Consider the following 113,555-nt stretch of genomic DNA (forward strand, 5'->3'; position numbering starts at 1 on the left):
CAGGCCGGCATCGTTCGCGGTGGTCGCCAGCGGCGATTTGGCGTAGGCGCCATTGCCGACCACGAGCGCGATACGCTTTTCCTGCTGCTGGGCACGCGCCTGATGCGGCGCGCCTGCGGCAAGGATCGCCATCGGCAGGAGAAGGCAGAGGAAGACTTTGAGCGTCCCACGCATGGCTTGTGCCTGCTTTTGTCGTTGAGGTAGCCACCGCATATACCGCATATCAGGCGCGCGGCCAGCTGAATGGCACTTGAACGAAAAGCGCGGATTGAGGCGGCGGCATGGCGCCGCCGCCCAACTCAAACCTCCACGCCAAACCTCACGTCAAACCTCGAACCTCCACGTGAGGCCTGCAAGCCTCGCGACCGCACTGCGGCACAAGGCTCCTCGGCCCGTTCAGCCCTGGGCGATCAGATCGACCGTGCCCGTGGTTAGCCGGTAGATGCCGCCGACAACCTTCAGCTTGCCCTGCTCCGCGGCCGCATTGAGGATCGGCGCAGCCGTCTTCAGCTTGGCGATGTTGTCGACCACGTTCTGCCGGATCGCCTTGTTGAGCACGTCCCCGCCCTGCTGCATCGCCGCCTTTGCGGCGGGCGCGATCGCATCGACCAACGAGGGAATGTGCCCCGGCGGCGACGTATTGTCCCTGATCGCCTTCAGCGTCGCGTCGACCGCGCCGCAGGCATCATGGCCGAGCACGAGGATCAGCGGCGTGTTCAGCACCGCCACCGCATATTCCATGCTTGCGATGGTCTCGGTGCCGGCAAAATTTCCGGCGACGCGACAGACGAAGAGGTCGCCGCGCCCCGCATCGAACGCATATTCCGGTGCAATGCGCGAGTCGGCGCAGCTCAGCACGGCCGCGAACGGATTCTGTCCGCCGGCCAGCGCCTCGCGCTCGTGCTTGAAATCGTGACGTCGCGACACGCCGGCGACGTAGCGCCCATTGCCTTCCATCAGTCGCTTCAGCGACGCGTCGGGCGACAGCACGTTCTGCGGCTTCGGCGGCTGCTTGGCGTCCTTGGCCAAGGCGCCACTGGCGAAAGCTCCACCGGCGAAGGTCATGCCGAACGCGGCGGCGCCAAACAGCATCGCCGATCGCCGCGACGGCGCGATGTCTTGGCGCAGAGAGTCTTGGCGCAGAGATTGGTGATGCAAAGTGTCAGAACACTTGTCGCACATGTGACGTCTCCTCGGGTCAGTGGACGAATGAAGCGTCGCGAAGATAGGTGCGCCGATATGAAGAAATAACAAATGTTAGTTGATGCAACCGATGATTGCTGCACCGCGCGCTATGCTGCAAGCCGAAAGGCCGGTCATTCCGCGCCCGACGATTGCACGAACATGCGTCCGCCTGCATGCATTCGAGATCAGCCCGCCAAAGAGCCCCTGCGCCCGGCGCGATCAAAGGCACGTCGTCGTACCGCGCGCCCTACTCGACGGCTTCCAGCTCCGCGAGCTTCGTCCGCGCGGTTGCCTCATCCAGCGCGACGAGCTCGCCCGGACCGAGATTGGCCTCGCCCGCCGTCGCGACGGACACGACCGCAAGTCCGGCCAAACCGCCGAGCACGGCGCCGCCCATGGCCGCATCGTGCCGGGGGCTGCTCTTGATCAGGTAGAAATGCGTCCGGCCCGCCTCCATGACGATCTCGCGCTTGGTCTCGCCTGGAAACATCAGCTCGGTGAGCAGCACGTCGTGACGCCCGGCAGGCACACGCGCGTGCCCCGCGCGCGGAGGACCAACCTTTTTCGACACCGACGCAAAGTCCGTACCAACCTGATTGCTAACGCACCCCGTCAGCATGGCACAAACGGCCAACAACAACGCAACCTGTCGCAGCATCACACGCCCCATTCCATTCCCCGGGACATGCTAGTCGGAATCAGCGCAGGGTTGCAACCGATGCAGTATGACGACTTTGCAAAAACCGGAACGCGTGGCGGAGAAGCTAAAGCTGCTGCACGTCGACGACGCCTGCCACCGCCTTGATCGCGCCGGCGATCTGCGGCGAGACCTTGAAGCGGCCGGGCAGCTTCATCTCCACCTCGGTCTCGAGGTCGAGCATCAGCACCAGCGAGACCTCGCCGTCGCCGTTTCCGCGCGGTGCGATGCCCGGACTGCCGACCTTCGGCGCGCCGCCGTTGGCGGCCGCCATCTCGGGCCCGGCGAGCCGCTTGGCGATCGAGTCCAGCGGCTTGGTGTCGCGCAGGAAGATGCGCAGGCCCTTCTGCGTCTTGGCCGCGGCGTCATCGAGCGGCTCGGCGTGCAGCACGCGGGCGCGGACGTCCTCGCCCTGAAGCTCGGCCCCGAGTTGCAGCAGCACGGCCGCGCCCGGCTCCAGCACGTCGCGATATTGCGCAAGTCCTTCCGAGAACAGCACCGCCTCGAAATGGCCGGTGGGATCGGACAGCCCCATGATGCCCATCTTGTTGCCGGTCTTGGTACGCCGCTCCATGCGCGAGACCACGGTCGCGGCGACCTTGCCGGCGGTGGCGCCGGTCTTCACCGCGCGCGAGAACTCGGCCCAGCTCTGCACCCGCAGCCGCTTCAGCACGGTCGCGTAATCGTCGAGCGGATGTCCCGACAGGAAGAAGCCGATCGCGTCGTATTCGCGGCGCAGCCGCTCGGCCGGCAGCCATGGCTCGACCTGCGGCAGCATGATGGTCGGCGCATCCGCCGACATGCCGAACATGTCGTTCTGGCCGATGGTCGCAGCTTCATGCGCGCGCTGGCAGGCGGCGAGGATCGCATCCGCACCGGCAAAGACGCGCGCCCGGTTCGGCTCCAGCGTGTCGAAGGCACCGGCGGCGGCGAGACTTTCGATGATGCGCTTGTTGATCGCGCGCGGCGAGACGCGCGCGGCGAAATCCGCGAGCGAGGTGAACAGGCCGCCCCGGGTGCGCTCCGCGATGATCTGCTCGATCGCCTGGATGCCGACGCCCTTGAGCGCGGCGAGCGCGTAGTAGATCGTGTTCTCGCCGACCTCGAAGGTCGCGCCCGACCGGTTGATGTTCGGCGGCTCGACCTTGATGCCGAGCCGCTGCGCCTCGGAGCGGAATTCGGAGAGCTTGTCCGTGTTGTTGAGATCGAGCGTCATCGACGCGGCGATGAACTCCACCGGATAATGCGCCTTCATGTAGGCGGTGTGATAGGACACCAGCGCATAGGCCGCCGCGTGACTCTTGTTGAAGCCGTAGTCGGCGAACTTCGCCAGCAATTCGAAGATGGTCTCGGCCTGCCCCTTCGGCACGCCGTTCTTCACCGCACCCGCAACGAAGATGTCGCGCTGCTTGTCCATCTCGGCGCGGATCTTCTTGCCCATGGCGCGGCGCAGGAGGTCGGCGTCACCGAGCGAGTAGCCCGACATCACCTGCGCGATCTGCATCACCTGCTCCTGGTAGATGATGACGCCGAAGGTCTCCTTCAGGATCGGCTCGAGCACGGGATGCAGATATTCCGGCTCCTCGTCGCCGTGCTTGCGCGCGCAATAGGTCGGGATGTTCGCCATCGGGCCCGGCCGATAGAGCGCGACCAGCGCGATGATGTCCTCGAAACGGTCGGGGCGCATGTCGATCAGCGCCCGCCGCATGCCCTGGCTTTCAACCTGGAACACACCGACCACGTCGCCGCGCGCCAGCATCTGATAGCTCTCGGCATCGTCGATCGGCAGCGTGGCGAGATCGACATCGATGCCGCGCGGCTTGAGCAGCTTGCAGGCGACGTCGAGCACGGTGAGCGTCTTCAGGCCGAGGAAGTCAAACTTCACGAGGCCCGCCGGCTCGACCCATTTCATGTTGAACTGGGTCACCGGCATGTCGGATTTGGGATCGCGGTAGAGCGGCACGAGCTCGCTCAAGGGGCGATCGCCGATCACGATGCCGGCCGCGTGGGTCGAGGCGTGGCGGGTCAGGCCTTCGAGACGCTGGGCGATGTCGAAGGCGCGCGCCACCACGGGATCTTCGTCGCGGAACGCCTGCAGCTTCGGCTCGCTCTCGATCGCGGCCGCCAGCGTCACCGGCGCCGCCGGATTCTGCGGCACCAGCTTGGTCAGCTTGTCGACCTGGCCGTAGGGCATCTGCAGCACGCGGCCGACGTCGCGCAGCACGCCGCGCGCCTGCAGCGTACCGAAGGTGATGATCTGCGCGACCTGGTCGCGGCCGTAGCGCTGCTGCACGTAACTGATCACCTCGCCGCGGCGGTCCTGGCAGAAGTCGATGTCGAAGTCCGGCATCGAGACGCGTTCCGGATTGAGGAAGCGCTCGAACAGCAGGCCGAACCTGATCGGGTCGAGGTCGGTGATCGTGAGCGCCCACGCCACCAGCGAGCCTGCGCCGGAGCCGCGGCCCGGCCCGACCGGAATGCCGTGAGCCTTGGCCCATTTGATGAAGTCGGACACGATCAGGAAGTAGCCCGCGTACTTCATGCGCATGATGACGTCGAGCTCGAACGCCAGGCGCTTGTTATAGTCTTCTTCCGCCGTGCCCTGAGAGAGGCCGTGCACGCGCAGACGGTTGGCGAGCCCCTCCTCCGCTTGGCGCTTCAGCTCGGCCGCCTCGACGGCGGCGGCATCCGAGCTCGCTGCGGCGCCGACGGTGAAGAACGGCAGGATCGGCTTGCGCGTCATCGGCCGGAACGAGCAGCGCTCGGCGATCTCCACCGTCGAGGCCAGCGCCTCCGGAATGTCGGCGAACAGCACCGCCATCTCGGCGCGCGTCTTGAAGCGATGATCCGGCGTCAGCTGCACACGGTCGGTCTCGGCGATCAGCCGGCCGCCGGCGATGCAAAGCAGCGCATCATGTGCTTCGTAATCGTCGGTGGTCGCGAAATACGGCTCGTTGGTCGCAACCAGCGGCAGTCCCTTGGCGTAGGCGATGTCGATCAGGCCGCCTTCGACGCGCCGCTCCTTCTCGGCGTTGTGGCGCTGCAATTCGATGTAGAGACGGTCGCCGAAAAGAGCGGCCAGACGCTCGCACCGCGCCCCGGCGAGCTCGGCCATGCCGCCGGCGAGCGCCAGCGAGATCGGCCCGTCCGGCCCGCCCGTCAGCGCAATCAGGCCCTCGGTCTCGCCCTCGAGCCAGTCGAGCTTGATGAACGGAGCATGGCTGTCCGGCGATTCCAGGAACGCGCGCGAGTTCAGCCGCATCAGGCTGCGATAACCGCGCTCCTGCGCGGCGAGCAACACCACGCGCGAGGGTCCCATCGCGTTGCGCGCGTTGGGATCCTGATCGCCGAAATCGATGGCGAGCTCGCAGCCGACGATCGGCTGGATGCCGGAGCCCGCCATCTTGTCGGAGAACTCCAGCGCGCCGAACAGATTGTCGGTGTCGGTCAGCGCCAGAGCCGGCTGGTGGTCCTTCTTGGCAAGCTCGGCGAGCTTGGCGATCTTGATCGAGCCCTTGAGCAGCGAATAGGCCGAGTGAACGTGAAGGTGAACAAATCCGGCGCTCGGCATGGTCGCGTGACGGCCTCTTGCAGATGAGATGGAGCGGTCGCCGGCGCCTCAAGGCATCATGCACCTGCGCGGCCGACTCGCTTCCCAATGGTGGGGTGCAGCGCCGCCAGAGTCCACGCCGCAGCGACCACTTCGCACCGCCGTCCCGCTTTTCCCCAACCAGCCATGCGTGAAGCCTGGCCTCAGAGCTGCGGTATGACTTGGGCCCAGATCGCGATCATCCCGACGAACAGCGTGATCGACGCCAATGCGGCAGCCTCTTCGACGAAAACCCTGAACATGTCTCGCTCCTTCGTTAGAACGTATGAAGAACATTGTTCTCATTCTGTTCTCAGGAGTCAAGCGCAACGGGTGACCACACAACACGATGGTTAACTCGCTGAATTCACCCAATAAAAAAAAGCCCCGGCCAAGGCCGGGGCTTTCGACGACCGCTCCAGTGGGAGCGATCAGGATCAGTAACGGCCGATCATCGGGCCGCCGAACTTGTAGTTCAGGCGGACGAGACCCATGTCGATGTCCTGCCCGATGCGTTCGACAGCGCCACTGGCGAAGGTGACGTTGTGGTCGCCGAGGAAGATGTGGTTGTACTCGACGCCGACCGTCCAGTTCGGAGCAAAACCAAACTCCAGGCCCGCGCCAACCGTGGCACCCCAGCGGGTCTCGTCGGCCCGGTCGAGGTTCGCACCCGTCACGACGCTGTAGACGTCGTACTTGTTGCTGACGACCGCCGCACCGCCCTTCGCGTAGAGCAGGACGTTGTTCCAGGCATAGCCAACCTGGCCTGTGATCAGACCGAACGCATCGACGCGCGTCCGGTTCCGCAAACCGGTGATTGCGCTGATGTTGTCACCCGAGAAGTCGGCCCAGTTGCCCTGGCCCTCGAGACCGAACACGAACTGGCCGGACTGAAAGCGGTAACCGATCTGGCCACCGACGGTGCCGCCGGTCGAGTTGTGGGAGCCTTCCGGACCGAAGCCGACCAGATCCCACGACGTGTCAGCCGAACCGCCGCCGCCGTTGATACCGATGTAGAAGCCGCTCCAGTCGTACACCGCAGCGATCGCCGCGGGCGGTGCTTTGGTGTAGGGCCGTGCCGCGAGATCTGCCGCAAGTGCCGGCGCAGCCGCGCTGAGCGCGACGAGGCTGACAGCTGCAAGCAACAAATTCTTCTTCATTTGATTCCCGTTCCAGTTTCTACAGTAGTGGGCCCCCCGGCCGTGGGTCCTCATAACAGCGATCGACGGAATTGCTGTAGCCGCGGCGCCACAGTGTGATCGAAAGGACTTTGCTCATTAACGAATGTTAATCGAGCATCGCGGACACCCTATCAAACAAGGGGTTTTGCAGCAGTTTCAATGTTGACGAGGCGAGACAAGCTGCATGCGCGCGCAACATCGTCGCGCGCACATTCGCGTGATGGGAGAGGCGAATGCGAACAAGTTCCTCATCCAAATTGTCGCCATCTTTTCGCTCGCTTTCATCACATTCGTGGGCGCGTCAATCGCTAGCTCGCCTCCGCGCGTACTTCGCCGGACAAAGCGACACCCCATACGCGATCAGAGTCGTCTGCATGATGAGGCCAATCAGCGACAGTGCCTTTTGGAAGCTGCAGCCTCACACACCGTCTTTCACCTGAAAAGCCCGCCTGAAGCGGGCATCTCGAAGGATGGTCGCAGGAACGGCTGAACAGCTCTCGAATGCCATAGCCCTGCGATGAGCGCGCTGCGTCTGCTCAGCTTTGCCAGGGCGCATTGCGGATCCGCGTGCACGCGTTCGGCCTTTGGAAGCTCGGATCGTGATCTGCGATGTAGTCGAAGTTGACCGTCCCGAACGTCGTCTGCGGTTTCTTCAGCGCCGAGCAGGTCTGTACCTTCACGAACTCGTTCTTGAAGTCACCGCGCGGGAACGCCGAGATCACCTGCTCGCGCTGCTCCGGTGTGTAATGATCATACCCGATGCCCACCACATCCACCAGAACGCCTGCGTTGGTGAGCGCGATTTCCGGTCTCATATATTGCGGAATGCCGGGCGTGGTGTGCAGGGCGATGGCCTCCCACACCAGATCGGCCTGGGAATCAGCGATGCCGCGTGCCCGCAGAAACTCGCGCGCTGCATCGGCACCGTCGACTTCAAACCGCTTGGTCGCGGTATGGTAGTGATCGACGAGGCCGAGGTCGTGAAACAGGGCCGCGACATAGAGAAGCTCGGAATCAAACTTCAGCTTCTGGCGCAATCCCGTCATCGCGCCGAACACGTAGACGCGAACGGAATGGTTGAACAACATCTCGTCTTCGTAACTGCGCACCAGCTCGGCGGCCTCGCGAGCCAGTTGGCTGTCGGGAATTTTGACGCCGGAGATCACTCTCGTCATTTTCAGGTTCCTGCTTTCTGTTTCGGCTGATTCCCTTCGGGTCAGGCGGCCTCCTCGAGCGCGGCCTGCGGCGTATTTCGAAAGCTGATCGACATGCGATTGTACGCATTCATCAGGCTGATCGCGATCGTGAGATCGACCAGCTCGCGCTCGCTGAAGACTTTGCGAACGGCTTGATAGGCCTCATCCGGGACGTTGGTCTCGGCGACGCGGGTGATCGTCTCGGCCCATGCGAGAGCCGCACGCTCGCGCTCGTCGAAAAGATGGCCCGCCTCGGCCCAGGCCTGGACCAGCGCGATCTTTTCGATTTTCACGCCGCTCTTCAGCAGGTCGCGTGTATGCATGTCGAGGCAGTAGGCGCAATTGTTGATCTGCGACACGCGAAGATAGACCAGGGTGACAAGCGTCGCGGGAAGTCCGCTCTGCATGACGTAGCCGTAGACACCGCCCAGCGCCTTCATACCTGCCGGTGCGACGTGATTGTAGTTGAGCCGTTCGCTCATCTGCCTGCTCCTTGATGATCGGGGGATGAACCCTCCCTCTTGCCCCCTTAGGTGCCCCTGCACTGGTCCACAAAAAAGCACCAAGAACGTACAAAACTCGTGTACCACGCAGGCATGACGAGGCCGCTGCATCTGGAGCTCGATCGATCTGCAAAGACGCCGCTGGCCGAGCAGATCCACAAGGGGATCAGGACCGCGATCGAAAGCGGCGTTCTCGCCCCCGGCGCACGCCTGCCCTCCTGGCAGGATCTCGCCGCCCAACTCGGCGTCGCCCGCGGCACCGTACGGGTGGCGTACGAAAAGCTCTCATCCGCCCAACTGATCGTCGCAAGCCGCGCGACTGAACCCATGTCGCCGACAGGCCCCCGTTCCCAGTAAGGCGGGACAGCGCCCCGTCGCCCGGCTCGTTCATGGAGATGTACCAGGAGCTGACGGCGGGGCCCGCGATCTTCCAGATGGGCGTGCCTGCGCAGGAGACCCTTCCCGCGACATTGCTGGCGCGGATGCGCGCGCAGGCAGTTCGGGCGGAGGTGAGCGCACCGGCGATCTACCCGGATCCACGCGGCGAGCTGGCGTTGCGGCGCGAGATCGCGGCCTACCTCGCGCTGGCGCGCGGGATCGAATGCGCGCCGTCCCAGATCATCGTCACTGCCGGTTTCAGCGGCGGCCTTGGCTTGGCGCTCCGCGTCCTCGGACTCGAGCAGAAGAAGGCCTGGATGGAGGACCCTGGCTTTCCCTTTACCCGGCAGGGTCTCGCGCTTGCGCGATTGTCGGTTGCGCCGATCCCCGTTGATGCGGACGGCATCGATGTCGATTACGGCATGAAACATGCTCCTGATGCGGCACTGGTGGTCGTGACACCGGGCCAGCAGGCGCCGCTCGGCTCCACATTGTCGCTTGTGCGGCGCTCACGCCTGCTCGACTGGGCAGCGCAAAGCAAGGCATGGGTGATCGAGGATGACTATCTCAGCGAGCTTCAGCTCAAGGGCCGGGCGACGCCGGCGCTCGCATCGCTCGACCGCGCCGGCCGCGTCATTCACATCGGCTCTTTCAGCAAGACGGTGACGCCTGCCCTGCGGCTGGGCTTTGTCGTCGCACCGGCCGCCCTGGCGTCGCAATTTGCCGAAGCTGCTGCGTGCCTTGCGCCCGCGCCTGGGCCGGCGGTGCAGCGCGCGATGGCCGACTTCATGCGCGAGGGCCATTATCTGCGGCATCTTCGGCGCACGAAGCGGGTTTACGCTGCACAAGGCGATGCATTGCTGAAGTACCTTCGCGCGCGCACTGCGAACATTGCGCTTGCCGGGTTGGCGGCGGTGCTGCAATTGACGGACGGAGCACCCGACCTGGCCATCGCCAGGGAAGCAGCACGGATGGGACTTGCGCCTACGCCGCTGTCGCTCTGGTATGCGTCGAACGGACCGGTGCGCCCGGGACTTTTGCTCGGCGTGGCAACGTCTCCGCTCAAACGAATTGAGGCGTCCTGCGATCGACTGTTGCAAATCATCGATCGTCTGACCTGATCTTGACTGACGGACGATAGCACGCCGCGCATGGATGCGTTGCTGGCGGTGGCCGGTGAACGAAATAAGCGTGCACCGGCCGGCCCATCAAAAGTTGTGATAACGGCGTTTCTCATATAGGGTCGAACCTCTTCCTCGCCGTGCGTGGTCGCTTGCTGCATGCATGTCCGTATCCTGCTCCTCCTTGCCTTGCTTCTGCTTCCGGGCACTTTGCGTGCCGAAGCAGCGCCGGCCGAGAAAACCGGATTTGCTTCCAGGCTGACGATCTATCTCGCCAAGGGGCCGGCCGACGCATGCGGGCCGGGCTGCGATCGCTGGATCGCCATCGAGGGCGAGATCGATCGCGAGGCGGCGCTGCGCATTCGCCGCTTCCTCGCCGCCGTCAAGGACCTGCAGCGTCCGATCTACGTTCATTCGCCCGGCGGCAACGTCGAGCAGTCCTACGCGATCGCGCGGTTGCTGCGCAGCCGCAAGGCGGTTGCCAGGGTTGGCCGGACGATCGCGACCGCCTGCGCCGCGGGCACGCAGGTGGATGCCGCCTGCCTGAAGCTCAAGAACGCAAGCGGCGAGGTCGAGGCCGAGCTCACCACGACCCGCGCCATGTGCAACTCGGCCTGCGCATACCTGTTTCTGGGGGCGGCATCGCGCGAGGTCGCCCCCGACGCCGCAATAGCGGTCCATAATTCCAGGCTGGTGCTCGCCTTCGACGGACGGCCCGATCCAGCGGCCGTCGCGGAATACAGGCGTCGCCGGCTGTTAGCGGCCGATCGCGATCGCGCCGCGTTCATCGCTGCGATGGGAATTGGCCGCGAGCTCGATTCCCTCATCCGGACGGTGAAGTTCGAAAGCCTACACGTATTGACGCGATCCGAGCTCTACGGTTTCGGCATCGACACGCGACCGCTCGCCGAAACGAAATGGACGCTGGAGAAAGAGGCCCGGCCGTTCGTCCGCAAGATCGCGACCGCAAAGAAGGCGAACGGCTCCGCGTTCCGAACGATGGAGCTGCGCCTGTCTTGCGAAAGCAGCAAGGGCGCACCGCTGACATTTGCGGCCGAGGTCGACGAAACGGCCACCGGCAAGAGCACGATCCTGATCACGGCGGATGCCGACAAGGAGAAGACGGCCGGAGGATCTCCGGTGCGGACCGGCAAGCACGAGGTCTGGCGCAGCAACATCGACCCCGACAGGGTCAAGGCGATACTGGCCTCCCGCTCCCTGCAGGTCCGCGAAAGCACGCCGATCGCGGACGACAAGACGGACATCATGACATTCGAGCTCGACTTGGCGGGCCTGCCGTCACAATGGGCTCGGCTCACGGCATCCTGTTCATTGCCGACGCCGGGCCCGGCAAGCTCCTGGCCGACGTTGCCGGGGAAAGCCGCTCCCTGGCAGGCAGCTCATTGGCCCGAAAGCCCTTGGACGCCCGCCCCCCAACTGACCGTCAGCACAAACCCTCGGCCCGCTCCGTCGCCTTGAAATGACGTCGAACTCGCCCCGGGCGGGCGATTCAACACGCAACATTCATTCAACCCTCATCGAGCAGGGAGCGGACCTTGGCGGCCAGGTCTTCGATCGCAAAGGGCTTGGACAGCAAATGCTTGCCGGCATCGAGCACGCCATTGTGGACGATCGCGTTGCGCGTGTAGCCGGTGGTGAACAGCACTTTCAGATCCGGGTATCGTCTCGACAGCTCGGCCGCGAGTTCGGCACCGGTCATGTCGGGCATGACGACGTCGGTGAACAGCAGATCCGGAACGAAACCGCCTTCGATTTTGCCGATCGCCTCCCGGGCGCTGGCGGCCTCGACGACGGTATAGCCAAGCTCGCGCAGGCTTTCGGACGAGATGCCGCGGACCCGCTCGTCGTCCTCGACGACGAGGATGGTCTCGCTCTGCGGACTTGCACCGGGATGCAGCACGCCGTGCGACGGGGTTGAGACAGGCTCCTCGCCCGCGAAGCGTGGAAGATAGATCTTCACGGTCGTGCCGACGTCCACCTCCGAATAGATTTTGACATGGCCGCCCGACTGCCGCACGAAGCCGTAGACCTGGCTGAGGCCAAGTCCAGTCCCCTTGCCGACGACCTTGGTCGTAAAGAACGGATCGAAGACCTTTCCCAGCACGTCGGCCGCGATGCCCGTGCCGTTGTCCGTCACCGCAATGAGCACGTACTGCCCGGGCTGCAGCGCGTATTCGCGGGCGTATTTTCGATCTATCGAGGCGTTGGCGGTTTCGATCGTCAGCCTGCCACCCTTCGGCATGGCATCGCGGGCATTGACAGCAAGATTGACGAGAGCGCTTTCGAGCTGCGCAGGGTCTGCCTTGACGCGCCAAAGGCCAGCCGCGAGGACCGTCTCGAGACGAACGAGCTCGCCGAGCGAGCGCTCGAGCAGCTCACTCATCTCACCGACCATCTTGTTGATGTCCACGACCTCGGGCGCAAGAGGCTGCTGCCGCGAGAACGCCAACAATCTTTGTGTCAACGTGGCGGCACGGTTCGCACCATCCGTTGCACTATCCAAGAAACGGTCAATGTTGAGCTCGCCCTTGCCGAGCCGCCGTTTGGCGAGATTCAAGCTGCCGAGGATGACGGCCAGCATGTTGTTGAAGTCGTGGGCGATCCCCCCGGTCAATTGCCCGACGGCTTCCATCTTCTGCGATTGCCGCAATTGCTCCTCGGCCTTCATGCGCTCGGCGATCTCGTCGGCGACACGTTGCTCCAGCTCGGCATTGAGCGCTTCGAGCCTGGTCAGCAGCTGGGCGTTGTCAATGGCCGTCGCGGCATGGCCGGCAATGCCGAGCAATGCGGATTCGTGCTCCTCGTGGAATCGACCGACCTCCGCATGACCGAAGAAAAGCCCACCGAGCACCTCGCCGCTGCGCGAGATCACGGGGACCGCCAGATAGGACCGGACCGGAAGATGGCCCTCGGGCATGCCTTTCCGCGGCGCATTCTTGCCATAGCGCGGGTCTTGCAGGATGTCGTCCGACCTCACCACGCCCGTGCCCTTAAAGGTCGGCTCGAACACGGCGGTGGCGCGCGGCATCGGGAAGTTTTCGAAAGCGGATCGCGGCACGCCGGACAGCGAGTACAGCATGTAGCTGCCTCCGTCCGCGGCCGGGACGTTGTAGAAGAAGGCGCCGAACTGGGCGCCCGTCAGCTCGACGCCGGCATCCGTCACGATCTGGACGATCCTATCGAGATCACGTTCGCGGGCAACTGATGCCCCCGTGTCGTTGAGGATCCTGAGATGACGCTCGGTCTTCTTTTGGGCGGAGATATCCAGCACAGTCCCGATGAATCGCGTGGCCTGACCATTGGAAAAGATCGTGTGGCCCGTTGCGGCGATCCAACGCTCGACGCCATCCTCGATACCGACGGTCCGGTATTCGATGTTGTAGCTTCCCGGAGAATTGGGCTGTAACGCGGTCGAGACGGCCTCATGAGCGCGCTGCCTGTCGTCGGGATGAATGCCTTTCAGGAATGAGCCCTCATAGCTGACCTCGGCATTCGGTGAGAGACCGAACACCTCCTTGCAGCGGCTATCCCATCGAAGGACATCGTTGATCGGATCGTAGTCCCAGGTGCCGATTCCGGCGGCCTTGTTGGCGAGGACCAGCCGTTCGGCAGCTTCGCGCGCCGCCTGCTCGGATCGGACGCGCTCGATGTGCGCCCATGATCGCTCCGTCACCTCGGTCAGCAAGGCAAGTTCGCGCGGCGTCCACAGATGCGAGCCGCGGTGATGAATGGCCATCAAAGCGGTCAGGCGCCCTTCCTTCACCAAGGGCATGCAGATCGTCGAACCGATCCCGATGCGCTGGAAAGTGGCGGCTTCCTCGGGAGCGATCTCCTTCAGGTTGTCGTTGATGATGAGGGGCCGCCCGGCGCCCAGCTCTCGCACCGCCTTCTCGCCGAAGTCGGCAAGACTGTAGTGCCCCACTATGTGCATCGCACCGGGGGCCACCCAATCCCCGCGGATGGTGAAGCCGTCCTGATCGGGATCCATGTCGGCATAGGCGCAGTTGGAGACGCCGAGATACTCACCGACCATTCGCGTCGTCACTGCCATGACGCCGTCGGCATCGCGCGTCTTCGCCGTTTCCTTATTGAGAGCGTCGAGGAAGATGAGCCGCGCCTCGTTCTCGCGCACCGCGCTCTCGGCGCGGCGACGTTCGACGGCGGTGCGGGTGCGTTCGGCAACCTCTCGGATGAGCTCTAGCTCTGCTGCGCTCCATTCGCGCGGCATTGCATTGTTCAGGTAGAGCAGCGCCACGACCCCGTCGGGCTCGGAGATCGGCATGTTGACCAATGCGCGGGCCGAGATTGCCTCGAGAGCTCGGGCGCGGTCGCCGACGCGAGGGTCCTTTTCAGCATCAGCGCAGACGACCGTCTCACCCCGCTTCAAGTCTTCGATATAGCTGCCATAGTCGCGAAAGCGCAGCACGCCGGCCAGGCTCGAGATCCCAGGCGCATTCCAGTCGCGCGCGATCGTGATGGTCTCTGCGGAGGTATCGACGGTGCCGTAACCTGCCCGGCTGACATTGAGGCTGCGGCCCAGCAGCTCCGCCGCCGCATAGGCGAGATCGTCGGGGTCACCGATCTCCCGAATATAATCGCCGAGGGTGGCTAAGACGGCGTTGCGGTCGGCCGAGGCCCCACCGGTCGCTGTCGTCATCGGTCAACCCCGAACACGTCCCTCGCTCCACCTGCACACCGATGAAACGGTAACCGTAGGATTGCCCTTAGGTTCCCCGGCGCAAGGGGGGTGCTCCGGATGCTGCTTAGCCGACGTGGCGTGATGCGGCGGAAGCGCGCTCTCAAAGGCGGCTTAGACAGGCGTATAGATTACGAGCTTCAACGCGGGATCGTCATTGGCCTGGAAGCTGGTGTGCTCGAAGTGCAGCACGCCCTTGGTCGGATGGTTCATGGTCTTGCGGCCCGAGATGGTGCTGCGAACGTCGTGCGCCTCCCACCATTCGACGAATTCCGGACTGCTCTCGCGCAGCCGCGTCAGCAGCTCCGTGAAGGCGGGATCGCCGGCCCAGACGTCGTGATTGGCACGAAACATCGCCACCATCGCCTTGGCTACGTCGGTCCAGCCGGCGCCATAGGATTTTCGCGTCTGCTTGTTCGTCAACATAAGAAGCAGCGTGTTGCGATCCTGCTCCGGCAATCGCCCGAACCCGAACACCTCCTCGGCCGCATCGTTCCAGGCCAGCACGTCCCAGCGCCGGCCGGTGATGTAGGCCGGCTGATGCAGGCTCTCGATCATGCGACGAATGGGCGGAGGCACGATCTCGCGGGTGAAGGGGCTCCTTGCGGGCTCGCGCGCCAGCGCCTTGAGGTGGGCGTGCTCGGCCTTGCTGAGACGGAGGGCCCGGGCCAGCGCATCCACGGTGGTCACGGACGGGCTGACCGTGCGGCCCTGCTCGAGACGGATGTACCAGTCGACGCCGATGCCGGCGAGCTGCGCAACCTCCTCGCGGCGCAGCCCCGCGGTGCGCCGGCGCCTGCCCGCCGGAAGCCCGACCGCCTTCGGCGACAGCTTTTCGCGGCGGGACCTCAGGAAGTCCCCGAATTCAACGCGGCGTGGATCGACCATGGCAGATGTCCCGGCGATAGAGGGCCTACGGAATACTAGGATAATACCAGGCCTTCCTGTCTCCGGACAGGTCGGCGCATACGGACTTCACCCGACCTCGAGGTGAACATCATGAAAGCTGCCGTACTCAAATCCTTCGGCTCGCCGCTGGCGATCGAGACTGTCCCCGAACCGGTGCTCGGCACCGGCGAGGTCATCGTCGACGTCGTCGCGACGCGCGTGCTGTCCTACATGAACGAGGTCTTCGACGGGACGCGCAACTACGCGCTCGACCTGCCAATCATTCCAGGCCCAGGCGGCGTCGGCCGCGTGCGCGCGATCGGTCCGGACGCGACCAGGCTTGCCGTCGGCGACTGGGTGTTCTGCGATCCGACAGTGCGCTCGCGCGATGACGCCGCGGCGCCGGATATCGCCCTGCAGGGCCTGACCGCCGCGGGACCCGGCGGCATGCGCCTGCAACGGCACTTTCGCCACGGCTCCTTCGCCGAGCAGATGCGGGTGCCGACCGAGAACGTCAAACCCCTCGGCCCGATCACGTCCGAGCAGGCGAAACAATGGTGCGCGCTGGGCACGCTGCTGGTGCCCTATGGCGGCTTCCTTGCGGCAAACCTTCGCCCGGGCGAGACCGTGCTGGTGAGCGGCGCCACCGGCAATTTCGGCAGCGCCGCCGTCTCCGTCGCGTTGGCGATGGGCGCAGCCTGCGTGGTCGCGCCGGGCCGCAACGAACGGATCCTCGCCGACCTCGTCCGCCGCTTCGGGGCGCGGGTGAAGCCGGTCAAGCTCTCGGGCGACGAGGACGACGACCGTGAGACGATGAAGCGCGCCGCACCGGGGCCGATCGACTGCGTCTTCGACATCATGCCGCCCTCGGTGAGCCCGACTGTCGTGCGCGCGGCAGTCATGACGGTCCGCGCTTACGGACGCGTCGTGCTGATGGGTGGCGTCGGCATGGCGGGCGGGCCGGGCCTCGAGCTGCCCTACCCCTGGATCATGCGCAACTGCATCAGCATCCACGGCGTCTGGATGTATCCGCCCGATGCGGCCAGCCGCCTGATCGCACTGGTGCGTGCCGGGCTGCTGCGGCTGGAAGAGTACGAGACAGAGACCTTCGATCTCGACCACGCCAACGAAGCCGTGGCGCATGCTGCCGCCAATGGCGGACCGTTCAAATTGACGGTGATCAGGCCCTGAATCGTGAGGCGGCGACGGACCGCCGTCTTCGATTTTTTTCGGAAGTCTCACCAAGCACTTGGCTACTGTGCATGGGGTTGTTTTTGCGCTTTTAGTCGAGCTCGACCACTTGGCCATGCGACAGGGAGACCCGCCGGTCCATGCGGCCGGCGAGCTCCATGTTGTGGGTGGCGATCAGCATCGACACGTGCGTCGCCTTGACCAGTTGCATCAGGGCCTGGAACACATGCTCGGCGGTGCCGGGGTCGAGATTGCCGGTCGGCTCGTCCGCAAACAGCACGCGCGGCGCATTGGCCACTGCACGGGCGATGGCGACACGCTGCTGCTCGCCGCCGGACAGCTCGGCGGGGCGATGGGTGATGCGGTCGCCGAGGCCGAGATAACCGAGGATCTCCTTGGCACGCTTGACGGTCTCGGACTTCTTCAGACCGCGGATCATCTGCGGGAGCATGACGTTCTCGAGCGCCGAGAACTCCGGCAGCAGCCGGTGCGACTGATAGACGAAGCCGATATCGGTGCGGCGCAGCTGGGTGCGCTCGATGTCGGGCAGCTGCGAGGTCGGCGCGCCCGAGACATAGACCTCGCCGGAATCGGGGGCTTCCAGCAGCCCCGCGATGTGCAGCAGCGTCGACTTGCCGGAGCCCGACGGCGCCACCAGCGCGACGGACTGGCCGGCCCACAGCGCCAGCTTGGCGCCGTCGAGGATCGTCAGCGGCACCTCGCCCTGCAAGTACTGCCGCTTTATCTCGTGGAGATAAATGACCGGTACATCTTCTGCCCCCTGCTGCTGCTCCATCAGCCCCTCACTCGTACCGAAGCGCTTCGACGGGATCGAGGCGCGCGGCGCGCCACGACGGATAGAGCGTCGCCAGGAACGACAGCGTCAGCGCCATGATGACGACGGCCGTGGTCTCACCGACGTCGATCTCGGCGGGCAGTTTCGACAGGAAGTAGAGCTCCGGCGAGAACAGCTCGGTCGAGGTCAGCCAGGACAGGAATTGCCGGATCGATTCGATGTTGACGCAGATCACGAGGCCGACACAGAAACCGACCAGCGTGCCGACCACGCCGATCGAGGCGCCCGTGATCAGGAAGATCCGCATGATCGATCCTTGCGAGGCGCCCATGGTGCGCAGGATCGCGATGTCGCTGCCCTTGTCCTTCACCAGCATGATCAGGCCGGAGACGATGTTGAGCGCGGCGACCAGCACGATCATGGTCAGGATCAGGAACATCACGTTGCGTTCGACCTGGAGCGCGTTGAAGAAGGTCGAGTTGCGCTGCCGCCAATCCACCAGGAAGATCGGCCGGCCCGCCGCCTCCGTCACCGCCTTGCGGAAGGCATCGATCCTGTCGGGGTTGGTCGTGAACACCTCGACCGAGGTGACGTCGTTGCTGCGGTTGAAATAGGCCTGCGCTTCGGCAAGCGGCATGAACACGAAGCCGAGGTCATACTCGGACATGCCGATCTCGAACACCGCGACGATCTTGTACGGTTTTATGCGCGGCGTCGTTCCCATGGGGGTCACCGCGCCCTTCGGCGCCACCAGCGTGATGCTGTCGCCGGCATGCAGCGAAAGCTGGTCGGCGAGGCGCCGGCCGATCGCAACGCCCTGCCCTTCGTCAAACCCCTCGAGCGAGCCCTGCTTGATGTTCTTGGCGATCGAGGTGAGGTTGTTGAGATCGTCGGAGCGGATGCCGCGCACGAGGACGCCCGAGGCGTTCCATGGCGATGACGCCAGCGCCTGACCATCGACCACCGGCGCCGCGAGCCGGATGCCCTGGACCTGGCTAAGGCGGTCGGCAACGTCCTTCCAGTCGGTCAGCGGCGATTCCAGGGGCTGGACCAGGATGTGGCCGTTGAGGCCCAGGATCTTGTCGAGCAGCTCCTTGCGGAAGCCGTTCATCACGGCCATGACGATGATCAGCGTCGCGACGCCGAGCATGATGCCGAGAAAGGAGAACCCGGCGATGACCGAGATGAATCCTTCCTTCCGCCGCGCCCGCAAATAGCGCGCCGACAGCATCCACTCGAATGGCGCGAAAGGCGCGGTTTGCACGGTTTCGGTCATGGTCTCATCCATCGCTCGATAATCCCATGATTCGGGGTCAATTGTGGCCGGATTGGCGGCCGCGATATCGCGCGATGAACAATATTCAGCAGACCAGCCTCATCAGCCCACAAGTCTTGCGACCGCGTCGGCAGGCGACATGGTCTCGCGCGCGCCGTCGCTGCGCCGCTTGATCTCGACCTTGCCGTCGGCGAGCCCTTTCGGCCCGATCATGATCTGCCAGGGGATTCCGATCAGGTCGGCGGCAGCGAATTTAGCGCCGGCGCGCTGGTCGGTGTCGTCATAGAGCACGTCGACGCCTTTGGCCGCGAGCTCGGCGTAGAGCTTCTCGCAGGCCGCATCGACGGCCGCATCGCCCTGCTTCAGGTTGAGAATCGAGACGCGGAACGGTGCCACCGCCTCCGGCCATTTGATGCCGGCATCGTCATGGCAGGCCTCGATGATGGCACCCAGCAGGCGCGAGACGCCGACACCGTACGAGCCGCCATGAATCGGCACGTCGACACCATCGGGCCCCGCCACCAGCGCCTTCATCGGCTCGGAATATTTGGTGCCGAAATAGAAGATCTGGCCGACCTCGATGCCGCGGGTGTTCACCCGCTTGTCCACGGGCACCTCCTGCTCGAACCGCGCGGCGTCGTGGACGTCCTCGGTCGCCGCATAGAGCGAGGTCCATTGCTTGATGATCGGCGTCAGGTCGCTCTCATAATCGACGTCCTCGCCCGGCACCGGCAGGTCCAGCACGTCGCGATTGATGAACACGCCGGATTCGCCGGTCTCGGCGAGCACGATGAACTCGTGGCTGAGATCGCCGCCGATCGGGCCGGTCTCGGCGCGCATCGGGATCGCCTTCAGCCCCATCCGCGCGAAGGTGCGCAAATAGGCGACGAACATCTTGTTGTAGGCGACGCGCGCCGCGGCCTCGTTGAGGTCGAAGGAATAGGCGTCCTTCATCAGGAACTCGCGGCCGCGCATCACGCCGAAACGCGGACGCTGCTCGTCGCGGAATTTCCATTGGATGTGATAGAGATTCAGCGGCAGGTTCTTGTAGGACTTCACGTAGGCGCGGAAGATCTCGGTGATCATTTCCTCGTTGGTCGGCCCGTACAGCAGCTCGCGCTTGTGGCGGTCGGAGATGCGCAGCATCTCCGGGCCGTAGGCGTCGTAGCGGCCGCTCTCGCGCCAGAGGTCGGCGAGCTGGAGCGTCGGCATCAAGACCTCGATCGCGCCGGAGCGATTCTGCTCCTCGCGCACGATCTGCTCGATCTTCTTCAGCACGCGAAAGCCGAGCGGCAGCCAGGCATAGATGCCGGCCGCCTCCTGCCGGATCATGCCGGCACGCAGCATCAGCCGATGCGAGACGATTTCCGCCTCTTTCGGATTTTCCTTCAGGATGGGCAGAAAGAACCGCGACAACCGCATGGTAATACTCTGGGAATCAGTGATCGCCTGCAGTGAAACCGGATTGGGAGCGAAAACACAAGACGCGAATGAGGAAAAGCCACTAACGCGGCGAAATACCTGTCATTTTTCTTTTGCCTTCAGGTTTGACTTCAGGAGCACCGTGCTCTGCAAAGCCGGCGAGCCTAGGGCGGCGGCACTTCGAGTTCATCCGCAAGCGTGATCTTCTCGAAATCGCTCACGAGCGCCTCGATGCGTACACGCCAGCGGCCCGCAAAGGGCAGCTCGACCTTGCGCACATGCCAGTAGCCGTCCGGCCCAAGCAAGGCCTCCCGTTCCATCGGCTCGATGCCACGCTCGGGCAGGCTGAGGGTCAGCGTTACCTCTTTGGCCGCCAGGGGCGTCCCCTCGCCGGTCATGAGCTGGAGCACGAAATCGTCCTTGCCGACCTTTCCAGGCGACACCAGCACCTGGAACATCGCCTTGTCGCTGTGGATGTGGATCGCCAAAAGCGTTTCCGGAATGATCGTTCGCGGCGGCGGCGTGAAGCGCCAGCCGGCGACGACGGCGAAGATGGCGAGGGCGATGACGCTTTCGAGGAGGATCGAGCGCTTGAGGATGGCCTGGGCTCCGCGATCACGTGCCAGTGCCGGCGTGAGGCGGAAGCGGTTGAGCGCCGCAAGTGCGAGCAGCATGAGAACCAGACCGAGCTTGATCGAGAGGATGAGGCCATAGCGGGTCTCGACCAACGCCGGAGCTTTCTCGACCTGAACAATTGCAAGGGCGAGGCCCGTCAATGCCAGCACGCCGACCGCGGGCATGGCGATGCCCGAGAAGCGCTTCACGACGGCGAGTGCTGCCGGCATCGGCTTCGACAGCAAAGCCGCGAGCGGAGCAAGAGCGCCGATCCACAGCGCAACGCAAAGGCCGTGAAGAAACATCGCCGGTCGCATCATCATTCGAGGCGGCGCCGTTGCGGCGTGCCCGCTCATGGCGAGCGACAGGCCCACTCCGACCATGGCAATGATCGCAAGAGCCCGCGAAGACCATGCGCTGCGTAGCGCCAGCAGAGCGAACAGCATCGCGGCGGCGGCAACAAGAAACGCGCGGCCGGCACTGGTCGCGACTGCGACCTTCCAAGGCGCGGCCGTCGCGAGCGCCGCCAGCGGCAGGCCGAGGAGATCGAGGCCCAGCGCTCCGAGGGACACCACCGCGCTCGAAAGGCCGACCGCGAGCGCCACGCGCGGCACGGTCACGCCGGTCAGCGACCATGATATCCAGCGCGCGAACCACACACCGCCGACGCCAACGAACAGCCCGAGATAGAGGCCAACGCGCGCCAGCCAGATCAGCGCGCCCAACCAATGGTCCGTACTCGCGGACGGCTTCGTTTCCGACGGCATGCCGATCGAAAACATCACCGATCCCACGATCGGATGGCCATCCTGCGAGACCACGCGATAGCTGACGACCGCGGTCCCCTCAGGCAGATCCGCTGGCATCTCGATCGAAATCATGTCGCCGGACGCACTGACGCGCGTCTCGTCCCGCGCCCTGCCCGTGCCGTCGATCAGCCGGATCGCGCCCGGCGTTACCGGTTCGTTGAACCGCAGCTCGACCACCTTCGGCGCGGTCGCGAGCGTGCTGCCATTCGCCGGCTCGACCGAGATCAGCGCCGCATGCGCGAGCGCACCGCTCGCGAAGCTGGCAGCGAAGAGCAGCGTCGCGAGCGCGGCGAGGAGGCGCATCAGGGTTTCGGCAGGAGCTTGACGCCCGGCGCCGGCGACTTGCCCTCATGCGAATGGCCTGCCCCCTCGATTGGAATCTCGATCCAGCGACGAACACCGGTCTCGCATTCCTGAACCACTGGGAAGTACAAGGTCGTGTTCGCCTTGAGCTTGTCGGTCAGCACCGTCTGCATGATGAACTCGTCGTAGTTCTTGTCCGGCAGCTTGCCGCCCGACCACGCCACCTCCTTGACGCCGGACGAGAGCTTGTTGCCATGATAGTCGTATTCCCCGGCATATTTGCCCTCGACGACGTCGACGGTCCAGCCGGCCTTCGGCATTGGCTTCACTGCGATGACCCCTTCCGGAATCTGCACGCGGATCTTCAAGGTCGGCGAGCCCGCGCAGCCATGCGGCACCATGAAGACCGCCTTGTAGGACGCGCCGATTGTGGCTTGCTTGGTCTCGAGAGAGACATGCGCCGCCACTGGTGATGCGGCGACCGCGGCAATCAAAATCAGGCAGGATCGCTTCGACATATTCGGTCTCCCGAGAGTCCAGAACAGTCTCATTTCATCTTCATTCCCGAATGATCCGGCATTTTCTTCATGTCCATGTGACCCGAGTGCCCGCCACCGCCTGGTCCTTGCGCGCCGACGCCCTGGACGTCGAGGGCGACAGTGACCTTTCCGGCCTTCTCGAACTGAAGCGTCACCGGCACCTTGTCGCCCTGCTTGAACGGCCCCTTGAGCTCCTGAAGCATCAAATGATTGCCGCCAGGCGCGAGCTTCACGGACTTGCCGGGATCGATCGCCAATCCCTTGTCGAGCGCGCGCATCTTCATCACGCCGTTGTCCATCGCCATCTCGTGAATCTCAGCCTTGCCTGCGATGTCGGCGGATACGCTGACGAGCCTGTCGGCGGCGCTGCCCTTGTTTTCGATGGTAAGATAGCCGCCGGCGACCTTGGCGCCGCCCGGCGTTGCCCGGCTCCAGGCCTGCGAGATGACGAGATCGCCGGTCTTGACGTCGTCGGCTGCGACTGCCGCGCTGGTGCCGAGCAGCATGGCGGCAGCCAGAAGTGATAGCTTGATCCTGTTCATTTGGTTCCCTCGGTTTTGATCTGATTGGATCGGTCGTGGTGGTCTCGGCAGCCCCAGTGCGCTTACCATCGATACCTCATTCCGGTGTAGACCGCCCGGCCGGCGCCTGGCTCGAACAACGCCGACGTCGCAGTGGCGCGATCGATGATACTGGCGCTTGCAATGTAGGTCCTGTTGGTGAGGTTTCGACCCTCGATATAGGCGGAGAATGGCCCGCCATTGTCGAAGCCCGCTTTCAATCCGAGCAGTGCATACGGCTCCGTCGTCAACGTGTTCATACTGTCGACAAAATAGGCCTGCGGCACCCATTCGACGTTCGGACCGGCATAGAAACCGATCGGATGCTTGTAGAGCAATTCGGCGCGCAAATAGTGACGCGGTGCACCGGGCAGCTGGTTGTTGCCGAATGTCGGGTCGTTATCGAAGCGAAAATCGTTGTAGGTATAAGCGAGGTTGAGCCACACCTTGTCGGGCGCGCCTCCTGTCACGAAGATGTCGCGGAAGATTGCTGCCCCTGCCCCAGCCTCGACGCCCTGGTGGAAGGTTCGGTCGGCATTGGTCACGTTGCAATTGCCGAAGGCGCTGTAGAGGCACAGCAGCTCATCCCGGATATTGGCGCGATAGGCGGTCAGCTCCCACGCGTAGTCGGGCCGTCTCATGCGCGTCCCGATCTCGTAGGTCGTCGCAATCTGCGGGCGGATGCTGGTGAACGGAATCGTCGGAATGCCAGGACCGCGCGCGCTCTCGCCGAAGCTCGGCACTTCGGCGCTCCGCGAAACGTTGGCGAAGGCCTGCCACGTCGGGTCGATCTGCCACAGCAGGCCCGCCTTCGGCGACCAAAGATCAAAACGTGTTGCTCCCGACTGGTCGCCGTCGCCAAGAAACCGGTCCCGCCGATTGCGGGTCGCATGCAGAAATTGCGTGCCGGCAATCGCGGCGACATTCGGCAGAAAGTAGAAGCTGTCCTCAACGTAAACCGAGGTGTTCTCCGAGCGATCGAGCGACGACGACAGCAATGCACCCTTCTGTCCGGCAATGTTGGCGAATTGCTGGTTGTCGATGCTGCCATTCAACAGGTTGACGCCCGCGACCAGCCTGTTGCGGTAACCGCCGATCATGCGGTCGTCCGTAACCTTCGCGAAGCCGCCATAATCCTTGTAGCGATAATCGAGCCACTGGAAGATCGGATGCATGAGGTGCCGGTCGACGCCGAAAGCGCCGAACTCGAATTTGGTGTCGTCGAATCGGATCGTCGTCTTGTTCGCCAGCCTGACCGTGTCGATGTTGCGCTGCTGGTCCAGCGCAACGTTCGCCGGAGCCGCGGCCTCCGAATTGTTCAAGGCAGACGCCTTGGTGACGGTGCCAGGAATGCGTTGCCGCACCTCGTTGGCGTTGAGATAGAACCGCGTCTCGAAATCCGGCGAGAACTGGTAGCCAACATTGCCGCTGACGCGGTTGCCCGAGCCGAAGCTGTGATCACGGAAGCCGTCCGTGGCCTGCGTCGATGCGGTGACAAAACCATCCCAAGGCCCGTTAGCGCCCGCTGCATTGGCCTGCAGTCGCCTGAAACCGAAGGCTCCCACGTCGAGCGAGACGCCATTCGGAAACCGGTCGCGTCCCGATGGCGTCACGAAGTTGACGGCGCCTCCCAGCGAATTGGCTCCGAACTGCAGCGCATTCCCGCCCTTGTACACCTCGACATATTTGTAGGCCGTCGGGTCGATCTCCTGGAAATCGCCGTAGCCGTCCGCCGTATTGATCGGGATGCCGTCCATGTAAAGCTGAACGCCGCGCAGATGGAAATTGCGCGACAGGCCGGATCCGCGGATCGAAAGCCGGGTGTCGTCGCCCCATTTCGGTTGCGCAAATACGCCGGGCACGTAGTCCAGGACATCCTTGATCGTGCTGGCGGGAGTCGAATTCCGGTAGGCCTCCGCTGCGACCAGCGCTACGCCGCCCGGCGTCTGGTTGATCTCACTCAGCGCCTGCTGGGCGGTGAGAACCGTCAGGGCACCAGGGCCAGGGGCCCCTTCGGAAGCTGCCGTCGGTTGCGCAGGCGCGGTTGCAGGCGCGCGGGCCCGCATTGATCGCGCGGGCGTTCGTTGTGCCCGGGCTGGTGAGGCCCGTTTCTCCCGCGGCGCGTCGACCGTGACGGGAGGAAGCTCGCGTCGGTTTTCCTCCGCGATTGCATTGGACAGCACAACGAGGGCAGAAGCTGAGGCAAGCAGAATCTTACGTGCGGAAAGCAGTCGAAAGAAGCCTGAACGAGGCATGAGGTCATTCCTGATGCCGGCAGAGAGCCGGCGCATTGCGATCCCGGCACGGCCGAAGCCGGCTCGGAGCTGAAGGTTTCGCGGATCAGGAAATGCGAGGGGGAGCGCGCGCCCAAGCGCTCGAACAGTCGATGGCGGCGAGGACGGGCGCGTTCGCCACGTGCCAGACGATGCGGGCGATGGGGCGGACGGGAGTTGAGAACGCCGCATGGGGCGGCGCGTCAAGCGAAGCGTCAGCGTGCGCGAGGCAACAAAGCGCACATGCGCCAGCTTTTGCGGCCGGTGTCCCGGTCTCGTCGACCGGGCCGCCCCGCTCACTTGCGCTGTGGCAGATGACGCCTGCAGAGAACGGATCGGCCGCAGCCTGGCCGGCCGCGAGACAGGCGGCGATCGGCGCCAGCACCTGCATCACCAGGGCGAGCAGGACCAGAGGCAGGAATTTTTGCAGACGTGCGCGCATCCGCCGGACCATTCGTTCGTGCGCTAACTAATCACTCGGGCGCAGCCGAGTCGAGGCCAGTTCCACCGCCTGTTGGGCCCTGCGCAAACTGCTCGAAAAATTGTGGTCGGACGACCCCACCCTCCGGCGGGCCGGCATCTGAGGCAGGAAAACCCGCCCGGCCATCCACAAATTTCTTATATCTGTCATATATTTAGGGGGCCGGAAGCCCGATCGTTTCGTCAGTTGCTCCTATTTTGAACATTCGTTGCCGAAAATGATGACAAGTGAGAAAAGTTGATCTAGCATCCCTCTTGCTCAGGCGCTGACCGCGAGGTCGAGGCCTGGTGGTCCAAGTCTCGGGAGGAGCCCCTGGCGCGCAAAACGCAGCGTCGCCCCGTCAATCAAGATCAAATCTTAAGATCGGGGATAATAGGGTCGACACAATTTTTGAGCGGGGCCAGGGCCCCGCTCTTTTTTTGCCCGCGGCGCTGAACCGTCGATGAACGCGGCCTTTCATCCCATCCACGACAGCTTCGAACGTGCGGCCTCGCGCTGCGCCGACCTCACGCCGTTCGTCTATCGACGTCTGTTCGATCTCCATCCGGAAACGCAGGCGATGTTCCGCACGGACGGCGGTGACCTCGTGAAGGGGTCGATGCTGGCGCTGACGATCGAGGCGATTCTCGACTTCGCCGGCGAGCGCCGCGGGCATTTCCGGCTGATCGCGTGCGAGGTCGCCTCGCACGACGCCTATGGCACGCCGCGCGAGCTGTTCAACGCGTTCTTCGCCGTCATCAGGGATGCGCTCCGCGATCTGCTCGGCGATGAATGGACGCCCGAGATCGCGCAGGCCTGGGATACATTGCTCGCCGAGATCGACGCATTCGCCGCCGCGGCCACCTGACGCTTTGCGCTGCACCAACGCGCGGGCTGCGACGACACTGCGGCTGAATGCAGATTGAGTGCGAACAACTCTTGTGAGAGACTTTCGGAGATCGGTAGCGCTACCAATGACGCGCCGACGACAAAATATATGGGAGCGAGCGATGTCCGGGACGAAAGATTTCTCGACGACCAGGCGCGATCTTCTTCAGGCGGCTGCGGCCGCCGGCGCCGGAGCTGCCATCCTCGGCAGCATGGGCATAAACCCCGCACTGGCCGCAGTCGGACGCAGCGAGAAGCCGTTGAAGGCGGCGTTCTCCAACGCCGGCCTCCAGGCCACCTGGTGCGCGCAAGGCAAGCAGGCGGCGGAATTCTGGGGCAAGCTGTTCAATGTCGAGGTGACCTGGTTCGACGGGCAGCTCGATGCGGTGAAGCAGCGCGCGGCGATCGACAACATGGCCTCGCAGAAATGGGACTTCGTCGCGATCCAGGCCTTCGGCATCGGCACCCTCACCCAGCCGGTGCAGAAGATGATCGATGCCGGCACGCCTGTGATCGACATGGACACGCTGATCGCGCCGCTCGATCAGATCAACGTCCATTCCTTCCTCGCTCCCGACAACGAGTTCATGGGCGCTTCGGTGACACAGGCGCTGTGCAACGCCATGGGCGGCAAGGGCAAGATCATCATGACGCAGGGCGCGCTCGGCCACACCGGTGCGCAGGGCCGCGCCAAGGGCTTCAACTCGGTCGTCAAGCAATTCCCGGGCATCGAAGTGCTGGACACCCAGCCGGCCGATTGGGACGTCTCGAAGACCGCCCGTCTCTGGGAGACCTATCTGACCAAATACCCGCAGATCGATGCGGCCTTCTTCCACAATGACGACATGGCGCTGGCCGCCGCCAACATCATGAAGGCGCGCAATCGCACCAACATCCTGATCGGCGGGGTCGACGCCATGCCGCCGGCGATCCAGGCGGTCAGCGAAGGCCGCATGTTCGCGACCGTCCGCAATCCGTCCTGCCGCATCCATGGCGGCGCGATCGTCGCGGGCGTCTCCGCCGTGGTCGGCGGCGAGAAGAGCGGACAGGGCATCCCGAAGAACGTCGTCACCGACGGTCCGGTCGTGACCAAGGCGAATGCGGCCGGGATGCAGTGGATGCAGGATCACTTCCTGATCTGAGCCTCCAGATCCTTCATGAGCGTGGGACAACAGCCCATCCTGGAACTGCAGGGCATCACGAAGAGCTTCGGCGGCGTCGAAGCGCTTCGTGGTGTCGACTTCGCGCTCTATCCCGGCGAGATCCATGGTCTCGTCGGCGAGAACGGCGCCGGCAAGAGCACGCTGATGAAGATCATCGCCGGCGTGCACACCGAGTTCTCCGGCCGCTTCCTGGTCGACGGCCAGGAGATGCATTTTCGCTCGGCGCGCGATGCGCACGCCGCCGGCATCGCCATGGTGCACCAGGAGCTCAGCGTCGCGCCCGACCTGACGGTCGCGGAGAACGTCTTCCTCGGCAACCAGCCGACCAACGCCTTCGGCCTCGTGCAATGGCGGCGGATGGCGCGCGAGGCCGGCGAACAGCTCGCCCGCTTCGGCATCGACGTCGACCCGATGGCCCGGCTCGGCGATCTCCCGATCGGGCTGCAGCAGCTGATCGAGATCGCCCGCGTGCTGTTCTCCGGTGCCCGCATCGTCATCCTGGACGAGCCGACCTCCGCCCTCTCCCCGCCCGAGGTCGAGCGCCTGTTCGCAACGCTCCGGCGGCTGCGCGAGGAAGGCACGGCCATCGTTTTCATCTCGCACTTCATCGAAGACATCCTGCACGTGTCCGACACCGTGACCGTGTTCCGCAACGGGCGGAAAGTCGCGGAGACCGCGAGCGCGGCAACCAGCAAGGGCGCGCTGATCGAGGCCATGATCGGCCGCGGCGGCGAAGCGCTCGAGCACAGCTACACCGACGACTTGATGCTGCCGCAACCAAGCGCCAGCTCGGTGATCCTGAAAGTCGACCAGCTGTCGCTGTCCCGCAGCCTGAAGGACGTCTCCTTCGAAGCGCGCGCCGGCGAGGTGCTCGGCATCTACGGCTTCATGGGCTGCGGCCAGCAGGAACTGTCGCGCATCCTGTTCGGCAAGCTCAAGCCCGACAGCGGCACGCTTCTCGTCGAGGGCGTGCCGAAAACGTTCGCCAGCACGGCGGCGGCGCGGCGTGCTGGCGTGGCGCTGGTGCCGGAGAGCCGCCGCGACATGCTGTTCCACCAGGAGCCGGTCTACAAGAACGTCTCGATCAGCATCCTCGACCGCATCTCCACGCTATTGCTCAAGCCGACGCAGGAGCGCGACATCGCCAAGCGCCAGGTCGAGCAGCTCCAGATCAGGCCGCCGGTGGTTGGCCTCGATCTCGGCATGCTCTCGGGCGGCAACCAGCAGAAGGTCGCGCTGGCGAAATGGCTGACTTATCCGCCCAAGCTCCTGGTGCTATGCGAGCCGACCCGCGGCATGGACGTCGGCGCCAAGAACGATGTCATCAACATCGTCCGCGACCTCCGCGCCAAGGGACTTGCGATCATCGTGCTGTCGACCGAGCCGGAGACGGTGCTGTCGCTGGCCGACCGCATCCTCGTGCTCAAGCGCGGCGCATTGGTGCGGGAATTCAGGAACGAGCCGGTCAGCAAGGACCGCCTGCTGGAAGCGGCGTGACGGAGAAGCACATGAGCAGCGAGACGGCTTCGGCGACAGCACAACGGGCGCGAGGCCTTGCGCCCTTCCTGCGCTCGCAGATGCGCAACATCGCTCCGTTCCTCACCCTGATCTGCCTGTTCACCTTCTTCGCCTTCGCCAGCCCTTCCTTCGCGACCCTCGACAATCTCGGCAACATCCTCACGCAGGTCTCGATCACCGGCATCATCGCCGTCGGCCTCACCTTCGTGATCCTCTGCGCCGAGATCGACCTATCGATCGCCGCCATCGCCAACGTCACCGGCATCGCGGTCGCCTACTTCACGCTGCAGGAATCCTACGTCAACATCGCCAACGTGCCGCTGCCCGGCGCGGTCGCGATCCTGCTGTCGATCCTGCTCTGCGCCCTGCTCGGCCTCGTCAACGCGCTGGGACTGACCGTGATCGGCATCCCCTCCTTCATCATGACGCTGGCCATGATGCAGATCGCCGCCGGCATCTCCGCGCTGCTGGTGCGCGGCCAGATTGCCTACAAGGTGCCGGGCCTGATCACCACGCTCGGCTCCGGCTCGATCGGCGGCATCCCCTGGCTCGTCATCATCGCCGCGCTGATGCTGCTCGGCGGCCATCTGGTGCTGACCTACACGCGGTTCGGCCGCTACGTCTACATGGTCGGGGGCAACCGCGAGGCGGCCGAATATTCCGGCCTCAACGTCAAGCTCATCCTCGGCGCGGTCATGGTGATCTCGGCGGTCTGCTCCGGCATCGGTGGCATGCTGGGCGTCGCCCATTTCGGCAGCGCGCAGCAGAACGAGTTCGACACCTATCTGCTCGATTCCATCGCCGCCGTCGTGGTCGGCGGCACCAGCCTGTTCGGCGGCCGCGGCGGCATCGGCAACACCATCGTCGGACTGTTCGTGCTTGGCGTGCTCAACAACGGGCTCGACCACGTCAACATCGACAGTTTCCTGAAGATCCTGATCCGCGGCCTGATCCTGCTGGCGGCGTTGGTCATCAACGTCTACGCGCAGCGCTTGAGGGAAAAAGCGGCGGAGTAGACGGCTGCCAAAGCAAAAGTTGCGAAAACAACCCCATGCACAGTAGCCGGGGCCAGCAGAATCAATGGCTTGCCGGAGACCCTGCGAGCGTGCGGATTTTGCGAAGTCGGTTTTGACTCGTCGGGCAAAACAGCGGTATGGGAACGTGATGGCGGCGGCTTCGATCGGTCGCCGCTTCCCCGTCATTGCTGACCAACATATTGCGCCTGTTCGACAGCCTCTTCCAGCACGTCCCTTCGATCCGATCTCCAGCATTGCTCCCCATTGCATTTAGGAACCACTTGGTCTATATTGCCTGCATGATGGCTTCCAATTCTCAGCTCCCCGTCGGCCGCCCCCGTGAGTTCGATCTCGACGAGGCCGTAAAGCGCGCAATGCAGGTCTTCTGGGATCGCGGCTATCACGACGCCTCGTTGCCCGACCTTCTCGCCGGAATGAAGCTTTCGAAAGGCAGCTTCTACAAGGCTTTCGGCGACAAGAAATCTGTCTTCCTGCACGCCCTCAAGCTCTATACCGAAGACGGCCTGCGGAACGTTCAAGAGGTTCTTCGATCCGATCCTTCGCCGAAGGCGGCAATCCGCAACGCTCTCATACGGTATGCGGATCTGTCATCTGGAAGCAAAGGTGTTCGCGGATGTTTCGCCGTATTGACCGCCGCTGAGATGTTGCCGGGAGATCCAGAGATCGCAGACCTGATCAAGCGTCTTTTCGCCAGGCTTCAAGACCTGTTCGCCGCCACCGTCGCGAAAGGGCAAGCTGCCGGCGAAATCAGGAAGGGTCGCGACCCCCGTGCTATTGCGCACTTTATCGTCGCCCATGCCCAGGGCATGAGGGTTCTTGGAAAGGTTGGATCGCGTCGCGACGACATGCTGAAAAATATCGATCTCCTGATGGAGACCGTTTTTTAAAGCTTAATAAGGAACCAATCGGTTCCTATCACGGTTATACCGAAGGCCCTTTCGAGAGGATCTCGAAGCTTCGACGTCGCTCATGCAGCTCGTCATATCCGGTTAGACGGGCATAGGTTCAGGAATTGATATGACGTACTCACACGCACGGCACTTCGCACGCATCGCGGTGATCGGCGCAGTAACAGTCCTGCTGTCGGGTTGCGCCAGCAACAGGGGTCTGGTTCAGGCAGATTTCAGCGGTACGCCTGCTGAATATGCGCAGCTGACCGACGGACCTCACACAATACCAGCGGTCGACATATCCGCCATCGATCCAGAAATGTTGCGCCAGCGCGTGGACTATCCGACGGGTGAGCCGGTCGGAACGATCGTTGTAGATACGGCTGCTCGTCATCTCTACCTGGTGGAGGAAGACGGAAAGGCGATGCGTTACGGCATTGGCGTCGGCAAAGAGGGACTTGCCTTTGCGGGTACTGCCATCATCAAGCGAAAGGCAGAATGGCCGCATTGGAGCCCAACCAAGAACATGATGGATCGGGAACCGGCGCGGTATCGACATCTCGCAGACGGGATGGTGGGCGGCCTTGGCAATCCGCTCGGTCCCCGCGCTCTATACCTGTATCAGGGCGATCGGGACACATTGTTCCGGATTCATGGAACGACTGAGCCTGAGACCATCGGCGGCGCTGTTTCCAGCGGATGCATTCGACTGATCAACCAAGACATCATCGATGTTTATCGCCGCGTCAAGATCGGAAGTCGCGTCGTCGTGATTCAGCGCAGCCGGGCGTTGGATTCTTGAGCGCGACTGGCTGGGCCAATCGGGGCTTGTCGCCTGAAAACAACTCGGAGAAGAAGCAATGAAAACTTGGCTCATCACAGGCTGCTCGAGCGGCTTCGGCCAGCGGCTCGCGCTCGCTGCAGCACAGCGCGGCGATCGCGTCGTCGCGACGGCCCGCAACGTCAAGACGATCGAGGAAATGGCCGAGCCTTTCGGCGGCCGCATGATCACTTTGCCTCTCGACGTGACCGATGCGGCGGCAGCCAGGGCAGCGGTCGCAAAGGCGGTCGAGACCTTTGGCGGGCTTGACGTGCTCGTGAACAATGCCGGCTACGGACTGTTCGGCGCGATCGAGGAAGGCACACCCGAGGAATATCGGCCGATGTTCGAGGTGAACGTCTTCGGTCTCATCGAAACCACCAGAGCCGCCCTGCCCGTCCTGCGACGTTCGCGCGGAACGATCGTCAACATGTCGTCCGGCGCCGGCATCGCGGGCGGCGGCGGCGCAGGTTATTACAACGCGGCCAAGTTTGCCGTGGAAGGGATTTCCGAAGCGCTCGCCGGCGAGCTGCAGCCGTTCGGCATTCGGGTGCTGATCGTCGAGCCTGGGCCGTTTCGCACCGATTTCCTCGGCCGTTCGATCACCATGGCGGCCAACGAGATGCCGGAATACGCCACGAGCTCGCGCAGGCACTACCGCGAAACCAACAACGGCAGTCAGGCGGGCGATCCCGACAAGGCGATCGCGGTGATCTTGCAGGCCGTCGACGCCGATGACGCCCCGCTTCATCTGCCGCTCGGCCCGACCGCGCACGCGATCGCCGAGCGAAAGCTGGCTGCCTTCCGCAGCGATATCGACGCCTGGCGCAACATCACGATCGCCACTGATTTCGACCAGCCCTGAGCGCTGGCCGCGAGCTTTGTCTGAACGTCAACATCCGACTGGAAAGCGATCATGATCGCAACTTTAGAGGGCTTTACCCAGCAGCTGGTGCCGGGGAACGGCATCAAGATCAATGCCGTCACGGGAGGTTCAGGCCCGCCGATTCTTCTGCTTCACGGCTGGCCTGAAACATGGTGGGAATGGCACAAGGTGATGCCGCTGCTCGCCGAGCATTTCAGCGTGGTGGCCATGGATCTGCGCGGCGCGGGCTTTTCCGACTGTCCGCTCGACGGCTATGACAAGGCGACGATGGCGCGCGACGCGCATGACGTGATGGTTGCCCTCGGGCATGAAAGCTACGCCGTGTGCGGTCATGATATCGGCGGAATGGTCGCCTTGCCACAGGCCGCCATCTATCGGGAGGCTGTTACCCACCTGGCCGTCCTCGACGTTCCGCTTCCCGGTTGGACGGGATGGGAGGCGACGACCGCAAGGCTCTGGCACTTCGGCTTCCATATGAACCGGGACCTCCCCGAGCGCCTGATTCATGGCCGCGAATATGACTATGTTTCGACCTTCATGGCCGAGCGGTTCTACGATCACAGCACCTTCAATCCGGCGGACATCGAGATCTACGCCAAGGCAATGGCGCTTCCTGGCCGCACGCGCGGCGGTATGGAATGGTATCGCACCTTCACCGCCGATCATGCGACTGCGCTCGAATACAAGAAGCAACCGCTCGAGATACCGGTGCTTGGCCTGGGTGGGGAGCAGCGGTTCGGTGCGCAGATGGTGCCGATGCTCAAGGAGTTCGCAACCAATGTGAGGGGCGGCTCGATCGCGCGGTGCAGCCACTATGTCGCGGACGAGCGGCCAAATGAAGTCGCAGCCGCGCTGATCGAGTTCCTCGAGGCCAATTGACACTCGGCGCCCGCGCCGTCGCGGGCCCGGCGGATTGCGAGGCTGCGGGCGAATTGCGCCGCAGAAGCGCGATGGATCAAATCAACAGCAAAAGGAGACTGGCATGACCACACCCGTCATTCGCGGCGTCAACCATATCGGCATCACGGTGCCCGACATCGAAGCAGCTAAATCGTTCCTGGCGGAAGCTTTCGGCGGCCAGGTGATCTACCAGTCCTTCGGACCGCAGGATCCGCCGCGGCAGGGACCCGAATTCGAGCGGGCCGTCGGCGCTTTTCCCGGAACGGTCGTGCGTGCGCAGGCGATGGTCAAGATTGGAACCGGACCCGATATCGAGCTCTTCGAAATGCACGGTCCCGAGCAAGCCAAGCCGATCCGGGCCAGCGACTTCGGCATCACGCACTTCGCTCTCTACACCGACGACATCGACGCATCGGTCGCGCGCTTCGAGAAGGCAGGAGGCACACCCCTCACCGCGCCGCGCGCCATTCCATATGCAACAGAGAAAGGTCCTGGAAACAAAGTCTGCTACTGCCGCATGCCGTGGGGCACGACGATGGAATTCATCACCACGCCGGACCGCATGGCCTATCATGACCAGACGGATCTGCGCAGGTGGCAGGACGAGGACTGAGCAGGGCGAAGAAGGATCCGCATCAGTCAAGTCGCGGCGACGCCGACGCGGTCGGAAGGTTCGACGAGGCGCAGCTGCCACGGCTGTCGTAACGGATCCACCGCGCCGGCGCAGGGCTATCGCAATGGTGTGCGCGATGCGGCGGCATCGGCAGTGGGCTCCCTCCCCCGCTTGCGGGGGAGGGTTGGGGAGAGGGTTTCTCCGCGCTGGGATTATCGAGATGAGCTGAGGACGTCCCAGTGCGGTGAGAGCCCTCACCCGCCGCGCGCGGGACGATGCTTCGCATCGCCCGGGGCGCGTCGGCCTCTCCCGCAAGCGGGAGAGGCCGAGCAAGCCCGCAGACAGTCCCCGTGTAGTTCACATGCGATTGCCCTCTTGGCCCGGCGGCAGCCGCGAAAACCGGAAATCGCAGTGGCTGGCGCCGCTGGCCAGCGTCTGGGTCCGTTCCAGGCGGATGCCTCGCGCGGCGTAGGCGACGAAATCCAGGCCGCAGATGTTCGGCAGGATATCCTTGTCGCCATGCCGCGCCGCGAGCTTGCAGAAGCCGCAGGCCTTGTAGTCAATGCCGAATTCGAAGCTGTCCTGCGGACCCGGCTCGACGAACTCGTAGACGAAATCTTCCGGAAACTCCGCTTGGTGAGCTCGTGTAACGCTCTTTGCAGCCTGCTCGCGCAGCAAGGCCTGGTTCTCGGACGACATGAACTGACGTCCCGCGGCGAGACGCTCGGCTTCGGGCATCGGCAGCAGCTGCGCCTTGTAGGTTTCCCGCTCGATCTCCCCGATCACGGGCACCGGCACGCAGTGGCGCCGCAGCACACGGCTGATGGCCATGAAGCCGGTGAGGCGCATGAAGAAATCGCTCATGCGGCTTGCCGCGCCGCCGACATAGGGCATCTGGGTGAGGACGACCGCGAATTCGTCCATCACCTCCTGCCTGATTGCGTCGATGTCGGAGAGATGCGTGCGCTCGCGGAGCATCGCTTCGGCAAGGCCTATCCGCTCGCGCATGGCGGCCTCCATCGCATGGCGATGCGTCTGGTAGAACGGATGAATCTCAGCCATTGGACACCTCATATGCTTGCCTCATCGCAACATCGACGACGCCGCCTCATTCCGCGGCGATCGCCTCGATCTCCAGCAGCCATTTGCTGTCGACGGTCTCGACGACCACGACGGTCAGTGCCGGCTGGTGCTCCCCGAGCATGGCCCGACGAATGGCGCGGTTGGTGACGACTTGGCTGCGATCAGTCAGGAACGTGGTGACCTTGACCAGGTGCTCGATGCCGAGGCCTGCCGCGGCGAGCACCTCCCTGATATTGCGCCAGGCCTGCTCGCATTGCGCCTCGAAGCCGTCGGGCACGGCGCCGTCGGGATTTTGAGGCACCTGGCCGCTGATGAACAGCAGGCGGCGATGCTGCTTCAGCTCGAGGCCCATGCAGTAGCCGCCGACGGGCGGGTGAACGGTTGCGGGATTGTGGCTGACGATGTGAGCTGAAGGCATGGCGTTTCTCCGGATTTGCGCGCCAAGCGTATCCGGCGGCATCACGCTAGCGCAAAGCATCATTGCTGCGGTTCAGCGCAAGAAAATCTATTGCAAGCACACAGCCATTACATGACAAACTGCGCAATGATGACCTACGCTCTGCCCCCGCTCAACGCGCTCCGCGCCTTCGAGGCCGCCGCGCGCCATCTCAGCTTCAAGCTGGCCGCGCACGAACTCCACGTCACGCCCGCGGCCGTAGGCCAGCAGGTGAAAGCGCTGGAGGCGCGCCTCGGCGTGCAGCTGTTCGAGCGGCTGCACAAGCAGCTGATCCTCACCGAGGCCGGCCAGGCCTATCTGCCCGGCATCTCCGAAGGCTTCCGCCACATTGCCGAGGCGACCTCGCAATTGAAGCCGACAGGTGCAGTGCAGCTGCAATTAGGCGTCCACGGCAGTTACGACCTGCGCCGCCTCGATCTTGCAGCGTTTCGCAGCGCACATGCGGAGATCGGTCTGCGCGTGCTGCAGCCCGCCGGCCTGCACGAGCTCGTCGAGGGCAAGGTGGATGTGCTGATCGCCCGCGGCGTGAGCCACCATCCGGGCTATCGCTGCGAGCGGATCGATGAGGGATCAGCCGCGGGTGATTGGCTGGTTGCGCCGGAAGGCACGGCGGATTGTCCGGAGATCGTGAGTTTTCGGGCGTGGCTACGCGCCCTGCCCGCGGCAAAACCGCTCGCAAACCGCCGCCCGCGTCTGGTCGGCGGCGTCGGGAGTTGAGGCGCCAGCAGCCTTACGGACGACGAACAAGCCCCCGCCTCGCGCGCTTGGCAATCGCATTGCAGTGCCGAACAAAAAAATAGGCAGTGAGGACGACGATGAGCAGGCCAGCAATCCAACGGCCGGCAGCAAATACTGCAATGCAAAGCAGGTAGACTAAAAACATGACGATGGTCCAAACCAAGATGAACCCCAAATAAGTCCGCCCGGTCGGAATATTGCTGACGTTACGTACCATGGCTTCCGTTCGACCTGATGCCTCATTCCCCGTACAGCGCAAGCCCGCGCAACAATGGGCCGCCCCAAAATGCGTTTGTACGTTGGTCGATGCAAGCTACGCCAGGTAAAGCACCGACGAGCCGAATAGTTAAAAATGCCGCACAGATGGTCTGGGCGTTGCAGCGGTGGGAGTTTGCACCTTCATCGGAGGTACCTACGGTTTGGCCCATCACGGGTGGTTGGGAGCCATCGCACTGGGAACCGTCGGATTTTGCGTGGGAGCGATGCTGGCGGCGTCCCCTCTCACATTCCTCGAATTCTTGAGCGCGGGATTGTGACCGACGACAAATTTCCGCCTCCACGTTTCAGGTTGGGGTCAAGGCCATCCGCTCCGCAATCTCCTCACTCCGCCAGCACCGCACCGCGTGCCCATCGGCCCGCGTTTCCAGCGTTGGTCCCGGCTCGCTCCGACACACCGCCTCCGCATACCGACATCGCGGGCTGAACGCACATCCGTTCGGCGGGTTGAGCGGATTGGGCAGGTCGCCGCCCGTCGTCGCCAGCGGCGCATGGCGCAGAGGATCGGGGATGGCCGCGATCAGAGCCTGCGTATAGGGGTGCGCGGGGCGCTCGAAGATCTCGCGCCAGTTGCCGTTCTCGACGATGCGGCCGAGATACATCACCGCGACGCGGTCGCTCATGTGCTCGACAACGCCGAGGTCATGGCTGATCATGATGTAGGACAGGCCGAGCGTGTCCTTCAATTCCAGCAGCAGATTGATGATCTGGGCGCGGATCGAGACGTCGAGCGCCGAGACCGGCTCGTCGCAGATGACGATTCTGGGGTTGAGGATCAGCGCGCGAGCGATACCGATGCGCTGGCGCTGGCCACCGGAGAACTCATGCGGATAGCGGTCGGCCTGCTCGGGGCGCAGGCCGACGTGCCTGAGCATCGTCGCGAGGCGGTCCTCGATCTCGCTTTTCGCGGTCACGCCGTGCACGCGCAGGGGATCTTCGAGCGTGCGGCGCACGGTCTGGCGCGGATTGAGCGAGGCGTAGGGATCCTGGAACACGATCTGCACGATGCGGGCGAGCGCTTTCCGGTCTCCGGATTGCCGGTTCGTGACGACCTGCCCGTCCAGCACGATGCGGCCGCGCGTCGGCGTCAGCAGGCCCAGAATGGACAATGCGACCGTCGACTTGCCGGAGCCGGATTCGCCGACGAGGCCGAGGCATTCGCCGCGCTTCAGCTTGAGGTCGACGCCGTCGACGGCGCGGAGCAGCCGACGGCCGCGGCCCAGCAGGCCGCCTCCAAGCGGAAAATGAACGGCGAGATCCTCCACGCTGAGGATCACATCGTCATCCGCTCTCCCCTTTGGCTCATGCATGGTGGTGACACCGGACGAAACCGCCCGCCTCCAGCCCTTCCGTCTGAGGCGCGGTGGCTCGGCAAATATCCGTCGCCTGCGCGCAACGCGGATTGAACCGGCAGCCATCGGGGAAGCGCGTGATCGCCGGCACGACGCCCGCGATCTCCTTCAGCCTGCTGCGGCCGAGTGCAGCACGGCTGCCGAGCCGCGGCAGCGAGTCGACGAGGCCCTGCGTATAGGGATGTGAGGGCGCTCGGAAGATGTCGGCCGAGCCGCGCTCCTCGACGATGCGTCCGGCATACATGACGGCGACGCGGCGGCAGACATTGGCAACGAGGCCGAGATCGTGGCTGATCATCAGGATCGCCGTTCCGCGCTCGGCGCACAGATTGCGCATCAGCTCGATGATCTCCGCCTGCACGGTGACGTCGAGCGCGGTGGTCGGCTCGTCGGCGATCAAGAGGTCCGGACCGCAGGCCAGCGCAATCGCGATCATCACGCGCTGGCGCATCCCGCCCGACAGCTGGTGCGGATAGTCCTTCACGCGCCGCTCCGGCGCGGGGACGCGGACGCTCGCGAGCGCCTCGACAGCCAGCTGGTTGGCCTCCCGCCAGCTCTTGCCCTTGTGCAGCACGAACATCTCGGCGATCTGCCGCCCCACCGGCGAGACCGGGTTCAGCGCCGTCATCGGCTCCTGGAAGATCATGGCGATGCGATTGCCGCGCAGCTGCCGTTGCCTGGCGGCGGACAGGTGCTGGATCTCCTGTCCGTCGAACCGGATGACGCCGCCACCGATCGACAAGGGCGGCCGCAACAGGCCGATCAGAGCGAGCGCTGTGATGCTCTTGCCGCAACCGGACTCGCCGACGAGGCCGAACGTCTCGCCGCGATTAATGCGGAATGAAATGCCTTCGGCCGCCGCAACGCGCCTTAATCCATCATCGAGATCAATGCGGAGATCCTCGACCTCGAGCAGCGGGCTGCCTGTCATGTGCGCCGGCTCCGCGATTGCGGATCGAGGATGTCGCGCAGGCCATCGCCGAGCAGATTGAGGCCGAGCACGGTGAGGAAGATGGCAAGGCCCGGGAAAATCGAGAGCCACGGCGCCGTCGTGATCTGCTCGCGCGCTTCCGACAGCATGCTGCCCCAGCTCGGAAAGGGCGGGCGGACGCCGAGACCGAGGAACGACAATGCGGCTTCGGACAGCACCGCGCTGCCCATGCCCAGCGTGCCGATGACGACGATCGGTCCCAGCATGTTCGGCAGGAGCTGCGTGATCATGATGCGCACGTCACCGTAGCCGAGCACGGTGGCCGCCTGCACATAGCCCTGGCTCCGCAGCGACAGTGCCGAGGCCCGTGCCAGCCGGCAGGTGAACGACCAGTTGGTCAGCCCGAGCGCGATCAGGAGGCTGGTCAGGCCGGGACCGAGCACGGCCATGATGGCGAGCGCGAAAATCAGCGAGGGGATCGCGAGCATGAGGTTGGTCAGGGCGTTGACGACATCGTCCCACCAGCCGCCGAAATAGCCGGCGCTGAGGCCGAGCGCCACGCCGATGACGCTGTTGATGAGCTGGGAGACGATGCCGACCGTCAGCGAGACGCGCGCGCCGTAGAGGACACGGGAATAGATGTCGCGGCCCTGCGCGTCGGTGCCGAACCACCAGGTCCAGCTCGGCGGCTCCTCCGCATTCATGAGGTTGGCGTCCATGACGGGATCGGTGTGCGCCAGCCATGGCGCGAGCAGACCGACCACGATCGCCAGCGCGAACAACGCTCCCCCGATGACGAGATTGGCGCGCAGCTTCATGCGTATCTGATCCTGGGATCGATCACGCCGTAGAGCATGTCGATCAACAGATTGATCGCGAGAAAGAACATCACCACGACGAGGATGGAGCCCTGGACGGCGGGAATGTCGCGCTGGAGCACGCTGTCGACCAGCAGCGAGCCGATGCCCGGCCAGGAGAACAGTTTCTCGACCACCACCGCCTGCCCCATCAGTGCGCCGAATTGCAGGCCCATGGTCGTGAGGGTGAGGACGAGCGCGTTGCGCATCACGTGCCACTTGACGACCCTGGTCTCGCTCATGCCCTTCGAGCGCGCGGTGCGGACGAAATCCGCGGTCATGATCTCGAGCACCGCGGCGCGCGTCGTCCGCGCCAGCAGCGCCATCGGCGAGACGCCGAGCGTCACGGCGGGCAGGATCAGATATCTGAGGCTGCCATCGCCATAGCCGAAACTCGGCAGCCAACCGAGCTTGAGCGCGAACAGGTACATCAAGAGCAGCCCGAGCCAGAACTTGGCCAATGACAGGCCGGACACTGCCAGCATCATCGAGACGGTGTCGACGAGGCTGCCCGGCCGCAAGGCGGCGACGAAGCCGAGCGGCACGCCGAGCAGAATCGCAAACGCCATGGATGCGAAGATCAGCTGCAGCGTTGGCCATGCCCGCTTGGCGATCATGGTCGTGACAGGCTCACGGGTCCGGAACGATGTTCCGAAATCGCCGGTCGCGAGCCCGGCGATGTAGGTGCCGAAACGCATATAGACGGGCTGATCGAGGCCGAGCTGCTTCTTCATGCGCAGCTCGACCTGCGGATCACTGTCGTCGCTCATGCTTGAGACGATGCTGCCGGGAACGACGCTGAACAGCACGAACACCAGCAGCACCACGGCGAGCACGGTCGGAATGGTCTGCAGGACGCGGCGGATCAGGAACGCGAGCATCTCAAGTTTTCCCGGCTCCCTCCCTCGCCCGTCGCGCTGGAGGGAGCGCGCGTGTCACTTCGCGGGCGAGGTCTCGTCGACCCAGAGGTCCTCGACGTTCTGGTGGGTCAGCTCGGTCGCGTTGAGCTGAATTCCCTTCAGCCAGGGCTGCACCGCCATGACCGCCTTGTTGTAGTTGAAGAACCAGACCGGCGCCTCCTCGTAGAGCAGCGCATTGGCCTTCTGCATCAACTGGATGCGCTTTGTGGGATCGTCGGCCTGTCCGGCTTCATCGAGGATCTTGTCGAAGTCGGGATTCTTGTAGGTCGTGTAGTTACAGGCCGCCTGCGGCGTCGCCGAATGGAAGCATTTCAGCGCGGCCTGAGGATCGGGGCCGCTCGCCTGGGAATAGATGAAGGCCTGATAGTCGCCGGTGCGAACCACCTCGGCCAGCACCGCGGTCTCGACCTGCTTGACCTTGGCCTTGATGCCGACCTTGTCCAGCATCGGAATGACGGCCGAGACGATCGGCAGACCCCAGCTTTCATTCTGGCTGGTGGTCCATTCGAACTCGAAGCCGGATGCGTAGCCGGCCTCGGTGAGCAATTGCTTGGCCTTGGCGGGATCGAAGGGGTAAGGCTTCATCGCCTTGTCGTAGGCCGGCGAGGTCAGCGGCAGCCAGCTGGTGGCGCGGTAGGCCTTGCCCTTGACCAGCTTGTTGATGATCAAGTCGGTATCGATGGCGTAATTGATCGCCTGCCTCACGCGCTTGTCGGAGAACGGCTTGACCGCGGGATTCATGCCCATGTAGCGCGTGAACACCTCGGCGACCTCGACGATGGTGCCCTTGAGGTCAGCGTCGGATTGGTAGGCGACGTACTGCGCAGGTCCCAGCACCGAGGTGTCGATCTCCTTGTTGCGGAACGCGACGTCGCGCGCCGCGGCCTCGCCCATCACCGACACCACGATCTTGTCGGCATAGGGCTTGCCGGGCTTGTAGAACCGGTCCCAGCGCTCCAGGACGATGCGCGATCCCGGCACATGCTCGACGAACTTGAACGGACCGAGACCGATCGGCTTCTGGATGAAGCTTTCCTTGGCGGCCTCGTCGGCGGGATAGATCGAGGTCAGCGCGGTGAAGAAATAGAAGCCCGGATCGACCTTCTCGGTCAGCTTCATCTCGATGGTGAAGTCGTCGATCTTCTTCAGGCCGGAGATCTCCTTGGCCTGACCCTTCTCCACCGCGGCGGCGCCCTCGATCACGCGGACGTAACGCGCGCCGGGATAGGCCTTGCTGCCGTCCATGATGCGGTTGTAGGACCAGATGACGTCGTCGGCGGTCATCTTGCGGCCGCTGTGGAAATAGGCGTCGTCGCGCAGCTTGAAGGTGTGAACGAGGCCTCCGCCCGAGACCACGCTCTCCTTGGCGAGCTCCAGCACCGGCTTGCCCTCCGCCGAATTCCAGATGTAGAGCGAACGGTGCAGGGCCTTGGCGTAGATCTCGTCCTGGGCGCGCTGCGTGGTGTGAATGTCGAGGCTGGTGAAGCTCGAGCCGTAGGGCGCCGTCATGCGGATGGTTCCGCCCTTGCGCGGTGTCTGCGCCTCGGCTGTGGCGGCGAGCGCCAGTCCCAAACCGGCAACGATCGCGATGGTCTTGAACATCATGTGTCCCCCCGACGCAGGCGTATTGCGATGAGTGATTTGATCATTCGTCGCCCGCCGAAAGCAAGCTTCGTTTTGACGGCAAATGATGCCGGTTCCTGAGGCAGTCTTTCGGCGGGGCATTGACGCGGTGCGTCATCGACGACCAGGATCGATGAACATTTTTCCTGATCAACGCGACCAAGCTCAGGATCATTATCTGAGCCCCAAGGGATCTGGAAAAAATGAATCGCCGAACGGTAGCTGCCCTGCTCGCGGCCGGTCTGGTCGCCGCGACGGCCGTGCTGGCGCGCCCGGTCGCGGCCAGCCTGGGTGGAGAGAGCGTGACAGACGCTATCCAGTTCGGCTGGAGTCGCACCTCCGGCGCGAACGACAATGTCGACCAGACCTGGTGGGCGGTCCGGAGCCATGACACTCTGCACAATTTCGTCGAACGACTGCTCAGCATTCCCGTCGGGATGATGGCGCGCGGTGCGGGAGCGCGTTTCGAAGCCAAGCTCTCCGAGCATACCGGCCTGCCGCTGCCCGAAGGCTGGGCCCTCGCGACGGCGAAAGATTCGCCGCAGATCCGGTCGATTTACGCCGAGACGCCGCGCGATTTCGCTTCTGTGCTCGGCTTCTATCGCGACGCACTCGGCAAGCGTGGCTGGACGGAGAAAGACGGTGCGGTGGCAGAGCCGGACCGGGCCGTGATTACATTTCTGACGAGAGAGGGACCGGTCCTGCTCCGGCTCTCACGTCAGGACGACAGGACAATTGCCGAGCTGTCGAGGCGCAAATTCGCCCCGGCGACCATTGGCCTCCTGCCGAAGCCCGGGCAAGTGAGGCTGATGCTCGGCAACAAGACGGATGAAGCGGCGGTGATCACCGTCGCCGACCAGGTCGTCAATCTGGCGGCGCACGCCGGCGAAGAACTGGCGAACTCCGACGGTGCCGCAGGCGAATTGCCGGACAGCCAGAAGCTCGATCTGCTGCCCGGCAGGTACAAGGTCACCCTCAAAGTCGACGGCGGCACCGCAGAGAGCCGGGAGTTCGAAGTCACGGCCAACGAGACCTGGGGTTTGCTGGCCGGCGCGGACGGCGTCCTGCTGCCGATGCGGCTTTACTAACGTTCCGGGGACGATCTCTCATCTCGCAATCACGGAGCGTGGGCGGGCTCCTCATGAGGCTGGTTCAGCCCGACAATTCCGGCATCCAGTCCCGCAGTTTTCGCGCGGCATTCGTCACATCCGCGATGGTCCGGAACGACGCCGTCTCCACCATCATCGCCCTCGCCAGCCGCACGGCACGGGCTTCGCTGACCGCCCGCGTGCGCGGGTCCTCGATCAGCTCGAAATCGATGTTGTGGGCGAGGCCGAAGATGCGGCGGATGATTTTTGCGGCTGCGAAGCCGACAGCGTCGGCGAACAGGCGTTGCACGTAACTTTTTCGCTCGGCTTCCAACCGCGCGGCACCCTGTTCGCCGGCGAAAAGCGAGACCGGATAGGCATCGCCGGTGCCTCCCGCCCGCCAGAGATCGAGGAACTTTCGGGCAAACTCGGTCCAGACCTGCTCGACCGTCGCCAGCACCCAGGCCTCGAATGCCGCCCGTTCGCCCCGCGCGCGCTCGTGGCCGGCGGAAGCGAAATAGGCCATCAGGAGATTGGCCAGCACGGCACCGACGTCGAAGCCCATCGGACCATAGAATGCGAATTCCGGGTCGATCACCCGCGTCTGGCCGTCCGTGACCATGATCGAGCCGGTGTGGAGGTCGCCATGGATCAGCGCTTCCGGGCTCGCCATGAATTTCAGCTTCAGCCGGGAGACAGCGACATGCAGCTCCAAGTCCTCGCGCAAGCTCGCGGCAAGGCCGTCCAGATAGGGCGCGGTCCAGCGGTTCTGCTCGGCGATGCGGTAGGGATCGGTGAAGATCAGGTCCTCGGTGATCTTGCACAGGGCGTGGTTACCGGCAAAGGCCGCGATGGCCTCCTTCTTCTCGGCCGCCGATAGCGCGAGGTCTGAGGTGAAGAACAGCGTCCGCGCCATGAAGGTGGTGATGTCGTCCACGAAGCGTGGATAGCGCGTTGCCGCGACCAGGCCCTTTCGCATGATGATGTGGGGCTCGAGCAGCTCCATCACGGTCAGCGCCAGGGCCTCGTTGTGATGCAGCACGGCCGGCACCAGGTCGGGCGCGAGCTGGGCCTGGCGGGACAGCGCCAGATATTCGTAATGGGCGCGCGACAGCGGCAGCGGCCAGCTCTCGCCGACGAGGCGGACGTAAGGCAGCGCCTGCTTCACGGCGATGCCGCCGCGTGCGCCCTTGACGATGAAGACGAGGTTGAGGTTGCCGTCGCCGACCTCGGTGATCGCCCAGGAGGACGCCTCGCCGCCAAGGAGCGCGGCGATATCAGGCAAGCCCGCGAGATAGTCCCGCAAGTCCGCCTCGTGCAAAATCCGATAGTCCCCTGCCCGGTCCCCGGTCATTGCGATCCCATCCCATGTCTGGGCCGGATCGCTACTCCCGATGCTGGCAAGCTCGAGCCGATCCGGCCATTCTTTTCATCGGATCGTAGCCACAATGTACGTTGTCTGCCACCCGGTGCTTTGGTGGCGGCCAAGCTGGGACGCTTGGTCGCGAGCTCCGATTGGTCGATTGAGGAACCCAAGCAAGCTGAGACGGTTTTGGGTTTCTGACCTACTAAAAGGAGCTAGCGATGAGCCGCGGAATGCCTTCCATGACTGCCCTGCTGGCGATGCTGGCCATCGCCGGATATCAGAACCGCGACAAGCTGGCGGAGCTGCTGAAAGGCGCCGGCGCCGGCTCGTCCACGGGCGGCCAGCAGCCGCTCGGAGGCATGCTCGGCAATCTCGGCGGCATGCTCGGCGCTGGCGGAATCGGGGGCCTGCTCAATGGCGGGATTGGCGAGCTCCTGGAGAGGTTCAACCAGAATGGGCAGGGCGAGATCGCCGATTCATGGGTGAAGCCAGGCCCCAACAAGGAGATCTCCCCGCCGGAGCTGAAGCAGGCCATCGGCAGCGACGTCCTGGAGAAGCTCGCGCAGCAAACCGGGCTTTCCCAGGAGGAGATCGTCTCACGGCTAACCCGCGAGCTTCCTTCCGCAATCGACAAATACACGCCGGATGGACGCCTGCCCGACGCATAGAAGCAGCGGCTCAACTCGAAAAGGTGTACTCATGAGCATTCTCTGGACCATCATCATTGGCTTTCTCGCCGGCGTGATCGCCAAGTTCATCATGCCGGGCGACAACGAACCTTCAGGGTTCATCCTGACGACCATCCTCGGCATCGTCGGCGCCTTCGTCGCTTCGTATCTTGGGCAAGCGCTGGGCTGGTATCGCCCTGGCGAGGGTGCGGGCCTGATCGGTGCCGTGGTCGGCGCGATCATCGTGCTGTTCGTTTACGGTCTCTTCGCCGGCCGGCAGCGCCGCGCGATCTAGCTAGAAAGTCTCCCGCTCCAGGAAGCTGGAGCCGATGTCGGCCTTTCTCTTGATCGGATCGTAGTCACAATAGACGCTGTCCGCGACCAGCGTGTAGCTGGCGCTGACCGTGTATTTGTCCGTCTTGACCGAGTTCAGGCCGATCACCGAGGTGCTCTTGCCGCCGTTCCATTTGAACGGCGTCGAGCTCTTGGCCTGTTCGCAGGCCAGCACGGCCTCGTTGAAGACATAGCCCTCGACGAACGCCTTCAGGGTGCGCACCTGCACCGCCATCCGCCATTCGAAATAGCCGATGGCACCGAGCCCTGCGACGATCAGCACCAGAAGCGCAATGACGATACGCTGAAATGTCATTTGTGATCCCATAACAACGCCAATCAAAACTTAAAACGGCATTCCCATCATCTTCGACAGGCGCTCGATCGAGAGATAGCCGGCATGATAGGCCGCAAGGCCAATGCCGAACACGATTGCCGAGATGATCGTGGTCCAGATCAGCTTGTGCCCCATGCGGGTGAGGATGGGAGCACCGGGATCGGTGCCGGGCGCGCCAACACCGTCCTCGTGCTGGCTGCGCACGCCGAACGGCAGCGTCACGAACAGCATGACCCACCAGAGTACGAAATAGATCGCGAGCCAGGTTGAAATCTGGATGGCCATGACGCGGCCCTATGCCTGCTCGATCTCGACGAGGGCGCCGGAAAAATCCTTGGGGTGCAGGAACAGCACCGGCTTGCCGTGGGCGCCGATCTTCGGCACGCCGTCGCCGAGCACCCTCGCGCCCTCCTTCACCAGCGTGTCGCGCGAGGCGATGATGTCGACGACCTCGTAGCAGACGTGATGGATGCCGCCGTCGGGATTGCGCTCGATGAACTTCGCGATCGGCGAGGCCTCGCCGAGCGGCTCGATGAACTCGATCTTGGTGTTGGGCAGGGTCGCGAACACGGTGGTGACGCCGTGCTCGGGCAGCGGCACGGCCTCGGAAATCTGGGCGCCAAAGGCCGCACCGTAGATCTTCGCGGCCTTGACCGCATCCTTGGTCGCGATCGCGACATGGTTGAGCCGGCCCAACATGTTCCCCTCCCTATACCGTCAGTACATGTACCAGACAGGGGGGCTTTTTGCCCCAATGTTCGTTGATCACGGCCCGGACAGCGCGTCGCACCGACTCGGCCAAGGCGTCCGAATCGCGCCGGCGCGCCCTCGGCAGGCCTTCGATGGTCGACATCACGGCATCGAAGACGATGTCGTCGAAGGTCTCGCCGGCCCTGTTCTTTTCGGGGATGCCGACCAAATCGAGCTCGGGATCACCGGCGAGCTCACCCTGCGCGGTCATGGCGATGGCGACGAAGGCGCAGCCGGAGAAGCCCATGCGGCGCCGCTCCACGACGGCACGGGACTTGGAGTCTTCCAGGATCGTGCCGTCCTTGTACAGACGTCCCGACGGCACCTCGCCGACGATGCCGGGATCGCCCGGGCCGAGCTTGACGAGGTCGCCGTTGCGGCAGACCAGCACGCGCGGCACGCCGGCGGCGCGGGCGAGCTTGGCGTGCTCATGCAGGTGCAGAGCCTCGCCGTGAACCGGGATCAGGAGCTGCGGCTTCACCCAGGAGATCATATCGCGCAGCTCGTCGCGGCGGGGATGGCCGGAGACGTGGACCAGCGCATCGCGGTCGGTGATGACCTCGACGCCCTGCAGCACCAGATTGTTGATGATCGAGCCGACCGCCTTTTCGTTGCCGGGAATGGTGCGCGAGGAGAAGATGACGCTATCGCCGCGGTTCAGCGTAATTTCAGGATGGTCGTCGTTGGCAATGCGGGCCAGCGCGGCGCGCGGCTCGCCCTGGCTTCCGGTGCACAGCGCCAGCACCTTGTCCTGCGGCAGGTGGCCATAGACCTCGGGCGAGCGGAAATTCTGCACGCCCTCGAGATAGCCGGTCTCGCGCGCGACCTGCACCACGCGCTCCATGGCGCGGCCGACCACGACGACCTCGCGGTCCGCGGCCCTCGCGGCGTCAGCCACCGCTTTGACGCGAGCAACGTTGGAGGCGAACGTCGTCACCGCGACGCGGCCCTTGGCGGATTTGACGAGGTCGATGATGGTTCGGGCGACCTCGGCCTCCGAGGGCGAACGGCCGTCGCGCACGGCATTGGTGGAATCGCCGATCAAGGCGAGCACGCCCTCTTCGCCCAATTCGCGCAGCCGCTTCTCGTCGGTCGCGGCTCCAAGCGTCGGGGTCGGGTCGATCTTCCAGTCGCCGGTGTGCAGCACGATGCCGGCGTCGGTGTGGATCGCCAGCGCATGCGCTTCCGGAATCGAATGCGCGACCGGAATGAACTCGACGTTGAACGGACCGATATCGACACGGCCGCCTGAGGGCACCACGGTGACCGGAATCTCGGGCGCGTTGCGCTCGGCGGCGCATTTGGCCTCGAACAGCGCAGCGCTGAACCTGGTGGCGTAGATCGGGCATTTCAGCTTCGGCCAGAGGTCGATGATGGCGCCGAAATGATCCTCATGGGCGTGGGTCAGCACGAGGCCCATCAGGTTCTTGCGCTCCTTCTCCAGGAAGGAGATGTCAGGCATGATCAGGTCGATGCCGGGCAGATGCTCCTCATCGCCGAAGGAGACGCCGAGATCGACCGCAAGCCAGGCGCGCTGGTGACGGTTGCCGAGGCCGTAGATCGACAGGTTCATGCCGATCTCGCCGACGCCGCCGAGCGGCGCAAACACCAATTCGTCCGGCCTTGCCATCACGCTGCTCCCACCGAAGCGACGGGGCCGAAGAACACCTCGCCGGCCGCCACCGGCACGAGGCGGCCCTCCGCGGTGCGGACGATCAGGCAGCCGGTGTCGTCGATCGTGTCAAAAACACCTTCCAGCGTCATGGTTCCCGTATGGATGGCAACCTTTTCGCCGAGGCCGGCGGCGCGCTCCAGCCAGAGCCTGCGGATCTCGGCAAAGCCGCGGCCATTGTCCCAGATGCCGCGGAACTCGACCCAGGCATCCGACAGCGCCATGAATAGCTCCTCGGCGCTGATCTGGACGCCGAGGGCGGCCAGCGACACCGCGGGCGTCGGGGTGCCCTCGGGCGCGGCGACCACATTGGTCCCGATGCCCACCACGACGGCAAGGCCGCCACCGACGGCCTCGGCCTCAAGGCCAATGCCGACCAGCTTCTTGCCGCTGGCGAGCACGTCATTCGGCCATTTCAGCGCGTAGCGGGGCCGGCCTTCGCCGAGACGGAGCGCGGCCTCGAGGCTCACCTTCTCCAGTGCCGCCTCCTCGGCCAGCCCTGCGGCAAAGCCGAGCGTGGCGGCGACGGCGGGGGCGACGTCCATAACTTCGAGGATGCTGGCGGCGAGATTGCCGCGCGGCGCGATCCAGGCGCGCTGGCGCCGGCCGCGGCCGGCGGTCTGCTCGGACGTGACGAACCACATCGGGCCGCGCTCGCCGGCCCTGGCGTGTTCGATCGCCTCGCTATTGGTCGAGCCGGTCCGTTCGAACGCCGCGAGCCTGTAGCCCGCAGCCGATGCGCGAGGACCGAGCGCGAAGGCCATCCTAGAACAACGACTTTGCCGCGGCGGAGGCGACGCTCACCACGGGCCCCGCGAACAGCGCAAACAGGATATTGAACAGGCCCGCCACCGCCAGCACCGTCCGCACCTCGATGCGCACCGGATCGACCCGGCCGGCCGGCTCGTCGAAATACATCGTCTTGACGATCGCGAGATAATAGTAGGCGCCGACCACGCTGGTCAGCACGCCGATGACGGCGAGCGTGAACAGGTTCGCCTTGATGGCGGCGACGAAGACGTACCATTTGGCGAAGAAGCCGGCGAGCGGCGGAATGCCGGCGAGCGAGAACAGCAGCATCGCGAACATGAAGGCGAGCAGCGGATTGGTGCGCGACAGGCCGGCGAAATCGCTGATCTGCTCCACGGCCTGGCCGTTGCGCTTCATCGCGAGGATGATGGAGAACGAGCCCAGCGTCATCGCGACATAGATCACGATGTACATCAGGACGCCCTGCGCGCCTTCCACCGTGCCGGAGGCAAGGCCGACCAGCGCAAAGCCCATGTGACCGATCGAGGAATAGGCCATCAGGCGCTTGATGTTGCTCTGGCCGATCGCGGCGAAGGAGCCGAGCGCCATCGAGGCGATCGACACGAACACCAGGATCTGCTGCCATTGCGAGACGATGCCGGGGAATGCGGTGAGCGTGACGCGGGTGAAGACGGCGAGCGCGGCGACCTTCGGCGCCGACGCGAAGAAGGCGGTGACCGGGGTCGGCGCGCCCTCGTAGACGTCAGGCGTCCACATGTGGAACGGCACGGCCGAGACCTTGAAGCAGAGGCCGACGAGCAGGAAGACGAGGCCGAACACCAGGCCGACATTCGAGACCGTCGCGGCCGCGGCGATGCCGGTGAAGCTCACCGTGCCGGTGAAGCCGTAGACCAGCGAGGCGCCGTACAGCAGCATGCCCGAGGACAGCGCGCCGAGCACGAAGTACTTCAGGCCGGCTTCGGTCGACTTGGCGTTGTCGCGGTTCGAGGCTGCCACGACGTAGAGCGCCAGCGACATCAATTCGAGGCCGAGATAGAGCGAGATCAGGTCGCCGGCCGAGATCAGCACCATCATGCCGAGCGTCGAGAGCAGCACGAGGATGGCGTATTCGAAAATCCGGCGCGACGGGTCTGACAGGAACTCGGTCGACAGGACGAGCGTCACGGCCGAGCCGATCAGGGCCAGGATCTTCATGAAGCGGGCGAAGTCGTCGACGATGAAGCTGCCGCCGAACGTCACCTGCTTGCCCGCGGGCTGCATGTAGACGAGCGCGCCGACCACGATGAGGAGCAACACCGCCAGCGACGTCACGGTCCTGGTCGTCTCCTGCCCGCGATAGGCGCCGAGCATCAGAAGCGCCATAGCGCCGACCGCGAGCACGAGCTCGGGCAGCACCGGCGCCAGTTGATAACCTGCAGTCGAAAAGCTCATGGCGATATCCTGACCTGCCCGATCACTGGAGCAGTGCGGCGGCCTTCACGGCCGTCACGGCGGTATTGTAATTGTTGACGAGTTGCTGGACCGAGGCGGCCGACATGTCGAGCACCGGCTTCGGATAGACGCCGAACAGGATCGTCAGCGCGATCATCGGGAAAAGAATGACGCACTCCCGCAAGGTGAGATCCTTCATGCTCGCCAGCTGCGGCTTGACCAGCGCTCCGAACACGACCTTGCGATAGAGCCATAGTGCGTAGGCCGCCGAGAGGATCACGCCGAAGCTGGCGAAGAACGCGGTCGGGATCGAGACCTTGAAGGTGCCGAGCAGCGTCATGAACTCGCCGACGAAGCCGCTGGTGCCGGGCAGACCGACATTGGCCATGGTGAACACCATGAAGGTCATCGCATAGAGCGGCATCCGGTTGACGAGACCGCCATAGGCCGCGATCTCGCGGGTATGCAGGCGGTCGTAGACGACGCCGACGCAGAGGAACAGCGCGCCGGAGACGATGCCGTGCGAGATCATCTGGAACACGCCGCCGGCGACGCCCTGCATGGTGCCGGCGAAGATGCCCATGGTGACGAAGCCCATATGCGCGACCGAGGAGTACGCGATCAGCTTCTTCATGTCCTCCTGCATCAGCGCCACCAGCGAGGTGTAGATGATGGCGATGGCCGAGAGCGTGAACACCAGCGGCGCGAAGTCGTGCGAGGCCAGCGGGAACATCGGCAGCGAGAAGCGCAGGAAGCCGTAGCCGCCCATCTTCAGCAGGATCGCGGCGAGGACCACGGAGCCCGCGGTCGGTGCCTCGACGTGCGCGTCGGGAAGCCAGGTGTGCACCGGCCACATCGGCATCTTCACCGCAAAGGACGCGAAGAAGGCGAGCCACGCCCAGGTCTGCAACGACCGCGGCACGGCGGTGTGCATCAGGGTCGGGATGTCAGTGGTGCCGCCGTTCCAGTACAGCGCCATGATGGCAAGCAGCATCAGGACCGAGCCGAGCAGCGTGTAGAGGAAGAACTTGAACGAGGCATAGACCCGGCGCGGACCGCCCCAGACGCCGATGATCAGGAACATCGGGATCAGGCCGCCCTCGAAGAACAGGTAGAACAGCACGAGATCGAGCGCCGAGAAGGTGCCGATCATGAGCGTTTCCAGAATCAGGAACGCCATCATGTATTCGCGGACGCGGTTGGTGATCGCCTTCCAGCTCGCGACGATGCAGAACGGCATCACGGCGGTGGTGAGGATCACGAGCGGCAGCGAGATGCCGTCGACGCCCATGTGGTAGGTGATGCCGGTGGCGAGCCAGTTCGCCTTCTCGACGAACTGGAAGTCGGGGTTGCTGGGGTCGAAGCGCATGACCAGGATCACCGACACCGCGAAGGTGATCAGCGTGGTCCAGAGCGCGATCCAGCGCGAATTGCGCCGCGCCGCCTCGTCGTCACCGCGGCTCAGATAGACGATCAGCGCGCCGACCAGGGGCAAGAACGTCGTGACCGAAAGAATGGGCCAGGTTGTCATTTACTGGCCTCCAAAGCCGAACATGAACCAGGTGATCAGGCCGGCAGCGCCGATCAGCATGGCGAATGCATAGTGATAGAGATAGCCGGTCTGGATCTTGACGACGTTGCGGGTGACGTCCAGCACGCGGGCCGAGACGCCGTCGGGGCCGAAGCCGTCGATGATGAAGCCGTCGCCCTTCTTCCAGAGCTGGTAGCCGATCCACTTCGCCGGGCGGACGAAGATGACGTCGTAGAGCTCGTCAAAGTACCATTTGTTGAGCAGGAACTGGTACAGCATCGGCTGTGTGTTCGCGAGCTCGACCGGCAGGTAGGGCCGGCGGATGTAGAACAGGTAGGAGACGAGGAAGCCCAACACCATCATCACCGTCGGCAGGAAGGCGATGGTCTGAGGGATGTGGTGCATCTCCTCGATGATGTGCGGGTTCATCTTCACGGACTCGCGGAAGAACTCCTCGACCCCGTGACCGGCGAACAGCTCCTTGAACGGCAGGCCCGCGACGAACGAGCCGACCGCGAGCACGCCGATCGGGATCAGGATCCAGAGCGGAGCCTCATGCGCGGCATCGTAATGATGCTCGTCATGCGGCTCGCCGTGGAAGGTCTTGAAGATCAGGCGCCAGGAGTAGAACGAGGTCAGGCCGGCGGCGATGATCGTCATCAGGAAGCCGTACACCGCGAACGGATTGTGCGAGGCGTAGGCGGACTCGATGATCGCGTCCTTTGAGAAGTAGCCGGCGGTGAGCGGGAAGCCGGTCAGCGCCAGCGTGCCGACCACCATCACGGCATAGGTGTAGGGAATCTTCTTCCAGAGGCCGCCCATGTTGCGGATGTCCTGCTCGTGGTGCATCGCGTAGATCACCGAGCCAGAGCCTAGGAACAGCAGCGCCTTGAAGAAGGCGTGGGTGAACAGGTGGAACATGCCGACCGAATAGGCCCCCGCCCCCATCGCCACGAACATGTAGCCGAGCTGCGAACAGGTCGAGTAGGCGACGATGCGCTTGATGTCGTTCTGGACGAGGCCGATGGTCGCGGCGAAGAACGCCGTGGTCGCGCCGAAGAACATCACGACGGCCTGGGCATTCGGAGCGAGTTCGAACAGCGGCGACAGGCGCGCCACCATGAAGACGCCGGCGGTGACCATGGTCGCGGCGTGGATCAGCGCCGACACCGGGGTCGGGCCTTCCATCGCGTCCGGCAACCAGGTGTGCAGCAGGAACTGGGCGGACTTGCCCATCGCACCCATGAACAGCAGCAGACAGGTCAGGGTCAGCGCGTCGGCGTGCCAACCGAGGAAGTTGATGGTCTTGCCAGTGAGGCCGGGCGCGGCGTGGAAGATGGTCTCGAAATCGGTCGAGCCGACCAGCATGAAGACCGCGAAGATACCGAGCGCGAAGCCGAAGTCGCCGACGCGGTTGACCACGAAGGCCTTGATGGCGGCAGCGTTGGCCGAGGGCTTCTGGTACCAGAAGCCGATCAGCAGATAGCTGGCGAGACCCACGCCTTCCCAGCCGAAGAACAGCTGCACCAAATTGTCGGCCGTCACCAGCATCAGCATGGCGAAGGTGAACAGCGAGAGATACCCGAAGAAGCGCGGCCGGTTCGGGTCCTCGTCCATGTAGCCGATGGAATAGAGGTGCACGAGCGAGGACACGGTCGTCACCACCACCAGCATTACGGCGGTGAGCGTATCGACGCGCAGCGTCCACCAGACTTGGAGATCGCCGGAGAAGATCCAGGGCAGCAGCTGGATCCTGTAGTCGTGATGCATGAAGCCGACGTCGACCAGCGTCATCCAGGACAAGGCCGCCGAGACGAACAGCAGCCCGGTGGTGATCAGCTCGGCTGCGCGCGAGCCCGCCGCCGGCGGCTCGGTCGGGCCATGGCCGTGATCGTCGTGAGCGTCGTCGTGATGGCTCTCGTGGATGACGGAGGCATCCTCGTTGATCTTGTCGGACGCATGGGCATGCGCGCCATGGCCGTGGCCGCCGTGATGATCGAGCTCGTCGCCCGAGGGGTTGCGGGCATGCGCGCCGAACAGCGCGATCAGGCCAGCCAGAATGGCGCCCAGCAGAGGCAGAAAGACAATTGCCTGAACCATGACTTACTCTTTCCGCATGATCTGGTCGGAAAACCGGTACCCACTTTTCCGGATCATGCGATCAGCCCTTCATCAGATTGACGTCCTCAACCGCGATCGAGCCGCGGTTGCGGAAATAGACCACCAGGATGGCGAGACCGATCGCAGCTTCGGCAGCCGCGACCGTCAGCACCAGCAGCGCGAAGACCTGGCCGACGATGTCGCCGAGGAAGCTCGAGAACGCCACGAGGTTGATGTTGACCGAGAGCAGGATCAGCTCGATCGACATCAGGATGACGATGATGTTCTTGCGGTTCAGGAAGATGCCGAGGATGCCGAGCGTGAACAGGATCGCGCCGACCGCCAGATAGTGTCCGAGCCCGATCGTCATTTCACCCACTCCGCCGCGTCCGCGTCCGAGAGCCCCTGCCCCGGCGCCACCTTGCGCACCGCCATCGCGATGTCGGGCGTGCGCGCGTTCTGAACGTTGATGTCCTGCCGCTTGACCTTCTCCTTGTGGCGCAGCGTCAGCACGATGGCGCCGATCATGGCGACCAGGAGCACCATGCCCGAGAGCTGGAAGTAGTGGATGTACTTCGTATAGAGCACGAGACCGAGCGCCTCGGTGTTGCTGACGTTGGCCGGGATCGCCGCCGTGATCGTCTTGGAGACGCCGGGGTTGATGACCCAGAAGCCGACGGTGAGCAGCAACTCGAACATGAAGATGCCGCCGATCACGAGGCCGACCGGCAGGTACTCGATGAAACCCTCGCGCAGCTCGAGGAAGTCGACGTCGAGCATCATGATCACGAACAGGAACAGCACCGCGACCGCGCCGACATAGACGACGATCAGCATCATGCCGAGGAATTCGGCGCCCATCAGCACGAACAGGCCGGAGGCGTTGACGAAGGCCAGGATCAGGTACAGCACGGAGTGCACGGGATTGCGCGAGACAATCACCATCACAGCCGAGGCGACGCAGACGCCGGCGAAGAGATAGAAGAACAGCGCGGGAAGGATCATGCCCTCACCTCACCGGTACGGCGCGTCGAGCTCGATCGCCTTGGCGATCTCGCGTTCCCAGCGGTCGCCGTTGGCGAGCAGCTTGGCCTTGTCATAATAGAGCTCCTCGCGGGTCTCGGTCGCGAACTCGAAGTTCGGGCCTTCAACGATGGCATCGACCGGACAGGCCTCCTGGCAGAGGCCGCAATAGATGCACTTCACCATGTCGATGTCGTAGCGCACGGTGCGGCGGGTGCCGTCGTTGCGGCGCGGGCCGGCCTCGATGGTGATGGCCTGCGCCGGGCAGACCGCCTCGCACAGCTTGCAGGCGATGCAGCGCTCTTCGCCGTTCGGATAGCGGCGCAGCGCGTGCTCGCCGCGGAAGCGGGGCGAGATCGGGCCCTTCTCGAACGGATAGTTCAGCGTCGGCTTCGGCTGGAAGAAATAACGCATGGCGAGGAAGAACGCCGAGACGAATTCCGACAGCAGAAGCGAGCGTGCAGTGGCGTTGACGTTGATACCCATGACGGCCCTCACTTCGGCGCGATGCCGGCGAAATGCAGCACGCCGGCCACCACGATCACCATCGCCAGCGACAGCGGCAGGAACACCTTCCAGCCGAGGCGCATCAGTTGATCGTAGCGGTAGCGCGGCACGATCGCCTTCGCCATCGCGAACAGGAAGAACATGAAGAACAGCTTCAGCGAGAACCAGATGATCCCCGGCACCCAGTTGAAGGGCGGCAGGTCCACCGGCGGCAGCCAGCCTCCGAGGAACAGGATCGTCGCCAGCGCGCACATCGTGACGATTGCGACATACTCGCCGAGCATGAACAAGAGGTACGGCGTCGAGCCGTACTCGACCATGAAGCCGGCGACGAGCTCGGATTCGGCTTCGACGAGGTCGAAGGGCGGGCGGTTGGTTTCCGCCAGCGCCGAGACGTAGAACACCACGAACATCGGGAACAACGGCCAGACGTACCAATTCAGGATCGTCAGCTGCGGCAGCCCGATCAGGCTGGCAAGGCCCCGCGCGTGCTGGGCCTCGACCACCGCCGTCAGGTTCAGCGTGCCGGCGCAGAGCAGCACGGTGATGATGACGAAGCCGATCGAGACTTCGTAGGACACCATCTGCGCGGCCGAGCGCAGCGCGGCGAGGAAGGGGTATTTCGAGTTCGACGACCAGCCGGCCATGATGATGCCGTAGATCGACAGCGACGAGATCGCGAAGATGAAGAGGACGCCGACATTGATGTCGGCGATCACCCAGCCGAGATTGGTCGGGATCACGGCCCAGGCGGCGAGCGCGAGCACGCATGAGACCAAGGGAGCAAGAAGAAACACGCCCTTGTTGGCGCCGGCCGGGATGATCGGCTCCTTCAGCACGAACTTCAACAGGTCGGCGAAGGATTGCAGCAGGCCCCACGGGCCGACGACGTTCGGGCCGCGGCGGATCTGCACCGCCGCCCAGATCTTGCGGTCGGCGAGCAGGATGTAGGCGATCGCGACCAGCAGGACGACGAGCACGAGGACGCTCTGCGCGACCATGATGATCAGCGGCCAGAGGAACCCGGTCCAGAATGCGCTTTCGAAGAATTCCATCAGATCACGCTCACTCCGCTGCGGTCAGCATCTGCCCGGAGGCGAGGCGCGAGCATTCCGCCATCACGGCGGACGCACGCGCGATTGGGTTGGTCAAATAGAAGTCCTCGACCAGAGGCTTGAACGGCGCCTTCTCGGGCGAGCCGCCCTTGCCCGCCAGCTTCTTGATCTGGTCGGCCGAGCCGGCCTCGATCTGGTCGAGACGGATCAGATGCGGCACGGCCTTGAACACCGCTTGGCGCAGGGCTTGAAGCGAGTCATAGCCGAGCTTCTTGCCGAGTGCTTCCGACAGTGCGCGGATGATCGCCCAGTCCTCGCGGGCCTCGCCCGGCGGGAACGCGGCGCGGCCCGTCATCTGCACGCGGCCTTCGGTGTTGACGTAGATCGCGGACTTCTCGGTGTAGGCGGCCGCCGGCAGGATGACGTCGGCGCGGTGCGCGCCGCGATCACCATGGGTGCCGATATAGACGACGAAGGTGCCGTCAGGCGCCTTGATCTCGTCGGCGCCGAGCAGGAACAGCAAGTCGAGCGTGCCGAAGGTCGTCATCTGCGCAGCATTGAGGCCGCCGCTGGTTGCGGCAAAGCCGATGTCGAGCGCGCCGACGCGCGAGGCGGTCTCGTGCAGCACGCCAAAACCGTTCCAGCCGTCCTTGACTGCGCCGACATCGAGCGCGAGCTTGGCGCTGGCGGCGAGAATGGCGGCGCCGTCGTGACGGGCGGCCGCGCCCGCACCGACCAGGATGATCGGATTCTCAGCGTTCTTCAGCACGTCCATGAAGGAATGCTTGCCGGCCGCGAGCTCGGCCAGCGTCTCGGTACCGGCACCGAGGTGGTCGAAATCATAGGTCAGGTCGGCCTTGGCACCGATCACGCCGACCTTGAAGCCGCCGGCGCGCCAACGCTTGCGGATGCGGGCGTTGAACACGGCCGCCTCTTTCCGCGGGTTCGCGCCGATGATGAGCAGCGCGTCGGCCTGCTCGACGCCGGCGAGCGTCGGATTGAAGATGTAGGAGCCGCGGCCGAGCGCCGGATCGAAGGCGTCGCCGCCCTGCACCGCCAGATTGCCCGAGCCGTATTTGCCGAGCAGGTCCTTCAGCGCGAACATCTCCTCGACGCCGGCGAGATCGCCTGCGATCGCGCCGATGCGCTTGCCGTCGGTGCGCGCCGCCTTGGCGGCGATCGCAGCGAAGGCTTCGGTCCAGCTCGCTGCGCGCAGCTTGCCGGCTTCGCGGATATAGGGCCGGTCGAGACGCTGGGTGCGCAGGCCGTCGACGACGTGCCGGGTCTTGTCCGAGATCCACTCCTCGTTCACGGCCTCGTTGATGCGCGGCAGGATCCGCATCACCTCGCGGCCGCGGGTGTCGACGCGGATCGCAGAGCCGACGCCGTCCATGACGTCGATCGACTGGGTCTTGCCGAGCTCCCACGGGCGCGCCGCGAAGGCATAGGGTTTCGAGGTCAGCGCGCCGACCGGGCAGATGTCGACGAGGTTGCCCTGCAATTCCGAGGTCAGCGCGTGCTCGAGATAGGTCGTGATCTCCATGTCCTCGCCGCGGCCGGTAGCGCCCATCTCGGGCGCGCCGGCGACTTCCGCCGAAAAGCGGACGCAGCGCGTGCACTGGATGCAGCGGTTCATGGAGGTCTTGACCAGCGCGCCGAGATATTTGTCCTCGACCGCGCGCTTGTTCTCGGCGAAGCGGCTGGTGTCGACGCCATAGCCCATCGCCTGGTCCTGCAGGTCGCACTCGCCGCCCTGGTCGCAGATCGGGCAATCCAGCGGATGGTTGATCAGAAGGAATTCCATCACGCCTTCGCGTGCCTTCTTCACCATCGGCGAACGCGTCGAAATCTCGGGCGGCTCGCCCTTGGGGCCCGGACGGCAGTCGCGCACGCCCCAGGCGCAGCTCGCGACCGGCTTCGGGCCGCCCTTCACCTCGACGAGACACATCCGGCAATTGCCGGCGATCGACAGCCGCTCGTGATAGCAGAAGCGCGGAATCTCGGCGCCAGCCGCCTCGCACGCCTGAAGCAACGTGTACTCGGCGGGGACATCGATCTCTTTGCCGTCGATGATGAGCTTGGTCATGTCTCTTACTCCGCCGCGACCATGTTCACGGGATCGCGGACCCCGATGTCATCGACATCGGCCTTGTGCGAATATTGGTCGATGCGCGCTTCGATCTCGTGGCGGAAGTGCGTGATCAGGCCCTGGATCGGCCAGGCCGCGGCGTCGCCGAGCGCGCAGATGGTGTGGCCTTCGACCTGCTTGGTGACCTCGAGCAGCATGTCGATCTCGCGCTTGTGGGCACGGCCTTCGGCCATGCGGGTCAGGACGCGCCACATCCAGCCTGTGCCTTCGCGGCACGGCGTGCACTGGCCGCAGCTCTCGTGCTTGTAGAAATAGGAGATGCGGGCGATCGCACGGATCAGGTCGGTCGACTTGTCCATCACGATCACCGCGGCGGTGCCGAGGCCCGAGCGCAGCTTGCTCAGGCTATCGAAATCCATCGGCGTGTCGATGATCTGCTCGGCCGGCACCATGCGCACCGACGAGCCGCCGGGGATCACGGCCTTGAGGTTGTCCCAGCCGCCGCGAATGCCGCCGCAATGCTTCTCGATCAACTCACGGAACGGGATGCCCATAGCCTCTTCGACGTTGCAGGGCCGCTCGACATGGCCGGAGATGCAGAACAGCTTGGTGCCGACATTGTTCGGGCGGCCGATGCCGGCGAACCACGCCGCGCCGCGGCGCAGGATATCGGGCGCAACGGCGATGGATTCGACGTTGTTGACGGTGGTCGGGCAGCCGAACAGACCGACATTCGCCGGGAACGGCGGCTTCAGCCGCGGCTGGCCCTTCTTGCCCTCGAGGCTTTCGAGCAGCGCGGTCTCCTCGCCGCAGATATAGGCGCCGGCGCCGTGGGCGACGTAAAGGTCGAACGGCCAGCCGTTGAGATTGTCCTTGCCGATCAGCTTGGCTTCATAGGCCTGGTCGATCGCGGCCTGAAGGCGCTCGCGCTCGCGGATGAACTCGCCGCGGACATAGATGTAGCAGGCATGCGCGTTCATCGCGAAGCTCGCGATCAGGCAGCCCTCGACCAACAGATGCGGATCATGCCGCATGATCTCGCGGTCCTTGCAGGTGCCGGGCTCGGATTCGTCGGCGTTGACGACGAGATAGCTGGGACGGCCGTCGGTCGATTCCTTCGGCATGAAGGACCATTTGAGACCGGTCGGGAAGCCGGCGCCGCCGCGGCCGCGCAGCCCTGAGGCCTTCATCTCGTTGATGATCCAGTCGCGGCCCTTGTCGATGATGTTCTTGGTGCCGTCCCAGGCGCCGCGGCGCCGCGCACCCTCGAGCCCCCAATCGTGGAGGCCGTAGAGGTTCTTGAAGATGCGGTCCTTGTCCTCGAGCATATCAGTGCTTTCCGATCAACGAATGGACTGCTTGTAGGCAAGTCCGGCGGCGCAGACGGCGAAGAACAGCGCCCAGAGCAGACTGGTCTCCTGCGACGCGTTCATGAAGTAACGCTGCAGCAGGAACATGAAGGCAGCCGCGATCGCGGCGTGCATGGCGACGAAGCCCCATTTCTTCACGGCCGCGGTCCCTCCGGTTACGACGAGATCACGCATCAGGTGATCTCCTTGAGCGTGGTCGGTCCGGTCATCGGCGCCGAGAATTGGCGGCCGTTCTGCGGACCGGGCTTGGGCGGATTGCCCGAAGCGAAGCCATCGAGCACCTTGCCGAAGCTTTCCTTGGTCAGGTCCTCATAGGTGTCCTTGCCGATCAGCACCATCGGCGCGTTCACGCAGGCGCCCAGGCACTCCACCTCCTCCCAGCTGAAATTGCCGTCCTTGGAGAGATGGAAGGGCTCGTGATGGATGCGGTGCTCGCAGACGTGGATCAGATCCTCGGCGCCGCGTAGCCGGCACGGCGTGGTGCCGCAGACCTGGACGTGGGCCTTCTTGCCGACGGGGGCGAGCTGGAACATGGTGTAGAAGGTCGCGACCTCCAGCACGCGGATATAGGGCATGTCGAGCATGTCGGCGATGACGCGGATCGCGGCCTCCGACACCCAGCCCTCGTTCTGCTCCTGCGCGCGCCAGAGGATGGCGATGACGGCGGAGGCCTGACGGCCTTCGGGATATTTCGCGATCTGCTGCCGGGCGAATGCGAGGTTCTCCTCCGTGAACGCAAAGCTCGCGGGTTGGACTTCCTTCGGTGCTAATCGGCGAACGGACATCTCTTCAATCTCTCACTGCATGCGGCGCGCGGTCTTGGTATCCAGGTTCTTGGCGTTCATGGCCTCGATCCTGTCCTGCCAGAATGCGCTTGCGGTGCCGAAAACGTTGTAGCCGACGTGGGTCGAGACCTTGATGCGGTCGAGGATCGACAGCTCGGTCACGGTTTCCATGCGGTTGCTGCGCGGATCGAACACGATCAGCTTCAGTGGGGTCTGTTCGAGGATGAAGCGCGACACGGCGTGCGAGCGGTCGCTGCCGTGCTCCTCGCACATGATGACGCTGTCGGCCTGAAGCAGCCGTGCCCCGCCCTTGATCGCCTCGATCTCGACGCCCTCGACGTCGAGCTTGATCAGGTACTTGCCGGTGGCCGCGACCTTGCCGTCCTCGATCAAATTGTCGAGCGCGATCACCGGCACCTCCTCGCCGCCCGCCGACTGATCGCCGGCGATGCTGAAGGCCTCGTGCTTGGTGCCCGACAGACGCGCGGTGCCGCGCGCCGCGCCGATCGCGCATTTCATGGTCTCGAAGCGGCCAGCGTTGATGCGGGCATTGTTGGCGAGCTTCGAATAGTTCTGGCCCGACGGCTCGATCGCGATCGCCTTATGCGCGCCGAACGGCTTGCTCGAGACCAGCACCGACCAATAACCGTAATTGGCGCCGCAATCGAGCAGCGTGTAGTCGACGTCGATGGAATCGGCGAACAAGAGCTCGAGCTCGTCCTCGTAAATGTAGGAGCGGTTGAGCAGCTTGCTCCAATAGCCGTCGCCGTAAGGGAATTCGAACACCGCGTCGGGATTGAGCCTGATCGCGATGTTGCGCTCGGGCAGCGTCTTGCGCAGCAAATTCGCGCAGGCGATGTAGCCCATATGCGAGAAGTGCGAGGAGATCTTCGATCCCGTCACCAGCGCCAAGGCAGCCGTCCGCTCCCACAGGTTCGCCCCTTCAAGGGCCCCCGAGGCACGGTCAAACTGGATTGGCGCCTGCGCCATCACCGATCGACCTCTCCGAACACGATGTCGAGCGAGCCCAGGATCGCCGAGACGTCGGCCAGCAGATGGCCGCGGCAGATGTGATCCATCGCCTGGAGATGCGCGAAGCCCGGCGCGCGGATCTTGCACTTGTAGGGCTTGTTGGTGCCGTCGGCGACGAGATAGACGCCGAACTCGCCCTTGGGCGCCTCGACCGCGGCGTAGACCTCGCCGGCCGGCACGTGGACACCTTCGGTGTAGAGCTTGAAGTGGTGGATCAGCGCTTCCATCGAGCGCTTCATCTCGCCACGGCGCGGCGGCGCGACCTTGTTGTCTTCGACGACGACCGGGCCCTTGCCGTCAGGCGCGTTCAGCTTCTGGATGCACTGTTTCATGATGTGCACGGACTGGCGCATCTCTTCCATGCGGATCAAATAGCGATCGTAGCAGTCGCCGTTCTTGCCGATCGGAATGTCGAAATCCATCTCGGCGTAGCACTCATAGGGCTGCGACTTGCGCAAGTCCCAGGCCGCGCCCGAGCCGCGCACCATCACACCCGAGAAACCCCATTCCCAGGCTTCCTTGAGCGGCACCACGCCGATGTCGACGTTGCGCTGCTTGAAGATGCGATTGGCGGTGAGCAGACGGTCGAGATCGTCCACAACCTTGAGGAACGGATCGCACCAGGCCTCGATGTCGTCGACCAGCTTCTGCGGCAGGTCCTGATGCACGCCGCCGATACGGAAATAGGCCGCATGCATGCGGCTGCCCGAGGCGCGCTCGTAGAACACCATCAGCTTCTCGCGCTCTTCGAAGCCCCACAGCGGCGGGGTCAGCGCGCCGACGTCCATCGCCTGCGTGGTGACGTTGAGCAGATGCGAGAGGATGCGGCCGATCTCGCAATAGAGCACGCGGATCAGCTGGCCGCGGCGCGGCACCTCGATGCCGAGCAGCTTTTCGGCGGCGAGGCAGAAGGCGTGCTCCTGATTCATCGGCGCGACGTAGTCGAGCCGGTCGAAATAAGGGATCGCCTGCAGATAAGTCTTCTGCTCGATCAGCTTCTCAGTGCCGCGGTGAAGCAGGCCGATATGCGGATCGACGCGCTCGACCACTTCGCCGTCGAGTTCGAGCACGAGGCGCAAAACGCCGTGCGCCGCCGGGTGCTGCGGTCCGAAATTGATCGTGAAGTTACGGAGATTCTGCGGTTGCTCGTTCATGATCAGACCTTCGGCCCCGCTTTTTCATCGCCCGGAAGCACCGGATAGTCGGCACCTTCCCAAGGGGATAAAAAGTCGAACTTGCGGAATTCCTGGTTGAGGCGGACCGGCTCGTACACCACCCGCTTCTCCTGATCGTCGTAGCGGACCTCGACGAATCCGGTGAGCGGGAAATCCTTGCGCAGCGGATGGCCCTCGAAGCCGTAGTCCGTGAGGATGCGGCGCATGTCGGGATGGCCGACGAAGAACACGCCGTAGAGGTCGTAGGCTTCGCGCTCGAACCAGTCCGCGCCCGGGAAGACGTCGATCAGCGAGGGCACCTGCGTGGTCTCGTCGGCTTGCGCCTTGAGCCGGATGCGCGCGTTCAAGGTCGGCGACAGGAAGTGATAGATGACGTCGAAGCGCTTCTCGCGATCCGGATAGTCCACCGCCGTGATGTCGGTGATGTTGACGAACCGGCAGTTCGGGTCATCGCGGAGGTACTTGACCACCTCGACGATCCTGGCGGCCTCGACGTCCACGGTGAGCTGGTTGAAGGCCACCGAGTGACCGGTCGCGGCGCCCGGAAGCGCGCTAACGATCGTCTGCCCCAGGGCGTCGAGCTTGGCGTCGTCCATGACGTAAAACCTTAGCGTTCGATGGTGCCGGTGCGCCGGATCTTCTTTTGCAGCAGCAGCACGCCGTAGAGCAGCGCCTCCGCCGTGGGCGGGCAGCCCGGCACGTAGATGTCGATCGGCACGATGCGGTCGCAGCCGCGCACGACCGAGTAGGAATAGTGATAATAGCCGCCGCCATTGGCGCAGGAGCCCATCGAGATGACGTAGCGCGGCTCGGGCATCTGGTCGTAGACCTTGCGCAGCGCCGGCGCCATTTTGTTGGTCAGCGTTCCCGCCACGATCATCACGTCGGACTGACGCGGCGAGGCACGCGGGGCGAAGCCGAAGCGCTCGACGTCGTAGCGCGGCATCGAGACCTGCATCATCTCCACCGCGCAGCAGGCGAGACCGAAGGTCATCCACATCAAAGAGCCGGTACGCGCCCAGGTGATGAGGTCGTCGGTCGCGGCCACGAAGAAGCCCTTGTCGGACAGCTCGGAATTGACCTCGAGGAAGAACGGATCATTGGCCCCGACCGGCTTGCCGGTCGAAGGATCCAGAATGCCCTTCGGGGCCGGTGCGATCACCGGACCTGCGGACTGTGTAGCCGGGTTCAATCCCATTCGAGGGCCCCTTTCTTCCATTCATAGGCGAACCCGACCGTCAGCACGGCGAGGAACACCACCATGGACCAGAAGCCGGTCGCGCCAAGCTTGCCGAACGCCACCGCCCAGGGAAACAGAAACGCCACCTCGAGATCGAAGATGATGAAGAGGATGGCGACGAGATAGAAGCGGACGTCGAACTTCATGCGGGCGTCGTCGAAGGCGTTGAAACCGCACTCGTAGGCCGACAGCTTTTCGGGATCCGGCTGCTGGAACGCCACGATGAACGGCGCGATCAGCAGCACGAGGCCGATCAGGCCCGCTACCCCTATAAAGACGACGAGTGGAAGATAGTTCTGCAGAATGCCGCTCATTGGCGAGCCCTTTTCCCGCAGCCTCGGGACAGCCACGGATTCGTCCGATTTGGAATTATTCTGAGCCTTAGCGCAGTGCACCAATGGGCGCAAGACACGCTCTTTTCAGGCCCTTTGCCGCCCCCAGAACGGTGAAAATCCCGGAATCACCCCGCGGCTGGTATGGAGCAGATCGCCCCACCCAGCAAGGGCTGCCACGGTCTCGCAGGTCAGCCGTTCTGAGATTGCGGCACTCGGGCCGAGGCAGCTATCGCTGCGCGCTGACCGACCAAATGCTCGGGCTTTGATGCAGCGCCGCAGGGGCAATTCCCCCGTTGTCGCGGCGACCGATTTGCCGATCGGCGCGGCCAGGACACCCATGCTGGTGCGGCCGCTGCAGGTGCAGGAAAGACCTGTCCACAGCTCAGAGTAATCGGAGGAGCCATGCGTCATCACAGGACCAGGGCTCGTCCGGCGAATGTGCCCGCGATTGGCTCCAAGCCGGTCGCGGGCGCGGCGGCGACCTGCCGGTCGCTCGCGCCGCGCCCGGATGAGCTTTGGGCCGGGGGGCATGGCCCGCGAGCTCATCGTAACCGCAGATCAGCGGACGCCCAGGTGGAGCCGAGCGAACGTCACGATCGGTTGCGCTTCGTCCCAGAGCCTTCCGGCCCTGCCCTCGCCTGTCCTCACCATTTGTAGGAGACGCTGGCGGTGACGCGCCGACGGTCGCCGTAGAAGCAGGACGTGGACGACGCGCAGCTTGCGACATAGATCTTGTCGGTCAGGTTGATCACGTTCAGCGCCGTCCGCCAGTTCTGCCATTCATAGTGGAGCGCGAGATCGCCGAGCACGACCGCGGGAACCTCGAGCGTGTTGGCGGTATCGGCCCAGGACGAGCCGATGTAACGTACGCCGCCGCCGAAGCCGAAGCCCGCGAGCGGTCCGTCCTTGAAGGTGTAGTCGGCCCAGCCGGACACCAGGAGTTCGGGCGTGTTGGTCGGTGTCTTGCCGACGAGCGTCGGATCGAGATCCTTGCTCACAAAGAGATTATAGGCCGTGAAGGCACCGATGAACTTCAGCTCCTTCGTGGCATTGGCCACCGCCTCGAGCTCGATGCCGCGCGAGGTCACCTCGCCAGTCTGGTTCTGCAGGAGCGGAACGCTGCCCGGCACCGTTGTCGGGACATTCTGACGGACAAGGTCGAACGCCGAAACGGTGAAATAGCCGTCGAATCCGACCGGCGCAACCTTCACGCCGATTTCGGCCTGCTTACCGGTCTCCGGCAGGAAAAGCTGGTTCGACGCATTAAGGCCGATGATTGGATTGTAGCTCGTTGAATAGGAGACGTAAGGCGAGATGCCGTTGTCGAAATTGTAGATCAACCCGGCGCGGCCGCTGAACCTGCTGTCGTCGCGGCTGGCGACGGTGGCGCCGGTGTCCCGGGCTTCCTGCGTCGTCTCGACCCAGTCATTGCGGCCGCTCAGCACCAGCGTGAAATTGCCGAGCTTCATCTGGTCCTGAACGTAAGTACCAGCCTGTTTCTGCGTGATGAGGAAGTTGCGGAACGGCGAGCCGGGTAGCGGAACCTCAGCTCCTCCGTAGGCCGGATTGAAGACGTTGATCGAGGGCACACCGAACCCGAAGGCCTGGTAATCGTCGATTTGATAGCCCCGCAGATCGACACCGAACAGCATCGTGTGCCTGACGGCGCCGGTGTTGAAACGATACTCCAGCTGGTTGTCGAGATTGGCCTGATTCGCGGTGTTTTTCGCATACCAGTTATAGCGGCCCATCGTCGCCGTGTTGATGTTGTCCCAGCCGTTGCCGACATAGCCGCGATAGGTGATGTCGACATGCGCAAAGCGCGCGTTCTGACGGAACGTCACATGGTCGGTGAGATGACGCTCGAACTGGTAGCCGAGCATCTCCTGCTCGCGCGTGAACTTATCGACACTGGGATCGCCGACGAAGAAGCTGGTCGGGATCTTGCCGAACGGCGCGCTGGTCACCGTGCCCTGATAGGGCAGGAAGTTGATGCCGCGGGTATCCTGCTTCGAGGCCGACGCCAGCACCGTGAAGGTCGTGTCGGCATCGGGCTTCCACGTGACCGACGGCGCGATGAAGTAGTTGTTGTCAGGTGTGAAGTTGACCTGCGTACCGCCGTTCTGGACCTGGCCGACCACGCGCGCGAACAGCTTGCCGTTATCAGGACTGGTCGCAACCGGACCGCCCATGTCGAAGCTGACATAGGCGTTGCCGAAGTTGTTGACGCCGGTCTCGATGTAACGGATCGGTTCGGCCGGCGGCATCTTGCTGATGACGTTGACGATGCCGCTCGGGCTCGATCCGCCATACAGCACCGCCGACGGACCGCGCAGCACCTCGACACGCTCCATGTTGGGCGTCTGCAGCTTCCAGCTCGCATAGGACGTGTAGAACAGCTGCATGCCGTCGAGGAACAGCCCAATGTCCTCGGACTTGAAGCCGCGGATCAGCCACCAATCGTTGCGCGTGTCCGTACCGAAAGTCCCTGCCCGCACGCCGGCGGTGTAGCGCAGAACCTCGTCGAGCTTGTTCGGCTTCTGGTCGCGGATCTGCTCGGCACCGATGACGGACACCGCCTGCGGCGTCTCCATGATCGGCGTGTTGGTCTTGGTGCCCGACGAGCTGCGGCCGGCGACATAGCCATTCACCGGCCCGCGCGGCGTCTCGACGAAGCCGACGTCGCGCCGTGGCTGCGGCCTGTTCGAGGCAGGGGTCTGCGCCGAGATCCGCGTCGCGCGGCGCTGAGGCGTCGCCGCGGTGCGGCGGCGCGCTTCCGGCGCCGTGACCGTCACCGGCGGAATGTTCTGCGCGCCACTCTGCGCGGAAGATTGTGCAAGCGATGCCTGAGGCATCAAAACCCAAGCGGATGCGGTCGCCAACACGGCCGACCGCAGCATTCCAAGACTGTTCAACGCGCCACCCCAAAGCTGCATGTTTCGATGCGTCATGCCGCCTGTCCCCGGAACGGCATGCGCTCGCGATGACGCTTATGTGAGGGCGCGGGAATTCCCTAATTGAATGCTTCTTAGAAGGACTCTTAGAAATGCTCCAATATTTCCGTATGTTGCTGCAACATCAGCGGGCTTCGGCGGCGATCACCGAAAGACGATCAGGCGGCCAAACGGCGCCCCAGACCAGCCCAGCGCGGCCGTGCGAATGAAACTTGCCGGCCGGGCGAGATGAAACCATTTTGCGGAACCCGCGAAACCATCCGGAAACAGACGGCGCTTAGAAGATGAGCCCGTAGACGACGGCAAAGCCGTCGGGAGGCTCAGATGAACCACTCAATTCATTCTGCTGATCGTGCGACCCACCTGAAGATCGTGGTGGTGGCGCTGGTGGCCGGCATTGCCGTGGCCGGCTTCGGGATTGCGGCCCGCACCCATGCCGATTACAGCCAGACCGCCCAGTCCACCCAGGTCATCAAGGCCGGCAAGCCGGTGGTGGTGACCAGCGCGGGCACGTCCGAGATTCGCTGAACAACCGAAAAGGTCCGGTTTGATACCAAACGGCCGCCTTCAGGCGGCCTTTTCGTTCGGTTTCACCCATGCGACGGCGCCGCGGGGGATGTTGCCTCCGCCAGGCGCGAGAGGAGCGCAAGAAGATGCCCGCCGGGCACGGCGGGTATCCGTCTTCGAGATCACTCTACCAGGTATAGCGAAGGCCGGCCTGAGTACCCGCGATCGAGGTTCCGAATCCGCCAACCCCAGGCAGCAGGGGGTCCGGCAAGGTGATGCTGCTGCCATGAACTTCGAGGTAGGACGACAGCTGCGGCGTCCAGAGCACGTTGACCTTTGCGGAACCGCGAAGACCATTGGTACCGATCACGCCGGCCGCAACGGGGACCGCACCTCCAACGGCGCCGGCGCCGCTCGCGTCGACGATCCTGTAGTACTGACCCGAGATCGACGGCTGGATCTTAAAGCCCAGCCAGTCCGTCTCGAAGCCGGCGCGCATGCCACCGTGAAATTCGGTTGAATCGCCCGTCTTGCTGCCGAAATTGGCGGTATAGCCCTCCGAATAGGTTACGCCGACCGTCGGCTCGAACCACACGGTATAGGGGAAGTCGAACCGGTATTGGCCGTTCCAGGTATAGGCGATGCCGCTGCCGTCCGCGGTCGCGGCAAGGGGAAGATTGGATGTGCTGCGAGTCCAGCTCGCGAGCGCGGTGAAGTCAGTCGAGAAACCGCCGTTGAGATACGACAGGGTGCCGGAAGTCGATGGAATTGAACCGTCGGTAGTCAGTCCGCCATTCGTGAAGGTGTGCGCCCACGAGTGCGAGCCAGTCCCGATGAAGGTCAGCGCGTCGGTTGCAGTGAAGATACCGATCTTGGTCACATCGACTGCGCCGGTCACCGTCGCAACGCTGACCTGGACCCCGCTCGATTGCGCACTGTCGCCACTGCCGACGAGGTTCGCGCCGTAAAGCCAGGTCGCCGGGGGCGGCGCTGCAAGTGCCGGAGCCTTGGCGTAGGCCAGGGCACCGAACGGATTGCTGACACCCCTTGCGGCGAACGGATCACGACGGTCGAAATCCGACTCCTCGCCGCTGAAGCGCAGCATTCCAGGAGGAGTAACGACCCTGCGATGCTGAATCTGGTCGCGGACGTTCTGGATGATGTTCTGAACGGTGTTGTTGATGACTTGCTGCGGAACATTGACCTCCTGTGCGGAGACCGGTCGCGTCGCAAACAGACTAAGCAAAAAAGGTACGGCCACGACAAAGCCGCGGCGGAAAATTCCTGCCCTCATAGTATTCGATCAGCCCCCTGCTGGTTCAGCCCCGAGCCTTGGCGGGAGGTAAATTCCCGCAAGCTTCAGGCGCCGAATTTATTTGCAAAGCACCCGCGGCGTCTTCACCTGATTGGCTGAATTGGGGGTTCGGCTCCATCAAGCGCGCCCAGCTGATGCTCATTTGCAACACTTTCCCAGGCCGCGCTGCACGCCGAGCAACACGCCCAGATACGAGAAGCAACCCAACGCAGGGCGCGCGCCGATATCCCACTACTCCACCGTCGAGCGGTTTCGCTTCTTCGTGGCACCACGCTGCGTTGCCGTCTTGCTCAGCTCCGGACTTTTCTTAGGCTTGCCTGCTTCCCGTGCCCGGATGTGCCGCCGCACGTCCTCTCGAACGTTCTGGATGATGGAGTCGCGTGACGACTCGGCCGGATCATTGCAGCGGGCCACGCTGCACAAAGCGACGAGCAGCGGCAGGGCCAAAATCGGCGCACGGGCGAACTTGACTGTCCTGGTCATCCGCAGTCTCCGAAGATGTCGCCGGCCTCGGCCGCCTGCGCCATCAACACCAGCGCAGCGCGACTGGTTTCACCGCTCGCGATGTGCAGCCTCTTGGTCGAAGCATCGCCACTCCCGGTTCACGAAATCCTGAACACGGAGGCCTTTGATGTCGTCATCCAGCATCCCTTGATGTAGAATCCACGAACAAGCCGCCTTAGCCCGTTTCTGCGATTTTTCATTTTCTGAGTTTCTGCCGATGCCTGCCCATTTGGGGATTTTCGTTCTCGCAAGCTCGCGTCCCGTCTTCATGTTGCAGGATCTGGCACGCCGGATCGCCGTTCTCAGCTGCGTAGCATTGTCGATGCTCGTTTCGACAATACTGCAGGCGACCGCCGGAGACAGGATCGCGCTCGTTGTCGGCAACAGCAACTATCGCAAGGTCCCAAAACTCATCAACCCGGCCAACGACGCCGCCGACATGGCGACGTCGCTGGGTCGTCTGGGATATTCCGTCAGACACCTCGCCGACCTCGACTACAATCATTTCCGGCAGGCCCTCATCGAATTCGGCAATGCGGCGAAGACGGCCGACAAGGCGGTGATCTTCTTCGCAGGCCATGGCGTCGAAATGGACGGAAAGAACTGGCTGATTCCGGTCGATGCCGAAATCAAGTCCGAGATCGATGTCTATGCCGAGGCGATCAATCTCGAGACCCTGATCGATATCTCCGTGATGCCGAAGATCATCGGCCTCGTGGTTCTCGACGCCTGCCGCAACGACCCGTTCGAAACGACGAAGGTCGCCGCCGCGGGACGCGCGCTGTCGTCGCGGCCATCCAAGGCGGCCGCGCCAGTGTCCGGCACACCCCGTTCCCCGACGCCTTTCGCGGCCGACACGCGCGGTCTTGCCCCTGTCGAGGTGAGCGACAACGTGCTCGTTGCCTTTGCGGCCGCTGCCGGCACGACGGCGAGCGACGGGGCCGGGCGGAATAGCCCCTACTCCGGCTCGCTCCTGCGCCATGTCGAAACGCCGCAACTCGAGATCAACTATCTCTTCCGGATCGTGCACGACGAAGTCTGGAAGGAGACCGGGACACAAGAGCCGGCAATCTACGGGACGCTGCCGAAGGGCGACATCTATCTCAACGGCGACGCTGTCGTCGCAAACGGCGATGGTGGAGCAGATGCCGAGCAGCTCGCCTGGGAGTTCGTCCGCTCGACCAACGAGATCGCGACCTTGCGCCGTTTCGCCCAGCAATTCCCGGCGAGCGCGCATACGGCCGAGATCGACCAGCGCATTGCGCAGTTGCAGACGGCTGAAACGAACGCCTGGAAGATCGTCGAGCGACAGAAGTCGCTCGCGGCCTACCGCGCCTATCTGGATCTCTATCCGTTTGGCCAGCATGTCGAGAGCGCCCGGGTCGCGCTGGCTTCGCTCGAGAAATCGGCTAAGCCGGGCCAAGCCACCGGGCAGATCGACATGCCCGGTCCGCCACCGGCGAGCTATCAGCTCGCCTCGGCCGAGACGACCACCGGCAATTCGGAGGCAGTCGAGAAGGCATGGGACGTCCTGAAGGAATCACGCGATAAGAGCGTGGTTGGCCGGTTTGCCGAGCGCTATCCGAGCTCGCGCCATAACCGCCTGCCGCCGGGCAGCGACCTTGCCCTGCGACCGGTCAATTCCACCGAACTGATGCTGCAATCAGCGCACGATAGCGACGTGAACGCCTGCTTCGACGGCGATTCCGGGGCGTGCGCCAGATCGATCAAAAAATACCCCGACTACGTCCAGCTTCAATTCCAGCTTTGCCGGACCAAGGGCAACCCCAAGGGATGCATGATCAACGCGGTGAACGAGGCGCGCAGGCGCGGGCTCCTGGTTTCCGCCTACACCCGCTCGGAAGAGGAAAAGGTTCGCAATCGCGAATATCGGCGAGTGGTTGCACGCGTGAACCAGAATGTCGGCAATGTGGTCAGCGGCGTCGTCAGCAACGTCGTCGGCAACGTTGTCAGCAATGCCGTTTCGACTGCGGTCAGCAATGCCGCGTCGAGCGCAGCAAGCCGGGCGGCATCGCAGGCGGCATCAGCCGCAGCGTCGAGCGCTGCCAGCCGATCAGCCTCGAGCGCTGCATCAAGCGCGGCCAGCAGAGCGGCCTCGACTGCCGCTTCGAATGCCGCGAGCCGCGTCACCATTCCATCGGACATCCGCCTCAAGGAGGACATTACGGCACTCGGCTGGACCGATACTGGCCTCCGCCTCTACCGCTATCGATACAGGGGCGATGCGAGGTTCTATGTCGGCGTGATGGCGCAGGAGGTCGCGCGGCAGACTCCCGCGGCGGTGTCGTCTGGAGTGGACGGGTTTCTGCGCGTCGACTATGGTCTGCTCGGCCTCGATTTTCTCACCGACCGCGACTGGATGAGGCGGCAGCTCCGTTCGGGCATCGACTAAGGGACGCGACTCCAACTTGCGCTGGCTGGCACTGTTCATTGCCATCGGGCTTCTCTTCGACGCCGAAGCAGAAGCTTCCAACCGCCGTGTCGCCTTGGTCATTGGAAACGCGAGCTACGCGAACGCGCCGCCGCTCGGCTCTCCCGTCAATGATGCCGAGGACATTGCCGCGGGTCTCGCCGGCCTCGGCTTCGACGTCGATCTGCGCAAGAACACGACCCTCGACGATCTGCACGCGAGGCTCGTCGCCTTCACCGAGAAGTCCGCCGCTGCGGACATCGCGGTCTTCTATTTTGCCGGATACAGTGCAGCTGCCGGTGTCGGCAGTTACCTGATCCCCGTGGATGCGCATCTTGCGACACCTGAGTCGGCCAACGCAGAGACCGTTCCCCTGGCTGCGGTGACCGCTGCCGCAGGGCGGGCTCGCAGGCTGGGTCTGGTGATCCTGGATGCCATGCGGGAGAACCCGTTCCCTGCCATACCGAATGGCCGCCGCAGCAGCTCTTCCCTGACCTCAGGCGGAAGCGCACCGATCCGTAACACGCTCGTGTTCTTTCCAGCGGAGCCGGGGCGGACCGCGGAAGAAGGCGAAGGCCGCAACAGCCCTTTCGCTGCGGCGCTGCTGAAATACCTCCGGCAGGCCGACCTCGAGATCAACTTCGTCTTTCGCAACGTTCGCGACGAGGTTCGGCAGGCAACGCACCGGAAGCAGACGCCCTACATGTATGGTCAGCTTTCCAAGGACAAGGTCTATCTCCATCCCGTCAAGCAAGTCGTCCAGGACGATACCGCCGTCATGCAGCACTGCGACAACGCCGTTGCCGGGCTCGCGGATTTGAGGGGACACGTCGACCAAGGCGAGACGCGCGACAATCTAAAGGCGGCGAGCGCGGTTGCGGCGTGCGCGGAGGCGGTCAAGCGGTGGCCAGGGGCGGACCGCCTGCACTACCAGCTCGGGCGTTCATTCTTCGCCATGCGCGATTACGGAGGAGCGGTGGCGAGCTACAAGGCGGCATCCGAGCTCGGCAACGCACGTGCGCTCTACGAGCTCGGATTGATGTACGAGAACGGCAACGGCGTCGAGAAAGATCCCGCCCGCTCGCGCTTCTACTATGAGATGGCCGCCGAGAAGAAGATTGCGCCAGCACTCGTCAGCCTCGGCCTACAGCAGGAGCGTGGAATCGGCGCGGCCAGCGATCCCGCAAAGGCCTATGCGTTGTACCAGCGGGCCGCCGAGCTCGGCGATGCGACGGCCATCAACAGGATGGGGGAGCTTGCCGAGAAGGGACTGGGAGCCAGGCGAGACCTGAAGTTGGCTCGGGCGCTGTACCAGAGGGGCGCCGCGATGGGCGGACTCGAAGCTCTGGTCAATCTCGCCCGGTGCAACGCCAACGGAATCGGCGGCCGACGGGACCTTGCCGCGGCCAAGCGGCTCCTGGCCAAGGCAGCGCAGGCCGGCAGCACCGACGCACGGCGCATCCTCGCGCATATCGAGGAGTCCAAGCCGAAATAGACGAATTCTGGCGGGGAGGAAGCGATCGGGATGAAACGGCAGTCCAAGCGGCGCTTTTGGCCGAGACAGCAACTATTTGATCTATTTGCCAAAAATGGCGCGAGAGACGGGGCTCGAACCCGCGACCTCCGGCGTGACAGGCCGGCGCTCTAACCAACTGAGCTACTCCCGCGTGACACGCAATGTCTGCGGAACGAGGGGGGACTTAAAGGCCCGATCTGGTGAAGTCAAGGATGTTGCATCCACAGCTCAAACCAGCGGATTCCACTGCTGGCACACACGAACGCGGCCCTCGGTAATGCCGGCGGCGTAGTCAGTCCGGTCCCGAATCGTCTACGCCTCCGGGAACTTGCGGGTCAGGGGCCATCTCCCTCTGGACGACCTGCAAGATCGAGGAGGCCAGACATGGCTAAGAAGGATCCGGCTAAGAAGGATTCGGCGAAGAAGGCGGCCGCGCCCGCCACGATCACGCTCAAGCACCTCGCCGCCGACATTGCCGAGCGCCAGGATGTCTCCAAAAAGCATGCCGAGGCCGTCCTGACCGACATGGTCGATCTGATCACCAAGCACCTCAAGAAGGGCGACCGGGTCCGCATCGTCGGCCTCGGCATCCTCCAGGTCCGCAAGCGCGCCGCCCGCACCGGCCGTAATCCTTCCACCGGCGAAGCGATCCATATCAAGGCCACCAGGAAGGTCGCGTTCCGCCCGGTGAAGGAGCTGAAGGAGGCGATCTGAGGCCCTAAAGCGTGACCCAGAGCCCGTTGCGGCCGCATCACGGCCCGCTTTTCTGATATACCGCCAGCTTCAAGAACACCCGGCGGTTTGACCAGAATGTCCTCCCTCTCCTTTTCGCATACCGTGACCGAGCGCTTCCTGCGCTACGTCACCATCGACACCCAGTCCGATCCGGCATCCCCCAGCTCGCCGTCGACCGAGAAGCAGAAGGATCTCGGCCGCGTGCTCGCTGCCGAGCTGAAGGCCATGGGCGTTGTGGACGCGCATCTCGACGATTACGGCTACGTCTACGGAACGATCCCGGCCAACACCGACAAGAAGGTGCCGGTGATCTGCTTCTGCTCGCACATGGACACCTCGCCCGACGTCACCGGCAAGGACGTCAAGCCGCAAATCGTGAAGAACTATCGCGGCGGCGACATCGTCCTGCCCGGCGACACCAGCCAGGTGATCCGCTTCAATGAGCACCCTGCGCTGAAGAACCAGATCGGCAACGACATCATCACCACCGACGGCACGACGCTATTAGGCGCCGACAACAAGGCCGGCGTCGCCGAGATCATGGATGCCGCGCATTTCTTCATCAACAATCCCGACGTGAAGCACGGCACCATCAAGATCCTGTTCACGCCGGACGAGGAGATCGGCCGCGGCGTCGACAATGTCGACCTGAACAAGCTGGGTGCCGATTTCGGCTACACCATGGACGGCGAGAGCGCCGGCTGCGTCGAGGACGAGACCTTCTCGGCCGACGGCGCCACCATCACCATCAACGGCGTCAGCGCCCATCCCGGCTACGCCAAGGGCAAAATGGAGCACGCCATCAAGATCGCCGCGGCCATCGTCGAGCGTCTGCCGAAGGAGGGCTGCTCGCCCGAGACCACCTCGGGCAAGCAGGGTTTTCTGCATCCGATCGGCATCGACGGCGCGCTCGAACAGGCGACGCTCTCCTTCATCGTCCGCGACTTCACCGAGGAGGGGCTAAAGGAGAAGGAGGCGCTGCTCGAGGGCATCGTCAAGGACGTCATGAAGGATTATCCGCGCTCGACCTACACGTTCGAGGTCAAGGAGCAGTACCGCAACATGAAGCAGGTGATCGACCGTCACCCGCACGTGCTCGAATACGCCATCGAGGCGATCCGCCGCGCCGGCCTGCGCCCGATGCGCACCGCGATCCGCGGCGGCACCGACGGCTCGCGCCTGTCCTTCATGGGCCTGCCCTGCCCCAACATCTTCGCCGGCGAGCACGCGTTCCATTCGCGGCTCGAATGGGTTAGCCGGCAGGACATGGAAAAGGCGGTGCAGACCATCGTGCATCTGGCGATGATCTGGGAAGAGAAGGCCTGACGCTTCCTGCAGACGTCGACGATGGCCGGGCTTGCGCCCGGCCATTTCCATTAGGTTTAAGAGCCTACGGCACCGGCATTGCGCGCGGATTGCGATGGAAGCGGTTGGCGCTCGCCATCCAGTTCGGCAGCGGTGCGCCATCACGATGCCGGCCGCCGGCAACTGCTGCAGCCCAGGCCACCGCGGCGCCGATCAGGGTCGCGGCTGCGACCGAGAACGCCACGATGATCGAGTTGCGTCGCGCGCGGTCGATGGCGGTCTTCGCATCTGCGATCAGCGTATTGACTCGCCGCTCGGCGTCAGGTGCGGCGAGGCCCGTCACCGCCGCAACCTGCTGCACGAGGTAAGCCCGGTCATCGGTGCTGACGCCGCTGTGGCTGGACGACGTCATCAGAATGCGTCCGGCTTCGGCGCGCGCTTCCCTCAGGTCGGTGTTCGGAGCGCGGCGCGGCGCGCGGAACAACTTGTCGAGCTCATAGCTCAACAAGGGCTCGGCCGCCGAGGTGTTGCTCGCCGAACTGCGCATCGGCGAACGGTCGATCGCGGCAGCGCCGAGAAGCGCCAGCAGCGCGGCGCCGGCCAAGACTGCCAGCGCCCAGGCGGTCAACCCGTGAAGCCCGTCCCGCCGCTCGCCGTCATCCTCAATCGTTGCGAGCGCGGGCTCGGACCGGGTGGTCCGGCCGGCCACGTAGCCGCCAAAGCCAAAACTGACGATCGCCTGGATGATCAGATAGAGCCCGGACAGCAGCGCCAGCGCTGCCGATGCATCGCGCCAGCTCGGCGAGGCCGAACTGACACCGAGGCCGACCGCGACACCAAAACCGATCAGGATGAACGACATTGCGCTCGCAGCAAGAGCGCCGGCAAACACCGAGCTCCACTGGATGGTTCGAGGCGCCTCAACGGCCAGGCCGCCTTCCATGACCTCTTCCCGCATCAGAGTTTCGACCGTCATCGCGGCGCTCTCAGCGCAGGCCGAAGAACGACAGGATCGCCATGATGACGACGATCAAGCCGATCAGATAAATCAGTCCGTCCATGTCCGTCCTCCTCAGTTTCTTCTCTCGCTAATCGCGAGGTATGAGGAACGTTCCAAATTGGACAGTTCGTATGGAACGAACTTGGAGGATGCGGGTTGTCTGTCCAAGTCCTAGGGATAGAGATTGTGAGCACATGAGGCCTCAGCCGGCTCGTCCGGCTGGGGCCTTTCCGCGTTGCGGCCGGCAGGTCTCCCCTGTCGTATGTTAACGACGCCGCGGCCGGGATCATCAATGATGCGATCGGGGCGGAACCTCCGGATCAGGGGTGGCGCGTGGACCGAAGAACGGCGTGCCTGCATCAGGCGAATGCATTCCGGGAGAAGGCCCTCGCCGATCCCGAGCACCACGACCAATGGATCGACGAAGCCATCAAATGGCTGGAACGGGCGATGGAAGCGAGCTGTCGGGCGGTCATCACCATGGAAGGTGACGATGGCAGCGAAGCTCCGGCCCGCACGATCGAAACCATGGCGCCACATCGGCCCGTCATTGTCCGCCAGTGAGAGGCGCTGGCAGCGCATGCACTGCTGCGGCAATTGTTCCAGGGACGTAACAATGTTGCGGGTCGACACTGTTCCCGCACCCATGCTAGGGCGGGCACAGACCGCAACCAGAGTGAACTCGTGCTCGCAAACCGTCAGCCCTCAGGATCCCGCCGCTCGCGTTTTCCGCGCGGGCTGCTGTCCGTGCTGATCGCGGCGGTCTATCTGCTCGCGGGCGCTCTGCACGGCGCGCACGACATCGACGTCACCACGCCCCGCGGCGGTTCGGAGATCGCCGCGGTCCTCGATGGCGCCTCCGGCCATGGCGACCACAAGACCATCGGCGGACATCATTGCCACGGCTGCTTTTCGCTGACCGTGGCACAGCCGGCACCATCGACCGCGGCGATCGCGCTCGTGTCGGCACCGAGCCCGCAACAGGGCCCCCGCCTCGCCGGAATTGTGCCCGATACCGACTCTCCCCCTCCCAGACCTATTGCCTGAACGGATTGGTCGGGCGCGGCGCGCCCATTAGGTTCATCCTTCACAGGTCGATTTCATGTTTTGCAGGGGAATGGCCGCGCGCCTCGCGTGCGCGGCAGCGTGTCTGATTGCAGCATCGGCGCTTGCACCGGCTCACGCCCAGACTTTAACGATGAGAAGCGCGCTGTCGCGCGCGCTGGCGGCGAGCCCGCGCCTGACGGCAGCCGAGCGCGACGTCGGCATCGCCACGGGCCAGCGTATCCAGGCGGGCGCCCTGCTCAATCCGGAACTGTCCTACGAACAGGACGATTCATTCGGCTCCGGCAGATATCGCGGAACGCGCTCGGCGGAGACCACGCTCCAGATCAGCCAGGCCTTCGAGCTGTTCGGCAAGCGCGAGGCGCGGATTGCCGCAGGCGCAGCCGGCGTCGAGGTCGCCGCGATCCAGCGCCAGGCGATCAGGCTGGAGGTGCTGTCGGAGACCGCGATCGCCTTTCTCAGTGTGCTCGGCGCGCAGCGGCGCATCCAGATCCTCGACGAGCAGATCGCCGCGATCGACCGCCTGACGCCGCTTCTGCGCCGCCGTGTCGAGGCCGGTGCCTCCTCGCCGGCGGAGACCGGCCGCGCCGAGGTCGCCTCCGCCCTGGTGAAGGCGGACCGCGAGCGCTTCAAGGCGACGCTGGCGAGCGCCCGGCGCGAGCTTGCGGTGCTGATGGGCGATCCCGCCGCCAAATTCGGCGAGGTGTCCGGTCGGCTCGACACCACCGGGCGGCCGCCGGCGTTCCAGGCCGTGGTTGCCGCCATCGACGCCAATCCGCAGCTGGTGCGCTGGACCGCAGTCTACGCCCAGCGCAATGCCGAGCTGCTACTGGCGCGGCTCAGGCCCTATCCGGACGTGCGGATCGCGGCCGGCTGGCGCCACTTCAACGAAACGGGCGACGATGCGGCGCGGCTGACCGTCTCCGTGCCGATCCCCGTGTTCGACCAGAACCAGGGCAACATCCTCTCGGCCCAGGAAAGCCTCGCCAAGACCAAAGCCGAGCGCGAGGCCAACCGCAACGCGCTGATCGTGATCGCCGGCCGCGCCTATGACTCGCTGCAAGGCTCGCTGCGCGAGCTCGCGGTGCTGGGCGAGACCGCAATTCCCAAGGCCGTCGAAGCGTCCGAGGCGATTTCGCAAGGCTATGGCCAGGGCCGCTTCACCCTGCTCGAAGTGCTGGACGCGCAGGCCAGCGTCACCCAGGCGCGGCTGCGCGAGCAGGAGGCGCTGCAGAATTTCCACGCCGGCGTGGCCATCATCGAAGGCCTTGTCGGCAATCCCTTTACGCTGGCCCGGGAGAGCGCGCGATGAAGACGTCCTCCACCATCCTTGTAGCCATCGTCGCCGCCGCGCTAGGCGCTTACGGCTATTCCCTGCTCGCAGCGGACAAGCTCGCGCACACCGATCATGGCGAGCACGCCAAGCATTCCGAACACAAGAAGCCGAGCGACCATGTCGAGCAGGACGAGCACGGCGCCGACCGCATCCGCATCTCCGACGTCAAGCTGGCGGCCGCGGGCGTCACGCTGGCGGAAGCCGCCAGCGCCACGCTGACCGACACGCTCGCCTTCAACGGCATCCTGCGCGCCAACCAGGAAGCCGTGGTGCAGGTGACGCCGCGCTTTCCGGGCCTCGCCAAATCCATCCAGAAGCGCATCGGCGACAGGGTCGGCAAGGACGATCTGCTCGCCGCGATCGAAAGCAATCAGAGCCTCACCGTCTACGAGCTGAAGGCGCCGATTGCCGGCACCATCATCGAGCGGCAGATCTCGCTCGGCGAATACGCCTCCGAGCAGAAGCCGGCCTTCGTGGTCGCCGACCTCTCCACGATCTGGGTCGACCTGTCGATCTACCGCCAGGACCTCCGCCGCGTCCGCCTCAACGACGAGGTCCTGATCGATCCCGACGACGGCCGCGGCGAGATCAAGGGCACGATCTCCTACATGGCACCGATCGGCTCGAGCGAGACCCAGACCGCGTTGGCGCGCGTGGTGCTGCCAAATCCGGACGGACGGCTGCGGCCCGGCCTGTTCGTCACGGCGCGGCTGATCCTCGCAGCGCGCAATGTCGCGGTTGCCGTGCGCCGCAGCGCGATCCAGACGCTGGAGAACAAGACCATCGTGTTCGTGCGCGAGGACGGCGACAAGATCGAGGCGCGCCCGGTCGAAACAGGCGATTCCGATCCGCGCCATGTCGAGATCAAGGCCGGGCTTTCGGCCGGCGAGCATTACGTCGCGGAGAACAGCTTCGTCGTGAAGGCGGAGATGGGCAAGGGTGAGGCCGAGCATGATTGAGCGTCTCATCGCCGTCTCGCTGCAGCAGCGCTGGCTGGTCCTCGTCCTCGCGCTCGGCGCCGTCGCCTTTGGCGCCTGGAATTTCCAGCGCCTGCCAATCGACGCCGTGCCTGATATCACCAACGTCCAGGTCCAGATCAACACGCGCGCCCCCGGCTATTCGCCGCTCGAGACCGAGCAGCGCATCACCTTCCCGGTCGAGACTTCGATGGGCGGCCTGCCCAAGCTCGACTACACCCGCTCGCTGTCGCGCTACGGACTCAGCCAGGTCACGGTCGTCTTCAAGGACGGCACCGACATCTACTTCGCCCGGCAGCTCGTCGGCGAGCGCATCCAGCAGGTGAAAGACCAGCTGCCGGCGGGTGTCGAGGTCGCGATGAGTCCCATCTCGACCGGCCTCGGCGAAATCTTCATGTACACCGTCGAGGCCAAGGCGGGCGCGAAGACGCAGGGCGACCGCGACTATTCGCTGACCGACTTGCGCACCGTGCAGGACTGGATCATCCGACCGCAGCTTCGCAACGTGCCGGGCGTGATCGAAGTCAACACGATCGGCGGCTTCGAGCGGCAATTCCACGTGCTGCCGGATCCCGGCAAGCTGATGGCCTACCGGCTCGGCTTCCGCGACGTGATGACCGCGCTCGCCGCCAACAACGCCAATGTCGGGGCCGGCTATATCGAGCGCAACGGCGAGCAATATCTGGTTCGCTCGCCGGGCCAGGTCGGCACTGTCAGCGAAATCCAGGACATCGTCATCGGCTCGCGCGGCGGCAATCCGGTCAGGATCAGGGACGTCGCTGCTGTCACCGAGGGGCGCGATTTGCGCACGGGCGCTGCGACCTGGAACGGCGAGGAGACCGTGCTCGGCACCGCCATGCTGCTGATCGGCGAGAACAGCCGTACCGTGGCCCGCCGCGTCGCAGCCCGTCTGGAGGACATCGCCAAATCGCTGCCCGAGGGCGTCGTGACGCGGACCGTCTACGACCGCACCGATCTCGTCGAAGCCACCATCCGCACCGTCCGGAACAACCTGCTGGAAGGCGCGGCGCTGGTGGTCGCCGTGCTGTTCCTGATCCTCGGCAACTTCCGCGCCGCGCTGGTCACGGCCTGCGTCATTCCGCTGTCCATGGCGTTGACGATCACCGGCATGGTCGAGACCAAGGTCAGCGCCAACCTGATGAGCTTGGGGGCGATCGACTTCGGCATCATCGTCGACGGCGCCGTGATCATCGTCGAGAACTGCCTGCGCATGCTGGCGGTGGCTCAGCGCGAGAAAGGCGGGCTGCTGACGACGCCCGAACGGCTGCGCGCGATCCTGCGCGGGTCGAGCGAGGTGATCAAGCCGAGCCTGTTCGGAACGCTGATCATCGCCGTGGTCTATTTGCCCGTGCTGACGCTGACCGGCGTCGAGGGCAAGATGTTCACGCCGATGGCGCTGACGGTGCTGATGGCGCTGGGCGCGGCCGTGCTGTTCTCCATCACCTTCGTGCCGGCGGCCGTCGCCATCTTCGTCACCGGGAAGGTGTCCGAGCACGAAAACCTGTTCATGCGCGCGGCGAAGCGCGCCTACCTCCCCCTGCTCCGCTTTGCCATCGATAACCGGCTCGCCGTCGCCCTGTCCGCCGTGCTCATCGTGACCGCGAGCGGCATCGCCGCCTCGCGCATGGGCGGCGAGTTCATTCCGAGTCTCGACGAAGGCGACGTCGCGCTGGCCTCGATCCGGATTCCAGGTACCAGCCTCACGCAGTCGCTGGACCTGCAGAAGGCGCTGGAAAAGCGCATCATGCAGATTCCGGAGGTGAAGGAGTTCTTCACCCGCATCGGCACCGCGGAGATCGCCACCGACCCGATGTCGCCGGCGCAGACCGATGGCTACGTCATGCTGAAGCCGCGCGCCGAATGGCCCGATCCGGGCAAGTCGAAATCGGAGGTGGTCGAGGCCATCGAGCATGCTGCAGACGAGATTCCCGGCAGCGCCTACGAAATCTCCCAGCCGATCCAGTTCCGCGTCAACGAGCTGATCTCCGGCGTCCGCACCGATGTCGGCGTCAAGATCTTCGGCGACGATCTCGACATCCTGCAAGGCGCCGCCAAGCAGGTGGAGGCCGCGATCCGCGGCATCCGCGGCGCCAGCGACGTCAAGATCGAGCAGGTCTCCGGCTTGCCGATCCTCACCGTCCGCCTCGATCGCCAGGCGCTTGCCCGCTACGGCCTCAGCGCCGCCGAGGTGCAGGGCATCGTCGAGATCGCGGTCGGCGGCAAGTCGGCCGGCAAGCTGTTCGAAGGCGATCGCCGCTTCGACATCGTGGTGCGCCTGCCGGAGCACCTGCGCGGCAATCTCGAGGCGATCCGGGCGATCCCGATCCCACTGCCGCCCGCCGAGGAGGCGGCAACCGGCAGCGCCGTTCGAACGGCGCTGGCCAGCTCTCCCCTCGCCCAGATGCGCTACGTGCCGTTGTCGTCGGTCGCCACCGTCGATGCGACGCCGGGGCCGAACCAGATCAGCCGCGAGAACGGCAAGCGGCGCATCGTCGTCACGGCCAATGTCCGTGCGCGCGACCTCGGCTCTTTCGTCGCGGAGGCCGAGGCGGCCGTTGCCGAGAAAGTCAAGCTGCCGCCGGGTTACTGGATCGGCTGGGGCGGCCAGTTCGAGCAGCTGGTCTCGGCCACCAAGCGGCTGACGATCGTGGTTCCGGTGGCGCTGCTCTTGGTGTTCCTGCTGCTGTTCATGGGCATGGGATCGGCGGCGGATGCGGCGCTGGTGTTCTCCGGCGTGCCGCTGGCGCTGACCGGCGGCGTCGCGGCGCTGCTGCTGCGCGACATTCCGCTATCCATCAGCGCCGGCGTCGGCTTCATCGCGCTATCCGGCGTTGCCGTTCTCAATGGCCTCGTCATCATCGCCTTCATCGAGCGTCTGCGCAGCGAGGGACGCTCGGTCGCGGACGCCGTGCGCGAAGGCGCGCTGACACGGCTGCGCCCGGTGTTGATGACGGCGCTCGTCGCCTCGCTCGGCTTCGTGCCGATGGCGCTCGCCACCGGCGCCGGGGCCGAGGTGCAGCGGCCGCTCGCAACCGTGGTGATCGGCGGCATTCTCTCCTCGACCGTCCTGACGCTGCTGGTGCTGCCGGCGCTCTACGTGCTGTTCCGCCGTGACGTGGCGAAGGAAACGCCTACAATGGCCCCTGATTTGGCGGCGTCTGCGGAGCGCTAGATTTGGGCAGCCACGACCACCACGGTCATCACGACCATGATCATGCGGGCCACTCGCATGCGCATGGCCATACACACGATCATGGTCATGGACACGGCCATGTCCATGCACCCGCCAATTTCGGCAAGGCGTTCGCGCTCGGCATTACGCTCAACATCGCGCTCGTCGTCGCCGAGGCGGTTTACGGCTATGTCGGCAACTCCACCGCCCTGCTCGCCGATGCCGGCCATAATTTGTCGGACGTGCTCGGCCTCGTCATCGCCTGGGGCGCCTCGATCGCAGCCCGCCGCGCGCCCAAAGGCCGCTTCACCTACGGCTTTCGCGCCTCCACCATCCTGGCGGCGCTGGCCAATGCGGTGTTCCTGCTGGTCGCGACCGGCGCGATCGGCTGGGAGGCGATCCTGCGCCTGCGCGAGCCGGAGCCGGTCGCAGGCGTCACCGTGATGGTGGTCGCCGGCATCGGCATCCTCATCAACGGTTTCACCGCCCTGCTGTTCGCTGGCGGACGCAAGGACGACATCAACATCGAAGGCGCGTATCTGCACATGGCCGCCGACGCCGCGGTCTCGCTCGGCGTCGTGGTCTCGGCCGCGCTGATCATCTGGACCGGCTGGCTCTGGCTCGATCCCATCACCAGCCTCATCATCTGCGCCACCATCCTCTGGAGCACGACCAGCCTCTTGCGCGGCTCCATCGACATGTCGATGGCGGCCGCGCCCAAGGGTACCGACCTCGCCGCAATCAGGGCGTTCCTGCTGGCGCGACCGGGCGTCTCGGCGATTCACGATCTCCACGTCTGGCCAATCTCGACCACCGAGACGGCGCTGACCTGCCACCTCGTTATGCCCGCAGGCAGCGACGACGCATTCCTGATGCAGACGACGGAGCTCCTCAAGACATCCTTCCGCATCGGCCACACCACGCTCCAGGTCGAGACGCATCCCGACAACGGCTGCGCGCTCGCGCCGGATGATGTGGTGTGAGGCGACTCTGCCTCCGCATCGTCATTGCGAGGAGCCGTTGCGACGAAGCAATCTAGATTGTCTCCGCGGAGGGATTCTGGATTGCTTCGCTTCGCTCGCAATGACGGTGGAGAGCGCTGCGCCCTACCCCGCCTTCGCCGTCACGATCCAGATCGCGCCCTGGAGCGCCACGCTCTGCTCCTTCAGGAACGGCGCGAGCGCCTCGCGGATCGAAGCCTTGGCAGCTTCATAAGTCTCGGGCGGATGGCCCTGGAGTGCGCGGCTGGCGGGACCGATCTGGAGAGAGCCGTCGACGGCGGCCTCGAGCCCGCCGCCGATAGCAATGTCCATCGCCAGATTGTGCGGCTCCATCGCGACGTCCGCGAATCCTGCGCCTTTCAGGATGCGCATGACGCGCTCTTCCGAAGCAAAGGCGAACGGGCCCGGCTCCTCCGGCCCAACCGGCGGCATCTTGGGCACGTGCTTGTAGACCGCCATCAGCGGCGTCATCGCCCACGGATTTTCCTTCGGCTCCCGCCAGCAGGCGAAGGCGAGCCGGCCGGCCGGCTTCAGCGCGCGATGCAGATTGGCGAAGGACGCGATGGGATCGGCGAAGAACATCACGCCGAAGCGTGAAGCGAGCAGATCGAAGCTCGCCGGTTCGAACGGATAAACGGTCGCATCCGCCAGCACGAAGTCGAGCGGCAGGCCCTTCGGCGCGAGCGCCCGCGCCTGCGCCAGCATCGGCTCGGAGACGTCGAGGCCAAGCGCGAAGCCATCGGGCGCCACCGCCTTTGCGAAGGCAAACGTCGTCGCGCCGGAGCCGCAGCCGACATCCAAAACGCGCTCGCCCGGCTTCGGCTTGGCGCGGTCGATCAACACGTCGGCAATAGGGCCGAGCAGCTTCTCCTGCGCCGCGTGGCGATCGGCCCAGCGCTGCCCGCTCGGCCCGTTCCAATAGGCGATCTGGTCGGCGTTCTCTGCGTGCCCGGCGGGTCGTTCCATTCAAGGCTCCATCATCTATTCTTGCTCTATCATAGAAGCTTGTTCGGTCGAAAAGCGGGCGCCCTAACGTCAGGCACGTGCGAGAGCGCTTTGGAGGTCGCGCGACGGATTGCCGCGTCGGCGCGTACCGGCCCGTCCGGGCCGCGTCCGATCAGAGACTGACTTTCGGAAAGCTGTCGATGTCCGCAGCCCTGGACTGCACGCGTCGAACGTCAGAACCCTCTGCTAGCAAAGAGGTTCTGCTGGACGCCATCCGGTCCCTTCGAAGGGCCAAGGCTCGCACCCTCTGCTCCCACGAGACCGACACCAGAAACGCGGTGTCGCGAAAAGCCCGGCTCGCGGCTGGATATGCACAGGCGAGCCGCACACTTTCCGCGATTGTAGCCTTCCTGCAACAGCATTCTGAATCAAACTTCGTATGTTTGTCCGAGGAGTCGATTGTGGCTTGCGAGGGGTCGCTTGGCCGCGGTCTGGTGGAATGGGAATGTTTGGAATGAAGCAGGTTGCGCCCGCCCTCGTGGCATTGGTGACGTTTTCCGGATCAGCATTGGCAGCCGACCTTCCGCGCAAATACGCCAAGCCACCGGCTGTCGCCGCAGCTTTCGTCAACTGGACCGGCTGCTATGTCGCGGGCGGCGGCGGTTACGGCATGTGGAATCAGGAAAATTCGACTTTTGTCGACGGTCCGCTCCGCTTTCAGAATGCCGATACGATCACCACCGGTGGCCGCGGGTACTTCGGGACGGTACAGGCGGGATGCGACTATCAGTTTGCGGCGGCCAGCGAGCGCTTCGTGATCGGCGCCTTCGGTGATTATGATTTCGCCAGTCTAACCGGGCGGCTCACTCCCTCCGGCTTCTCGATGGTTGGCGACGAGAAAATGAGCTCGGCCTGGGCGGTCGGCGGCCGGCTCGGCTGGGTGGCGACGCCTAGCCTGCTGACCTATGTCTCGGCGGGTTACACCGAAGCGACTTTCGACCGCACGAACTTCAATCTGAACTTTCCGCCCTTCGGAGTTGCGGCCGGCCTCTATCAGGAAAAGCGAACCTACGATGGCTGGTTCATCGGCTCCGGCGCCGAATATGCGCTGGGCTTCCTGCCGGGTCTCTTCTGGAAAACGGAATACCGCTTCTCCGACTTCAATGTCGGCACAAATCCGATCCGGGATACGGCGAGCGGATTGCCGATCGGCTTTTCCGAGGATTCGAAGAAGTACGTCCACACTGTCCGCAGCGAGTTGGTCTACCGCTTCAATTCGAGCGGCCCCGCCGCCGATGTGACGTCTCCTGCCTATCTGAAGGCGCCTCCGGCCCCCACGCCGCTCACGAATTGGACCGGCTGCCACGTCGGCGGCGGCGGAGGCTATGGGCTCTGGAATCAGGACAACACGACCTACATCGATGGTCCCACCAGAACCCGCTTCAGCGATACAGCGACGACGGGAGGCCGCGGCTTCTTCGGGACTGTGCAGGGCGGCTGCGACTACCAGTTTGCGGCAGCGGGCGCGGCCTTCGTCGTCGGCGCATTCGGCGACTACGATATCGGCAGCCTCAAGGGCCAGCTCAGCCCGCCTCGCTTCGGGATCGTGGGCGAAGAGAAGATGAGCTCGGCCTGGGCGGGCGGCGGCCGGCTCGGCTGGCTGGCGACCCCGAGCCTCCTGACCTATTTCTCAGTCGGCTATACCGAAGCCAGCTTTGACCGTACCGATTTCACCCTCAACGCTGCGCCGTTCGGAAGACCAAGCGGCGTGTTCATGGACAAGCGTACCTACAGGGGCTGGTTCATCGGCGCCGGCGAAGAACACGCGCTGAAGATCGTGCCGGGCTTGTTCTGGAAGACCGAATATCGGTTCTCTGAATTCGACACCGCAACGAACGCCGTCCGCGACACGGCAACGGGTCTGTCCGTTGGAGCGTCGATCGATTCCGAGAAATGGGTTCACGCCGTTCGCAGCCAGCTGGTCTATCGCTTCAACTGGGGCGGCGGCCCCGTCGTGGCGAAGTACTGATCACCCCACTGCTGGTCGTCGCTAAGGCAAAGCTCCGGTTCGTCCGGGGCTTTTGCTTTCTGCATTCGGTCAATATGAAAGTCTGGAACAGAGTTACGCTTTGGGCTCCGGACCCGACGCAAGCGTCTCATCCGCGCGCATTGCGGCCGCATTGTTTCACCGAACGGCCACATCGGAATCAGATGCCAACCAGATTTCCGCGCTAGGTTCGCGCTTCCTCAAACTGGAAAAGGCATGACCATGCGCAGCTTCACGGCATCCGTCCTCGTTGCAGCTCTCTCGCTGGGAACACCTGCCCTGGTGCAGGCACAGGGCGCATCGTCGCAATCCGACACGGAGCAATCGTCCACGCAATCCAGCACTGTGATCCGGAGCATACAGGTTGTGGACGTCAAGGAACTGCAGCCGGCCGTGCGCGCGAAGGTCGATGAACTCGTGGCGCATACGAGCGAGACGGACATCCAGTCGCTTCGGCAGTCCATCGACGCCACACCGCAGGCCGCCTCCGCGCTCAAGGCCAAGGGCTTGAGCTCGGCACAAGTCGTCGCGATCAACATCGTCGACGGTGTCCTGACGATGTTCACCAAGACAGCCTGACACCCGCAGCATGATCGCTGGCTCCTCGGCCTTACGTCGAGATCGCGCTGCGAGAAAGATCGCCCTGCAGCGGACCTGCTGCAGGGTTGGCCGTGTCCGGCATGAAAGCTCTCACCGGGCCGGCAATTGCAGCCGGGTCGGGCGCGCTCGGCCCTTGCTTCGGCCCCCGCCGGGGCGCTAAAGAGGCGCCATTGGGCGGTTAGCTCAGCTGGTTAGAGCATCTCGTTTACACCGAGAGGGTCCGCGGTTCGAATCCGTGACCGCCCACCAGCCTTCGCTCGCATCGCGAGCTACGGCTCGGCAGGCCAGCACAGCAAGGTCATAAGCGCGAAGCGATCGAAGGCTGCCGCGCCGAAGCCCAACGGGCGAAGGCGGGCTCGGCCAGCCAACTTCAATCCTGCGGCCGCCCCGGCAGCAGCGGCACGGCATCGATCCACACCGCTGCCGATTGGCACCAGATCTGCCTCACCGGCCGCAGCGCATCCCGCTGGCGGATCGAGCCCCAACGGATGCCCCAATCGTCGGCCTGGTCGCCCTCGCCGCTGGTGAACAGCGGGGAACCGCAATCGGCACAGAAATGCTGAAAGCGCATCCGGCCGTTGTCGCCGCGCTTGCCGTAGATCTTGGGCGAGCCACGGGTCAGGCGGACATCGGCCTTGGTGCAGATGGCCGTCACGCGGAACGGCGAGCCGGTCAGCGTCTGGCAATCGGTGCAGTGACAGACCGAGACTGCCTCCGGATCGACCTCGGCCTCGAACGCGACCTTCCCGCAATGGCATTGCCCATCGACGTGCATTGCCTCCTCCCCTTCCCCAAACAAAAACGGCGCCCGAAGGCGCCGTTTTATCATCATTTTCGAGCTGCGATCTCAGTGAGCGGTCAGGCCGCCGGCGGCTTCATCGCCGTCCGGCTTCACCGTCACCTTGGTGTCCTCTTCCCAGACGATCGGCGTAGGCTTCTTCACCAGCGCCTTGGCGACGACGTCATCGAGGCGCGAGACCGGGATGATCTCCATGCCGCCCTTGATCGCATCGGAAATCTCCGTGAGATCCTTGGCGTTGTCCTCGGGGATCAGCACCGTCTTGATGCCGCCGCGGGCCGCAGCCAGCAGCTTCTCCTTGAGGCCGCCGATCGGCAGCACGCGGCCGCGCAGCGTGATCTCGCCGGTCATCGCGACATCATGGCGGACCGGGATGCCGGTCATGACCGAGATGATCGCGGTGGCCATCGCAACACCTGCGGACGGGCCATCCTTCGGCGTCGCCCCTTCCGGCACGTGCACGTGGATGTCGCGCTTGTCGAACAGCGGCGGCTCGACGCCGTAGTTGATCGCGCGCGAGCGGACGTAGGACGCCGCCGCGGAGATCGACTCCTTCATGACGTCGCGCAGATTGCCCGTGACCGTCATCTTGCCCTTGCCGGGCATCATGACGCCTTCGATCGTCAGCAGCTCGCCGCCGACATCGGTCCAGGCAAGGCCGGTGACGATACCGACCTGCGGCTCGCTCTCGATCTCGCCGAAGCGGTACTTCGGCACGCCGAGCAACTCTTCCAGAGTCTTCTCGGTGACTTTGACCGACTTCTTCTTGGAGATCATCAGCTCCTTCACCGCCTTGCGGGCCAGTGTGGAGAGCTCACGCTCCAGGTTGCGCACGCCCGCTTCGCGGGTGTAGCGGCGGATCAGAAGCAGCAGCGCCTCGTCGTCGATCGAGAACTCCTTGAAGTCCAGGCCGTGCTTGGACACCGCGTTCGGGATCAGGTGCTTGCGCGAGATCTCGACCTTCTCATTCTCGGTGTAGCCCGCGATCCGGATGATCTCCATGCGGTCCATCAGGGGCCCCGGAATATTGAGCGTATTCGCGGTGGTGATGAACATCACGTTGGACAGATCGTAGTCGACCTCGAGATAGTGGTCGTTGAAGGTCCCGTTCTGCTCGGGGTCGAGTACCTCGAGCAGCGCCGAGGACGGATCGCCGCGGAAATCGGCGCCCATCTTGTCGATCTCGTCCAAGAGGAACAGCGGATTGGACGACTTCGCCTTGCGCATCGACTGGATGATCTTGCCAGGCATCGAGCCGATATAGGTGCGGCGGTGACCGCGGATCTCGGCCTCGTCGCGCACGCCGCCGAGCGAGACGCGCACGAACTCGCGCCCCGTCGCCTTCGCGATCGACTTGCCGAGCGAGGTCTTGCCGACGCCGGGAGGCCCGACCAGGCACAGGATCGGCCCCGTCAGCTTGTTGGCGCGCGACTGCACCGCGAGGTACTCGACGATACGCTCCTTGACCTTCTCCAGCCCATAGTGATCGGAGTCCAGGATGGCTTGCGCCTGCTCCAGGTCCTTCTTCACCTTGGACTTCTTGTTCCACGGGATCGACAGCAGCCAATCCAGATAGTTGCGCACGACGGTCGCTTCCGCGGACATCGGCGACATCTGGCGCAGCTTCTTCAATTCATGCTGCGCCTTCTCGCGCGCTTCCTTGGAGAGCTTGGTCTTCGAGATCTTCTCTTCGAGATCGGCGAGCTCGTCGCGACCGTCGTCGTCGCCGAGTTCCTTCTGGATCGCCTTCATCTGCTCGTTGAGATAGTACTCGCGCTGGGTCTTCTCCATCTGGCGCTTGACGCGGGACCGGATGCGCTTTTCGACCTGCAGCACCGAGATCTCGCTCTCCATCAGGCCCAGCACCTTCTCCAGGCGCGTGGTGACGGACAGCGTCTCCAGTATGCCCTGGCGATCGGCGATCTTGACCGCGAGATGCGAGGCGACCGTATCAGCCAGCTTGGCGAAATCGGTGATTGCCTGCACGACGCCGACGACCTCGGCCGAGATCTTCTTGTTGAGCTTCACATAGCTCTCGAAGTCGGACACGACCGAGCGCGCCAACGCTTCCGCCTCGACCGATTTCGCGTCGGTGTCCGCAAGCGCGACGGCGGTCGCCTCATAATAGTCGGCGCGGTCGGTGTACTTCGCCACGCGCGCACGCTCGAGCCCTTCGACCAGCACCTTCACGGTGCCATCGGGAAGCTTCAGGAGCTGCAGCACGCTGGCAAGCGTACCGGTCTCGTAAATCGCATCGGGCGCCGGATCATCGTCGGACGCGTTCTTCTGCGTCGCGAGCATGATCAGCGCGTCGTTCTTCATCACCTCTTCGAGGGCGCGGATCGACTTCTCGCGACCGACGAAGAGCGGAACGATCATGTGCGGGAAGACGACGATGTCGCGCAGCGGCAGCACGGGATAGGCGTGTGCTTCGCCATGAACGATTGTTGGCCGGGGTTTTGGATTGGTCATGGCCTTTTCCTTTTGCTTTGCCCCCTTGCACGCAGCCCGCGATCATGCGCAACCGCCACAAGGTGCCGAGGTGATCCGCAGAACCGGTCGGTCCTCTACAAGTTGGACCGGCTCGCCGGAACGGAACTGAGGCGAATCTTGAAGAGAATTTTCGCTCGCCGCCGACATTAGGTGGCTATCGACCCGGGGGGTGTCAAGTCATTGAAAAACGCGCGCCATCAGGCGCTTACGCAACGCGGCAAGCGACGCAACACCGGCTGCGGAACCACGGCTCCGCAGCCAACTCGAGGAGACGATTGGAGCTTTCCAGCGCCGTCAGATCAGGCGCTGGCGTTCTCGACGGCACGATCGGACCGATCGGCATAGATGTAGAGCGGACGCGCCGTGCCTTCCACGACTTCGCGGGAAATCACGACTTCTTCCACACCTTCCAGGCCCGGCAGGTCGAACATGGTCTCGAGCAGGATCGCCTCGAGGATCGAACGCAGGCCTCGCGCGCCGGTCTTGCGCTCGATCGCCTTGCGGGCGACCGCGCCAAGCGCCTCGTCGGCGAAGGTCAGCTCGATGTTCTCCATCTCGAACAGCCGCTGGTACTGTTTCACCAGCGCGTTCTTCGGCTCCGTCAGGATCTTCTTCAGCGAGGTCTCGTCGAGATCCTCGAGCGTCGCCACGACCGGCAGACGACCGACGAACTCGGGGATGAGGCCGTACTTCAGGAGGTCCTCAGGCTCGACGTGACGGAAGATCTCGCCGGTCCGGCGATCCTCCGGCGCGAGCACTTGGGCGCCGAAGCCGATCGAGGTCGACCGACCGCGCGCCGAGATGATCTTCTCGAGGCCGGCAAAGGCGCCGCCGCAGATGAACAGGATGTTGGTGGTATCCACCTGCAGGAACTCCTGCTGCGGATGCTTGCGGCCGCCCTGCGGCGGGACCGAAGCCACCGTGCCTTCCATGATCTTGAGCAGCGCCTGCTGCACGCCCTCACCCGACACGTCGCGCGTGATCGAGGGGTTGTCGGACTTGCGGCTGATCTTGTCGATTTCGTCGATGTAGACGATGCCGCGCTGGGCGCGCTCGACGTTGTAGTCGGCGGCCTGGAGCAGCTTCAGGATGATGTTCTCGACGTCCTCGCCGACATAGCCGGCTTCGGTCAGCGTCGTCGCATCGGCCATCGTGAACGGCACGTCCAGGATGCGGGCGAGCGTCTGCGCGAGCAGCGTCTTGCCCGAGCCGGTCGGACCGATCAGCAGGATGTTCGACTTCGCGAGCTCGACGTCGTTGTGCTTGGTCTGATGGTTGAGGCGCTTGTAGTGGTTGTGCACCGCGACCGACAGGACCTTCTTCGCATGGCTCTGGCCGATGACGTAATCGTCCAGCACCTTGCAGATTTCCTTCGGCGTCGGAATGCCGTCGCGCGACTTGACCAGCGAGGATTTGTTCTCCTCGCGGATGATGTCCATGCAGAGCTCGACGCACTCGTCGCAGATGAAGACCGTGGGACCCGCGATCAGTTTGCGGACTTCGTGCTGGCTCTTGCCGCAGAACGAGCAATATAGCGTGTTCTTGGAGTCGCTCGTGCCGACCTTACTCATTCATGTCTCCGTCCGCGGTTCGATCCCGTTCCGCTCGATCGCTCCATTCCGACACGATGGTCGGCATGAAGCTTAGGTAGAGCAAATTCCGTACCAAAAAAGACCCTACGCTTTACTACATTCCGTGCGAATCACGGTGGTTCGATTCTCCCGCGATCATAGCCGATCAATCGTAGCCAACCATGCTGTCACCCGACTATCAAGAATTCGCTAATCGGGGGTCGCCGGCTACCCGTGACAATACCGTGATTTCCGGTCTTGGCACGGGCGAAGTGATGGAAAACACCCCGGCGTTGCTGGATTGCCACGAAAAACAAGCACGAAAGCGGAACTTTCTGCTTGTCGCAGGGCGCAAAACCGCGTTTTGCGCCGTGCGCACGCGCACCTAACGTGAACGCCGCCCTGACGGGTCCACGGCAAACCGAGGGCTCGTCGTGACGCCTCAGTAGTGCTACGGGGCCTTCGCCGGCGCCGGCTCCTCGGCGCGCTTATCGATCACCTTGTCGACCAAGCCGAACTCCTTGGCGTCGTTCGCAGTGAGGAACTTATCGCGTTCCAGCGCATCCTCGATCGACTTGTAGGTCTGGCCGGTGTGCTTGACGTAGATCTCGTTGAGCCGCTTCTTCAGGTTCAGGATCTCCTGGGCGTGCAGCATGATGTCGGTTGCCTGGCCCTGGAAGCCGCCGGAGGGCTGGTGCACCATGATGCGCGCGTTCGGCAGCGAGAAGCGCATGTCCTTCTCGCCGGCGCAAAGCAGCAGCGAGCCCATCGAAGCCGCCTGACCGGTGCACAGGGTCGAGACCGGCGGGCGGATGAACTGCATGGTGTCGTAGATCGCAAGGCCCGACGTCACCACGCCGCCCGGCGAGTTGATGTACATCGAGATTTCCTTCTTCGGATTTTCCGCCTCGAGGAACAGGAGCTGCGCGACGATCAGCGTCGACATGCCGTCCTCGACCGGGCCGGTCACGAAGATGATGCGCTCCTTCAAAAGGCGCGAGAAAATGTCGTAGGCGCGCTCGCCACGGTTGGTCTGCTCGACCACCATGGGCACGAGGTTCATGTAGGTTTCAACCGGATCGCGCATGAGTCACCTAGGGTTTCGGAGACGGACATCGCCGGGCTGGCTTGCCAGCTTGGCTGGATTTGCCGGAAGGCGAATGGACGTCCTGTGATGCAGGAACTTGGGTAAGAAGCAGAAAGGCGTAGCGACAGATATAGCCCATTTCGCTTCTGACAAGTGCGCAGCGCATTAAGGCTTAATCCGTGGGGCAGTTGAAGCTGATTCGCACAAAGAGGCCCAGCCGGCCACCTGGCTAGCTGGGCCTCTTCGCTCATCATCCTTAATAGCGGACTATCTCAAACCCTTCAGGCCGCGGTCTTTTCCGCGTCGTCGTCCTTGTAGAGGTCCTCGCGCGAAACCTTCTTCTCGGTCACGTTGGCGAGCTCGAGGATGAAGTCGACCACCTTGTCCTCGTAGATCGGCGCACGAAGCTGGGCCAACGCCTGGGCGTTGTTGCGGTAGAAGTCCCAGACCTCCTTTTCGCGGCCGGGCATCGAGCGCGCGCGCTCGATCACGGCGCGGCCGACCTCGTCATCGGTCACGGTGATCTTGTTCTTCTCGCCGATCTCGGAGAGCACGAGGCCAAGCCGCACGCGGCGATCGGCGATCTTGCGATACTCCTCCTTTGCCTTGTCCTCGGTGGTGTCCTCGTCGGCAAAGGTCTTGCCGGCGGAGTCCATCTCGGCCTTGACCGAGTTCCACATCAGGCTGAACTCCTCGTCCACCAGCGAGGGCGGCGCCTCGAAGCGATGCGCCTCGTCGAGGCGGTCGAGCAGCGCGCGCTTGACGCGCTGGCGCGTGGCGGTGGCGAACTCGGCAACGAGGCGCTCGCGCGCGGCCTCTTTGAGCTTGTCCAGCGATTCCAGGCCGAGCGACTTGGCGAACTCGTCGTCGATCGCAAGGTCCTGCGGCGCCTCGATCAGCGTCGCGGTGGTCTCGAACTCCGCCGGCTGGCCGGCGAGCTTGTCGTTCATGTAGTTCTTCGGGAACGACACTTTCAGCGTGCGCGTCTCGCCTGCGCCGATGCCGATGAGCTGCTCCTCGAAGCCCGGAATGAAGGTGTTGGAGCCGATCAGGACCTGGATGCCCTCGCCGGTGCCGCCTTCGAAGATTTCGCCGTTGATGCGGCCCGTGAAGTTGATGGTAACGCGGTCGCCCGACTCAGCCTTGGTGCCCTCGCCCTTGGCGGCATAGGTGCGGTTGGAATCGGCGATGCGCTTGATCGCCTCGTCGACATCGGCGTCGGTGACATCAGCAACTGGCTTCTCGACCTGGAAGCTCTTGAAGTCGGCGAGCGCGATCGCCGGCACTACTTCGATGGCGACCGTGTAGGTCAAATCCGTCTTGCCGCTCAGCAGCTCCTCGACCTCGGCCTGTTCGCTCGGCATGGTGATTTTCGGCTCGGTCGCAAGGCGAAAGCCGCGCTCGGAGAACAGCTGCGTGTTGGTGTCGCGGATGGTCTGGTCGATGGTCTCGGCCATGACCGAGCGACCATAGACCTTCTTCAGGTGCGCGACCGGCACCTTGCCCGGACGGAAGCCGTTGATACGGACCTTGTCCTTGAGGTCGACGAGCTTGGCGCCGGCCTTGGCGTCGAGATCAGACGCGGGAACGCTGATCTTGAACTCGTGCTTCAAACCTTCCGAGAGGGTTTCTGTGACCTGCATGGCGTCCAATCTTCTTTTCGTTCGGCCCCGGCACGTCGCGCGTCGGGACGCTGTCGTTAATCGATCCGGCGCGAGGCAAACGCCTCCACGCCGGTGGTTCATCAGACCCGCTTCCTGACGGATGATCATCCGCGCGGAAGCAAGCCTCGTAATCCGTGCAAACGCGATAAGCGCTTGGTGCGGGCGGAGGGACTCGAACCCCCACAACTTTCGTCACTGGAACCTAAATCCAGCGCGTCTACCAGTTCCGCCACGCCCGCGTGAATTCGCATCAAGACCGGCCGCGATGCCGCGGGCGGCCGGGCTTATAGCATGTGCCTGACTGTTCGCAGCAAAAAAATGGCCTGATGGAGGCAAGCTTCAAGTAGGCACTGCGGCTGGACTTATCCAGCACGGCGTGGTCCGGATCGTGCCATGACAACGCGGATCCATGCTCCCCATCGGCGCGAGGTTTTGGCCGGCTTAGGGGCCTCGGCAGCCGGGCTGATCGTGGGCGGTGCAGGCCCCTCCGTCACGGCCCAGCTCGCGCTGCAGGCGAGACCGGCAACGCTGGCTTTGAGACCGGGTCAGCCGGCTACACCAATCTGGGAGCTGGCCACCGTAAGCCACCTCAGAGACGTGCATCTCAAGCGTTTCGACCGCTGCCAGGTGGTCTTCAGCAACAACCTCCCTGTGCCGATTGCGCCAGTCTGGTACAGCCTCCACGCGCCGATGGCCGCCGACCCGCTCCGCGGCCGCGCCCCGGCAGCGCCGGATGCGACAGAAACATCAATTATTTCAGTGCCTAATGCAGGCACCCTGCTGGCCGACTTCCGCCTCTTCGAGCACCGCCTGCAGCAGCCCGCACGCGCGCTTCCGATCATCGTGGCCGAAACCGGCCCGGTCGCCGTCGATCGTGATGAGCTCCTGCTGATCCAGGAATGGCGCCTGCGGCCGGATGGCACCGCGGTCCCGCCGGGCCAGGACCCGAAGGATACGACGCCGCTTTACACAATCAACGGCAAGACTTCATTCGAACTCTCAGCTTCGGCGAGCGAGCGGCTGCGGCTACGCTTCATCAACGGCTCGCAACGCTCTGTTCTCGCAATCAAATTGGAAAACCACGAAGTCCGTGTGATGGCCCTCGACGGCCAGCCGGCCGAGCCGTTCCCCGCGCGCAACGGCGCGTTGGTGCTGGCCCCGGGTGCGCGGGCCGACGCTTTCGTGGATGCGGCCAGTTCGGCCCCGTTTATGCTGCATGACGGCAAGGCGGTGCGCCAGGTCGGACACCTGACTGTCTCCGGGAAGCTGGAGCGCGCTCCGCTGCCGCCGCCGCAGCCGCTCCCGCCGAATGATCTGCCTGAGAAGCTCGATCTACGAGCCGCCCTGCGGTTCGATGTCGCGCTCGGTACGGCCGATGCCGGCTGGGCACGGCCCGCGACCTTCTCCACCGCCTCCGCCCCTGCCTTCCGCGCCAAGACCGGCCGCACCGTGGTGCTGGCGCTGCAGAACCCCGCCCCGGTCACCACCGTGTTTCACCTGCACGGCCACCATTTCCGGCTGCTCGACAAGCTCGACGACGGCTGGAAGCCCTATTGGCTCGACACGCTCGCGATCGAGCCTGGCCAGACCCAGCGCATCGCGTTCGCCGCGACCTCGCCCGGACGCTGGCTGATCGAATCCGTCGTGACCGACTGGGCCGCGCCGCGGCTGGTGCGCTGGTACGGGGTGGAGTGAACGTTCAGTATTCGATGCCCAGCGCGTCATAGATCCGCCGGTGCACGGCCGGCAGCGTCTCGGTCAGATCCTCCGCGATCAGGCCCGGCCCAGCTTCGCTTCCCGCCTCGCCATGCATCCAGACGCCGATGCTGGCGGCCTCGAACGCCGGCACGCCTTGCGCCAGGAGCCCGGCGATGATCCCGGACAGCACGTCGCCGGCGCCGGCCGTGGCGAGCCAGGGCGGCGCATTGGCGGCGATGGTGGCGCGGCCGTCGGGGGCGGCGATTGTGGTGTCCGGGCCCTTCAGCAGCACGACGGCGCCGCAGCGCTCGGCGGCGGCGCGGACGCGCTCGAGCTTGGAGCGGCCGGGATGCTTGTTGCTGAGGTCGGAGAACAGGCGCGGAAACTCGCCTTCGTGCGGGGTCAGCACCACCGCATTGTCCTGCGAGGACTTGATCGATTCGAACAGGCGCTCGGGGGTTGCGGCAAAGCTGGTCAGCGCATCCGCATCGAGCACCAGATGCCGCTGCGCGGTAAGCGCGGTGTGGACGAGATCGCAGGTGCGCTCACCGATGCCCGCACCGGGGCCGATGATGCAGGTGTTGTAGCGTTTGTCGCCGAGCAGCTCGCCGAACTCGATCGCGCTGTCGACGGGGCGAACCATCACCGCGGTGAGCGCGGCAGCATTGATCGCGAGTGCATCGCGCGGGCTCGCCAGCGTCACGAGGCCCGCACCGGCGCGCAGCGCGCCGCGCGCGGCGAGCCGTGCTGCGCCGGTCGCGGCTGCATCGCCTGAGACCGCCAGCACGTGACCGCGCGCGTATTTGTGGCCGTCGATGCGCGGGACCGGAAAGGCGGTGCCCCAGAGATCCGGATCGTTCTCGAAGGTCTGCGGCGCGATCTCCTCCAGCACCTGCGCATCGATGCCGATGTCGGCAACGCGCACGCGGCCGCAATGCATGCGCCCGGGCAACAGCAGATGCGCCGGCTTCTTGCGGAAGAAGGTGACGGTCTCGGTGGCGTTCACCGCCACGCCCAGCACCGCCGCGCTGGTGCCGTTGATGCCGCTCGGCAGGTCGACCGCCAGCACCGGGGCACCGTTGGCGTTGATCGCCTCGATCATGGCGCGCGCTTCGCCATCCACGGTGCGGCTGAGGCCGGCGCCGAACAGCGCATCGATGATCAGCGCAGGCCTGCCGATCGCCTGCGGGTTGAACGGCAGCACCGGGTGCTTCCAGCCGCGCGCGGCCGAGGCGGCATCGCCCTGGAGCTGGTCCCGCTCGCACATCAGGATCACCGAGACCTCGCGCCCCTGCGCGGCGAGCTCGGCCGCGGCCACGAAACCGTCCCCGCCATTGTTGCCGGGGCCGGCGACGATCAGGATCGGCCCCTCCTCCACCAGCGCATGGGCGGCCTCGGCGACCGCCTGGCCGGCGCTGAGCATCAGCTTGAAACCGGGCGTGCCGGCCGCGATGGCAAGCTGGTCGGCTCGCTGCATTTCGGCGTTGGTCAGAACTTCCATGCCACTTCCTAGTACAAACGCCTCTTGAACAGGCATCTTTTGCGCCGATCCGGCGGTGGGAACGTCGAAATGCACATATATTGAACCGTTTGCCTATTTTTCGGTCTTCGGTATTTTGTGCAGGTCGGCACCATCACTCAGAGATGCTCGTTAAAAGGCTGATAACGCTCCGATAATCAGGGCATTTGCAACTTGGCATAGACCCTGCTTTCGAGGAAGCCGCTTCGGTTCGTCGTGCTCACTGACATCTTGAAGGGCGTGGCCGGCCGTTGTTGCCGGACGGGTCAGGGATCCCGGCACAGAGAAGACAAGATCGTGCGTTGAGAAATGCGCGTCCTGACGAAGACGTTGCTATTGGATCGAAAGGCCGGGAGTCGCGCAGTGAAGAAAATCGAAGCCATCATCAAGCCATTCAAGCTCGACGAGGTGAAGGAAGCGCTTCAAGAAGTCGGTCTGCAGGGCATCACCGTCACCGAGGCCAAGGGCTTTGGCCGGCAGAAGGGTCACGCCGAACTTTACCGCGGCGCAGAATACATCGTCGACTTCCTGCCGAAGGTCAAAATCGAGATCGTGATCGGCGACGATCTGGTCGAGCGGGCCATCGACGCGATCCGCCGCGCCGCGCAGACCGGCCGCATCGGCGACGGCAAGATTTTCGTCTCCAACATCGAAGAGGCGATCCGCATCCGAACCGGCGAATCCGGGCTGGACGCTATCTGAACCGGGTGCTATCCCGCATTTTGCGACACTCTGACAAGAAATAAGGCTGCTTCGGCGGCCTGATTTCGTTTGTGCGGTCGCGCGCGAACTCGCCAAAAGCGAGAACAATCTTGCTCACCTGGAAACCGACCCGCAGAGCCATAAGGGGTATGCATGAAGACCGCCAAAGACGTCCTGAAATCGATCAAGGACAACGACGTGAAGTACGTCGACCTGCGCTTCACCGATCCGCGCGGCAAGTGGCAGCACGTCACGTTCGACGTCAGCATGATCGATGAAGACATCTTCGCCGAAGGGACGATGTTCGACGGCTCCTCGATTGCCGGCTGGAAGGCGATCAACGAGTCCGACATGTGCCTGATGCCCGATCCGGTGACCGCGACGATCGACCCGTTCTTCGCCGAGACCACCATGGTCATCACCTGCGACGTGCTCGAGCCGACCACCGGCGAGCCCTATAACCGCGACCCCCGCGGCATCGCCAAGAAGGCCGAGGCGATGGTGAAGTCGATGGGCGTGGGCGACGCCGTGTTCGTCGGCCCCGAAGCCGAGTTCTTCGTGTTCGACGACGTGCGCTTCTCCTCCACCCCCTACAACACCGGTTTCCGCCTCGACTCCTCGGAGCTGCCGACCAACTCCGACACCGAATATGAAGGCGGCAATCTCGGCCACCGCGTCCGCACCAAGGGCGGCTATTTCCCGGTGCCGCCGCAGGACTCGGTGCAGGACATGCGCTCGGAGATGCTGGGCGCCATGGCCAAGATGGGCGTCAAGGTCGAGAAGCATCACCACGAGGTCGCTTCCGCCCAGCACGAGCTCGGCATGAAGTTCGACACGCTGACGCTGATGGCCGACCACATCCAGATCTACAAATACTGCATCCACCAGGTCGCGCACATCTACGGCAAGACCGCCACCTTCATGCCGAAGCCGGTCTACGGCGACAACGGCTCGGGCATGCACGTGCACCAGTCGATCTGGAAGGACGGCAAGCCGGTGTTTGCCGGCAACAAATACGCCGACCTGTCGGAGACCTGCCTCCACTATATCGGCGGCATCATCAAGCACGCCAAGGCGATCAACGCCTTCACCAACCCGTCGACCAACTCCTACAAGCGTCTGGTCCCGGGCTATGAGGCCCCGGTGCTGCTCGCCTATTCCGCGCGCAACCGCTCGGCGTCGTGCCGCATCCCCTACACCGCCTCGCCGAAGGCCAAGCGCGTCGAGGTGCGCTTCCCCGATCCGCTCGCCAATCCCTATCTCGGCTTCGCCGCGATGCTGATGGCCGGCCTCGACGGCATCAAGAACAAGATGGATCCGGGTCCGGCGATGGACAAGGACCTCTACGATTTGCCGAAGGAAGAGCTGAAGCAGATCCCGACCGTGTGCGGCTCGCTTCGCGAGGCGCTCGAAAACCTCGACAAGGACCGCGCCTTCCTCAAGGCCGGCGGCGTGTTCGACGACGACTTCATCGACGCCTATATCGAGCTGAAGATGACCGAGGTTGAGCGCTTCGAGATGACCCCGCACCCGGTTGAGTTCGACATGTACTATTCGGGCTAAGCGGTCCGAACTATACGCGACAAGCAAAAGGCGCTTCCGGAAGGAGGCGCCTTTTCGTTTGAGGGGTCTCGACCGCTACCACGTCGCCGTGAACGCCCGCTGCAGCTCGGCCGGAGCCGTGGCGCCCGCTCGCGATCAGCACCTCGCCGCTTTCTGTTACGGGTTGTTTGGTCGCGGCATCAAATGGTCGAGCAGGCCGGTGGGGAGCGGAAACACCACGGTCGACGAGCGTTCACCGGCGATGTCATGCAGAGCTGCGAAGTAACGTAGCTGCATTGCCTGGGGCTCCTGCGCCAGGATCCGGCCGGCTTCGACGAGCTTTTCGGCGGCCTGCTGCTCGCCCATCGCATTGATCACCTTGGCTCGCCGCAAGCGCTCCGCCTCAGCCTGTTTGGCGATCGCGCGAACCATGGTTTCGTTGATATCGACGTCCTTGATCTCTATGCCGGTGACCTTGATGCCCCAGACGTCAGTCTGCTTGTCGAGAATCTCCTGGATATCGGCGTTCAACCTGTCGCGCTCGGCAAGCATCTCGTCGAGCTCATGCTTGCCGAGCACCGAACGCAACGTGGTCTGGGCGAGCTGGCTGGTCGCCGCCATGTAGTCGCCGACCTTGATGATGGCGCGCTCGGGGTCGACGATGCGGAAGTACAGGACGGCGTTGACCTTGACGGAGACGTTGTCCCGCGAAATCACGTCCTGCGGCGGCACCACCTGCACCATCACCCGCAGATCGACCTTGACGAGTTGCTGCACGATCGGGATGAGGAGTATCAGGCCCGGGCCCTTCACACCGGTAAAGCGGCCTAGCGTGAAGACGACGCCGCGCTCGTATTCGCGCAGGATTCGAATGGCCTGGGATAGAAACACGATGACAAGCAGCGCAAGCGCCGCATACGTCAGATATTCCAGCGTCATGATGTACCTCCCTCGCCTGTCCGGGCGGGTGTGCGGCGTATCAGCAGCGTCAGGTCGACGACATTGGCGACCTCCACCGTCTCTCCGGGCTTGAAGGTTTCGGCGCCGCGCGCCTGCCAGCGCTCACCATGGGCGAAGACATGACCTTCGTTCCCGTTCCAGTCGAGAACCTCGGCGGGCAAACCGCGCATGGCCTGTGCGCCGACCAGCGCAGGAGCTTTGCGGACGCGCCGAAGCGAGCCGAGCACGATCAGAGCAAAGCCGCTGAACACGACCGCAGTGGTGCCGATCACCCACCAGGACAGTTGGTATCCAGGCGCCTCGCTCCTGAAGAGCATCATTGCTCCCAGCACGAAAGCGATGATCCCGCCGAAGCCGACCACCACGGTCGGGTTGAAGGCTTCGACGGTGAGAAGCACGAGTCCCACCAGCATCAGGGCGAGGCCGGCATAGTTGATCGGCAGCAAATTGAGCGCGTAGAGGCCGATCAGCAGGCAGATCGCGCCGATAACTCCGGGGGCGACGGCTCCGGGAGACATGAACTCGAAGATCAGGCCGTAGATGCCGACCATCAGGAGAATGAACGCCACGTTCGGGTTGCTGATGACCGCCAGGAACCGGGATATCCGTCCGGGCTCGATGGCTTCAACGACAGCATCCTTTGTTGCGAGGCGTTGCGTCCTGCCGCCTGCGAGCTCCACCACACGGCCATCAACCTGCCGCAGCAATTCAGCCTGATCGCGCGCGACGAGATCGATGGCATGTGCCTCCAGCGCGCCGTTGGCGGAGAGTGTTGCGGCCTCGCGGACCGCCCTCTCCGCCCACTCCGCATTGCGGTTGCGCAGCTCGGCGAGGCTTCGAATGAAGGCGACGGCATCGTTCGTGGCCTTCGCCGTCATCGCGTCCTTCGGCCCATCCTTCTTGTCTTTGCCATCCTTGTCGGGTGTGCCGCTCGGCAGGCCCGGCAGCGGCCCGCCAATCTGGACCGGCGTCGCCGCACCGATGTTGGTACCTGGTGCCATCGCCGCGATGTGGGTCGCGTAAAGGATATAGGTCCCCGCACTCGCCGCGTGGGCCCCGGAGGGAGCGACGTAGCCAATGACAGGGACGGGCGAGGCGAGCACATCAGCGATGATCTCGCGCATGCTGGAATTGAGCCCGCCGGGCGTGTTCATCCTCAGAAGCACGACCTCGGCGCGCCGCTCGCTCGCCACGGCCAAAGCCTCCCGCACGTAGCTGGCTGACGCCGGGCCAATCGCCCCGTCGATCGAAACAACAAGGGCTACGCGCTTGCTCTCCTCCGCTGAGCTGGGAAGGAGGCAGCAGCTCAAAGCCACGACGGTGATCGCCGCAACGAGGGCCGCCTTCATGGTCTGCACGGCACGGGCTCCCTTGCAGAGCATATGGTATTGTTCTCATGAACCTCAATGCTGCGCGTGGAGATCAACATTGCGATTGTGCAACGCAATGGGAATGCCCATGCAGGATTGCCGACGCGCTCGGCCTCGGCGAGCGTACGTTGAACCGAAAATTCCAGGACTCACGCACGAGCCGCCGCAATCCTTCATCATGCGCAGCCGTGTCGAGCACGCGCGCACCCCGCTGGAATCGACGACGCAGCCAATCAAGACGATCGCGCGCGCTGCCGGCTATGAGGATGAGAGCAGCTTCCGCAAGCTGACACTGATGTCACGCAATCCTATCGTGCGCGACGGATGGAGCGGGCGGTGTGAGGCTGATGCCGGTGGCATGACCGATGGACGCAGTCCGGTCGCGGCGCTCTCGCTGGGCACAGCCTGAGCGCATCTACGATTCAACACGGTAGAGAAATTTTGCGCCACGGAGCGGCCATCAGCTTTCGTTCTGCATCTGACTCCAATTCGTTCTCGAAGAACAAATCAGAGCCGCAAAAACCAGGACGGAGCAATTCCTACTGATTGGTTTACTCCGTCGGAAATTCGGGATGCACCTTGGATAAACAGTCCTCGTAGGGCGGATTAGCCGAAGGCGTAATCCGCCTACTGCGTGCGACGCTCACGCACGTTCGCCAAAGTTACCATCCGCGTTGCTATCTCCTGCCCAATTCGCCGGAAACAGTCCGGCCTCGACATCTCGGTGAAATGACGAATGCGGCCAATCCAACACGCGGGTCACATATCCGTGCTTGACTGGGTTGATGTAGCAATACTCGATATGGCGTGCATAGTCGGGTTTCGTCGCGGATGAGGTGCTCCCAGAACCGGTTCTGCCATACGCCACGCTCCCGTCTTGCGATCTGTACAGCGGTTAAAGGCTCTGTCTTCGGCAGGGACTTCGCGAAGCGCATTTTGATCAATCTCCACCGCATCGAAAAGTCGGCATCGCCGCGGGGAAGCGTCCAGACCGCATGAAGGTGGTCCGGAAGCACGACAAACGCATCGATAGTGAACGAATAGTCCCGACGGGTCGCTGCAACGGCCGCGCGCAGCGCTGCGATGTGCTCGACGAGCAGCCGCTGCCTACGATCATGAAGATTGACCGTGAAGAACCAGCAGCCACCTGGAACAAATGCACGGCGGTAGTTCGGCATTGCAGCTGCCCCATGAACTAAAGATGGCGGATTACGCCTTCGGCTAATCCGCCCTACTCAGTCCAAGCCGAGTGCGCAACGTGGCAGAAGCTGGATTCCCGGCTCTGCGCCGCAACGCTCCGCGTTGCAGCTGGTCCGGGACACGACCGCGGCTACGCCTCCGCCTTCTGCCTTGTCACCAGCGCCTCGCCAAAGGCCTCGAACAGCTTGCGGTTGATCGGATTGTGCTGCGGGTCGTACTCCGCGTGCCATTGCACGCCGAGGGCAAAGCTCGGGGCTTCCGCGATGCGGATCGCCTCGATGGTGCCGTCCTCGGCGATGCCTTCGATCAGCACGCGCTTGCCGGGATCGAGAATGCCCTGTCCGTGCAGCGAATTGACCCGGATCTTCTCGCAGCCGAGAATCGTGGCGAAGGCGCCGCCGGGCGTCAGCTCGACGTCGTGGCGGTCGGCGAACACCACGGTCGGATCGGGATGGATCTCGCCGTTCTCGAGCCGGGGCATGCGGTGGTTCATGCGGCCGGGGATCTCGCGGATCTCGGGATGCAGCGAGCCGCCGAAGGCGACGTTCATCTCCTGCAGGCCGCGGCAAATGCCGAACAGCGGAATGCCGCGGGCGACGCAGGCGACCGACAGGGCCAGCGCAACTTCGTCGCGGTGGATGTCGTAGGGTTCGTGCTTCTCGCAGGGATCGACGTTGAAGCGGGTTGGGTGAACGTTGGCCCGGGCCCCGGTCAGGATGATGCCGTCGACGGTATCGAGCAGCGCCGGGATATCCGTGATGTCGGGGGCTCCAGCGAACATCAACGGCAAGCCGCCGGAGACTTCGGCCACGGCGCGCAGGTTTCGCTCGCCAACCATCTGGACCTGAAATCGATTCTCGACGCGATAGGAATTCCCGATCACGCCGACGACCGGCTTTCTCATCTGTCGTTCCGCGCCTCCCGATAAGAAGATCCCCCAAAGATGCCCCTCCGATGGAACAAATTCAACAGAGGGGATCGCGGGACGGCAATGCTATTTTCGCGCAAATGCCTCCCGGGCGTCCAACCCGCCTTCCACGGGCAGACCCGCGGCCTTCAGTGCGATTGCCGCTGTCTCACCCGGCGCGGTCAGCCAGGGAAGCTTGGCCTCGATTCCGCGCGTCACGGGCTCCCCGAGCGCGCCTCCGAAGTCGATCGGCCAGAACCCGTTGGGCACCACCTCGGCGGAGAAGCTGCGGATCGCATAGCCCTCGCCCAGGATTGCCTCTGCCTTGTCGCTGGCGACAAGGCGCGCGGTGTTGGGATCCCTGAGATCGCCAAAGCTCACGAGCACGGGGATGAGCTCTCCTTGCACCGGGACAATGCCGGTCTGCCGGCTCATGTCCTTGAACGACACCCGGCTGCCGCGCGCGGCGCCATAGGCGCGGAGCGCCACATAGTTGATGTCGTCGAGGTCGAGCTTGGCGCCCTGCTGGTGCGCCAGCAAGACCACGATGTTCTTGCCTTGGCCGAGATCGACGAACACGGCCTCCCCGCGCGTCGTGGTGCGGCCGCTGCGGTTATAGTTGCGATCGGGCACGACAGCGAGAATGGCCGACCCGGTCTTGATCCCGGCGGGCGTCGTCACCTCGACCGTCAGGCGGTATTTGTGGTCCGGCCGGTTGATCCGGATCTGGTCGCCGCCTACGAGCAAAGCCAACAGCCCGAGCAGACCGGCCCACTTGCTGATAACGCCCAAGCGCCCCTCACTTCCTTTTCGCCACCGCTCTGCACCGTTCGCGCGGCAGCGTCAAACCGGCGCGTTGCCGCTCTTGATCGGAAGCGTGTTTGTCGAAAGAGTGCCCCATTGCAGCCACCAAAGACAGGATACGATGTGACCTTTCCCGCAGATGAACGATCCCGCTCCCGTGCCGACCTCGCGCGGGATCAGGCCTGGGCGATCGCGGCCGGAGGCATCGGCGTCGTTCTGTTCACCGCGCTGCTCGCCTTCACCTGGTATTTTGCCGCCACCCTGCTGCTGATCTTCACCGGCATGCTGCTCGGCCTCGGTCTCAACGCTCTGGTCAATGCGCTCGGCCGCCGGGTCCAGCTGCCTCACACGATCCGGCTTGCAATCGTCTGCGTTGCGCTCGCTTTGCTGCTCGCGGGCGTCGCCTATCTCGGCGGCGCCACCATTGCCGAACAGGCCTCGCTGCTGAGCAAGACCATCAAGTCGCAGATCACCAATGTCAGGTCCCTGCTCGAGAGCCACGGCATCGACACCAGCTTCTTCGACCTCGGCAACGCTGCCTCGGACCCCGCCGCCAACACCTCCTCGGAGGCAACGCCCGCGCCGGCAACGCCTTCGCGCGCTCCGCTGCCCAGTGCCGGCACGCTCGCCTCCAGCGGCGGGGCGATCGTGAGCCAGACCCTCAAGCTGCTGCTCGGCACCATTCACGGCGTCGGCAACATCTTCATCGTGCTGTTCCTGGGCCTGGCCTTCGCCGCCCAGCCCAGCGTCTATCATGACGGCCTGCTGTTCCTGGCACCGGCGCGGCACCGTACCCGTTTCGCCATCGTCATCGACCGTATCGCTGAAACGCTCGAGCGCTGGCTGATCGCCCAGATCATCGTCATGATCGCGGTCGGTGTCGTAACCTGGATCGGACTTGCCGTCATCGGCATCCCCGGCGCGTTCATCCTAGGAATCCAGGCGGGCCTGCTCGCCTTCATCCCCACGGTGGGAGCCATCATCGCCGGCGTCATCGTGGTGTTGGCGAGCCTCGCCTCCGGCTGGATCCCCGCTTTGTCGGCATTTCTGCTGTTCATGGGCGTGCACGCCATGGAAAGCTACGTGCTGACTCCGATCCTGCAGCGCCAGGCACTCGACATCCCGCCGGCCACGCTGTTCGCGTTCCAGATCCTGCTGGGCGTCGTGTTCGGCATCTGGGGCCTGGCGCTGGCGCTCCCGCTGGTCGCGATCGCCAAGGTCATGATCGACCATGTCAAGACCTACGAGGCGTCGCCTCTCGCGGAGGCGGCCTAGAGCATGATCCGGACCCGGAGGACCGCGTTAGCGGAAAGTGTGGAGCGGTTTTCCGATAAGATGATGCTCCCGAGATAAAGCCTCAGGTCGTCAGCACGGTCTCGGTGTGCTCGACCTCGGGAGGCGCGGCAAAATACTGGCCGACCAGGCCGCGCCATTCCGTGAAATTCTCCGAGCCGCGGAAGTCCACAGTGTGGTTCTCCAGCGTCGCCCATTTCACCATCAGCCGGTAACGCTGCGGCTTCTCGATCGACTTGTGCAGCTCGAAGCCGTGAAAGCCCTTGGAGCGGCCGAAAGCGGCCTTGGCCTTGGCAACGGCCGCCTCAAAGTCCTTCTCGCTGCCCGGCTTGACGTCGATTTGCGCGATCTCGGTGATCATCGGCTTTCCACCCTTTTGTTGATGGCCGTGTCTACCGCAGATGGCGACAAAGAAAAAGGCGCTGAAGCGGCGCCCTGCCCGGTCTGGAAATGCAGGCCTGTCAGGCGAACAGCAGGACCGTGCCCGCGACGATCAGCGCACAACCCGCGAACAACACGAACGGCCAGTAGCTGCGTTGCTGCGTGTAGCGGCCTTGCGCACGACGCTCGGTGATCAGCGCGCTCTCGTATTCGTCCGCAGTGGAGAACAGACAGGCGAAACCGCCGCGGGCCGAGGCAGCTTCGGCTTCGAGCGACATCAGGGCGGCTTGCGGATTCCGTCGACGGATCGATTCCATGACCACGATGGTAGGGATCGAATGGTAAACAGAGATTTACCGCAAGCCCGCCCTGCATGCTCACGCGGTGACCGGACGCGCCTGCGATGCGCCGGTCCGCGCCGCGCTCTGGCGGCGCCAGTTCTCCAGCGACAGCGGCAGCTCCTCGGCCGCCTCGACGCGGTTGCGGCCGCCGCGCTTGGCCTGGTAGAGCGCGGTGTCCGCCGAGGCCAGCAGCACCTCCAGCTCGGTGCCGGCCGGACCTCCGGCAACGCCGATGCTGACGGTGGTATCGACCGGACCTTCGTCGACCACGACGCCGGAGGTCTCGAACGCCTCGCGCACGCGCTCGGCGACCAGCACGCCCTCCTCCAGTGAGCATGGCAATAGCGCGGCGAACTCCTCGCCGCCGATGCGGCCCGACAGGTCGGAGATGCGCAAATTGCTGACCACGACGGTGGAGAACAGCTTCAGCATCTCGTCGCCGGCGGGATGGCCGAAGCGGTCGTTGATCGATTTGAAATGGTCGATGTCGAAGATCATCACGGTCACCGGCCGCCCGGCCTTGGCCTCGCGCTCGATCACGCGCGCACAGGCCTCCGAGAAGCCGCGCCGGTTGAGCATGCCGGTCAAGGGATCGGTCGATGCCGCCGTCCGGTGCGCGGTGACGGTGCGTTCCGACACCAGCATGAAGATCACGAACACGGTACCGACGGCGTAGAGAATGAGCTCGACCGCGAACACGGTGACCCAGATGCTCGAGGAGAAGCCGGCATCATGCGGGCGCAGGAAGCTGCCGATCAGGATCGGCAGCATCAACACGCAGCCGTGCATCACCGGCATCACGAAGGCGGGCCAGCGCCGTTGCACGCTCTTGCGCCGTTCGGTCCAGAGCTCGCTCGCAGTCAGCGCCGCGTACACCGAGACGATGCCAGCACCGACGAGCATGCGCAGCATCGATGCCGTGGGATCGAGCAGCGTCGCAGCAGCGACCCAGGCGAGCGCGCCGAGCACGAGCCCCGGCCAGTTCGGGTTGCGGCCGTGGAAGACGCGCGCCGCGTTCCAGACCATGCCGCAGGCGACGAAACCGACCGCGTTCAATGCAAGGTAAATGTGCGGCCCCAGCCTGTCGCCCGCCGCGGTCCATAGTGCGACGGAGGCGGCACCGAGCAGATAGGCGGTGCCCCACCATTTCAGCGCCGGGCTGTTCTCCTGCTTGCCGAAAAATACCATCATGGCGCCGAGCAGTGCGGCGACCATGGTGGCGACCAAATAGAGCGTGATGCTATCGAGCGACATCATGTCGGCCCCCTCTAGAACATAGCAGTTACGCGATCGGCCCAGCCGATTTGCGCGCCCTTCCGAAGGCGACGCTAGGTCTCGCGGGTTCCATTCAGGTTTTCGCCGGTCCCTAAGTTTTCGGGAAACACGCCATCAATTTGCATACAAACGAACAACAAAAAGGGCGCTGAAATCAGCGCCCTTTTGCATCTCATTGAAGCCGCTTTCGCGGCGAATGCGACAAAAGCGATTAACGCTTCGAGAACTGGAAGGACCGGCGGGCCTTGGCCTTGCCGTACTTCTTGCGCTCGACCACGCGCGAGTCGCGGGTGAGGAAGCCGCCCTTCTTGAGCACGGAGCGCAGCTCCGGCTCGAAATAGGTGAGCGCCTTGGAGATGCCGTGACGGACCGCGCCGGCCTGGCCGGACAGGCCGCCGCCGGCGACGGTGCAGATCACGTCGTACTGGCCCGAACGCTGGGCCACGGAGAACGGCTGCTCGATCATCATGCGCAGCACGGGACGGGCGAAATAGACCTCGACCTCGCGCGAGTTGACGGTGACCTTGCCGGCGCCCGGCTTGATCCAGACGCGGGCGACCGCGTCCTTGCGCTTGCCGGTGGCGTAAGCGCGGTTGAACTTGTCGACCTTCTTCTCGTGCTTGGGCGCCTCGGGCGCGGCCGCCGTCTTGAGCTGCGAGAGCTGGTCGAGCGACTGAATGGATTCGGCCATGTTATGCGGCCCTCGTGTTCTTGCGGTTCAACTTGGCGATATCGATCTTCTCGGGCTGCTGCGCCTCGTGCGGATGATCGGCGCCGCCGTAGACACGGAGGTTGCCCATCTGCACGCGGCCGAGCGGACCACGCGGGATCATGCGCTCGACGGCCTTCTCGAGCACGCGCTCGGGATGACGGCCTTCGAGGATCTGGCGCGCGGTGCGCTCCTTGACGTGGCCGACATAGCCGGTGTGCTTGTAGTAGGTCTTCTGCTCGCGCTTGCGACCGGTGAGGACCGCATGCTGCGCGTTGATGATGATGACGTTGTCGCCGCAATCGACGTGCGGGGTGTAGGTCGGGAGGTGCTTGCCGCGCAGGCGCATGGCGACGATGGTGGCGAGGCGGCCGACGACCAGACCCTTGGCGTCGATCAGCACCCACTTCTTCGTCACCTCAGCCGGCTTTGCCGAAAAGGTTTTCATGTCGGAGTTTCCGTGGACGGGAGATATCGGCGCGAACACCGCACCAGACTGCGCGGGGTTCTAGAGAAGAGCGGCGCAACGGTCAATGCCCCAGAGCCGAAAATAACTAAGCAAACCCAATAACTTAAAAATATGGTGCGATATTACCTGTAAAAAGCTCAAACGTTTGGAATGGAATAGGTCGAGGTGACATGGGCGATCGGATCGGGTGAGGTCCCGGACAAGAGGTTCACCTCCCCGACCGCAAGGCGCTTGCCGAGCTTGAGCAGCCGGGCCTCGGCCAGCACGTCCTGCCCGGGCTGGCCCTTGCGCAGGAAGTTGATGTTGAGATTGGTGGTGACGGCGAGCCCGATCGGCCCGATCGCGGACAGCAGCACCACGTACATCGCGAAATCCGCGAGCGCCATCAGCGTCGGCCCGGACACGGTTCCGCCGGGCCGCAACATCCGTTCGCTGTAGCGCTGGCGCAAGAGGCTGGTCTGGCCGTCCGCGCTCTCGATCGTGATGTCGTCACCGCTGAAGGCCTGGGGAAACTCGTCACGGAGGAACCGCTCGAGCTCCGCCACGCTCATTTTCGCTAACGCCATGCCGTCCCCACCCTCGCTTCGCCTGCCCTGTTACATTAAGTTATCGGTGTCATCCAATTGCAATCATCTAGCGGAAGTCGCGTCAATGTCCGTTCAGGCCGCCCGCGCCCCCACCCCGCAACCGCCGATCCTGCTGCGCGAGATCGTCGGCAGCGTCGCCGTGCTCACGCTGAACCGACCAGCCGCGCGCAACAGCCTTTCCGAGGCGATGATCGGACAGCTGCATGCGAGCCTAAACGCAATCGCGGAAGACAAGCACATCCGCGCGGCCGTCATCGCGGCCAACGGCCCCGCTTTTTCCGCCGGCCACGACATAAAGGAACTGACCGCGCGCCGCACCGATCCGGATCGGGGTCGGGCTTATTTTGCGCAGATCATGACGGCCTGCAGCGCGATGATGCAGGCGGTCATGCATCTGCCGAAGCCCGTGGTCGCGGCCGTCCAGGGCATCGCGACCGCCGCCGGCTGCCAGCTCGTCGCCAGCTGCGATCTTGCGATCGCATCGCACGAGGCGAAGTTCGCCACACCCGGCGTCGATATCGGCCTGTTCTGCTCGACCCCGATGGTGGCGCTGTCGCGCAACGTCCCGCGCAAGCAGGCCATGGAGATGCTGCTGACGGGCGAGCCTGTCACGGCCGACCGCGCCCGCGAGATCGGGCTCGTTAACCGTGTCGTTCCCGCCGGCACCGAACTCGGCGCCGCGATCGAGCTCGCGCAACAGGTCGCGTTAAAATCCGCCTACACGATCAAGCTCGGCAAGGAGGCCTTCTACCGCCAGGCCGAGATGAGCCTTGCAGACGCCTATCGCTGTGCCGCAGAGGTGATGACCGAGAACATGATGGCGCGCGACGCCGAGGAAGGCATCGGCGCCTTCATCGAGAAGCGCGCGCCGACATGGCGGGATGAATGACCCCCGCCAACAAGAAAAGATAAGTGATGAACCACGACGCCTATCCCGACAATTACATCCGCGGCATCCTCAACAGCGTGAAATCCATCGCGATGGTCGGGGCCTCGCCGGTCAATGTGCGGCCGAGCTATTTCGCGTTCAAATACCTGATGCAGCGCGGCTACGACATGATCCCGGTCAATCCCGGCCATGTCGGCAAGGAGCTGCTCGGCAAGCCGTTCGTCGCATCACTGTCGGACATCGGCCGCCCCGTCGACATGGTCGACATCTTCCGCAACTCGAGCCACATCATGCCCGTCGTCGAGGAGGCGCTCACGCTCGACCCGCTGCCGAAGGTGATCTGGATGCAGCTCGGCGCGCGCGACGATGCGGCGGCCGCGAAAGCGGAATCAGTCGGGATCAAGGTGGTCATGAACCGCTGCCCCAAGATCGAATATGGCCGCCTGTCGTCAGAAATCTCCTGGATGGGCGTGAATTCGCGCACGCTCAGCTCCAAGCGCGCGCCGGCGCCGACGCAGGGCATGAGGCTGTCCCTCAATCGGATGAGTGTCGGCG

At 64.2% G+C, this 113,555-nt stretch carries 104 protein-coding genes, 3 tRNA genes and 2 pseudogenes (2 of these 109 only partly in view); 38 read left to right on the top strand and 71 right to left on the bottom strand.

The features are described 5' to 3' along the window. The 7 genes from GA0061099_RS19680 to GA0061099_RS19710 form a co-directional block, all read right to left on the bottom strand. A protein-coding gene (locus tag GA0061099_RS19680) for a caspase family protein (RefSeq protein WP_074447995.1) crosses the window boundary here: on the bottom strand, positions 1-174 show its 5' end (the start). Its footprint begins 2,634 nt before the window's first position; 174 of the gene's 2,808 nt are visible here — the first part of the coding sequence; it begins with the start codon at positions 172-174; the stop codon falls past the left edge of the window. Between the two features lie 222 nt (positions 175-396). Next, positions 397-1,182: a carbonic anhydrase gene (locus GA0061099_RS19685; RefSeq protein ID WP_036025254.1), complete on the bottom strand. Its 786-nt coding sequence runs from the start codon at positions 1,180-1,182 to the stop codon at positions 397-399. A gap of 250 nt (positions 1,183-1,432) precedes the next feature. Then, positions 1,433-1,756: a DUF2846 domain-containing protein gene (locus GA0061099_RS19690; protein WP_225151764.1), complete on the bottom strand. Its 324-nt coding sequence runs from the start codon at positions 1,754-1,756 to the stop codon at positions 1,433-1,435. 193 nt (positions 1,757-1,949) lie between these two features. Then, positions 1,950-5,453, bottom strand: coding sequence for a DNA polymerase III subunit alpha (gene dnaE, locus GA0061099_RS19695; protein ID WP_074447996.1), 3,504 nt, complete (start codon positions 5,451-5,453; stop codon positions 1,950-1,952). A 455-nt stretch (positions 5,454-5,908) separates the two neighbouring features. Then, positions 5,909-6,631, bottom strand: a complete 723-nt coding sequence (locus GA0061099_RS19700; RefSeq protein ID WP_036025267.1) for an outer membrane protein — start codon at positions 6,629-6,631, stop codon at positions 5,909-5,911. Positions 6,632-7,188: 557 nt separating this feature from the next. Beyond that, the gene (locus GA0061099_RS19705) at positions 7,189-7,827 is read right to left on the bottom strand and encodes an HD domain-containing protein (protein ID WP_036025269.1); all 639 of its coding nucleotides are present in this window, start codon (positions 7,825-7,827) and stop codon (positions 7,189-7,191) included. 41 nt (positions 7,828-7,868) lie between these two features. Continuing rightward, positions 7,869-8,330, bottom strand: coding sequence for a carboxymuconolactone decarboxylase family protein (locus GA0061099_RS19710; RefSeq protein ID WP_036025271.1), 462 nt, complete (start codon positions 8,328-8,330; stop codon positions 7,869-7,871). A 114-nt stretch (positions 8,331-8,444) separates the two neighbouring features. On the opposite strand from GA0061099_RS19710, the pseudogene pdxR reads away from it, so the two are divergent. Together pdxR and GA0061099_RS19720 are read left to right on the top strand one after the other, a co-directional pair. Further along, a pseudogene (gene pdxR / locus GA0061099_RS19715) lies at positions 8,445-9,850 on the top strand (MocR-like pyridoxine biosynthesis transcription factor PdxR). A 159-nt stretch (positions 9,851-10,009) separates the two neighbouring features. Further along, on the top strand, positions 10,010-11,329 hold the full coding sequence (locus GA0061099_RS19720; protein WP_050995942.1) for a hypothetical protein: 1,320 nt from the start codon (positions 10,010-10,012) through the stop codon (positions 11,327-11,329). A 49-nt stretch (positions 11,330-11,378) separates the two neighbouring features. On the opposite strand, the gene GA0061099_RS19725 is transcribed toward GA0061099_RS19720, so the two are convergent. Both GA0061099_RS19725 and GA0061099_RS19730 read right to left on the bottom strand, forming a co-directional pair. Next, complete coding sequence (locus tag GA0061099_RS19725; RefSeq protein ID WP_074447997.1) at positions 11,379-14,528, bottom strand: GAF domain-containing hybrid sensor histidine kinase/response regulator; 3,150 nt, start codon at positions 14,526-14,528, stop codon at positions 11,379-11,381. Positions 14,529-14,681: 153 nt separating this feature from the next. After that, the gene (locus GA0061099_RS19730) at positions 14,682-15,455 is read right to left on the bottom strand and encodes a helix-turn-helix transcriptional regulator (RefSeq protein WP_036025278.1); all 774 of its coding nucleotides are present in this window, start codon (positions 15,453-15,455) and stop codon (positions 14,682-14,684) included. A 111-nt stretch (positions 15,456-15,566) separates the two neighbouring features. On the opposite strand from GA0061099_RS19730, the gene GA0061099_RS19735 reads away from it, so the two are divergent. Next, complete coding sequence (locus GA0061099_RS19735) at positions 15,567-16,646, top strand: zinc-binding dehydrogenase (protein ID WP_036025284.1); 1,080 nt, start codon at positions 15,567-15,569, stop codon at positions 16,644-16,646. A 91-nt stretch (positions 16,647-16,737) separates the two neighbouring features. Here the strand turns inward: GA0061099_RS19735 and GA0061099_RS19740 are convergent, their stop codons facing one another. From GA0061099_RS19740 to GA0061099_RS19775, 8 genes are all read right to left on the bottom strand, one after another. Then, positions 16,738-17,442: an ABC transporter ATP-binding protein gene (locus GA0061099_RS19740; protein WP_036025279.1), complete on the bottom strand. Its 705-nt coding sequence runs from the start codon at positions 17,440-17,442 to the stop codon at positions 16,738-16,740. Between the two features lie 7 nt (positions 17,443-17,449). After that, entirely contained in the window at positions 17,450-18,730 is a 1,281-nt protein-coding gene (locus GA0061099_RS19745) for a lipoprotein-releasing ABC transporter permease subunit (protein ID WP_036025280.1), read from the bottom strand. Positions 18,731-18,820: 90 nt separating this feature from the next. After that, positions 18,821-20,140: a proline--tRNA ligase gene (gene proS / locus GA0061099_RS19750; RefSeq protein WP_074447998.1), complete on the bottom strand. Its 1,320-nt coding sequence runs from the start codon at positions 20,138-20,140 to the stop codon at positions 18,821-18,823. Between the two features lie 164 nt (positions 20,141-20,304). Then, on the bottom strand, positions 20,305-21,867 hold the full coding sequence (locus tag GA0061099_RS19755; RefSeq protein ID WP_036025292.1) for a copper resistance CopC/CopD family protein: 1,563 nt from the start codon (positions 21,865-21,867) through the stop codon (positions 20,305-20,307). Further along, complete coding sequence (locus GA0061099_RS19760) at positions 21,867-22,385, bottom strand: YcnI family protein (protein WP_036025294.1); 519 nt, start codon at positions 22,383-22,385, stop codon at positions 21,867-21,869. Before GA0061099_RS19760 ends, GA0061099_RS19755 begins: the two co-directional genes overlap by 1 nt. 29 nt (positions 22,386-22,414) lie before the next feature. Continuing rightward, complete coding sequence (locus GA0061099_RS19765) at positions 22,415-22,948, bottom strand: copper chaperone PCu(A)C (RefSeq protein WP_036025296.1); 534 nt, start codon at positions 22,946-22,948, stop codon at positions 22,415-22,417. Between the two features lie 62 nt (positions 22,949-23,010). Further along, positions 23,011-25,221, bottom strand: a complete 2,211-nt coding sequence (locus GA0061099_RS19770) for a TonB-dependent receptor family protein (protein ID WP_036025362.1) — start codon at positions 25,219-25,221, stop codon at positions 23,011-23,013. Positions 25,222-25,306: 85 nt separating this feature from the next. Further along, entirely contained in the window at positions 25,307-25,681 is a 375-nt protein-coding gene (locus tag GA0061099_RS19775) for a DUF2946 family protein (protein WP_193375189.1), read from the bottom strand. 481 nt (positions 25,682-26,162) lie between these two features. Here GA0061099_RS19775 and GA0061099_RS19780 point away from each other — a divergent pair, with 481 nt between their 5' ends. The 9 genes from GA0061099_RS19780 (at position 26,163) to GA0061099_RS19820 (ending at position 34,414) form a co-directional block, all read left to right on the top strand. Continuing rightward, positions 26,163-26,567 (top strand): globin, encoded by a 405-nt coding sequence (locus GA0061099_RS19780; RefSeq protein WP_036025300.1) that lies wholly within the window; start codon positions 26,163-26,165, stop codon positions 26,565-26,567. Positions 26,568-26,709: 142 nt separating this feature from the next. Next, complete coding sequence (locus tag GA0061099_RS19785; RefSeq protein WP_036010114.1) at positions 26,710-27,729, top strand: sugar ABC transporter substrate-binding protein; 1,020 nt, start codon at positions 26,710-26,712, stop codon at positions 27,727-27,729. A gap of 15 nt (positions 27,730-27,744) precedes the next feature. Then, positions 27,745-29,247, top strand: a complete 1,503-nt coding sequence (locus GA0061099_RS19790; RefSeq protein ID WP_036025302.1) for a sugar ABC transporter ATP-binding protein — start codon at positions 27,745-27,747, stop codon at positions 29,245-29,247. Between the two features lie 11 nt (positions 29,248-29,258). Beyond that, positions 29,259-30,284, top strand: coding sequence for an ABC transporter permease (locus GA0061099_RS19795; protein WP_036025364.1), 1,026 nt, complete (start codon positions 29,259-29,261; stop codon positions 30,282-30,284). Positions 30,285-30,565: 281 nt separating this feature from the next. Beyond that, a complete protein-coding gene (locus tag GA0061099_RS19800) occupies positions 30,566-31,192 on the top strand; it encodes a TetR/AcrR family transcriptional regulator (RefSeq protein ID WP_478209840.1) in 627 nt (208 codons plus the stop codon). 130 nt (positions 31,193-31,322) lie between these two features. Next, the gene (locus GA0061099_RS19805; protein WP_036025305.1) at positions 31,323-31,997 is read left to right on the top strand and encodes a L,D-transpeptidase; all 675 of its coding nucleotides are present in this window, start codon (positions 31,323-31,325) and stop codon (positions 31,995-31,997) included. Between the two features lie 58 nt (positions 31,998-32,055). Beyond that, positions 32,056-32,880, top strand: coding sequence for an oxidoreductase (locus GA0061099_RS19810; protein ID WP_036025307.1), 825 nt, complete (start codon positions 32,056-32,058; stop codon positions 32,878-32,880). A 51-nt stretch (positions 32,881-32,931) separates the two neighbouring features. Further along, complete coding sequence (locus tag GA0061099_RS19815) at positions 32,932-33,780, top strand: alpha/beta fold hydrolase (protein WP_036025309.1); 849 nt, start codon at positions 32,932-32,934, stop codon at positions 33,778-33,780. A 103-nt stretch (positions 33,781-33,883) separates the two neighbouring features. Next, on the top strand, positions 33,884-34,414 hold the full coding sequence (locus GA0061099_RS19820; protein ID WP_036025310.1) for a VOC family protein: 531 nt from the start codon (positions 33,884-33,886) through the stop codon (positions 34,412-34,414). Between the two features lie 357 nt (positions 34,415-34,771). Here the strand turns inward: GA0061099_RS19820 and GA0061099_RS19825 are convergent, their stop codons facing one another. Next, positions 34,772-35,476 carry an L-2-amino-thiazoline-4-carboxylic acid hydrolase gene (locus tag GA0061099_RS19825; protein ID WP_036025311.1) on the bottom strand — a complete coding sequence of 235 codons (705 nt, stop codon included), beginning with the start codon at positions 35,474-35,476 and terminating at the stop codon, positions 34,772-34,774. A gap of 46 nt (positions 35,477-35,522) precedes the next feature. Continuing rightward, entirely contained in the window at positions 35,523-35,915 is a 393-nt protein-coding gene (locus GA0061099_RS19830) for a RidA family protein (protein ID WP_036025366.1), read from the bottom strand. Between the two features lie 129 nt (positions 35,916-36,044). Here GA0061099_RS19830 and GA0061099_RS19835 point away from each other — a divergent pair, with 129 nt between their 5' ends. Next, the gene (locus GA0061099_RS19835) at positions 36,045-36,671 is read left to right on the top strand and encodes a LysR family transcriptional regulator (RefSeq protein ID WP_036025367.1); all 627 of its coding nucleotides are present in this window, start codon (positions 36,045-36,047) and stop codon (positions 36,669-36,671) included. 13 nt (positions 36,672-36,684) lie between these two features. Here the strand turns inward: GA0061099_RS19835 and GA0061099_RS19840 are convergent, their stop codons facing one another. The 6 genes from GA0061099_RS19840 to GA0061099_RS19865 all read right to left on the bottom strand — a co-directional run bounded on the left by GA0061099_RS19840 (position 36,685) and on the right by GA0061099_RS19865 (position 42,633). Beyond that, entirely contained in the window at positions 36,685-36,909 is a 225-nt protein-coding gene (locus GA0061099_RS19840) for a hypothetical protein (protein WP_036025312.1), read from the bottom strand. Between the two features lie 346 nt (positions 36,910-37,255). After that, the gene (locus GA0061099_RS19845) at positions 37,256-38,278 is read right to left on the bottom strand and encodes an ABC transporter ATP-binding protein (protein ID WP_036025313.1); all 1,023 of its coding nucleotides are present in this window, start codon (positions 38,276-38,278) and stop codon (positions 37,256-37,258) included. Further along, positions 38,271-39,251 carry an ABC transporter ATP-binding protein gene (locus GA0061099_RS19850; RefSeq protein ID WP_036025314.1) on the bottom strand — a complete coding sequence of 327 codons (981 nt, stop codon included), beginning with the start codon at positions 39,249-39,251 and terminating at the stop codon, positions 38,271-38,273. Before GA0061099_RS19850 ends, GA0061099_RS19845 begins: the two co-directional genes overlap by 8 nt. Beyond that, complete coding sequence (locus GA0061099_RS19855) at positions 39,248-40,069, bottom strand: ABC transporter permease (protein WP_036025317.1); 822 nt, start codon at positions 40,067-40,069, stop codon at positions 39,248-39,250. The genes GA0061099_RS19850 and GA0061099_RS19855 overlap by 4 nt, the downstream gene beginning before the upstream one ends. Beyond that, entirely contained in the window at positions 40,066-40,989 is a 924-nt protein-coding gene (locus tag GA0061099_RS19860) for an ABC transporter permease (protein ID WP_036025319.1), read from the bottom strand. Before GA0061099_RS19860 ends, GA0061099_RS19855 begins: the two co-directional genes overlap by 4 nt. Positions 40,990-41,043: 54 nt before the next feature. After that, a complete protein-coding gene (locus GA0061099_RS19865) occupies positions 41,044-42,633 on the bottom strand; it encodes an ABC transporter substrate-binding protein (RefSeq protein ID WP_085972172.1) in 1,590 nt (529 codons plus the stop codon). A 221-nt stretch (positions 42,634-42,854) separates the two neighbouring features. Here GA0061099_RS19865 and GA0061099_RS19870 point away from each other — a divergent pair, with 221 nt between their 5' ends. Continuing rightward, a complete protein-coding gene (locus GA0061099_RS19870; RefSeq protein WP_036025321.1) occupies positions 42,855-43,739 on the top strand; it encodes a hypothetical protein in 885 nt (294 codons plus the stop codon). Between the two features lie 64 nt (positions 43,740-43,803). Here GA0061099_RS19870 and mtnK read toward each other — a convergent pair whose 3' ends face one another. Further along, positions 43,804-45,093 (bottom strand): S-methyl-5-thioribose kinase, encoded by a 1,290-nt coding sequence (mtnK, locus tag GA0061099_RS19875; RefSeq protein ID WP_036025323.1) that lies wholly within the window; start codon positions 45,091-45,093, stop codon positions 43,804-43,806. Positions 45,094-45,323: 230 nt separating this feature from the next. Here mtnK and GA0061099_RS19880 point away from each other — a divergent pair, with 230 nt between their 5' ends. Together GA0061099_RS19880 and GA0061099_RS19885 are read left to right on the top strand one after the other, a co-directional pair. Further along, the gene (locus tag GA0061099_RS19880; protein WP_036025325.1) at positions 45,324-45,773 is read left to right on the top strand and encodes a YidB family protein; all 450 of its coding nucleotides are present in this window, start codon (positions 45,324-45,326) and stop codon (positions 45,771-45,773) included. Between the two features lie 31 nt (positions 45,774-45,804). Continuing rightward, entirely contained in the window at positions 45,805-46,068 is a 264-nt protein-coding gene (locus GA0061099_RS19885; protein ID WP_024341246.1) for a GlsB/YeaQ/YmgE family stress response membrane protein, read from the top strand. Here GA0061099_RS19885 and GA0061099_RS19890 read toward each other — a convergent pair whose 3' ends face one another. The 22 genes from GA0061099_RS19890 to GA0061099_RS19995 form a co-directional block, all read right to left on the bottom strand. Next, on the bottom strand, positions 46,069-46,422 hold the full coding sequence (locus tag GA0061099_RS19890; protein ID WP_036025327.1) for a hypothetical protein: 354 nt from the start codon (positions 46,420-46,422) through the stop codon (positions 46,069-46,071). Between the two features lie 30 nt (positions 46,423-46,452). Continuing rightward, complete coding sequence (locus GA0061099_RS19895; protein ID WP_025036606.1) at positions 46,453-46,728, bottom strand: DUF1467 family protein; 276 nt, start codon at positions 46,726-46,728, stop codon at positions 46,453-46,455. 9 nt (positions 46,729-46,737) lie between these two features. Continuing rightward, positions 46,738-47,142 carry a methylmalonyl-CoA epimerase gene (gene mce / locus GA0061099_RS19900; RefSeq protein WP_036010154.1) on the bottom strand — a complete coding sequence of 135 codons (405 nt, stop codon included), beginning with the start codon at positions 47,140-47,142 and terminating at the stop codon, positions 46,738-46,740. Positions 47,143-47,152: 10 nt separating this feature from the next. Further along, positions 47,153-48,823, bottom strand: coding sequence for a ribonuclease J (locus GA0061099_RS19905; protein WP_036025330.1), 1,671 nt, complete (start codon positions 48,821-48,823; stop codon positions 47,153-47,155). Then, positions 48,823-49,629: a biotin--[acetyl-CoA-carboxylase] ligase gene (locus GA0061099_RS19910; RefSeq protein WP_036025332.1), complete on the bottom strand. Its 807-nt coding sequence runs from the start codon at positions 49,627-49,629 to the stop codon at positions 48,823-48,825. The genes GA0061099_RS19905 and GA0061099_RS19910 overlap by 1 nt, the downstream gene beginning before the upstream one ends. A gap of 1 nt (position 49,630) precedes the next feature. Beyond that, positions 49,631-51,067, bottom strand: a complete 1,437-nt coding sequence (gene nuoN / locus GA0061099_RS19915; protein ID WP_036025333.1) for an NADH-quinone oxidoreductase subunit NuoN — start codon at positions 51,065-51,067, stop codon at positions 49,631-49,633. Between the two features lie 22 nt (positions 51,068-51,089). Next, positions 51,090-52,598, bottom strand: a complete 1,509-nt coding sequence (locus tag GA0061099_RS19920; protein WP_036025336.1) for an NADH-quinone oxidoreductase subunit M — start codon at positions 52,596-52,598, stop codon at positions 51,090-51,092. Continuing rightward, positions 52,599-54,698 carry an NADH-quinone oxidoreductase subunit L gene (gene nuoL / locus GA0061099_RS19925; protein WP_036025339.1) on the bottom strand — a complete coding sequence of 700 codons (2,100 nt, stop codon included), beginning with the start codon at positions 54,696-54,698 and terminating at the stop codon, positions 52,599-52,601. 61 nt (positions 54,699-54,759) lie between these two features. Further along, on the bottom strand, positions 54,760-55,068 hold the full coding sequence (gene nuoK / locus GA0061099_RS19930) for an NADH-quinone oxidoreductase subunit NuoK (RefSeq protein ID WP_036010170.1): 309 nt from the start codon (positions 55,066-55,068) through the stop codon (positions 54,760-54,762). Further along, positions 55,065-55,703, bottom strand: coding sequence for an NADH-quinone oxidoreductase subunit J (locus GA0061099_RS19935; protein ID WP_036010173.1), 639 nt, complete (start codon positions 55,701-55,703; stop codon positions 55,065-55,067). The genes nuoK and GA0061099_RS19935 overlap by 4 nt, the downstream gene beginning before the upstream one ends. Before the next feature lie 9 nt (positions 55,704-55,712). Beyond that, positions 55,713-56,207 (bottom strand): NADH-quinone oxidoreductase subunit NuoI, encoded by a 495-nt coding sequence (gene nuoI / locus GA0061099_RS19940; protein WP_157283556.1) that lies wholly within the window; start codon positions 56,205-56,207, stop codon positions 55,713-55,715. Between the two features lie 8 nt (positions 56,208-56,215). Continuing rightward, positions 56,216-57,283: an NADH-quinone oxidoreductase subunit NuoH gene (gene nuoH, locus GA0061099_RS19945; RefSeq protein ID WP_085969087.1), complete on the bottom strand. Its 1,068-nt coding sequence runs from the start codon at positions 57,281-57,283 to the stop codon at positions 56,216-56,218. Between the two features lie 10 nt (positions 57,284-57,293). Further along, positions 57,294-59,369, bottom strand: coding sequence for an NADH-quinone oxidoreductase subunit NuoG (gene nuoG, locus GA0061099_RS19950; RefSeq protein ID WP_036025342.1), 2,076 nt, complete (start codon positions 59,367-59,369; stop codon positions 57,294-57,296). Positions 59,370-59,374: 5 nt separating this feature from the next. Next, the gene (gene nuoF, locus GA0061099_RS19955) at positions 59,375-60,700 is read right to left on the bottom strand and encodes an NADH-quinone oxidoreductase subunit NuoF (protein WP_036025343.1); all 1,326 of its coding nucleotides are present in this window, start codon (positions 60,698-60,700) and stop codon (positions 59,375-59,377) included. A 15-nt stretch (positions 60,701-60,715) separates the two neighbouring features. After that, on the bottom strand, positions 60,716-60,916 hold the full coding sequence (locus GA0061099_RS19960) for a hypothetical protein (RefSeq protein ID WP_050991808.1): 201 nt from the start codon (positions 60,914-60,916) through the stop codon (positions 60,716-60,718). Further along, positions 60,916-61,527: an NADH-quinone oxidoreductase subunit NuoE gene (gene nuoE / locus GA0061099_RS19965; RefSeq protein ID WP_036025344.1), complete on the bottom strand. Its 612-nt coding sequence runs from the start codon at positions 61,525-61,527 to the stop codon at positions 60,916-60,918. Before nuoE ends, GA0061099_RS19960 begins: the two co-directional genes overlap by 1 nt. A gap of 12 nt (positions 61,528-61,539) precedes the next feature. Further along, positions 61,540-62,517: an FkbM family methyltransferase gene (locus GA0061099_RS19970; RefSeq protein ID WP_036025345.1), complete on the bottom strand. Its 978-nt coding sequence runs from the start codon at positions 62,515-62,517 to the stop codon at positions 61,540-61,542. Continuing rightward, positions 62,517-63,713 (bottom strand): NADH-quinone oxidoreductase subunit D, encoded by a 1,197-nt coding sequence (locus tag GA0061099_RS19975; protein ID WP_036025346.1) that lies wholly within the window; start codon positions 63,711-63,713, stop codon positions 62,517-62,519. The genes GA0061099_RS19970 and GA0061099_RS19975 overlap by 1 nt, the downstream gene beginning before the upstream one ends. A 2-nt stretch (positions 63,714-63,715) precedes the next feature. Beyond that, entirely contained in the window at positions 63,716-64,330 is a 615-nt protein-coding gene (locus tag GA0061099_RS19980; RefSeq protein ID WP_036010195.1) for an NADH-quinone oxidoreductase subunit C, read from the bottom strand. 11 nt (positions 64,331-64,341) lie between these two features. Beyond that, positions 64,342-64,932, bottom strand: a complete 591-nt coding sequence (locus tag GA0061099_RS19985; protein WP_036025347.1) for a NuoB/complex I 20 kDa subunit family protein — start codon at positions 64,930-64,932, stop codon at positions 64,342-64,344. Next, on the bottom strand, positions 64,923-65,288 hold the full coding sequence (locus tag GA0061099_RS19990) for an NADH-quinone oxidoreductase subunit A (RefSeq protein ID WP_008136158.1): 366 nt from the start codon (positions 65,286-65,288) through the stop codon (positions 64,923-64,925). Before GA0061099_RS19990 ends, GA0061099_RS19985 begins: the two co-directional genes overlap by 10 nt. 665 nt (positions 65,289-65,953) lie before the next feature. After that, complete coding sequence (locus tag GA0061099_RS19995; protein ID WP_036025348.1) at positions 65,954-68,209, bottom strand: TonB-dependent siderophore receptor; 2,256 nt, start codon at positions 68,207-68,209, stop codon at positions 65,954-65,956. Positions 68,210-68,587: 378 nt separating this feature from the next. Here GA0061099_RS19995 and GA0061099_RS20000 point away from each other — a divergent pair, with 378 nt between their 5' ends. Beyond that, a complete protein-coding gene (locus tag GA0061099_RS20000) occupies positions 68,588-68,791 on the top strand; it encodes a hypothetical protein (RefSeq protein WP_036010204.1) in 204 nt (67 codons plus the stop codon). Positions 68,792-68,957: 166 nt separating this feature from the next. On the opposite strand, the gene GA0061099_RS20005 is transcribed toward GA0061099_RS20000, so the two are convergent. Both GA0061099_RS20005 and GA0061099_RS20010 read right to left on the bottom strand, forming a co-directional pair. Next, positions 68,958-70,064 (bottom strand): autotransporter domain-containing protein, encoded by a 1,107-nt coding sequence (locus GA0061099_RS20005; RefSeq protein WP_141697649.1) that lies wholly within the window; start codon positions 70,062-70,064, stop codon positions 68,958-68,960. Positions 70,065-70,316: 252 nt separating this feature from the next. Beyond that, the gene (locus tag GA0061099_RS20010) at positions 70,317-70,568 is read right to left on the bottom strand and encodes a hypothetical protein (RefSeq protein WP_036025350.1); all 252 of its coding nucleotides are present in this window, start codon (positions 70,566-70,568) and stop codon (positions 70,317-70,319) included. 343 nt (positions 70,569-70,911) lie between these two features. Here GA0061099_RS20010 and GA0061099_RS20015 point away from each other — a divergent pair, with 343 nt between their 5' ends. Then, on the top strand, positions 70,912-73,002 hold the full coding sequence (locus GA0061099_RS20015) for a caspase family protein (RefSeq protein WP_158644881.1): 2,091 nt from the start codon (positions 70,912-70,914) through the stop codon (positions 73,000-73,002). Positions 73,003-73,018: 16 nt separating this feature from the next. Beyond that, entirely contained in the window at positions 73,019-74,515 is a 1,497-nt protein-coding gene (locus tag GA0061099_RS20020; protein ID WP_050995944.1) for a caspase family protein, read from the top strand. 95 nt (positions 74,516-74,610) lie between these two features. Here GA0061099_RS20020 and GA0061099_RS20025 read toward each other — a convergent pair. Continuing rightward, positions 74,611-74,687, bottom strand: a tRNA-Asp gene (locus tag GA0061099_RS20025). A gap of 233 nt (positions 74,688-74,920) precedes the next feature. Here GA0061099_RS20025 and GA0061099_RS20030 point away from each other — a divergent pair. Together GA0061099_RS20030 and pepT are read left to right on the top strand one after the other, a co-directional pair. Continuing rightward, positions 74,921-75,250 (top strand): HU family DNA-binding protein, encoded by a 330-nt coding sequence (locus tag GA0061099_RS20030; RefSeq protein WP_036010212.1) that lies wholly within the window; start codon positions 74,921-74,923, stop codon positions 75,248-75,250. Between the two features lie 96 nt (positions 75,251-75,346). After that, the gene (gene pepT, locus GA0061099_RS20035) at positions 75,347-76,597 is read left to right on the top strand and encodes a peptidase T (RefSeq protein ID WP_036025351.1); all 1,251 of its coding nucleotides are present in this window, start codon (positions 75,347-75,349) and stop codon (positions 76,595-76,597) included. Positions 76,598-76,661: 64 nt separating this feature from the next. Here the strand turns inward: pepT and GA0061099_RS20040 are convergent, their stop codons facing one another. Further along, positions 76,662-77,552 (bottom strand): hypothetical protein, encoded by an 891-nt coding sequence (locus GA0061099_RS20040; protein WP_036025352.1) that lies wholly within the window; start codon positions 77,550-77,552, stop codon positions 76,662-76,664. Positions 77,553-77,909: 357 nt separating this feature from the next. Here GA0061099_RS20040 and GA0061099_RS20045 point away from each other — a divergent pair, with 357 nt between their 5' ends. The 6 genes from GA0061099_RS20045 (at position 77,910) to GA0061099_RS20070 (ending at position 85,130) form a co-directional block, all read left to right on the top strand. Next, entirely contained in the window at positions 77,910-78,140 is a 231-nt protein-coding gene (locus tag GA0061099_RS20045; RefSeq protein ID WP_036025354.1) for a hypothetical protein, read from the top strand. A gap of 120 nt (positions 78,141-78,260) precedes the next feature. Next, the gene (locus tag GA0061099_RS20050; protein ID WP_036025355.1) at positions 78,261-78,623 is read left to right on the top strand and encodes a hypothetical protein; all 363 of its coding nucleotides are present in this window, start codon (positions 78,261-78,263) and stop codon (positions 78,621-78,623) included. 55 nt (positions 78,624-78,678) lie between these two features. Further along, positions 78,679-79,953 carry a divalent metal ion exporter subunit IhpA gene (gene ihpA / locus GA0061099_RS20055; protein WP_036025357.1) on the top strand — a complete coding sequence of 425 codons (1,275 nt, stop codon included), beginning with the start codon at positions 78,679-78,681 and terminating at the stop codon, positions 79,951-79,953. Continuing rightward, positions 79,950-80,936, top strand: a complete 987-nt coding sequence (ihpB, locus tag GA0061099_RS20060; RefSeq protein WP_036025358.1) for a divalent metal ion exporter adaptor subunit IhpB — start codon at positions 79,950-79,952, stop codon at positions 80,934-80,936. The genes ihpA and ihpB overlap by 4 nt, the downstream gene beginning before the upstream one ends. Beyond that, positions 80,929-84,147, top strand: coding sequence for an efflux RND transporter permease subunit (locus GA0061099_RS20065; protein ID WP_036025359.1), 3,219 nt, complete (start codon positions 80,929-80,931; stop codon positions 84,145-84,147). The genes ihpB and GA0061099_RS20065 overlap by 8 nt, the downstream gene beginning before the upstream one ends. 2 nt (positions 84,148-84,149) lie before the next feature. Continuing rightward, the gene (locus tag GA0061099_RS20070) at positions 84,150-85,130 is read left to right on the top strand and encodes a cation diffusion facilitator family transporter (RefSeq protein ID WP_036025360.1); all 981 of its coding nucleotides are present in this window, start codon (positions 84,150-84,152) and stop codon (positions 85,128-85,130) included. Positions 85,131-85,253: 123 nt separating this feature from the next. Here GA0061099_RS20070 and GA0061099_RS20075 read toward each other — a convergent pair whose 3' ends face one another. Then, complete coding sequence (locus GA0061099_RS20075; protein WP_074447999.1) at positions 85,254-86,114, bottom strand: class I SAM-dependent methyltransferase; 861 nt, start codon at positions 86,112-86,114, stop codon at positions 85,254-85,256. Between the two features lie 493 nt (positions 86,115-86,607). Here GA0061099_RS20075 and GA0061099_RS20080 point away from each other — a divergent pair, with 493 nt between their 5' ends. The 3 genes from GA0061099_RS20080 to GA0061099_RS20090 all read left to right on the top strand — a co-directional run bounded on the left by GA0061099_RS20080 (position 86,608) and on the right by GA0061099_RS20090 (position 88,989). Further along, positions 86,608-88,122, top strand: coding sequence for an outer membrane protein (locus GA0061099_RS20080; protein ID WP_074448000.1), 1,515 nt, complete (start codon positions 86,608-86,610; stop codon positions 88,120-88,122). Positions 88,123-88,356: 234 nt separating this feature from the next. Further along, positions 88,357-88,719 (top strand): hypothetical protein, encoded by a 363-nt coding sequence (locus tag GA0061099_RS20085; RefSeq protein ID WP_050995947.1) that lies wholly within the window; start codon positions 88,357-88,359, stop codon positions 88,717-88,719. A gap of 193 nt (positions 88,720-88,912) precedes the next feature. After that, positions 88,913-88,989: transfer RNA gene (locus GA0061099_RS20090), tRNA-Val, on the top strand. Positions 88,990-89,110: 121 nt separating this feature from the next. Here the strand turns inward: GA0061099_RS20090 and GA0061099_RS20095 are convergent. The 3 genes from GA0061099_RS20095 to clpX form a co-directional block, all read right to left on the bottom strand. Next, complete coding sequence (locus GA0061099_RS20095; RefSeq protein WP_036025378.1) at positions 89,111-89,515, bottom strand: GFA family protein; 405 nt, start codon at positions 89,513-89,515, stop codon at positions 89,111-89,113. Between the two features lie 72 nt (positions 89,516-89,587). Beyond that, on the bottom strand, positions 89,588-92,011 hold the full coding sequence (gene lon, locus GA0061099_RS20100; RefSeq protein ID WP_036025379.1) for an endopeptidase La: 2,424 nt from the start codon (positions 92,009-92,011) through the stop codon (positions 89,588-89,590). A gap of 320 nt (positions 92,012-92,331) precedes the next feature. After that, on the bottom strand, positions 92,332-93,603 hold the full coding sequence (gene clpX, locus GA0061099_RS20105; protein WP_008547851.1) for an ATP-dependent Clp protease ATP-binding subunit ClpX: 1,272 nt from the start codon (positions 93,601-93,603) through the stop codon (positions 92,332-92,334). Between the two features lie 182 nt (positions 93,604-93,785). Between clpX and GA0061099_RS40140 the strand changes: the two genes are divergently transcribed. Continuing rightward, positions 93,786-93,992: a hypothetical protein gene (locus GA0061099_RS40140; RefSeq protein WP_141697650.1), complete on the top strand. Its 207-nt coding sequence runs from the start codon at positions 93,786-93,788 to the stop codon at positions 93,990-93,992. Between the two features lie 62 nt (positions 93,993-94,054). Here the strand turns inward: GA0061099_RS40140 and GA0061099_RS20110 are convergent, their stop codons facing one another. The 3 genes from GA0061099_RS20110 to GA0061099_RS20120 form a co-directional block, all read right to left on the bottom strand. Continuing rightward, positions 94,055-94,690, bottom strand: coding sequence for an ATP-dependent Clp protease proteolytic subunit (locus tag GA0061099_RS20110; protein WP_025036638.1), 636 nt, complete (start codon positions 94,688-94,690; stop codon positions 94,055-94,057). A 281-nt stretch (positions 94,691-94,971) separates the two neighbouring features. After that, on the bottom strand, positions 94,972-96,333 hold the full coding sequence (gene tig / locus GA0061099_RS20115; RefSeq protein ID WP_036025380.1) for a trigger factor: 1,362 nt from the start codon (positions 96,331-96,333) through the stop codon (positions 94,972-94,974). 175 nt (positions 96,334-96,508) lie between these two features. Beyond that, positions 96,509-96,593: transfer RNA gene (locus GA0061099_RS20120), tRNA-Leu, on the bottom strand. A 154-nt stretch (positions 96,594-96,747) separates the two neighbouring features. On the opposite strand from GA0061099_RS20120, the gene GA0061099_RS20125 reads away from it, so the two are divergent. Further along, a complete protein-coding gene (locus tag GA0061099_RS20125) occupies positions 96,748-98,049 on the top strand; it encodes a multicopper oxidase family protein (RefSeq protein ID WP_036025381.1) in 1,302 nt (433 codons plus the stop codon). Between the two features lie 4 nt (positions 98,050-98,053). On the opposite strand, the gene GA0061099_RS20130 is transcribed toward GA0061099_RS20125, so the two are convergent. Next, a complete protein-coding gene (locus GA0061099_RS20130) occupies positions 98,054-99,553 on the bottom strand; it encodes a bifunctional ADP-dependent NAD(P)H-hydrate dehydratase/NAD(P)H-hydrate epimerase (RefSeq protein ID WP_036025382.1) in 1,500 nt (499 codons plus the stop codon). A gap of 381 nt (positions 99,554-99,934) precedes the next feature. Between GA0061099_RS20130 and GA0061099_RS20135 the strand changes: the two genes are divergently transcribed. Both GA0061099_RS20135 and glnA read left to right on the top strand, forming a co-directional pair. Further along, positions 99,935-100,273 carry a P-II family nitrogen regulator gene (locus tag GA0061099_RS20135; protein WP_007603495.1) on the top strand — a complete coding sequence of 113 codons (339 nt, stop codon included), beginning with the start codon at positions 99,935-99,937 and terminating at the stop codon, positions 100,271-100,273. Positions 100,274-100,426: 153 nt separating this feature from the next. After that, a complete protein-coding gene (gene glnA / locus GA0061099_RS20140) occupies positions 100,427-101,836 on the top strand; it encodes a type I glutamate--ammonia ligase (RefSeq protein ID WP_036010292.1) in 1,410 nt (469 codons plus the stop codon). 156 nt (positions 101,837-101,992) lie between these two features. On the opposite strand, the gene GA0061099_RS20145 is transcribed toward glnA, so the two are convergent. Then, on the bottom strand, positions 101,993-102,754 hold the full coding sequence (locus tag GA0061099_RS20145) for a slipin family protein (RefSeq protein ID WP_036025384.1): 762 nt from the start codon (positions 102,752-102,754) through the stop codon (positions 101,993-101,995). Continuing rightward, a complete protein-coding gene (locus tag GA0061099_RS20150; protein WP_036025441.1) occupies positions 102,751-104,133 on the bottom strand; it encodes an NfeD family protein in 1,383 nt (460 codons plus the stop codon). The genes GA0061099_RS20145 and GA0061099_RS20150 overlap by 4 nt, the downstream gene beginning before the upstream one ends. Before the next feature lie 190 nt (positions 104,134-104,323). Here GA0061099_RS20150 and GA0061099_RS20155 point away from each other — a divergent pair, with 190 nt between their 5' ends. Continuing rightward, positions 104,324-104,554, top strand: coding sequence for a hypothetical protein (locus GA0061099_RS20155; RefSeq protein ID WP_036025386.1), 231 nt, complete (start codon positions 104,324-104,326; stop codon positions 104,552-104,554). Positions 104,555-104,788: 234 nt separating this feature from the next. Here GA0061099_RS20155 and GA0061099_RS20160 read toward each other — a convergent pair. From GA0061099_RS20160 to GA0061099_RS20170, 3 genes and pseudogenes are all read right to left on the bottom strand, one after another. Continuing rightward, positions 104,789-105,323, bottom strand: a pseudogene (locus tag GA0061099_RS20160) (REP-associated tyrosine transposase). Between the two features lie 152 nt (positions 105,324-105,475). Beyond that, positions 105,476-106,249, bottom strand: coding sequence for a gamma-glutamyl-gamma-aminobutyrate hydrolase family protein (locus tag GA0061099_RS20165; protein WP_036025392.1), 774 nt, complete (start codon positions 106,247-106,249; stop codon positions 105,476-105,478). 90 nt (positions 106,250-106,339) lie between these two features. After that, positions 106,340-107,044 carry a hypothetical protein gene (locus GA0061099_RS20170; RefSeq protein WP_036025397.1) on the bottom strand — a complete coding sequence of 235 codons (705 nt, stop codon included), beginning with the start codon at positions 107,042-107,044 and terminating at the stop codon, positions 106,340-106,342. A gap of 135 nt (positions 107,045-107,179) precedes the next feature. Between GA0061099_RS20170 and GA0061099_RS20175 the strand changes: the two genes are divergently transcribed. Continuing rightward, the gene (locus GA0061099_RS20175) at positions 107,180-108,331 is read left to right on the top strand and encodes an AI-2E family transporter (protein ID WP_036010309.1); all 1,152 of its coding nucleotides are present in this window, start codon (positions 107,180-107,182) and stop codon (positions 108,329-108,331) included. 82 nt (positions 108,332-108,413) lie between these two features. Here the strand turns inward: GA0061099_RS20175 and GA0061099_RS20180 are convergent, their stop codons facing one another. The 6 genes from GA0061099_RS20180 to GA0061099_RS20205 all read right to left on the bottom strand — a co-directional run bounded on the left by GA0061099_RS20180 (position 108,414) and on the right by GA0061099_RS20205 (position 112,090). Next, a complete protein-coding gene (locus GA0061099_RS20180) occupies positions 108,414-108,710 on the bottom strand; it encodes an antibiotic biosynthesis monooxygenase family protein (RefSeq protein ID WP_025036647.1) in 297 nt (98 codons plus the stop codon). A 100-nt stretch (positions 108,711-108,810) separates the two neighbouring features. Beyond that, on the bottom strand, positions 108,811-109,047 hold the full coding sequence (locus GA0061099_RS20185; protein WP_036010312.1) for a hypothetical protein: 237 nt from the start codon (positions 109,045-109,047) through the stop codon (positions 108,811-108,813). A gap of 60 nt (positions 109,048-109,107) precedes the next feature. Next, positions 109,108-110,328 (bottom strand): GGDEF domain-containing protein, encoded by a 1,221-nt coding sequence (locus GA0061099_RS20190; RefSeq protein WP_036025401.1) that lies wholly within the window; start codon positions 110,326-110,328, stop codon positions 109,108-109,110. A gap of 229 nt (positions 110,329-110,557) precedes the next feature. Beyond that, complete coding sequence (gene rpsI, locus GA0061099_RS20195) at positions 110,558-111,037, bottom strand: 30S ribosomal protein S9 (RefSeq protein WP_018642439.1); 480 nt, start codon at positions 111,035-111,037, stop codon at positions 110,558-110,560. Position 111,038: 1 nt separating this feature from the next. Then, positions 111,039-111,503, bottom strand: a complete 465-nt coding sequence (rplM, locus tag GA0061099_RS20200) for a 50S ribosomal protein L13 (protein ID WP_018642440.1) — start codon at positions 111,501-111,503, stop codon at positions 111,039-111,041. A 158-nt stretch (positions 111,504-111,661) separates the two neighbouring features. Then, positions 111,662-112,090: a PaaI family thioesterase gene (locus GA0061099_RS20205; protein ID WP_024341189.1), complete on the bottom strand. Its 429-nt coding sequence runs from the start codon at positions 112,088-112,090 to the stop codon at positions 111,662-111,664. An 85-nt stretch (positions 112,091-112,175) separates the two neighbouring features. Between GA0061099_RS20205 and GA0061099_RS20210 the strand changes: the two genes are divergently transcribed. Both GA0061099_RS20210 and GA0061099_RS20215 read left to right on the top strand, forming a co-directional pair. Beyond that, the gene (locus tag GA0061099_RS20210; RefSeq protein WP_036025402.1) at positions 112,176-113,000 is read left to right on the top strand and encodes an enoyl-CoA hydratase; all 825 of its coding nucleotides are present in this window, start codon (positions 112,176-112,178) and stop codon (positions 112,998-113,000) included. Positions 113,001-113,026: 26 nt separating this feature from the next. Continuing rightward, positions 113,027-113,555, top strand: the 5' portion of a protein-coding gene (locus tag GA0061099_RS20215; protein WP_036010322.1) for a CoA-binding protein. Its footprint extends 56 nt past the window's final position; only the first 529 of its 585 coding nucleotides appear in the window; the start codon lies at positions 113,027-113,029; its stop codon lies off the right edge, out of view.

Source organism: Bradyrhizobium yuanmingense, assembly GCF_900094575.1.
Taxonomy (GTDB): Bacteria; Pseudomonadota; Alphaproteobacteria; order Rhizobiales; family Xanthobacteraceae; genus Bradyrhizobium; species Bradyrhizobium yuanmingense.

Coding starts and splice junctions, on each gene's coding strand:
- GA0061099_RS20065 (WP_036025359.1), top strand. CDS start 80,929: ATGATTGAGCGTCTCATCGCCGTCTCGCTGCAGCAGCGCTGGCTGGTC.
- GA0061099_RS19840 (WP_036025312.1), bottom strand. CDS start 36,909: ATGGTACGTAACGTCAGCAATATTCCGACCGGGCGGACTTATTTGGGG.
- GA0061099_RS19810 (WP_036025307.1), top strand. CDS start 32,056: ATGAAAACTTGGCTCATCACAGGCTGCTCGAGCGGCTTCGGCCAGCGG.
- GA0061099_RS20010 (WP_036025350.1), bottom strand. CDS start 70,568: ATGACCAGGACAGTCAAGTTCGCCCGTGCGCCGATTTTGGCCCTGCCG.
- GA0061099_RS19920 (WP_036025336.1), bottom strand. CDS start 52,598: ATGACAACCTGGCCCATTCTTTCGGTCACGACGTTCTTGCCCCTGGTC.
- GA0061099_RS20080 (WP_074448000.1), top strand. CDS start 86,608: ATGAAGCAGGTTGCGCCCGCCCTCGTGGCATTGGTGACGTTTTCCGGA.
- GA0061099_RS19975 (WP_036025346.1), bottom strand. CDS start 63,713: ATGAACGAGCAACCGCAGAATCTCCGTAACTTCACGATCAATTTCGGA.
- nuoG (WP_036025342.1), bottom strand. CDS start 59,369: ATGACCAAGCTCATCATCGACGGCAAAGAGATCGATGTCCCCGCCGAG.
- GA0061099_RS20085 (WP_050995947.1), top strand. CDS start 88,357: ATGACCATGCGCAGCTTCACGGCATCCGTCCTCGTTGCAGCTCTCTCG.
- GA0061099_RS19730 (WP_036025278.1), bottom strand. CDS start 15,455: ATGGTCGATCCACGCCGCGTTGAATTCGGGGACTTCCTGAGGTCCCGC.
- nuoF (WP_036025343.1), bottom strand. CDS start 60,700: ATGCTCGAGGACAAGGACCGCATCTTCAAGAACCTCTACGGCCTCCAC.
- GA0061099_RS19700 (WP_036025267.1), bottom strand. CDS start 6,631: ATGAAGAAGAATTTGTTGCTTGCAGCTGTCAGCCTCGTCGCGCTCAGC.
- proS (WP_074447998.1), bottom strand. CDS start 20,140: ATGCGGTTGTCGCGGTTCTTTCTGCCCATCCTGAAGGAAAATCCGAAA.
- rpsI (WP_018642439.1), bottom strand. CDS start 111,037: ATGGCCGAATCCATTCAGTCGCTCGACCAGCTCTCGCAGCTCAAGACG.
- GA0061099_RS19830 (WP_036025366.1), bottom strand. CDS start 35,915: ATGCCTTCAGCTCACATCGTCAGCCACAATCCCGCAACCGTTCACCCG.
- GA0061099_RS20075 (WP_074447999.1), bottom strand. CDS start 86,114: ATGGAACGACCCGCCGGGCACGCAGAGAACGCCGACCAGATCGCCTAT.
- GA0061099_RS20205 (WP_024341189.1), bottom strand. CDS start 112,090: ATGGCGTTAGCGAAAATGAGCGTGGCGGAGCTCGAGCGGTTCCTCCGT.
- GA0061099_RS20005 (WP_141697649.1), bottom strand. CDS start 70,064: ATGAGGGCAGGAATTTTCCGCCGCGGCTTTGTCGTGGCCGTACCTTTT.
- GA0061099_RS19970 (WP_036025345.1), bottom strand. CDS start 62,517: ATGGCGCAGGCGCCAATCCAGTTTGACCGTGCCTCGGGGGCCCTTGAA.
- nuoK (WP_036010170.1), bottom strand. CDS start 55,068: ATGACGATCGGGCTCGGACACTATCTGGCGGTCGGCGCGATCCTGTTC.
- GA0061099_RS19935 (WP_036010173.1), bottom strand. CDS start 55,703: ATGATCCTTCCCGCGCTGTTCTTCTATCTCTTCGCCGGCGTCTGCGTC.
- GA0061099_RS20165 (WP_036025392.1), bottom strand. CDS start 106,249: ATGAGAAAGCCGGTCGTCGGCGTGATCGGGAATTCCTATCGCGTCGAG.
- nuoL (WP_036025339.1), bottom strand. CDS start 54,698: ATGGTTCAGGCAATTGTCTTTCTGCCTCTGCTGGGCGCCATTCTGGCT.
- GA0061099_RS19880 (WP_036025325.1), top strand. CDS start 45,324: ATGAGCCGCGGAATGCCTTCCATGACTGCCCTGCTGGCGATGCTGGCC.
- nuoN (WP_036025333.1), bottom strand. CDS start 51,067: ATGAGCTTTTCGACTGCAGGTTATCAACTGGCGCCGGTGCTGCCCGAG.
- GA0061099_RS19990 (WP_008136158.1), bottom strand. CDS start 65,288: ATGAGCGGCATTCTGCAGAACTATCTTCCACTCGTCGTCTTTATAGGG.
- glnA (WP_036010292.1), top strand. CDS start 100,427: ATGAAGACCGCCAAAGACGTCCTGAAATCGATCAAGGACAACGACGTG.
- GA0061099_RS19705 (WP_036025269.1), bottom strand. CDS start 7,827: ATGACGAGAGTGATCTCCGGCGTCAAAATTCCCGACAGCCAACTGGCT.
- tig (WP_036025380.1), bottom strand. CDS start 96,333: ATGCAGGTCACAGAAACCCTCTCGGAAGGTTTGAAGCACGAGTTCAAG.
- GA0061099_RS20210 (WP_036025402.1), top strand. CDS start 112,176: ATGTCCGTTCAGGCCGCCCGCGCCCCCACCCCGCAACCGCCGATCCTG.
- GA0061099_RS19780 (WP_036025300.1), top strand. CDS start 26,163: ATGAACGCGGCCTTTCATCCCATCCACGACAGCTTCGAACGTGCGGCC.
- GA0061099_RS19885 (WP_024341246.1), top strand. CDS start 45,805: ATGAGCATTCTCTGGACCATCATCATTGGCTTTCTCGCCGGCGTGATC.
- GA0061099_RS19790 (WP_036025302.1), top strand. CDS start 27,745: ATGAGCGTGGGACAACAGCCCATCCTGGAACTGCAGGGCATCACGAAG.
- nuoH (WP_085969087.1), bottom strand. CDS start 57,283: ATGGAATTCTTCGAAAGCGCATTCTGGACCGGGTTCCTCTGGCCGCTG.
- GA0061099_RS20015 (WP_158644881.1), top strand. CDS start 70,912: ATGCTCGTTTCGACAATACTGCAGGCGACCGCCGGAGACAGGATCGCG.
- GA0061099_RS19870 (WP_036025321.1), top strand. CDS start 42,855: ATGAATCGCCGAACGGTAGCTGCCCTGCTCGCGGCCGGTCTGGTCGCC.
- mce (WP_036010154.1), bottom strand. CDS start 47,142: ATGTTGGGCCGGCTCAACCATGTCGCGATCGCGACCAAGGATGCGGTC.
- rplM (WP_018642440.1), bottom strand. CDS start 111,503: ATGAAAACCTTTTCGGCAAAGCCGGCTGAGGTGACGAAGAAGTGGGTG.
- GA0061099_RS20125 (WP_036025381.1), top strand. CDS start 96,748: ATGACAACGCGGATCCATGCTCCCCATCGGCGCGAGGTTTTGGCCGGC.
- GA0061099_RS19825 (WP_036025311.1), bottom strand. CDS start 35,476: ATGGCTGAGATTCATCCGTTCTACCAGACGCATCGCCATGCGATGGAG.
- GA0061099_RS19815 (WP_036025309.1), top strand. CDS start 32,932: ATGATCGCAACTTTAGAGGGCTTTACCCAGCAGCTGGTGCCGGGGAAC.
- GA0061099_RS19770 (WP_036025362.1), bottom strand. CDS start 25,221: ATGCCTCGTTCAGGCTTCTTTCGACTGCTTTCCGCACGTAAGATTCTG.
- GA0061099_RS19890 (WP_036025327.1), bottom strand. CDS start 46,422: ATGACATTTCAGCGTATCGTCATTGCGCTTCTGGTGCTGATCGTCGCA.
- GA0061099_RS20095 (WP_036025378.1), bottom strand. CDS start 89,515: ATGCACGTCGATGGGCAATGCCATTGCGGGAAGGTCGCGTTCGAGGCC.
- pepT (WP_036025351.1), top strand. CDS start 75,347: ATGTCCTCCCTCTCCTTTTCGCATACCGTGACCGAGCGCTTCCTGCGC.
- GA0061099_RS19775 (WP_193375189.1), bottom strand. CDS start 25,681: ATGCGCGCACGTCTGCAAAAATTCCTGCCTCTGGTCCTGCTCGCCCTG.
- lon (WP_036025379.1), bottom strand. CDS start 92,011: ATGACCAATCCAAAACCCCGGCCAACAATCGTTCATGGCGAAGCACAC.
- GA0061099_RS19860 (WP_036025319.1), bottom strand. CDS start 40,989: ATGCTCGCGTTCCTGATCCGCCGCGTCCTGCAGACCATTCCGACCGTG.
- GA0061099_RS19740 (WP_036025279.1), bottom strand. CDS start 17,442: ATGGAGCAGCAGCAGGGGGCAGAAGATGTACCGGTCATTTATCTCCAC.
- GA0061099_RS19850 (WP_036025314.1), bottom strand. CDS start 39,251: ATGACAGGCAGCCCGCTGCTCGAGGTCGAGGATCTCCGCATTGATCTC.
- dnaE (WP_074447996.1), bottom strand. CDS start 5,453: ATGCCGAGCGCCGGATTTGTTCACCTTCACGTTCACTCGGCCTATTCG.
- GA0061099_RS19960 (WP_050991808.1), bottom strand. CDS start 60,916: ATGCGTGATCTCGTCGTAACCGGAGGGACCGCGGCCGTGAAGAAATGG.
- GA0061099_RS19820 (WP_036025310.1), top strand. CDS start 33,884: ATGACCACACCCGTCATTCGCGGCGTCAACCATATCGGCATCACGGTG.
- GA0061099_RS20000 (WP_036010204.1), top strand. CDS start 68,588: ATGAACCACTCAATTCATTCTGCTGATCGTGCGACCCACCTGAAGATC.
- GA0061099_RS19985 (WP_036025347.1), bottom strand. CDS start 64,932: ATGGGATTGAACCCGGCTACACAGTCCGCAGGTCCGGTGATCGCACCG.
- GA0061099_RS19710 (WP_036025271.1), bottom strand. CDS start 8,330: ATGAGCGAACGGCTCAACTACAATCACGTCGCACCGGCAGGTATGAAG.
- GA0061099_RS19785 (WP_036010114.1), top strand. CDS start 26,710: ATGTCCGGGACGAAAGATTTCTCGACGACCAGGCGCGATCTTCTTCAG.
- GA0061099_RS19755 (WP_036025292.1), bottom strand. CDS start 21,867: ATGCGCCTCCTCGCCGCGCTCGCGACGCTGCTCTTCGCTGCCAGCTTC.
- GA0061099_RS19685 (WP_036025254.1), bottom strand. CDS start 1,182: ATGTGCGACAAGTGTTCTGACACTTTGCATCACCAATCTCTGCGCCAA.
- GA0061099_RS19720 (WP_050995942.1), top strand. CDS start 10,010: ATGCATGTCCGTATCCTGCTCCTCCTTGCCTTGCTTCTGCTTCCGGGC.
- GA0061099_RS19980 (WP_036010195.1), bottom strand. CDS start 64,330: ATGGACGACGCCAAGCTCGACGCCCTGGGGCAGACGATCGTTAGCGCG.
- nuoE (WP_036025344.1), bottom strand. CDS start 61,527: ATGTCCGTTCGCCGATTAGCACCGAAGGAAGTCCAACCCGCGAGCTTT.
- mtnK (WP_036025323.1), bottom strand. CDS start 45,093: ATGACCGGGGACCGGGCAGGGGACTATCGGATTTTGCACGAGGCGGAC.
- GA0061099_RS19795 (WP_036025364.1), top strand. CDS start 29,259: ATGAGCAGCGAGACGGCTTCGGCGACAGCACAACGGGCGCGAGGCCTT.
- GA0061099_RS19845 (WP_036025313.1), bottom strand. CDS start 38,278: ATGCATGAGCCAAAGGGGAGAGCGGATGACGATGTGATCCTCAGCGTG.
- GA0061099_RS20145 (WP_036025384.1), bottom strand. CDS start 102,754: ATGACGCTGGAATATCTGACGTATGCGGCGCTTGCGCTGCTTGTCATC.
- GA0061099_RS19905 (WP_036025330.1), bottom strand. CDS start 48,823: ATGGCAAGGCCGGACGAATTGGTGTTTGCGCCGCTCGGCGGCGTCGGC.
- GA0061099_RS19865 (WP_085972172.1), bottom strand. CDS start 42,633: ATGATGTTCAAGACCATCGCGATCGTTGCCGGTTTGGGACTGGCGCTC.
- ihpB (WP_036025358.1), top strand. CDS start 79,950: ATGAAGACGTCCTCCACCATCCTTGTAGCCATCGTCGCCGCCGCGCTA.
- GA0061099_RS20110 (WP_025036638.1), bottom strand. CDS start 94,690: ATGCGCGATCCGGTTGAAACCTACATGAACCTCGTGCCCATGGTGGTC.
- GA0061099_RS20030 (WP_036010212.1), top strand. CDS start 74,921: ATGGCTAAGAAGGATCCGGCTAAGAAGGATTCGGCGAAGAAGGCGGCC.
- GA0061099_RS19760 (WP_036025294.1), bottom strand. CDS start 22,385: ATGTCGAAGCGATCCTGCCTGATTTTGATTGCCGCGGTCGCCGCATCA.
- GA0061099_RS19745 (WP_036025280.1), bottom strand. CDS start 18,730: ATGGATGAGACCATGACCGAAACCGTGCAAACCGCGCCTTTCGCGCCA.
- GA0061099_RS19725 (WP_074447997.1), bottom strand. CDS start 14,528: ATGACGACAGCGACCGGTGGGGCCTCGGCCGACCGCAACGCCGTCTTA.
- ihpA (WP_036025357.1), top strand. CDS start 78,679: ATGTTTTGCAGGGGAATGGCCGCGCGCCTCGCGTGCGCGGCAGCGTGT.
- GA0061099_RS19805 (WP_036025305.1), top strand. CDS start 31,323: ATGACGTACTCACACGCACGGCACTTCGCACGCATCGCGGTGATCGGC.
- GA0061099_RS19835 (WP_036025367.1), top strand. CDS start 36,045: ATGACCTACGCTCTGCCCCCGCTCAACGCGCTCCGCGCCTTCGAGGCC.
- GA0061099_RS19895 (WP_025036606.1), bottom strand. CDS start 46,728: ATGGCCATCCAGATTTCAACCTGGCTCGCGATCTATTTCGTACTCTGG.
- clpX (WP_008547851.1), bottom strand. CDS start 93,603: ATGAGTAAGGTCGGCACGAGCGACTCCAAGAACACGCTATATTGCTCG.
- GA0061099_RS20190 (WP_036025401.1), bottom strand. CDS start 110,328: ATGATGTCGCTCGATAGCATCACGCTCTATTTGGTCGCCACCATGGTC.
- GA0061099_RS19765 (WP_036025296.1), bottom strand. CDS start 22,948: ATGAACAGGATCAAGCTATCACTTCTGGCTGCCGCCATGCTGCTCGGC.
- GA0061099_RS20180 (WP_025036647.1), bottom strand. CDS start 108,710: ATGATCACCGAGATCGCGCAAATCGACGTCAAGCCGGGCAGCGAGAAG.
- GA0061099_RS40140 (WP_141697650.1), top strand. CDS start 93,786: ATGCTGTCACCCGACTATCAAGAATTCGCTAATCGGGGGTCGCCGGCT.
- GA0061099_RS19735 (WP_036025284.1), top strand. CDS start 15,567: ATGAAAGCTGCCGTACTCAAATCCTTCGGCTCGCCGCTGGCGATCGAG.
- GA0061099_RS19995 (WP_036025348.1), bottom strand. CDS start 68,209: ATGCTGCGGTCGGCCGTGTTGGCGACCGCATCCGCTTGGGTTTTGATG.
- GA0061099_RS20040 (WP_036025352.1), bottom strand. CDS start 77,552: ATGACGGTCGAAACTCTGATGCGGGAAGAGGTCATGGAAGGCGGCCTG.
- nuoI (WP_157283556.1), bottom strand. CDS start 56,207: ATGGGTATCAACGTCAACGCCACTGCACGCTCGCTTCTGCTGTCGGAA.
- GA0061099_RS19910 (WP_036025332.1), bottom strand. CDS start 49,629: ATGGCCTTCGCGCTCGGTCCTCGCGCATCGGCTGCGGGCTACAGGCTC.
- GA0061099_RS19855 (WP_036025317.1), bottom strand. CDS start 40,069: ATGAAGCTGCGCGCCAATCTCGTCATCGGGGGAGCGTTGTTCGCGCTG.
- GA0061099_RS20155 (WP_036025386.1), top strand. CDS start 104,324: ATGCGCAGCCGTGTCGAGCACGCGCGCACCCCGCTGGAATCGACGACG.
- GA0061099_RS20185 (WP_036010312.1), bottom strand. CDS start 109,047: ATGGAATCGATCCGTCGACGGAATCCGCAAGCCGCCCTGATGTCGCTC.
- GA0061099_RS20130 (WP_036025382.1), bottom strand. CDS start 99,553: ATGGAAGTTCTGACCAACGCCGAAATGCAGCGAGCCGACCAGCTTGCC.